General features: G+C 71.1%; 107 protein-coding genes and 1 riboswitch (1 of these 108 only partly in view). Of the genes, 39 read left to right on the top strand and 68 right to left on the bottom strand.

Features of this window, described 5'->3' with window-relative positions; translation table 11 throughout:
- The 6 genes from ACGFI7_RS40185 to ACGFI7_RS40160 all read right to left on the bottom strand — a co-directional run.
- On the bottom strand, positions 1-709 hold the 5' portion of the coding sequence (locus ACGFI7_RS40185) for an NAD(P)/FAD-dependent oxidoreductase (RefSeq protein WP_393414634.1). Its footprint begins 686 nt before the window's first position; only the first 709 of its 1,395 coding nucleotides appear in the window; its start codon is at positions 707-709; its stop codon lies off the left edge, out of view.
- 165 nt (positions 710-874) lie between these two features.
- Positions 875-1,666, bottom strand: a complete 792-nt coding sequence (locus tag ACGFI7_RS40180; RefSeq protein WP_393414566.1) for an ABC transporter permease — start codon at positions 1,664-1,666, stop codon at positions 875-877.
- Positions 1,663-2,514, bottom strand: coding sequence for an ABC transporter permease (locus tag ACGFI7_RS40175; RefSeq protein ID WP_393414563.1), 852 nt, complete (start codon positions 2,512-2,514; stop codon positions 1,663-1,665). The genes ACGFI7_RS40180 and ACGFI7_RS40175 overlap by 4 nt, the downstream gene beginning before the upstream one ends.
- A 3-nt stretch (positions 2,515-2,517) precedes the next feature.
- On the bottom strand, positions 2,518-3,747 hold the full coding sequence (locus ACGFI7_RS40170) for a PotD/PotF family extracellular solute-binding protein (RefSeq protein ID WP_393414560.1): 1,230 nt from the start codon (positions 3,745-3,747) through the stop codon (positions 2,518-2,520).
- Positions 3,748-3,756: 9 nt separating this feature from the next.
- Positions 3,757-4,848 (bottom strand): ABC transporter ATP-binding protein, encoded by a 1,092-nt coding sequence (locus tag ACGFI7_RS40165; RefSeq protein ID WP_393414557.1) that lies wholly within the window; start codon positions 4,846-4,848, stop codon positions 3,757-3,759.
- A 43-nt stretch (positions 4,849-4,891) separates the two neighbouring features.
- Entirely contained in the window at positions 4,892-6,367 is a 1,476-nt protein-coding gene (locus ACGFI7_RS40160; RefSeq protein WP_393414555.1) for a gamma-aminobutyraldehyde dehydrogenase, read from the bottom strand.
- Positions 6,368-6,557: 190 nt separating this feature from the next.
- Here ACGFI7_RS40160 and ACGFI7_RS40155 point away from each other — a divergent pair, with 190 nt between their 5' ends.
- The 6 genes from ACGFI7_RS40155 to ACGFI7_RS40130 all read left to right on the top strand — a co-directional run bounded on the left by ACGFI7_RS40155 (position 6,558) and on the right by ACGFI7_RS40130 (position 11,820).
- Positions 6,558-7,052 carry an Lrp/AsnC family transcriptional regulator gene (locus tag ACGFI7_RS40155; RefSeq protein ID WP_393414552.1) on the top strand — a complete coding sequence of 165 codons (495 nt, stop codon included), beginning with the start codon at positions 6,558-6,560 and terminating at the stop codon, positions 7,050-7,052.
- A gap of 555 nt (positions 7,053-7,607) precedes the next feature.
- Positions 7,608-8,369, top strand: a complete 762-nt coding sequence (locus ACGFI7_RS40150) for a BTAD domain-containing putative transcriptional regulator (RefSeq protein WP_393414549.1) — start codon at positions 7,608-7,610, stop codon at positions 8,367-8,369.
- An 11-nt stretch (positions 8,370-8,380) separates the two neighbouring features.
- Positions 8,381-8,863, top strand: a complete 483-nt coding sequence (gene lepB / locus ACGFI7_RS40145) for a signal peptidase I (protein ID WP_393414546.1) — start codon at positions 8,381-8,383, stop codon at positions 8,861-8,863.
- Positions 8,864-8,974: 111 nt separating this feature from the next.
- Positions 8,975-9,190 carry a hypothetical protein gene (locus ACGFI7_RS40140; RefSeq protein ID WP_393414543.1) on the top strand — a complete coding sequence of 72 codons (216 nt, stop codon included), beginning with the start codon at positions 8,975-8,977 and terminating at the stop codon, positions 9,188-9,190.
- A 195-nt stretch (positions 9,191-9,385) separates the two neighbouring features.
- The gene (locus tag ACGFI7_RS40135; protein WP_393414540.1) at positions 9,386-9,925 is read left to right on the top strand and encodes a TlpA family protein disulfide reductase; all 540 of its coding nucleotides are present in this window, start codon (positions 9,386-9,388) and stop codon (positions 9,923-9,925) included.
- Between the two features lie 98 nt (positions 9,926-10,023).
- Positions 10,024-11,820, top strand: a complete 1,797-nt coding sequence (locus ACGFI7_RS40130) for an ABC transporter ATP-binding protein (protein ID WP_393414538.1) — start codon at positions 10,024-10,026, stop codon at positions 11,818-11,820.
- Positions 11,821-11,836: 16 nt separating this feature from the next.
- On the opposite strand, the gene ACGFI7_RS40125 is transcribed toward ACGFI7_RS40130, so the two are convergent.
- Positions 11,837-13,360 (bottom strand): purine-cytosine permease family protein, encoded by a 1,524-nt coding sequence (locus ACGFI7_RS40125; protein ID WP_393414535.1) that lies wholly within the window; start codon positions 13,358-13,360, stop codon positions 11,837-11,839.
- The gene (gene speB, locus ACGFI7_RS40120) at positions 13,357-14,289 is read right to left on the bottom strand and encodes an agmatinase (RefSeq protein WP_393414532.1); all 933 of its coding nucleotides are present in this window, start codon (positions 14,287-14,289) and stop codon (positions 13,357-13,359) included. The genes ACGFI7_RS40125 and speB overlap by 4 nt, the downstream gene beginning before the upstream one ends.
- Before the next feature lie 69 nt (positions 14,290-14,358).
- On the opposite strand from speB, the gene ACGFI7_RS40115 reads away from it, so the two are divergent.
- Positions 14,359-15,822 carry a PucR family transcriptional regulator gene (locus tag ACGFI7_RS40115; protein WP_393414529.1) on the top strand — a complete coding sequence of 488 codons (1,464 nt, stop codon included), beginning with the start codon at positions 14,359-14,361 and terminating at the stop codon, positions 15,820-15,822.
- On the opposite strand, the gene ACGFI7_RS40110 is transcribed toward ACGFI7_RS40115, so the two are convergent.
- Genes ACGFI7_RS40110 through ACGFI7_RS40075 form a run of 8 tightly spaced genes read right to left on the bottom strand, consistent with a single transcriptional unit; the run spans position 15,819 to position 25,849 of the window.
- On the bottom strand, positions 15,819-18,521 hold the full coding sequence (locus ACGFI7_RS40110; RefSeq protein ID WP_393414526.1) for an alpha-mannosidase: 2,703 nt from the start codon (positions 18,519-18,521) through the stop codon (positions 15,819-15,821). The two genes, ACGFI7_RS40115 and ACGFI7_RS40110, sit on opposite strands and share 4 nt — an antisense overlap.
- A complete protein-coding gene (locus tag ACGFI7_RS40105) occupies positions 18,518-19,597 on the bottom strand; it encodes a Gfo/Idh/MocA family protein (protein WP_393414523.1) in 1,080 nt (359 codons plus the stop codon). Before ACGFI7_RS40105 ends, ACGFI7_RS40110 begins: the two co-directional genes overlap by 4 nt.
- A 22-nt stretch (positions 19,598-19,619) precedes the next feature.
- Entirely contained in the window at positions 19,620-20,513 is an 894-nt protein-coding gene (locus tag ACGFI7_RS40100; RefSeq protein WP_393414521.1) for a TIM barrel protein, read from the bottom strand.
- Positions 20,504-21,691, bottom strand: coding sequence for a CehA/McbA family metallohydrolase (locus tag ACGFI7_RS40095; protein ID WP_393414518.1), 1,188 nt, complete (start codon positions 21,689-21,691; stop codon positions 20,504-20,506). The genes ACGFI7_RS40100 and ACGFI7_RS40095 overlap by 10 nt, the downstream gene beginning before the upstream one ends.
- A complete protein-coding gene (locus tag ACGFI7_RS40090) occupies positions 21,688-22,758 on the bottom strand; it encodes an ABC transporter ATP-binding protein (protein WP_393414515.1) in 1,071 nt (356 codons plus the stop codon). The genes ACGFI7_RS40095 and ACGFI7_RS40090 overlap by 4 nt, the downstream gene beginning before the upstream one ends.
- A 1-nt stretch (position 22,759) precedes the next feature.
- Positions 22,760-23,578 carry a carbohydrate ABC transporter permease gene (locus ACGFI7_RS40085; protein WP_393414512.1) on the bottom strand — a complete coding sequence of 273 codons (819 nt, stop codon included), beginning with the start codon at positions 23,576-23,578 and terminating at the stop codon, positions 22,760-22,762.
- Complete coding sequence (locus tag ACGFI7_RS40080; protein ID WP_393414509.1) at positions 23,575-24,507, bottom strand: carbohydrate ABC transporter permease; 933 nt, start codon at positions 24,505-24,507, stop codon at positions 23,575-23,577. The genes ACGFI7_RS40085 and ACGFI7_RS40080 overlap by 4 nt, the downstream gene beginning before the upstream one ends.
- A complete protein-coding gene (locus ACGFI7_RS40075) occupies positions 24,482-25,849 on the bottom strand; it encodes an extracellular solute-binding protein (protein ID WP_393414506.1) in 1,368 nt (455 codons plus the stop codon). Before ACGFI7_RS40075 ends, ACGFI7_RS40080 begins: the two co-directional genes overlap by 26 nt.
- Before the next feature lie 235 nt (positions 25,850-26,084).
- Between ACGFI7_RS40075 and iolC the strand changes: the two genes are divergently transcribed.
- The 5 genes from iolC to ACGFI7_RS40050 all read left to right on the top strand — a co-directional run bounded on the left by iolC (position 26,085) and on the right by ACGFI7_RS40050 (position 31,720).
- Complete coding sequence (gene iolC / locus ACGFI7_RS40070; RefSeq protein ID WP_393414503.1) at positions 26,085-27,041, top strand: 5-dehydro-2-deoxygluconokinase; 957 nt, start codon at positions 26,085-26,087, stop codon at positions 27,039-27,041.
- Positions 27,038-27,943 (top strand): deoxyribose-phosphate aldolase, encoded by a 906-nt coding sequence (locus ACGFI7_RS40065; RefSeq protein WP_393414500.1) that lies wholly within the window; start codon positions 27,038-27,040, stop codon positions 27,941-27,943. Before iolC ends, ACGFI7_RS40065 begins: the two co-directional genes overlap by 4 nt.
- Positions 27,940-28,782 (top strand): 5-deoxy-glucuronate isomerase, encoded by an 843-nt coding sequence (gene iolB / locus ACGFI7_RS40060; protein ID WP_393414497.1) that lies wholly within the window; start codon positions 27,940-27,942, stop codon positions 28,780-28,782. Before ACGFI7_RS40065 ends, iolB begins: the two co-directional genes overlap by 4 nt.
- On the top strand, positions 28,779-30,638 hold the full coding sequence (gene iolD / locus ACGFI7_RS40055) for a 3D-(3,5/4)-trihydroxycyclohexane-1,2-dione acylhydrolase (decyclizing) (RefSeq protein ID WP_393414494.1): 1,860 nt from the start codon (positions 28,779-28,781) through the stop codon (positions 30,636-30,638). Before iolB ends, iolD begins: the two co-directional genes overlap by 4 nt.
- A gap of 74 nt (positions 30,639-30,712) precedes the next feature.
- Positions 30,713-31,720, top strand: a complete 1,008-nt coding sequence (locus ACGFI7_RS40050) for an AI-2E family transporter (RefSeq protein ID WP_393414492.1) — start codon at positions 30,713-30,715, stop codon at positions 31,718-31,720.
- Positions 31,721-31,732: 12 nt separating this feature from the next.
- Here the strand turns inward: ACGFI7_RS40050 and ACGFI7_RS40045 are convergent, their stop codons facing one another.
- Positions 31,733-32,287 (bottom strand): DivIVA domain-containing protein, encoded by a 555-nt coding sequence (locus tag ACGFI7_RS40045; protein WP_393414489.1) that lies wholly within the window; start codon positions 32,285-32,287, stop codon positions 31,733-31,735.
- Between the two features lie 87 nt (positions 32,288-32,374).
- On the opposite strand from ACGFI7_RS40045, the gene ACGFI7_RS40040 reads away from it, so the two are divergent.
- On the top strand, positions 32,375-33,097 hold the full coding sequence (locus ACGFI7_RS40040; protein ID WP_393414486.1) for an ATP-binding cassette domain-containing protein: 723 nt from the start codon (positions 32,375-32,377) through the stop codon (positions 33,095-33,097).
- Entirely contained in the window at positions 33,094-33,765 is a 672-nt protein-coding gene (locus ACGFI7_RS40035; RefSeq protein WP_393414483.1) for a hypothetical protein, read from the top strand. The genes ACGFI7_RS40040 and ACGFI7_RS40035 overlap by 4 nt, the downstream gene beginning before the upstream one ends.
- Before the next feature lie 65 nt (positions 33,766-33,830).
- Here the strand turns inward: ACGFI7_RS40035 and rlmN are convergent, their stop codons facing one another.
- Entirely contained in the window at positions 33,831-34,931 is a 1,101-nt protein-coding gene (gene rlmN, locus ACGFI7_RS40030; protein WP_393414480.1) for a 23S rRNA (adenine(2503)-C(2))-methyltransferase RlmN, read from the bottom strand.
- A gap of 172 nt (positions 34,932-35,103) precedes the next feature.
- On the opposite strand from rlmN, the gene ACGFI7_RS40025 reads away from it, so the two are divergent.
- Positions 35,104-36,117 (top strand): suppressor of fused domain protein, encoded by a 1,014-nt coding sequence (locus ACGFI7_RS40025; RefSeq protein WP_393414477.1) that lies wholly within the window; start codon positions 35,104-35,106, stop codon positions 36,115-36,117.
- A gap of 6 nt (positions 36,118-36,123) precedes the next feature.
- Here the strand turns inward: ACGFI7_RS40025 and ACGFI7_RS40020 are convergent, their stop codons facing one another.
- The 6 genes from ACGFI7_RS40020 to ACGFI7_RS39995 all read right to left on the bottom strand — a co-directional run bounded on the left by ACGFI7_RS40020 (position 36,124) and on the right by ACGFI7_RS39995 (position 41,763).
- The gene (locus tag ACGFI7_RS40020) at positions 36,124-36,966 is read right to left on the bottom strand and encodes a phosphatidate cytidylyltransferase (RefSeq protein ID WP_393414474.1); all 843 of its coding nucleotides are present in this window, start codon (positions 36,964-36,966) and stop codon (positions 36,124-36,126) included.
- Between the two features lie 98 nt (positions 36,967-37,064).
- Positions 37,065-37,622: a ribosome recycling factor gene (gene frr, locus ACGFI7_RS40015; protein WP_393414471.1), complete on the bottom strand. Its 558-nt coding sequence runs from the start codon at positions 37,620-37,622 to the stop codon at positions 37,065-37,067.
- A 42-nt stretch (positions 37,623-37,664) separates the two neighbouring features.
- Complete coding sequence (gene pyrH / locus ACGFI7_RS40010; protein WP_393414468.1) at positions 37,665-38,363, bottom strand: UMP kinase; 699 nt, start codon at positions 38,361-38,363, stop codon at positions 37,665-37,667.
- A gap of 125 nt (positions 38,364-38,488) precedes the next feature.
- Positions 38,489-39,322 (bottom strand): translation elongation factor Ts, encoded by an 834-nt coding sequence (tsf, locus tag ACGFI7_RS40005; protein WP_393414465.1) that lies wholly within the window; start codon positions 39,320-39,322, stop codon positions 38,489-38,491.
- A 635-nt stretch (positions 39,323-39,957) separates the two neighbouring features.
- On the bottom strand, positions 39,958-40,917 hold the full coding sequence (gene rpsB / locus ACGFI7_RS40000) for a 30S ribosomal protein S2 (RefSeq protein WP_393414462.1): 960 nt from the start codon (positions 40,915-40,917) through the stop codon (positions 39,958-39,960).
- A gap of 216 nt (positions 40,918-41,133) precedes the next feature.
- Positions 41,134-41,763 (bottom strand): ArsR/SmtB family transcription factor, encoded by a 630-nt coding sequence (locus tag ACGFI7_RS39995; RefSeq protein WP_393414459.1) that lies wholly within the window; start codon positions 41,761-41,763, stop codon positions 41,134-41,136.
- Between the two features lie 102 nt (positions 41,764-41,865).
- On the opposite strand from ACGFI7_RS39995, the gene ACGFI7_RS39990 reads away from it, so the two are divergent.
- From ACGFI7_RS39990 to ACGFI7_RS39975, 4 genes are all read left to right on the top strand, one after another.
- On the top strand, positions 41,866-43,653 hold the full coding sequence (locus tag ACGFI7_RS39990; RefSeq protein ID WP_393414456.1) for an MFS transporter: 1,788 nt from the start codon (positions 41,866-41,868) through the stop codon (positions 43,651-43,653).
- A 62-nt stretch (positions 43,654-43,715) separates the two neighbouring features.
- Positions 43,716-44,174, top strand: a complete 459-nt coding sequence (locus tag ACGFI7_RS39985; RefSeq protein WP_393414453.1) for an RrF2 family transcriptional regulator — start codon at positions 43,716-43,718, stop codon at positions 44,172-44,174.
- Between the two features lie 99 nt (positions 44,175-44,273).
- Positions 44,274-45,416 (top strand): MFS transporter, encoded by a 1,143-nt coding sequence (locus ACGFI7_RS39980; protein ID WP_393414450.1) that lies wholly within the window; start codon positions 44,274-44,276, stop codon positions 45,414-45,416.
- Positions 45,417-45,551: 135 nt separating this feature from the next.
- On the top strand, positions 45,552-46,523 hold the full coding sequence (locus ACGFI7_RS39975; protein WP_393414447.1) for a M23 family metallopeptidase: 972 nt from the start codon (positions 45,552-45,554) through the stop codon (positions 46,521-46,523).
- Positions 46,524-46,830: 307 nt separating this feature from the next.
- Here the strand turns inward: ACGFI7_RS39975 and ACGFI7_RS39970 are convergent, their stop codons facing one another.
- From ACGFI7_RS39970 to ACGFI7_RS39875, 20 genes are all read right to left on the bottom strand, one after another.
- A complete protein-coding gene (locus ACGFI7_RS39970) occupies positions 46,831-47,712 on the bottom strand; it encodes a tyrosine recombinase XerC (RefSeq protein ID WP_393414444.1) in 882 nt (293 codons plus the stop codon).
- 237 nt (positions 47,713-47,949) lie between these two features.
- Positions 47,950-48,408 (bottom strand): GNAT family N-acetyltransferase, encoded by a 459-nt coding sequence (locus ACGFI7_RS39965; RefSeq protein WP_393414442.1) that lies wholly within the window; start codon positions 48,406-48,408, stop codon positions 47,950-47,952.
- 469 nt (positions 48,409-48,877) lie between these two features.
- On the bottom strand, positions 48,878-49,630 hold the full coding sequence (locus ACGFI7_RS39960; protein ID WP_393414440.1) for a VOC family protein: 753 nt from the start codon (positions 49,628-49,630) through the stop codon (positions 48,878-48,880).
- Positions 49,631-49,929: 299 nt separating this feature from the next.
- Positions 49,930-51,741, bottom strand: a complete 1,812-nt coding sequence (gene dprA / locus ACGFI7_RS39955; RefSeq protein ID WP_393414438.1) for a DNA-processing protein DprA — start codon at positions 51,739-51,741, stop codon at positions 49,930-49,932.
- 288 nt (positions 51,742-52,029) lie between these two features.
- Complete coding sequence (locus tag ACGFI7_RS39950) at positions 52,030-53,910, bottom strand: ATP-binding protein (RefSeq protein WP_393414435.1); 1,881 nt, start codon at positions 53,908-53,910, stop codon at positions 52,030-52,032.
- Complete coding sequence (locus ACGFI7_RS39945; protein ID WP_393414432.1) at positions 53,911-54,264, bottom strand: YraN family protein; 354 nt, start codon at positions 54,262-54,264, stop codon at positions 53,911-53,913.
- A gap of 474 nt (positions 54,265-54,738) precedes the next feature.
- Positions 54,739-55,062: a DUF2469 domain-containing protein gene (locus tag ACGFI7_RS39940; protein ID WP_393153350.1), complete on the bottom strand. Its 324-nt coding sequence runs from the start codon at positions 55,060-55,062 to the stop codon at positions 54,739-54,741.
- A gap of 39 nt (positions 55,063-55,101) precedes the next feature.
- The gene (locus ACGFI7_RS39935; RefSeq protein WP_393414429.1) at positions 55,102-55,770 is read right to left on the bottom strand and encodes a ribonuclease HII; all 669 of its coding nucleotides are present in this window, start codon (positions 55,768-55,770) and stop codon (positions 55,102-55,104) included.
- 39 nt (positions 55,771-55,809) lie between these two features.
- Positions 55,810-56,400 (bottom strand): signal peptidase I, encoded by a 591-nt coding sequence (gene lepB / locus ACGFI7_RS39930; RefSeq protein ID WP_393414426.1) that lies wholly within the window; start codon positions 56,398-56,400, stop codon positions 55,810-55,812.
- Complete coding sequence (lepB, locus tag ACGFI7_RS39925) at positions 56,400-57,287, bottom strand: signal peptidase I (RefSeq protein WP_393414423.1); 888 nt, start codon at positions 57,285-57,287, stop codon at positions 56,400-56,402. The genes lepB (ACGFI7_RS39930) and lepB (ACGFI7_RS39925) overlap by 1 nt, the downstream gene beginning before the upstream one ends.
- Positions 57,288-57,429: 142 nt before the next feature.
- Positions 57,430-57,789, bottom strand: coding sequence for a 50S ribosomal protein L19 (rplS, locus tag ACGFI7_RS39920; RefSeq protein WP_393414420.1), 360 nt, complete (start codon positions 57,787-57,789; stop codon positions 57,430-57,432).
- Positions 57,790-57,927: 138 nt separating this feature from the next.
- Complete coding sequence (gene trmD / locus ACGFI7_RS39915) at positions 57,928-58,707, bottom strand: tRNA (guanosine(37)-N1)-methyltransferase TrmD (RefSeq protein WP_393414417.1); 780 nt, start codon at positions 58,705-58,707, stop codon at positions 57,928-57,930.
- Entirely contained in the window at positions 58,704-59,207 is a 504-nt protein-coding gene (gene rimM, locus ACGFI7_RS39910; RefSeq protein ID WP_393414414.1) for a ribosome maturation factor RimM, read from the bottom strand. Before rimM ends, trmD begins: the two co-directional genes overlap by 4 nt.
- 72 nt (positions 59,208-59,279) lie before the next feature.
- The gene (locus ACGFI7_RS39905; RefSeq protein WP_148033779.1) at positions 59,280-59,525 is read right to left on the bottom strand and encodes an RNA-binding protein; all 246 of its coding nucleotides are present in this window, start codon (positions 59,523-59,525) and stop codon (positions 59,280-59,282) included.
- Position 59,526: 1 nt separating this feature from the next.
- Positions 59,527-59,967, bottom strand: coding sequence for a 30S ribosomal protein S16 (gene rpsP / locus ACGFI7_RS39900; RefSeq protein ID WP_393414411.1), 441 nt, complete (start codon positions 59,965-59,967; stop codon positions 59,527-59,529).
- Positions 59,968-60,163: 196 nt separating this feature from the next.
- The gene (ffh, locus tag ACGFI7_RS39895; RefSeq protein ID WP_393414408.1) at positions 60,164-61,720 is read right to left on the bottom strand and encodes a signal recognition particle protein; all 1,557 of its coding nucleotides are present in this window, start codon (positions 61,718-61,720) and stop codon (positions 60,164-60,166) included.
- A gap of 55 nt (positions 61,721-61,775) precedes the next feature.
- Positions 61,776-62,363: an ATP/GTP-binding protein gene (locus tag ACGFI7_RS39890; RefSeq protein WP_393414405.1), complete on the bottom strand. Its 588-nt coding sequence runs from the start codon at positions 62,361-62,363 to the stop codon at positions 61,776-61,778.
- The gene (locus ACGFI7_RS39885) at positions 62,344-62,652 is read right to left on the bottom strand and encodes a DUF742 domain-containing protein (RefSeq protein ID WP_393414631.1); all 309 of its coding nucleotides are present in this window, start codon (positions 62,650-62,652) and stop codon (positions 62,344-62,346) included. The genes ACGFI7_RS39890 and ACGFI7_RS39885 overlap by 20 nt, the downstream gene beginning before the upstream one ends.
- A gap of 66 nt (positions 62,653-62,718) precedes the next feature.
- Positions 62,719-63,141, bottom strand: a complete 423-nt coding sequence (locus ACGFI7_RS39880) for a roadblock/LC7 domain-containing protein (protein ID WP_393414402.1) — start codon at positions 63,139-63,141, stop codon at positions 62,719-62,721.
- Entirely contained in the window at positions 63,138-66,017 is a 2,880-nt protein-coding gene (locus tag ACGFI7_RS39875; protein ID WP_393414399.1) for a nitrate- and nitrite sensing domain-containing protein, read from the bottom strand. The genes ACGFI7_RS39880 and ACGFI7_RS39875 overlap by 4 nt, the downstream gene beginning before the upstream one ends.
- Before the next feature lie 354 nt (positions 66,018-66,371).
- Here ACGFI7_RS39875 and ACGFI7_RS39870 point away from each other — a divergent pair, with 354 nt between their 5' ends.
- From ACGFI7_RS39870 to ACGFI7_RS39845, 6 genes are read left to right on the top strand one after another with little or no spacing between them, the layout of a single operon-like run.
- On the top strand, positions 66,372-67,427 hold the full coding sequence (locus ACGFI7_RS39870) for a glycine betaine/L-proline ABC transporter ATP-binding protein (protein WP_393414396.1): 1,056 nt from the start codon (positions 66,372-66,374) through the stop codon (positions 67,425-67,427).
- On the top strand, positions 67,424-69,340 hold the full coding sequence (locus tag ACGFI7_RS39865) for an ABC transporter permease (RefSeq protein ID WP_393414393.1): 1,917 nt from the start codon (positions 67,424-67,426) through the stop codon (positions 69,338-69,340). Before ACGFI7_RS39870 ends, ACGFI7_RS39865 begins: the two co-directional genes overlap by 4 nt.
- On the top strand, positions 69,337-70,308 hold the full coding sequence (locus ACGFI7_RS39860; RefSeq protein WP_393414390.1) for an ABC transporter substrate-binding protein: 972 nt from the start codon (positions 69,337-69,339) through the stop codon (positions 70,306-70,308). Before ACGFI7_RS39865 ends, ACGFI7_RS39860 begins: the two co-directional genes overlap by 4 nt.
- A gap of 59 nt (positions 70,309-70,367) precedes the next feature.
- The gene (locus ACGFI7_RS39855) at positions 70,368-71,303 is read left to right on the top strand and encodes an ABC transporter substrate-binding protein (RefSeq protein ID WP_393414387.1); all 936 of its coding nucleotides are present in this window, start codon (positions 70,368-70,370) and stop codon (positions 71,301-71,303) included.
- Positions 71,300-72,931, top strand: coding sequence for a choline dehydrogenase (gene betA, locus ACGFI7_RS39850; protein WP_393414384.1), 1,632 nt, complete (start codon positions 71,300-71,302; stop codon positions 72,929-72,931). The genes ACGFI7_RS39855 and betA overlap by 4 nt, the downstream gene beginning before the upstream one ends.
- Before the next feature lie 29 nt (positions 72,932-72,960).
- On the top strand, positions 72,961-73,725 hold the full coding sequence (locus ACGFI7_RS39845; RefSeq protein WP_393414381.1) for a TetR/AcrR family transcriptional regulator: 765 nt from the start codon (positions 72,961-72,963) through the stop codon (positions 73,723-73,725).
- Between the two features lie 16 nt (positions 73,726-73,741).
- Here ACGFI7_RS39845 and ACGFI7_RS39840 read toward each other — a convergent pair whose 3' ends face one another.
- The 14 genes from ACGFI7_RS39840 to ACGFI7_RS39775 form a co-directional block, all read right to left on the bottom strand.
- Positions 73,742-74,581 (bottom strand): hypothetical protein, encoded by an 840-nt coding sequence (locus ACGFI7_RS39840; protein ID WP_393414378.1) that lies wholly within the window; start codon positions 74,579-74,581, stop codon positions 73,742-73,744.
- 83 nt (positions 74,582-74,664) lie between these two features.
- Positions 74,665-75,240, bottom strand: a complete 576-nt coding sequence (locus ACGFI7_RS39835) for an ATP/GTP-binding protein (RefSeq protein ID WP_393414375.1) — start codon at positions 75,238-75,240, stop codon at positions 74,665-74,667.
- On the bottom strand, positions 75,221-75,583 hold the full coding sequence (locus ACGFI7_RS39830) for a DUF742 domain-containing protein (protein ID WP_364293699.1): 363 nt from the start codon (positions 75,581-75,583) through the stop codon (positions 75,221-75,223). The genes ACGFI7_RS39835 and ACGFI7_RS39830 overlap by 20 nt, the downstream gene beginning before the upstream one ends.
- Before the next feature lie 27 nt (positions 75,584-75,610).
- Positions 75,611-76,033, bottom strand: coding sequence for a roadblock/LC7 domain-containing protein (locus ACGFI7_RS39825; protein ID WP_393414372.1), 423 nt, complete (start codon positions 76,031-76,033; stop codon positions 75,611-75,613).
- 22 nt (positions 76,034-76,055) lie between these two features.
- Positions 76,056-78,989 (bottom strand): nitrate- and nitrite sensing domain-containing protein, encoded by a 2,934-nt coding sequence (locus tag ACGFI7_RS39820; RefSeq protein ID WP_393414370.1) that lies wholly within the window; start codon positions 78,987-78,989, stop codon positions 76,056-76,058.
- 136 nt (positions 78,990-79,125) lie between these two features.
- Positions 79,126-81,369 carry a [protein-PII] uridylyltransferase gene (locus ACGFI7_RS39815; RefSeq protein ID WP_393414367.1) on the bottom strand — a complete coding sequence of 748 codons (2,244 nt, stop codon included), beginning with the start codon at positions 81,367-81,369 and terminating at the stop codon, positions 79,126-79,128.
- 13 nt (positions 81,370-81,382) lie between these two features.
- Positions 81,383-81,721, bottom strand: a complete 339-nt coding sequence (locus ACGFI7_RS39810) for a P-II family nitrogen regulator (protein ID WP_393414364.1) — start codon at positions 81,719-81,721, stop codon at positions 81,383-81,385.
- Positions 81,718-83,031 (bottom strand): ammonium transporter, encoded by a 1,314-nt coding sequence (locus ACGFI7_RS39805; protein ID WP_393414361.1) that lies wholly within the window; start codon positions 83,029-83,031, stop codon positions 81,718-81,720. The genes ACGFI7_RS39810 and ACGFI7_RS39805 overlap by 4 nt, the downstream gene beginning before the upstream one ends.
- 187 nt (positions 83,032-83,218) lie before the next feature.
- Positions 83,219-83,989: an MOSC domain-containing protein gene (locus ACGFI7_RS39800; protein ID WP_393414359.1), complete on the bottom strand. Its 771-nt coding sequence runs from the start codon at positions 83,987-83,989 to the stop codon at positions 83,219-83,221.
- Positions 83,990-84,130: 141 nt separating this feature from the next.
- The gene (locus ACGFI7_RS39795; protein WP_393414356.1) at positions 84,131-85,072 is read right to left on the bottom strand and encodes an RNA polymerase sigma factor RpoD/SigA; all 942 of its coding nucleotides are present in this window, start codon (positions 85,070-85,072) and stop codon (positions 84,131-84,133) included.
- Positions 85,073-85,175: 103 nt separating this feature from the next.
- Entirely contained in the window at positions 85,176-86,324 is a 1,149-nt protein-coding gene (gene hutI / locus ACGFI7_RS39790; RefSeq protein ID WP_393414353.1) for an imidazolonepropionase, read from the bottom strand.
- Between the two features lie 17 nt (positions 86,325-86,341).
- The gene (locus ACGFI7_RS39785; RefSeq protein ID WP_393414350.1) at positions 86,342-87,664 is read right to left on the bottom strand and encodes a formimidoylglutamate deiminase; all 1,323 of its coding nucleotides are present in this window, start codon (positions 87,662-87,664) and stop codon (positions 86,342-86,344) included.
- Complete coding sequence (locus ACGFI7_RS39780; RefSeq protein ID WP_393414347.1) at positions 87,655-88,839, bottom strand: allantoate amidohydrolase; 1,185 nt, start codon at positions 88,837-88,839, stop codon at positions 87,655-87,657. The genes ACGFI7_RS39785 and ACGFI7_RS39780 overlap by 10 nt, the downstream gene beginning before the upstream one ends.
- A gap of 26 nt (positions 88,840-88,865) precedes the next feature.
- Positions 88,866-89,552, bottom strand: coding sequence for an SDR family oxidoreductase (locus tag ACGFI7_RS39775; RefSeq protein WP_393414344.1), 687 nt, complete (start codon positions 89,550-89,552; stop codon positions 88,866-88,868).
- Positions 89,553-89,607: 55 nt separating this feature from the next.
- Between ACGFI7_RS39775 and ACGFI7_RS39770 the strand changes: the two genes are divergently transcribed.
- From ACGFI7_RS39770 to ACGFI7_RS39760, 3 genes are read left to right on the top strand one after another with little or no spacing between them, the layout of a single operon-like run.
- Entirely contained in the window at positions 89,608-90,138 is a 531-nt protein-coding gene (locus ACGFI7_RS39770) for a PadR family transcriptional regulator (RefSeq protein WP_393414341.1), read from the top strand.
- 7 nt (positions 90,139-90,145) lie between these two features.
- Positions 90,146-91,099 carry an ATP-binding cassette domain-containing protein gene (locus ACGFI7_RS39765; RefSeq protein WP_393414338.1) on the top strand — a complete coding sequence of 318 codons (954 nt, stop codon included), beginning with the start codon at positions 90,146-90,148 and terminating at the stop codon, positions 91,097-91,099.
- Complete coding sequence (locus ACGFI7_RS39760; protein WP_393414335.1) at positions 91,096-91,845, top strand: ABC transporter permease; 750 nt, start codon at positions 91,096-91,098, stop codon at positions 91,843-91,845. The genes ACGFI7_RS39765 and ACGFI7_RS39760 overlap by 4 nt, the downstream gene beginning before the upstream one ends.
- Here the strand turns inward: ACGFI7_RS39760 and ACGFI7_RS39755 are convergent.
- The 3 genes from ACGFI7_RS39755 to ACGFI7_RS39745 form a co-directional block, all read right to left on the bottom strand.
- The gene (locus tag ACGFI7_RS39755; RefSeq protein ID WP_393414332.1) at positions 91,825-92,658 is read right to left on the bottom strand and encodes a MurR/RpiR family transcriptional regulator; all 834 of its coding nucleotides are present in this window, start codon (positions 92,656-92,658) and stop codon (positions 91,825-91,827) included. The two genes, ACGFI7_RS39760 and ACGFI7_RS39755, sit on opposite strands and share 21 nt — an antisense overlap.
- Before the next feature lie 77 nt (positions 92,659-92,735).
- The gene (gene hutU / locus ACGFI7_RS39750; protein ID WP_393414330.1) at positions 92,736-94,385 is read right to left on the bottom strand and encodes a urocanate hydratase; all 1,650 of its coding nucleotides are present in this window, start codon (positions 94,383-94,385) and stop codon (positions 92,736-92,738) included.
- A 73-nt stretch (positions 94,386-94,458) separates the two neighbouring features.
- A complete protein-coding gene (locus ACGFI7_RS39745; RefSeq protein ID WP_393414327.1) occupies positions 94,459-96,189 on the bottom strand; it encodes an ABC transporter ATP-binding protein in 1,731 nt (576 codons plus the stop codon).
- 195 nt (positions 96,190-96,384) lie between these two features.
- Here ACGFI7_RS39745 and ACGFI7_RS39740 point away from each other — a divergent pair, with 195 nt between their 5' ends.
- The 4 genes from ACGFI7_RS39740 (at position 96,385) to ACGFI7_RS39725 (ending at position 100,702) form a co-directional block, all read left to right on the top strand.
- A complete protein-coding gene (locus ACGFI7_RS39740) occupies positions 96,385-97,761 on the top strand; it encodes a DUF4331 domain-containing protein (RefSeq protein WP_393414324.1) in 1,377 nt (458 codons plus the stop codon).
- Positions 97,762-97,893: 132 nt separating this feature from the next.
- Entirely contained in the window at positions 97,894-99,087 is a 1,194-nt protein-coding gene (locus ACGFI7_RS39735) for a tetratricopeptide repeat protein (protein WP_393414321.1), read from the top strand.
- Positions 99,084-100,580 carry a nickel/cobalt transporter gene (locus ACGFI7_RS39730; RefSeq protein WP_393414318.1) on the top strand — a complete coding sequence of 499 codons (1,497 nt, stop codon included), beginning with the start codon at positions 99,084-99,086 and terminating at the stop codon, positions 100,578-100,580. Before ACGFI7_RS39735 ends, ACGFI7_RS39730 begins: the two co-directional genes overlap by 4 nt.
- Positions 100,577-100,702, top strand: a complete 126-nt coding sequence (locus ACGFI7_RS39725; RefSeq protein ID WP_393414315.1) for a hypothetical protein — start codon at positions 100,577-100,579, stop codon at positions 100,700-100,702. Before ACGFI7_RS39730 ends, ACGFI7_RS39725 begins: the two co-directional genes overlap by 4 nt.
- Here the strand turns inward: ACGFI7_RS39725 and ACGFI7_RS39720 are convergent.
- From ACGFI7_RS39720 to ACGFI7_RS39700, 5 genes are all read right to left on the bottom strand, one after another.
- Positions 100,699-101,328 (bottom strand): hypothetical protein, encoded by a 630-nt coding sequence (locus tag ACGFI7_RS39720; RefSeq protein WP_393414312.1) that lies wholly within the window; start codon positions 101,326-101,328, stop codon positions 100,699-100,701. The genes ACGFI7_RS39725 and ACGFI7_RS39720 overlap by 4 nt on opposite strands.
- A 3-nt stretch (positions 101,329-101,331) precedes the next feature.
- Positions 101,332-102,090: a hypothetical protein gene (locus tag ACGFI7_RS39715; RefSeq protein ID WP_393414309.1), complete on the bottom strand. Its 759-nt coding sequence runs from the start codon at positions 102,088-102,090 to the stop codon at positions 101,332-101,334.
- Positions 102,091-102,153: 63 nt separating this feature from the next.
- The gene (locus ACGFI7_RS39710; protein ID WP_393414306.1) at positions 102,154-102,753 is read right to left on the bottom strand and encodes a dihydrofolate reductase family protein; all 600 of its coding nucleotides are present in this window, start codon (positions 102,751-102,753) and stop codon (positions 102,154-102,156) included.
- Positions 102,750-103,586, bottom strand: coding sequence for a metalloregulator ArsR/SmtB family transcription factor (locus ACGFI7_RS39705; protein ID WP_393414304.1), 837 nt, complete (start codon positions 103,584-103,586; stop codon positions 102,750-102,752). Before ACGFI7_RS39705 ends, ACGFI7_RS39710 begins: the two co-directional genes overlap by 4 nt.
- Before the next feature lie 83 nt (positions 103,587-103,669).
- The gene (locus tag ACGFI7_RS39700; RefSeq protein ID WP_393414301.1) at positions 103,670-104,374 is read right to left on the bottom strand and encodes a FadR/GntR family transcriptional regulator; all 705 of its coding nucleotides are present in this window, start codon (positions 104,372-104,374) and stop codon (positions 103,670-103,672) included.
- A 122-nt stretch (positions 104,375-104,496) separates the two neighbouring features.
- Here ACGFI7_RS39700 and ACGFI7_RS39695 point away from each other — a divergent pair, with 122 nt between their 5' ends.
- From ACGFI7_RS39695 to ACGFI7_RS39665, 7 genes are all read left to right on the top strand, one after another.
- Positions 104,497-105,867, top strand: coding sequence for a glutamine synthetase family protein (locus ACGFI7_RS39695; RefSeq protein WP_393414298.1), 1,371 nt, complete (start codon positions 104,497-104,499; stop codon positions 105,865-105,867).
- A 5-nt stretch (positions 105,868-105,872) separates the two neighbouring features.
- Positions 105,873-107,213 (top strand): aldehyde dehydrogenase family protein, encoded by a 1,341-nt coding sequence (locus tag ACGFI7_RS39690; RefSeq protein ID WP_393414295.1) that lies wholly within the window; start codon positions 105,873-105,875, stop codon positions 107,211-107,213.
- Positions 107,214-107,217: 4 nt separating this feature from the next.
- Complete coding sequence (locus ACGFI7_RS39685; protein WP_393414292.1) at positions 107,218-107,982, top strand: 3-oxoacyl-ACP reductase; 765 nt, start codon at positions 107,218-107,220, stop codon at positions 107,980-107,982.
- Positions 107,979-108,704 (top strand): gamma-glutamyl-gamma-aminobutyrate hydrolase family protein, encoded by a 726-nt coding sequence (locus ACGFI7_RS39680; protein WP_393414289.1) that lies wholly within the window; start codon positions 107,979-107,981, stop codon positions 108,702-108,704. Before ACGFI7_RS39685 ends, ACGFI7_RS39680 begins: the two co-directional genes overlap by 4 nt.
- Positions 108,705-108,721: 17 nt before the next feature.
- A riboswitch (glycine riboswitch) is annotated at positions 108,722-108,819 on the top strand.
- Between the two features lie 132 nt (positions 108,820-108,951).
- Positions 108,952-110,037 (top strand): glycine cleavage system aminomethyltransferase GcvT, encoded by a 1,086-nt coding sequence (gene gcvT / locus ACGFI7_RS39675; RefSeq protein WP_393414286.1) that lies wholly within the window; start codon positions 108,952-108,954, stop codon positions 110,035-110,037.
- Positions 110,034-110,423, top strand: a complete 390-nt coding sequence (gene gcvH, locus ACGFI7_RS39670; RefSeq protein ID WP_393414283.1) for a glycine cleavage system protein GcvH — start codon at positions 110,034-110,036, stop codon at positions 110,421-110,423. The genes gcvT and gcvH overlap by 4 nt, the downstream gene beginning before the upstream one ends.
- A gap of 58 nt (positions 110,424-110,481) precedes the next feature.
- Positions 110,482-111,858 carry an L-serine ammonia-lyase gene (locus tag ACGFI7_RS39665; RefSeq protein ID WP_393414280.1) on the top strand — a complete coding sequence of 459 codons (1,377 nt, stop codon included), beginning with the start codon at positions 110,482-110,484 and terminating at the stop codon, positions 111,856-111,858.
- A 9-nt stretch (positions 111,859-111,867) separates the two neighbouring features.
- On the opposite strand, the gene ACGFI7_RS39660 is transcribed toward ACGFI7_RS39665, so the two are convergent.
- Both ACGFI7_RS39660 and ACGFI7_RS39655 read right to left on the bottom strand, forming a co-directional pair.
- Positions 111,868-112,071 (bottom strand): hypothetical protein, encoded by a 204-nt coding sequence (locus ACGFI7_RS39660; protein WP_393414277.1) that lies wholly within the window; start codon positions 112,069-112,071, stop codon positions 111,868-111,870.
- A gap of 43 nt (positions 112,072-112,114) precedes the next feature.
- Positions 112,115-112,939 (bottom strand): hypothetical protein, encoded by an 825-nt coding sequence (locus ACGFI7_RS39655; protein WP_393414274.1) that lies wholly within the window; start codon positions 112,937-112,939, stop codon positions 112,115-112,117.
- Positions 112,940-113,001: the final 62 nt, after the last annotated feature.

The raw sequence follows: 113,001 nt of genomic DNA, 5'->3' as shown, positions 1-113,001 counted from the left end.
CGGTGACCGAGCCGTTCGGGGTGCGCAGGGTGATCGAGACGCCGTCGTCGTCCAGCGAGCGGACCGGGCTGCGCTCGTGCACCCGCACCCCGAGCCGCACGCACGCCTCGCGCAGGCCCCACGCCAGCCGGGCGGGGTCGAGCATGGCGCAGCCGCTGCGGTCCCAGAGCCCGCCCAGGTAGGTCGGGGAGTCGATCTCGGCGCGGATCTGCTCCTGGTCCAGCGGCACGTAGTCCAGGCCGAGCTCCTCGATCACGCCGAGGTGCTCGTACAGGGCGTCGAGCTGCCACTGCTCGGTGGCGACGTTCAGCTCGCCGGTGCGCTCGAAGGAGCAGTCGATGTCGTGGCGCCGGAGCGTGCTCTCGATCTCGTCGAGGTTCTGCACGCCCATGCGCTCCAGCCGGTCGATCTCGTCCGGCCAGCGCTCCAGCCCGTTGGACAGGCCGTGCGTGAGGGTCGCCATGCAGAACCCGCCGTTGCGGCCGGAGGCCGCCCAGCCGATCCTGCGCCCCTCCAGCAGCACCACGTCCTGTGAGGGGTCGCGTTCCTTGGCCATCAGGGCCGTCCACAGGCCCGAGAAGCCGCCGCCGACGACGACCAGGTCGGCGGTGGTGTGTCCGAAGAGCCGCGGTCGCGGCTCGGGTCTGGCCGGGCTGTCCAGCCAGTACGGCTTGCGCTCCGCGTCAGCCAGCGCCTTCAGCGGATCCACAAATCCCACTTCCCTTACGATGTGCGAAAAGTAAAAAATTGCGGGACCAATAGGGTGATCACGCGCGGGTTCCCCCCGCCGGAATCCGATCTCGCCTCCCTGTTCTTTGCCGGCAGCGTTTCGATGCCGAAGAGCCCCCGCCGCCGGCGGGAGCTCCCGGATGGTTCAGGCGCGGCGCCTGGCCGCGATCGCGTTGACGATCGCGATCAGCACGCCGACACCGAAGATCAGCGTGCCCATGACGTTCACCTGCGGCGGGATACCGGTCTTCACCGAGCCGATGATCCACAGCGGGAAGGTGAGCGTGGAGCCGTTGACGAAGCTCGTCACCACGTAGTCGTCGATGGACAGCGCGAACGCCAGCATGGCGCCGGCGAGCACGCCCGGCATGATGGACGGCAGCGTGACCTGGCGGAACGTGGCCCACGGCCCGGCCCCGAGGTCCTTGGCCGCCTCCTCCAGCGACGGGTCGAGGGTGACCACCCTGGCCCGCACGGTCACGGTCACGAACGACAGCGAGAACAGCACGTGCGCGATCGTGATCGTGATCTGGTCCCGCGGGACGTTCGCCGAGACGAACAGCGACAGCAGCGAGGCGCCCATGACCAGCTCGGGCGTGGAGATCGCGGCGAACACGAGGAAGTTCGTCGCGCCCTGGCCGCGGAACCGGTGGCGGCCCAGGGCCAGCCCGAGCATGGTGCCGATGATCACGGTGATGACCGTGCTGGCCAGCGCGATGGTCAGCGAGTTGATCAGCGCGCTGCTCAGGTCGGGGATCGCGAAGAGCTCCCCGTACCACTTGAGCGTGAAGCCCTGCCAGGTGGCGTTCGACTTGCTCTGCTTGTCGTTGAAGCCGAACGCGATCATGACGGCGATGGGCGCGGCCAGCCACAGGATGACGAGCCAGGTGTAGGCCTTCAGCAGCCGGTCGCCGAACCGGACGCGGGTGCCCCTCATCGCGCCGCCGCCTCGAGGACGTTCTCGGTGCCGAGCACCCTGGCGTACACGAAGATGCCCACGAGCAGCACCGCCATCAGCGTGAACGACAGCGCCGAGGCCGTCGGGTAGTCGTTGTTGACCAGGTATTCGGTCTGGATGATGTTGCCGATCATCGTGTTGCCGGTGCCGCCGAGCACCTGGGCGTTGACCGGGTCGGCCGTGGCCGGCACGAACGTCATCAGCACCCCGGCGAACACGCCCGGCAGCGACAGCGGCAGCACCACCTTGCGGAAGGCGGTGCCGCGCGTCGCGTACAGGTCCTGGGCCGCCTCGACCAGGCGCGGGTCCACCCGCTCCAGCGACACGTAGATCGGCAGGATCATGAACGGCAGCCAGTTGTACGTCAGGCCCGCGATCACCGCGAAGGAGGTGGCGAGCACGTGGAACCCGGTCGGCAGCACGCCCCAGCCCTTCAGCGTGCCGAGCAGGATGCCGTCGTCGGCCAGCAGGAAGCCCCACGAGATGGTGCGCAGCACGAACGACACGAAGAACGGCAGCAGCAGCAGGAACAGGTAGACCGACTTGCGGCTGCCGCCCTTGAACGCGATCCAGTAGGCCACCGGATAGCCGATCACCAGCATGGCCGCCGTCGCCGCCGCGCCGTAGCCCAGCGAGCGGACCAGCTGGCTGCTGTAGGTGCCGAGGGCGTCACCGTAGTTGGAGAAGCTGAACGTCATGACGAACCCGTCGATGACGTTGCCGGTCTGCAGCGAGACCGACGCCATCGCCGCCAGCGGCACCACCAGGAAGATCGCCAGCCACATCCAGCTCGGCAGCGCGAGCAGGTAAGGGGTGAGACGCCTCATGGCCTACGCCTGGGTGACGGACTGGAAGATCGGGTTGAACACCTGCTCCTTCGCCGTGGTGAGCGGCGTGTAGCTGTGAAGCTTGGCGTAGTCGGCCTCGGTCGGGAACATCAGCGGGCTCTCGACCATGTCGAGCAGCGCCTTCTTGTCGTCGCCCGAGGCGCTCTCGGCCTTCTTGCGCAGCAGGTCCTGCACCGCGGGCACGGGCGTGACGAACTGGATGTACTCGTCCAGCTCGGCGGCGATCTCCGGCTTGTAGAGGTAGTCCATGAGCATCATGGCGTCAACCGGGTTGGCGGCGCCCTTCGGGATGAGCATGTTGTCGGTCCAGATCGTGCCGCCCTCCTCGGGGATCACGAACTTGACCGGCTCGCCCGCGAGCTGCCGCTGGAACACGTCGCCGGACCAGGCCATGGTCACCCAGACGTCGCCACGGGACACGGCGTCGATGTAGTCCTGGTTGTAGTACTTGCGCACGATCCCGGCGTCACGCTGCGCCTTGAGCTTCTCGCCGGCCTTCTTCCAGTCGTCCTCGGTCGACGTCGTCGGGTCGATGCCGAGGGCGATCATGCCGAAGTTGGCGATCTCCTGGGCGTCGGCCATCATGCCGACCCGGCCCTCGTACTTGGCGTCGAACAGCGCCTGGATGCTGGTGATGTCGTCCTTGACGTACTTGGTGTTGTACGCGATGCCGGTGAACCCCGAGGTGTACGGGATCGTGTACTTGTTGCCCGGGTCGTAGGCGCGGTCCTGGTAGGCGGCCCCGGCGTTGGCCTTGAAGTTGGGCAGCTTCGACTGGTCCAGCGTGATCGCGTAACCCAGCTCGAACATGTGCTGGAGCTGGACGCCGTTGGTCATGACGACGATGTCGTAGCCCAGCGGCTGACCGGCGCGGAGCACGGGGTCGGCCTTGCCGAAGAACTCCGCGTTCTCGTTGATGACCTCCTTGTACTCGTAGGAGATCCCGGTTTCCTGCTGGAACTTCTTCAGCGGGCCGTGGTCCTCGGGCATGTACTCGGGCCAGTTGGCGAAGACGACCTTGCCGTTCTTCTTCTGGGAGGCCCAGTAGTCGGCGACCGCGTCGGCCTTCGGCGGAGCGGCCTTCTGGCCCTGGACCCCGCAGGCGGCCAGGGCGAGGCCGGCGGCGGAGAGGCCGGCCAGCCTGAAGACGTCGCGGCGGGTGCGGGGCTGGGTCATGCCCCTGACCAGGGCGGGAGAGTGCAGGCGGTTCATGACGTGCAATCAACTTCCCATCACATATGAGTGCTGCGCCTGCCACGACAGCCAGACCGAGTCGCCCCGCTCCGCCGTGACCGTCGCGTCGTGCGCGTTCTGCTCGAACACCGTGATCTCGGCCCCGTCGGCGAGCTGCACGGCGTAACTGTTGTACGTGCCGAGGTAGACGACCTCGGACACGGTCCCGGGCAGGGCGCTCACGTCACTCGTGGGCTCCTGCTTGGTGAGGGTGATCTTCTCGGGACGTACGGTGACCGACACCTCGCCCTCGTGGCCCGGCACCAGCACGCGGCCGGCGCCGAGCTTCAGCACGCCTTCGGTGGCGGTGCCGGACAGGAGGTTGGAGGTGCCGATGAAGCCGGCCACGAACGTGGTCGCCGGCCGTTCGTAGATCTCGCGCGGCGGGGCGAGCTGCTCGATGACCCCGTCCTTCATGACGGCGATCCTGTCGCTCATGGTCAGCGCCTCGTTCTGGTCGTGCGTCACGTACACGAACGTGATGCCGACCTCGCGCTGGATGCGCTTGAGCTCCAGTTGCATGGCCTGCCGGAGCTTGAGGTCGAGGGCGCCGAGCGGCTCGTCGAGCAGCAGCGCCCGCGGCCGGTTGACCAGCGCGCGGGCCAGCGCGACGCGCTGCTGCTGGCCGCCGGACATCTCGCGCGGGCGGCGCTTCTCCCGGCCGGTCAGGTCGACGATCTCCAGCATCTCGCCGACCCGCCGCTTGATCTCGTCCGGGGAGGTCTTCTTCTGCTTCAGGCCGAAGGCCACGTTGTCCCACACGCTCATGTGCGGGAACAGCGCGTAGGACTGGAAGACCATGTTGACGTCGCGCTTGTTGGGCGGGACGTCGGTGACGTCCCGGCCGTGCAACCGGATCACGCCCTTGGACGGTTCCTCGAAGCCCGCGATCATGCGCATCGTGGTGGTCTTGCCACAACCGGACGGGCCGAGGAGGGAGAAGAACTCCCCCTCGGCGATGTCCAGGGTGACGCCCTTGACCGCCTGGACGACCTCGCCATGCGAGACGTACTCCTTGACGACGTCTTCCAGCTCGATCGCCCTGTCGATCGGGGGGTCAGTCGGACTCTGCTCGGCCATACGGGGAGGTTCCCTTTGTGCGTTCTTGCCGGTCGGTTACTGGTTATTCGCCGATGTAGTGCATGACGTGCTTGACCCTGGTGTAGTCATGCAGGCCGAACACCGACAGGTCCTTGCCGTACCCGGAGTGCTTGAAGCCGCCGTGCGGCATCTCCGAGACGAACGGGATGTGGGTGTTGACCCAGACGACGCCGAAGTCGAGCTTGTTCGACATCCGCATGGCGCGGCCGTGGTCGGCGGTCCACACCGAGCCGCTGAGGCCGTACCTGACGTCGTTGGCCTTGGCCAGCGCGTCGGCCTCGTCGGTGAACGTCTGGACGGTGATGACCGGGCCGAACACCTCGTTCTGCACCATCTCGTCGTCCTGCTTGAGTCCGTCGACGACGGTGGGGGCGAAGAAGTAGCCCCGCTCGCCGACCCGCTGCCCGCCGGTGAGCACCTTGGCGTGCGCGGGGGCGCGCTCGATGAAGCCCTGGACGCGGGCGAGCTGGTTCTCGTTGTTGAGCGGGCCGTACAGCGCGTCCTCGTCGGCCAGGTCGCCGGTCACGGTGGCGGCTGCGGCCTCCGTCAGCGCGGCCACGAACTCGTCGTGCACGCTCTCCTGGACGAGCACCCGGCAGGCGGCGGTGCAGTCCTGCCCCGCGTTGTAGAAGCCGGCGGTGGCGATGTCCTGGGCGGCCTTGCTCAGGTCCTTGACGTCCTCGAAGACCACGACCGGGGCCTTGCCGCCGAGCTCCAGGTGGACCCGCTTGAGGTCGTCGGCGGCGCTCTTGGCAACCGACATGCCCGCGCCCACCGAGCCGGTGATCGCCACCATCGCGGCGGTCGGGTGGCTCACCACGGTGGCGCCGGTCTCGCGGTCGCCGGTGACGACGTTGAAGACGCCGGGCGGGAGCACGCTGCCGAGGATCTCGGCGAGCTTGAGCGTGGAGGCCGGGGTGGTGTCGGACGGCTTGAGCACCACGGTGTTGCCGGCCGCGATCGCCGGGGCGATCTTCCAGACCGCCATCATCATCGGGTAGTTCCACGGCGTGACCTGGCCGATCACCCCGATGGGCTCGTGCCGGATGACGCTGGTGTGCTCGGCGAGGAACTCGCCGGAGGTCGGGCCCTCCAGCGTGCGGGCGGCGCCGGCGAAGAAGCGGAAGTGGTCGGCCGCGACCGGGGTCTCGTCCTCGGCCATGCGGGCGAGCGGCTTGCCGGTGTTGCGGCACTCCGCCTCGTTGATCTCGTCGGCCCGCGCCTCGATGGCGTCGGCGACCTTGAGCAGGAGGTTGGCCCGCTCCCCCGGGGTGGTGCTGCCCCACGACTCGAACGCGGCGGCCGCGGCCTCGTAGGCGGCGTCCACGTCCTCGGGGCCGGAGATCGGGGCCTGCGCGTAGGCCTCGCCCGTGCAAGGATCGATGACGTCGGAGAATCGGCCGCTCTTGGCGTCCACGAACTCACCGTTGACGAAGTTCTGCAGACGGATGGTCAAGGGATGACCTCCTGTAGAGATGACTGGTGAGGGGCTGGTCATGCCGCAGGTGGCTGAGTTGCCGCGACTCTTACAGAGTAACCGCATCTGAACAAGGGATTTCGTGGCGAAGATACCAAATTGCTACGAATTCGCTTGACAGACCCGTGAGAACTGACACCATGTCGCACCAGGACGGCAACCCCCCGGGAACGCCCCCGTAACATGCCGGACGGTTGGAGGATCCCTCGACATGACGACGCCTCCGCGCGTACGCCGCAGCAAGGACACCGCGCCCGGACCGGTCGTGCTCGACGAGCTGTCCAAGCAGATCATCGAGCAGCTCCAGTCCGACGGCCGCAAACCGTACGCCGCGATCGGCAAGGCCGTCGGCCTGTCGGAGGCGGCGGTCCGCCAGCGGGTCCAGCGGCTGCAGGAGGCGGGTGTCATGCAGATTGTCGCGGTGACCGACCCGCTGACGCTCGGCTTCCCGCGCCAGGCGCTGATCGGCGTCACCTGTGAGGGCGACCTGGAGTCCGTGGCCGACGAGCTGGCGGCGATCGAGGAGATCGACTACGTGGTGCTCACCGCCGGCTCCTTCGACGTCCTCGTCGAGGTGGTGTGCGAGGGCGACCGTCACCTGCTGGAGATCCTCAGCAAGATCCGGGCCATCCCCGCGGTGCGGGCCACCGAGTCGTTCGTGTACCTCAAGCTGCGCAAGCAGACGTACTCGTGGGGCACCAGGTAGGCGCACGGCCAGGACGTCGACCCCGTCGCGGCCGGTCAGGGCCTCCGGGCGGCCGGATCGATGATGGCGATATCGCCGTCGCGAGCGCATTGACGGGTTTCACCAGCGCCACCCCTACGGAGGGCTGGGCCGCTTCCCCACCGCGACGACCCATCGCACCGGCTTTTTCCGCCGCAAGAGTCCTGCGAAGCCGCGAACCCGAACTCCGGGAATGCAGGGCTGGACAAGTCGCACGGTGCCGGGAGCGATGAATCCTTTTCTGTCCCGTAGTCATACGTTCCATGCGCGTCGTCGTCTGGATCCGCTGTGCAGCAGGGGCTTCGCGGGCGACGCCGCTGATCGTCCCGTCCCTTCGCCGCCGCCTGATCCCGCAATTCGACGGAGGACTTCGAACTCCGTATCGATTCCGTGACATTCGAGCTGAGATTGCGCAACGCCAATACGGTCCCCTAGTGAGCCGATAGGCCATAGCGCATAATTCGGGATTAGTGGCTTATATAGCAATAACTGCTCTTCTGTCCAGTTTATGAGCATGTGAGCTTCTACGGGGTGTATATGAAGTTCTGCCTTCTGGGGCCACCGGAGGTGCGCGGCGACGCCTGCCGCCGGTGGTTCCGGGGACATCGCCAGCGCGCGGTCTTCGCGGCACTGGCGCTGAACGCCAACCGGGTCGTGAAGACCGACAGGCTGGTCGACATCGTGTGGGGCGACCGCCCTCCGCCCACCGCACAGGCCCAGATCCAGAAGACCCTCTCGACGTTACGTCAGAACCTGGGTCGCACGTCCACCGGAGGCGAACGGATCAGCACGGTCTCCGCCGGATACCTGCTCCACGCCGCGCCGGGTGAGATCGACGTGGAGGTCTTCAGAGGAGAGGTGCGGGAGGCCACGTCCGCCATGGTGGCGGGTGACCTGCCCGCGGCGGTCGCCTGCTTCCGCGTGGCGCTGGCCCGCTGGTTCGGGCGGGCGCTCGACGGCGTGCCCGGGCTCGCCGCGGAGGCCGCCCACCTGGAGGAGCAACGTCTGATCGCATGGGAGGAGTGCCTGCACGCCGAGCTGGCGCTCGACGGCCACGCCAGGGTGGCGGCCGAGATCGAGCCGCTGATCGGGTTCCATCCGCTGCGCGAGCGCCTGTGCGCGTTGCTGATGATCGCCCTGTACGGGTGCGGGCGCAGGGTCGAGGCCCTGCGCGCCTACCACGGCATCCGCGAGCGACTCCGTGAGGAACTGGGCATCGAGCCGAGCAGCGAACTGCGCGACATCCAGCACGCCATCCTGATCGAGACACCGGCGGCCGAGATGCTGCCCGTCCCATGAGGGGCCGGCGGGTGAGCGTGGCGATCGCCGCGGGCTTCGCCGTGGCCGCCGGTCTGCTGGCCGTACGACGCCGCTATCTCGTCATCACGGTCAACGGCGGGAGCATGAGCCCGGCCTTCACCGACGGCGACCGGGTCCTGGTGCGCAGGGTGACCGGCCGGCCGCCTCACCGGGGCGACGTGGTGGTGCTGCGCACGCCGTCTTCCTCGGGTCCGGCACGCGGGGGCTGGAGCATCAAGCGGGTCGTGGCCGTACCCGGCGACCCCCTGCCGGAGGCCGCCGTCGACGCCTGCGGGATACCGGCCGGGACGCCGGTCCCGGCCCGTCGCCTCGTGGTCTTCGGGGACGCGCTCGACAGTTACGACTCCAGGACCTGGGGTTTCCTGTCCGCTGAGGACCTGGTCGGCGTCGTGACCAGACGCCTGTCGTCGCGCCCCGATCCCGGCCGGCCGCGCCGGTGGCGACCGGGTAGCGATCCGGTAGGGCTGCGGTAGTACTCCGGTAGTGACGGCTGAGAGGGTGACGGCGCACCGCGGTGTGGAGGTGACATGGGTCCCGCGCTCCCTGCAGCGGGTCCGTGCACCGTCGATGCGTAAGGGAGAAGCATGATCAAAAAGGTCAACGCACTGGGCGACAAACTGCTCTCGCTGCTGCTGCCCAGCAGCAGCGCGGACGCGGCCCCCCTGTGCCAGGGCAAGTATCTCTACACGGACGGCAGCGGCTGCAACTACTACTGCTACCGCTGGCTCGACCGCTCCTCGAAGCTCAAGTGGTGCGGCAACGACCGGACCTGCAGGGCCGTCTGCTACGACTGCTGCTGACACCGAACACCCGGCACCGGCCCGCCGCCGCCTGACCAGGCGCGCACGCCGGCCGGAGCACCAATCATGTCGCCGGCGCCGTCGCCCCGTCTCCCGGTGGGGCGACGGTCGCCGTCGGGGTCGGGTCAACCGACGATCTCGCCGTCATCGTTCGCGCCGGCCTCTCGCCGGCTCGGTCCTGAAAGGTAAGACGGAGTGTCGTTTCTTGTGGCCGGAATGGTCTTCTTCGGGCTGGTGAGCCTGGTCAACCTGGTCCTCACCCTGGCGGTGATCCGCCGGTTACGGGAGCACACCACGCAGCTCGTGGCGCTCACGGCGGGGAACCCGGCCGGGGCGCTGCTGGCCGCGGGGACGTCGCTGCCGATGATCGAGGCCGAGTCTGTCGACGGTGAGACGGTCGACAGCCGGGTGACCTCGCCCGAGGTCGTCGCGCTCCTCTCCACGGAGTGCTCGGTGTGCCTGGACCAGCTGCCGGATCTCGTCGGCCTCATCACCGACCGGCGCGTCGACCGGCCCGCGGCGGTGGCGGTGATCATGGGAGACGACAGCGCCCAGGCTGAGCAGCTGGTCGAGAAGCTGCGGCCGGTCGCGAGCGTGGTCCGCCAGCCCTGGGGAGGCCCGATCGAAAAAGCGTTCCAGGCCAGGGCCTTTCCCGCCTTCTATCTCGCCTCCGAGGGAGTGGTGCGGGCCGCCTCCATCTCCGTGATGGACTTGGACCGGCCGGTTCCCGCGTGATCCGCGCCGCACGGAACCGTGCGGACACCTCGCCCCCGGGCACGCCGGAGACTTCGGCCGCCGGCACACTCCGGCAACGGGCCGGTGCCGCGTGGGCGATGGTCTGGAGAGCCGGTCCGCTGTTGTCGCTCGGTTCCGTCGCCCTGTCGGTGCTGTCGGGCCTCTGGCCCGTCGCGGGCGCCTGGCTCACCAAGCTGCTGCTCGACGAGCTGAGCAGCCCCCGACGTGACCAGGCGCTGCTGGTCGGGCTGGCGGCGGGCCTGGCCCTCATCGGCCTGCTGACCGCCACCCTTTCCCATCTCGACCGCTATCTCGACGCGCAGCTGCGCCGGCGGCTCGACCTGCTCGCCCGCGACGAGTTGTTCCGTGCGGTCAACCGGTTCGCCGGGCTGGCGCGTTTCGAGACGCCGCAGTTCCTCGACCGGTTGCGGCTGGCCGAACAGACGGGCCAGACGGCGGCCGGCCAGATCGTCCTGCCCACGTTCTCCGCGCTGCGGACGCTCATCTCGGTCGTCGGGTTCGTCGTCACCCTGACGGTGCTGAGCCCGGTCATGACCGCCGTGGTGCTGCTCGCCGCGGTGCCGGCCGTCATCGCGGAGGTGGCCCTGAGCCGGGTCCGGGCCGGTATGCATTGGATGACCAGTCCGCTCGGCCGCCGCAGCGCCTTCTTCGCCAGGCTGCTCACCAACCTCGACTTCGCCAAGGAAGTCCGCCTGTTCGGGCTCGGCGAGTACCTCCGGCGGCGGCTGCTGGCCGACGTCCGCGAGGCCCAGGAGAGCGAGCGGGCCGTCGACGTACGCGAGTTGAAGGCGCAGACGCTGCTCAGCGCGCTCGGCGCGGTGACCGCCGGCGCCGGCCTGATCTGGGTGGTGGCGGGCACGGCGGGCGGCGCGCTGTCGATCGGCGACGTGGCCGTCTTCGTCGCGGCGGTGGCCGGCGTGCAGTCGGGCCTCGCGGAGCTGGTCGGGTCGGTCGGCGGGGTGTACGAGTCGTTGCTCCTGTTCGGTCACTACCGCGAGGTGGTGCGGGCCGAACCGGACCTGCCGGTGGTGGAGGCGCCGAGGAAGGCGCCGCCGTTCCGGCACGGGATCGAGTTCCGCGACGTGTGGTTCCGCTATGACGACGCGCATCCGTGGGTCCTGAAGGGCGTGGATCTGTTCCTGCCCTACGGCAGCGCGCTGGCTCTGGTCGGCCTCAACGGGTCCGGCAAGTCGACGCTGGTCAAGCTGCTCTGCCGGTTCTACGATCCGCAACGCGGCGCGGTGCTCTGGGACGGGGTGGACATCCGTGAGATGGACCCCGCGGACCTTCGCGACCGGATCGCCGCGGTCTTCCAGGACTGCGTCGCTTACGAGTTCACCGCCGCCGAGAACATCGGCGTGGGCGACATTTCCGTCATGTCGGACCGAGAGCGCATCCACCGGGCCGCCACGCTGGCCGGGATCGATGAGACGCTCGCGCATCTCCCCCATGGCTACGACACGATGCTGAGCCGTACGTTCCGGCATCCGGGCGAGGACGAACTGGCCGCGGGCGTGCTGCTCTCCGGCGGCCAGTGGCAGCGTGTCGCGCTCGCCCGGGTCTACCTGCGGGAGGACCGCGACCTGGTCATCCTCGACGAGCCGAGCGCGGGCCTCGACGCGGAGGCCGAACACGACCTGCACACCGACCTGCGCCGGCACCGGGCCGGGCGCACCAGCCTGCTCATCTCGCACCGGCTCAGCGCCGTGCGCGAGGCCGATCTCATCGTGGTGCTCGCCGACGGGCGGATCGTGGAACAGGGCACCCACAGCGAGCTGATCACCCGTGACGGCGAGTACGCCCGGCTGTTCACTCTCCAGGCCAGCGGTTACCGCACGGAGGCCACCCCTGCCCGGACGGCCGGGCAGGGGTGAGCGGGCGGACCGGCGGTCAGGTGGAGACGGAGGGCTCCGGAACGGCGGCGGGCACGATCGGCGGCACCGGGGTGTCGGCCGTGCGCACCCAGCGCGGGCCCCGCGGCCCGTACACCTCGCGCGGCTCGGGGTAGGCCCACAGCAGCGCCATGTAAAGCACCGCGGCCGTGGCCAGGCCGAGCGGCAGCGACACGTCCACCCCGCCGGCCAGGTCGCCGAGCGGCCCGACGAACTGGCCGGGCAGGTTGACGAACGCCAGCGCGAGCAGGGCCGAGGCGAGCCAGGCGGTCAGGCCGCGCCAGTTCCAGCCGTGGGTGAACCAGTAACGCCCGCCCCGCTGCCGCCGGTTGAACACCTGCAGCGCCTCGGGGTCGTACCAGCCGCGGCGGGTCACGTACCCGAGCATCATGATCACCATCCACGGCGCGGTGCAGGTGATGATAAGGGTCGCGAACGTGGAGATGCTCTGCGTGAGGTTGGCCGCGAAGCGGCCGACGAAGACGAACACGATCGACAGCGAGCCGATGAGCAGCGTCGCCTTCACCCGCGTGAAGGCGGGGAAGACGCTGGAGAAGTCCAGCCCGGTGCCGTACATCGAGGTGGTGCCGGTGGACATGCCGCCGATCAGCGCGATGAGGCAGACGGGGATGAAGTACCAGGTGGGCGCGATGGCCAGGAGGCCGCCGACGTAGTTGGGCGCGGCCGGGTCCATGTACTCGGCGGCCTTGGCGGCGATGATCGACGCGGTGGCCAGGCCGAAGAAGAACGGCAGGATGGTGGAGACCTGGGCCATGAAGGCGGCCGCCATCACCCGGCCCCGCGGCGTCTCGGCCGGGATGTAGCGCGACCAGTCGCCGAGGAACGCGCCGAACGAGACCGGGTTCGACAGCACGATCAGCGCCGCGCCGATGAACGACGGCCAGAACAGCGGGTCGCCGGGCGCCAGCAGACCGGCGTACGACGGGTCGAAGTCACCGGCGAAGGCGAACACGCCGAGCACGAACAGCGCCGACGCCGCGATGACCGCGATCTTGTTGACGAACAGCATGAACCGGAACCCGTACACGCACACCACGAGCACGAGGCCCGCGAAGATCGCGTACGCGACCCCGTAGGAGAAGTCCGACTCCGGCAGCCCGACCAGCCGGTGCGCGCCGCCGACCAGCGCGTCGCCCGAGGACCACACGGAGATCGAGAAGAACGCGATCGCGGTCAGCAGCGACAGGAAGGAGCCGACGATCCGGCCGTGCACGCCCAGGTGCGCGGAGGAGGAGACGGCGTTGTTGGTGCCGTTGAGCGGCCCGAACAGCGACAGCGGCGCCAGGATGAGCGCGCCGACCAGCAGGCCGAGCACGGTCGCGGCGAGCCCCTGCCAGAACGACAGGCCGAACAGGATGGGGAAGGTCCCGAGCACGCAGGTGGCGAAGGTGTTCGCGCCGCCGAAGGAGAGCCTGAACAGGTCCAGGGGGCGGGCGGTGCGCTCGGCGTCGGGGATGCGGTCGACGCCGCGGGTCTCGATCTCGGTGATGGAGGTGCTCATGCGTTCTCCTGCAAGGCCAGCAAGGTGACGAGGTCGTAGGCGACATGAGAGGCGGCGACGGCGGTGATCTCGGCGTGGTCGTAGGCGGGCGCCACCTCGACCACGTCCGCGCCGATCAGGTTGCACCCGGCCAGGCCGCGCAGGATCTCCAGCAGTTCGCGGCTGGTGAGCCCGCCCGCCTCCGGGGTGCCGGTGCCGGGGGCGTGCGCCGGGTCGAGCACGTCGATGTCGACCGACACGTACAGGGGGCGTTCGCCGATCCGCTGGCGCAGCGCGTCGACCACCTCGTCGACGCCGCGCCGCAGCACGTCGGCCGCGGTGACGATGCCGAAGCCGAGGCGCCGGTCGTCGTCGAGGTCCTTCTTGCCGTAGAGCGGGCCGCGGATGCCGACGTGGCCGAGCGCCTCGGTGTCCAGCAGTCCTTCCTCCACGGCCCGGCGGAACGGGGTGCCGTGCGTGTACTCGGCGTCGAAGTAGGTGTCCCAGGTGTCCAGATGGGCGTCGAAGTGCAGCAGCGCCACCGGCCCGTGCCGCCGGGCGGCGTCGCGGAGCAGCGGCAGCGCGATCGTGTGGTCACCGCCGATGGTCACCAGGCGGGCGTCCAGCGCGGCGGCCCCCGCCTCGATGCTCTCGATCGCCTCCTCGATGTGGAAGGGGTTGGCGGCGATGTCGCCGGCGTCCGCCACCTGGACCCGTTCGAACGGGGAGACGTCCAGACCCGGGTGGTAGGGCCGCAGCAGCCGTGACGCCTCGCGCACCGCGGAGGGGCCGAACCTGGCCCCCGGACGGTAGGAGACGCCACTGTCGAACGGGACGCCCACGACCGCCACGTCCACGCGCTCCACCTCGTCGACGCGAGGCAGGCGGGCGAAGGTGGCGGGCCCCGCGAAGCGCGGGACCCTTGCTGAGTCGATGGGGCCTTTAGTCATGCGCACAGTCAATGTCATGCTTTTGACCTGCGGCAATTGGCCCTGCCACGAAGTCCTACAGTGGGAGTTGTGGCTGACCACAAGGTGACGGTGCTCGACCTGTTGCGGCTGCCGGCCCTGCAACTGCGCCTGCTCGCGGGCCGGGCGGGGCTCGGCCGCTCGGTGTCGTGGGCGCACGTGAGCGAGCTGACCGACCCGACGCCGTGGCTCCTCGGCGCCGAGGTGATCATGACGACGGGCATCGGCGTGCCCCGGTCCGCCGCCGGCCAGCGGGCCTACCTGGAGCGGCTGGACGACGCGGGCGTGTCCGCGCTGGCTCTGTCGGCGCAGCTGCACGTGCCGCCGCTGCACCGGGCGTTCTTCGAGGTGGCCGAGCGGCGCGGCATGCCGGTGCTGGAGGTGCCGCTGGCCGTGCCGTTCATCGCCATCGCCCAGGAGGTGGCGGCGGCGGTACAGGAGGACGCCCGCCACCGGCTGGGTGCGCAGCTCCAGGTGTTCGGCGCGCTGCGCTGGCTGGCGTCGGAGGAGCTCGACCCGGCCACCCTGTTCAGGCGGCTGGAACGGCTGTCGGGTTACCAGGTGTTCCTGTGCACCCCGCAGGGCCGGCCGCTGCTGCCGGGGGTGCCGGTGCCGCCGTCACTCGACGTGCTGCCGTCGGAGCCCGAGGCGCCGCCGACCATCCCCGGCGGTTTCGTGCTGCCGGTGCCCGCGCCCGGCGGGCCCGCCGGGTTCCTCGTGGCGTTCGAGCGCGAGGGCGCCCGCCCCGCCGGGCTGGCCGTGGTGCAGCACATCGCCACGGTGGCCGCGCTCCAGGTGGCCATGGCCAGGAACGAGCGCGAGACGCTGCGCCGCGAGGGCGCGGAGACGCTGGCGGAGCTGCTGCAGGACGTGCTCGACCCGGCCACCGCGCGCCGCCGCCTGGCCCGGCTGGGGCTGCCGCCGGACGCCGACGCGGTGCTGGTCGTGGTGCGCGGCGCCGGCGACGACGACCTGCGGCGGGCGCTGGCCGACCACCCGCACCTCATGCTGCGCCGCGGCGACGACCTGTACGTGCTCGGCCCGCCTTCCCTGGCCGGGCCGATCACCGGGCCGCCGGCCGTCCGGGCGGGCATGAGCCGGCCGTTCCCGCCGGGCGCCTCCACCCGCGTGGCCAGGCGCGAGGCCGTGTGGGCGGCCGGCCGGGCCGTCGAGTCGGGCCAGCCGCTGGTCGTCTACGGCAAGGACCCGACGGGCCGGTGGCTGCCGGACGACTCCGACACCCTGGAGGCCCTGGTCGACCACGTCCTCGGCGCGGTGCTCGCCTACGACGCCGCGCACGACTCGCGGCTGCTCGACACGGTCCGCGCCTGGATGGAGCACGACCGCCGGTCGGAGGACACGGCGGCGGCGCTGCACATCCACCCCAACACCCTGGCTTACCGGCTGCGCCGGTTCGCGTCGCTGACCGGGCGCGACCTCACCTCGACGGCCGCCTTCGCCGAGGTGTGGCTCGCCCTCCAGGCCGCCCGCCAGCTCGGCCTGCCCCAGGACTAGGACACCTGCACGGTGGCGATCTCCCATCCGCCCAGCGGCAGGCGCAGGGAGCCGTCGGCGACCTCCAGCGTCTCACCCGGCCGGCCGCGCAGATCGGCCCGCCGGGCCCGGGTGAAGCCGCCGGTGACGAGCGCCTGCGTCGGGTCGTCGCGGAGCGCCACCACCCGCAGCTCCTTCCAGCCGTCGCGAACCCGCAGCGAGGTCATGACCACGCCGTCGCCCTCGACGGAAAGCCCGGCGGCCGGGGCGGGCAGCGGCAGCGACGGGTCGCCGGTGCCGGCCACGGTGACCAGGTCGTGCCGGAACTCCTCGGCCGCGCCCGGCACCGCCTCCCACGTCCCGGCGTAGGGCATCAGCGCCAGGGACACCGACCGCAGCCCGCGCGACTGCGCCGCCGGGGTCGGCAGCTGGGGCCCGGCCGGCTCGGGCCGCAGGACGTGCCGGTTGCGCGACAGGTAGCCGATGGAGCGCAGCAGCGTGAGCGCCAGCTCGCCGCCGTCGTCGACCAGCTCGTACTCGGTGACGTGCTCCAGCAGCGCCGCCACTCCCCCGGCGGCCACCCAGGAGGAGGCCGGGTAGGTGGGCAGCGGCTCCTCGCCGCAGCCGCCCTCGGCGGTGAGCCCGCGGGTGACGACCGCGAACTGGCCCTCGGCGTGCGAGACGGCGGCCCGCTCGGGCAGCGGCACGTGCAGCCGCACCCGGTGGTCGGCGCACCGGTTGTCGAAGTCCACCGTGAGCCGGACGAACGGCTCGCCCGTGCGCAGCTCGACCCGCGTGCGGACGGCGATCTCCTCGGTCGCCTCGGTGCGGGAGCGCGCGGGGATCTCCGGCGTGCCCTCGACCCCGTCGCCGGCGGCGGGCCACCGGAAGGTGCGCCACACGTCGTACGCGGCCACCAGCGGACCTCCGCACACCAGCTGCACGTGCACCGAGTCGGGCTCGGAGACCAGCCGGTCCTCGGCCGGAGGCGCGTAGTTGTAGCTGTCGCCCACGTCGCCGCCGTCGACGATGCGGCCGGCGCCGGTGAGCGTGACGCCGTGCGCGCCGGTCAGCGTGAGCGTGCCGTCGCGGGCCACCTCGACCCGGAGCAGCCCGTTGTCGAGCACCCGCTCCCCGGCCCGGACCGGCCGGACCGAGGCGGGCAGGCGGCCGTCAGGGTCCGCGTCCGGGGTCGGCCGCACGCTGGTGTGGCCGAGCGGCGGCGCCTCGATCAGCGCGGCCACGGTCCGGCGCGGCTCGGCGAGAATGCGCACCCGGGTGACCCCGGCGAGCGCCTCGCGCACCTGGCCGACGTCGAACGGCAGCCGCGACTCGCGGGCGACGGTGAACGTCAGCACCCCGTCCTCGACGGACCAGCCGGTGATGTGCTGGCCGTACAGCTCGGTGCCGTGCACGAAGGTGAGCGCCGTGGCGGGGTCCATCTCCTCGTCGAGCAGCAGCGTCGGCGCGTACTCCAGCGGCTGGACCGGCACCCGGGCCCCGCCGGGGCCGGTGATCGGGTCCTCGCCCGCCACGTTCAGCAGCACCACGCCGCGCCTGGTGGCCGGGGTCGGGTTGACGACGAGCAGGCCGCCGGACGGCACCGACGCGGCCAGCCGGGCGGTGACCATGTCGCGCACGGCCTGGCCGAGGTGCTCGGCCTCGGCGATGCGGGCGGCCACCTGCTGGGCGGTCTCGTCGACGCCGCAGCCGGTCACCGAGTCGTGGCCGCTGGCGTCGACCAGCCGCCACCAGGCCATGTCGAGGAAGCGTCCGGGCCACTCGGCGCCCCAGAGCGCCGCCAGCGGCTCGGCGTACCGCTCGACCATCCGCTCGGCGCGGCCCATGGCCTGCTTCACGGCCGCGCGCACGGAGATGACGCCGGGCAGGATGTTGGCCCGCGCGTGCGAGCGCAGCTCGCCGGCCACCCGGGGCAGCCCCTCGACGTCGGCCGGGTGGGCGGTGACGTAACCGGAGAGGGTGTCCATCCGGGCGCCGAGCCCGGCCACCATCTCGGGCAGACCGCGCACCGGGGCCGAGTGGTCGGTGCCGTACATGGCCAGCAGCGGGCCCTCGGGACCGTGCCAGCGGCGCATCGTCGCGACGAAGGCGGCGCCCCGCTCGGCGAGCCGCTCGGAGTCCTCGAACAGGTGGGCGCCGTTGCCGTAGCCGCCCGCGGGCAGGTACTGGGCGCGGATCGCGGTGCCGTCGGGGGCGACCCAGGCGAACGCGTCGGTGGTCACCGACGACGGCACGCCCCGGTAGACGCAGGCGTGCGCGAGCCCGGCCCGGCGCAGGATCTGCGGCATCTGCGCGGTGTGGCCGAACATGTCGGGCAGGTAGCCGACCGGCATGGCCCCGCCGAGCTTGTCGGCCCTGGCCATGCCCAGCTCCAGGTTGCGCACGATGTTCTCGCCCGAGCAGAGGAACTCGTCCAGCAGGATCTGCCACGGCCCGACCGCGAGCCGGCCCGACTCGACCAGCGCCGCCACCCGGTCGCGGTTCTCCGGCCGCACCTCCAGGTAGTCGTCCACGCAGGCCAGCTGCCCGTCGAGGGTGAAGTGGTAGCCGGGCTCGCGCTCCATGGTGTCGAGCACCTCGTCCATGAGCGCGACCAGCCGCAGCCTGAACCGCTGGAACGGCTCGTACCACTCCCGGTCCCAGTGCGTGTGCGGGACGACGACGATCTCCCCGCTCTCCCCGCTGATCCCTGTGGTCACGCGGCTTCCCCTCCGATCGGCAGGTCGTGCTGTACGGCGTAGCGCGCGGCCACGCGCTGGGCGGTGACGATGTCCTCCAGGGCGCCGGCCCGGCCGGTGAGCGGCGGCTCGCCCTCGGCCGCGAAGGCGTGGAAGGCGGCCAGCTGGACCTCGAACGCCTCGGTCACGTCACGCCACTCGGTGCGGCTCTCGCCGCCGGACACCACGGTGAGGACCGTGGGCGCGTTCATCAGGTAGGGAGCGGGGAAGGCCAGCTCCAGCGTGCCGGCGTCGTGGTGGACGGCCACGGTCTCCCGGTACGCGGGATAGCCCTCCAGATAGTGCCAGCGGATGGAGAACCGCCCGGCGGCCGGGAGCGGCCCGGAGATCTCCACCGACCCGGGCGCCGCCCCCCACGTCTCGACGTGCCCGATCTCCGTCGGCGAGCCGGTGAACCGGCGCAGCAGCGACAGGTCGTGGCAGATCGAGCCGAGCGCGACCGCGTACAGCGAGCGGACCGAGGCGGGCGCCTGCTCGCCGAGCGCCCGCGACACCAGGGCGTCCTCCCGCTCGCGCAGCCCGGCGAGCAGGTCGGCGGGCACGTCGCGGGCCTGGACGAGGTTGGCGAAGGCGAGCTGCGACTCCCCGCTCGGGTGCAGCACGGTCACCTCGACGGACCTGATCGCCTCCGGCCCGCCCAGCTCGGCCAGCAGTTCCTCGGCCCGGCGCACGGCCGGGTCGTACTGCTTCATGTAGCCGACCATGAGCCGGCCCTCGGGCAGCGCGGCCACCTCCGCCCGGGTCAGCGCCAGCGGCTTCTCGCAGAGCACCGCGTGACCCGCGGACAGCGCCCGGCCCACGGTCTCGCCGTGGGAGCCGGAGGCGAGCACGAGCACGCCCTCGAAACCTCCCGCGGCCAGCATGGCGTCGAGCGAGGTGTACCGGCCGGGCGCGCCGAGCCGGTCACCGACGGCGTCGGCGAGCGTCCGCGACAGGTCGCAGACGGCCGTCACCTCGAACAGGTCACGGCGGCGCGACAGCAGCGGCACGTACACCGCCTGCGTGACGGCGCCGCACCCGACAAGGGCGATCTTCAAGACTGGGTCCTCCAGCGTGGCGTCAAAGTCCGAGTTCCCGTAGCTTCTCGCGGTTGGCGGCTTGATCGGTGATGTTCCGCGTAACTGACCGCCTGCCGGGCAACGTGTCCTGCTCGATGATCACCCAACCGGTGTAGCCGATCTCGTCCAGCGTCCGCACCACGCCGGGCAGGTCCAGCTCGCCCTCGCCGAGCGGGGCGAAGCCGCCGCGGCCCATCAGCTCGCGCAGGTCCGCGCCGTCGGCCAGGGCCTGGGCCAGGATCGCCCGGTCGCCGTCCTTGACGTGCACGTGGCCGACCCTGCCGGACCAGTCGCGCAGCGCCGTCACCGGGTCTCCCCCGGCCAGCAGCAGGTGGCCGGTGTCGAGGCAGAGCTGCACGTCGGTCAGCTCCAGCAGCCGCTCCACGTCCTCGGGGGTCTCGACGTAGGTGCCGAGGTGGTGGTGGAAGGCCGGTTCGAAGCCGGCGTCGCGGCAGCGCAGCACCGCCTCCTGGACGCGGGCGGCGTAACCCGGCCACTCTCCCCGCTCCAGACCTGGAGCGTTCCCGCCCGGACGGGCGAAGCGGGCGGGCGAGCCGGAACAGCCGAGCGTCGGCCGCGGCCTGAGGTGGTCGGGGGCCGCCGGGGCGGCGGCGAACACCTCCAGGGTGGCGTCCAGGGCGGCCAGCCCCTTGCCGAACTCGTCGGCGTCGCCGTAGCGCAGGTCGGCCCAGCCGCCCGCGAGCAGCAGCCCGCCCAGCCGTTCGGCCAGATCGTCCTTGGTGCCGAGGTAGCCGATCGGGCCGAGGTCGATGCCGTCGTAGCCGGCGTCGGCGATGGCCGCGACCATCTCGCCGGAGGTCAGCGGCGGCGGCGCGTCGCTCAGCTCGAACACCCCGAAGCTCACCGGGGCGTTGGCGACACTGATCAGGCGCATAGCGCCATCACCTCGTTCTCGTAGGTTTCCAGGCGGTGGCGTCCTTCGGCGGCGGGTAGCAGCACCCGGTCACCGCGGATGACCAGGCGCTCGCCGCCGGGACGGACCAGGATGAGACCGTCGGCGTCCAGGGCGAGCAGTTCGTCGCCCAGGCGCAGCAGCAGCGGGGCGTCGGGCCCGGCCGAGACCGCGGTGCGGCCCTCGGCGACGGCGGCGAACACCGCGCCGGTGTCCTCTGCCAGGACCCACGTGGTGGGCGAGCCGGGCAGGCCGTCGGCGCCGGGCCGGTGGAAGTCGCTGGCGCCGATCGCCACCAGGTCGGGATGCCAGGCGTCGGCCCAGGCCAGGGGCGCGCCCCAGCGCCGGTCCCACCAGCCGGAGTGCCAGACCTCGGCGATCCTGGGCCGCCGGGTGAGCGGCTGCAGCCAGGCGCAGTCGCCGCCGAGCGGATGGTTGATGGAGATGAGCCCGCCCGCCTGCTCGGCGTGCGTCACCCACGCGTCGGCCGGCTGCCGGAAGTCGACCCAGCCGACGTCGCCGAACACGTTGGCGTGCCCGCGGTCGGTGGTGACCTCCTGGCCGGGCAGCAGCGTGATCCCCCGGTCGGTCTTGGCCAGCCAGGGGTGGTGGCTGACCGTGTTGTGGTCGGTGACGGCCAGGAAGTCCAGGCCGCGCCCGTGGGCCAGCTCCGCCAGCTCGGCGATGGTCAGCCGGCCGTCGCTGTGCACGGTGTGGGCGTGGAAGTCGCCGGCGAACCAGCGCAGGCCGTCCACGTCCGGGACGTCGCGCCGTGGCGGCCGCTCGCCATGCGCCGGCTCGGCCTCCTCCGGCGGCGCGGGCGCCACGGTGGAGGTGCTGATCTCCAGCGTGTAGTCGAGCCCCTCCGGCGGGATCCGGTGCAGGCGCAGCCACACCTGCCACGTGCCGGACTCCGGCTCGCCGGGCAGATAGCCGGGCGTCGCCCAGCCGGGAGCGATCGTGTACTCGTCGCGCGCCCCGCCGGACCAGCCACGGAAGCCACGCGGCCCGGCGCAGCCCAGGTCGAGCACACCCAGCGAACGGTCGTACGACAGCCGGACGGTCACCGCGGCGGCGCCCTCGGGCACCTCGAACGGCACCTCCCGCAGGATGCGCTCCAGCCGGTCGTCCAGGCTCCAGCGGCCCCTGATCACGGTCATGCGGCCACCAGCTCGCCGTCGCGGTAGACCAGCGCGCGGTCGTTCCTCGGCACCACCGTGCCCTGCTCGCCCAGCGCCGGCTCCTCCCCCTCGGCCACCACGGCCTGCACCGGGACGCCGCCGACGTCGAGGGTCACCAGATGGGAGGCGCCGAGGTTCTCCAGGATGACGACGCTTCCGGTCAGGCCGCCCGCCACGGCCCCGGCCCGGTAGGAGGCGTACTCGGGACGCAGACCGTACACCAGCTTCTCCCCGTCGGCCAGGAGCCCTTCGGCCGAGGCGGGGACGGGCACCTTGCACCCGGCCACCTCCAGGCCGTCACCCATGACGACGGCGTCCAGCAGGTTCATCGGGGTCGAGCCGATGAACCCGGCGACGAACGTGTTGGCCGGCCGCTGGAACACCTCCGAAGGCGTGCCGATCTGGCGGATCAGCCCCGACTCCATGATCGCCATCCGGTCGGCCATGGCCAGCGCCTCGGCCTGGTCGTGGGTGACGAACACGGTGGTGACGCCCAGCTCCCGCTGGAGCTTCTTGAGGAACGTGCGCGCCTCCAACCGGAGCCGCGCGTCCAGGTTGGACAGGGGCTCGTCGAACAGGAACGCCTGCGCCTGCGTGGCCATCACCCGGGCCAGCGCCACCCGCTGCTGCTGCCCGCCGGACAGCTGGCCCGGCCGCCGGTCCATCAGCCGCTCCAGGCCCAGCCGGGCGGCCACCTCCGACGCCTTCGCCCGGCGCTCGGCCTTGCCCACTTTCTTGATCCGCAGCGGGTAGGCGATGTTGTCGGTGACGTCCATGTGCGGGAACAGCGCGTAGTCCTGGAAGACCATCGCGACGTCGCGGCCGCCCGGCTGCACGTTCGTCACGTCGCGCGCGCCGATGACGACCGCCCCGCCGGTCGCGGTCTCCAGGCCGGCGATGGTACGCAGCAACGTGGTCTTCCCGCAGCCCGAGGGGCCGAGCAGGGCGAAGAACTCGCCGTCGGGGATGGTCAGGTCCAGCGAGTCGAGCGCCTTCACCCCACCGGGATAGACCTTGGTCAGGCCCCGAAGTTCGATTGCGGCCATTTCAGCGCTTGATCCCTCCGTGGAAGCGGAAGCCGTACTTCTTGCTGACGAACAGGTACATGAGCACCACGGGGACCGAGTAGAGCAGGCCGAACGTGGACAGCACCTTGAGGTTGGCCTGGCCGCCCTCGGTGTAGAGGGTGTACATGATCACCGCGGCGGGCTGCTTCTCCACGTCGCTGAGCAGCAGGTACGGCATCAGGAAGTTGCCCCACACGTTGGCGATGGTCCACACCGCGATCGTGGCCAGGCCGGGCCGCACCACGGGGACGACCACGTGCCGCACGATCTGCAGCGGCGAGGCGCCGAACACCCGCGCCGACTCCTCGTACGACTTCGGCGTCGTGTCCATGAAATCCTTGATCATGAAGATCGCGGCGGGCAGCAGGCCGCCGGTCATGATGAGGATCAGGCCCGTGTGCGAGTCGATCAGCCCCAGCTCGATCGCGAGCTGGAACAACGGCACCATCGCGGCCGTCCCGGTGATGATCGACGACAGCAGCAGCAGCGCGTACAGCAACGCGTCGCGCCCCGGCAGCCGGACCCGGCTGAGCGCGTAGGCCGCCAGCGCCGACATCACCACCACCAGCACCGCCGTCCCGATCGCCAGGATCAGCGAGTTGACCAGCGAACCCAGCGCGTACGGGTGCTCCAGGATGATCCGGAAGTTCTCCCAGGTGAAGTCCGGCACCCGGACCTCGTACGTGGGGTTCGAGGTGAACGGCGCCGAGGCCAGCCACAGGAGCGGGATCGCGAAGAACGCCAGCAGCAGCGCCACCAGCGTGTAGAAGCCGATCCGGCCGGCCACGAACCGCGTCATCCTCTCCTCCTGAGCAGCCGCAGATAGAAGATCGCCACGACCAGGTTGATCAGCAGGATGATCGTCGAGATCGCCGCGCCGTACCCCAGGTCGCCCGCCTGCAACGCGGTCTTGTAGACGTATACGGCCAGGATCTCGGTCTTGTTCTCCGGTCCGCCCGCCGTGAGCAGGAACGGCCCGAAGTCGTTGAACGTCCACAGGCTGATCAGCAGCAGGTTGGTCAGGATGTGACCGCGGATGTGCGGGAAGACCACGTCGCGCAACTGCTGCCAGCCGGAGGCCCCGGCCAGCCGCGCGCTCTCCAGATGCGAGGGCGGCACGTTCCCCAGCGCGGCCCCGTACAGCATCATCGAGAACGCGGTGCCGCGCCAGGTGTTGAAGATGATGATCGACAGCATCGGGTAGTCGAGCAGCCAGGCGAAGCCCGGGATGCCGAGCACCGCGTTGAGCGTGCCGCTGTCACGGTCGAGCAGTGCCACCCACAGGAACGCCACGACCGCGCTCGGCAGGATCCAGGCCAGGATGACCACGCCCTCGACCACGCTCTTGAGCGCGCCGCGCCGGTTGCGCATCAACCAGGCCAGGGTGAAGCCGAGCACCACCTGCCCGATCACCGCCGACCCCAGCACGAACTGGAAGGTCAGCACCGTGGAGTTCCAGAACCCCGGGTCGGACAGCGCCTTCAGATAGTTGTCCAGGCCGACGAACTGCGGCTCCGCCGCGGCGATCCCGGTCAGCCGGTAGTTCATCAACCCCAGGTAGATGACCCAGAGCGCCGGGAAGACCAGGAACACCGCGATGAGCGCCAGGGCGGGCGCCACGAAGGCCCCCGCACGCAGCCTGCCCAGGCCCGCGGCGTCGGAGCTGTAGCCGCGGGCGGGCGTCGCGTCGAGGACCTTCGGATCAGGAGGCGACGTTGTTCGCGCCACCGACGATTCCTTCGAGCTTCTTCTGGTAGTCGGCCGCCGCCTGGTCGGCCGGAGTGCCGCCGGCGACCGCCGCCGTGGCCTCCTGCAGCGCCACCGACACCTGCGGGTAGACCGCCACCGGCGGCCGGTAGGCCGTCAGCGGGAGGACCTCCTCGGAGATGTAGGTCAGCAGCGGCTCACCGGCCAGGATCTCCTTGTTGACGTCCGAGCGCGGGGTGATGCGCACGTTGCCGTCCTTGGTCTCCTCCTTGAGCGCGTCCGCCGACAGCGTGAAGGCGAGCAGCTCGAAGGCTTCCTTCGGGTGCTTGGAGCTCGGGTTGAGCGTACGCAGCGCGCCGCCCGACATGCTGACGAAGTCCTGACCCCTGATGCCCTTGCCGGGCTCGATCGCCGGGATCTTCGCGTAGCCGACGACCTGGTCGCGGTCGGCCATCGGGGCGACGCCGGTCTTGGGGTTGACCACGCCGCGCCAGAAGTAGTCGCCCTCCAGGAGAATGCCGATCTTGCCCTCGGCGAACTGCTGGAACGACTTGTCGCGTCCCTTGGCCTCCTGCTGGAGCTTGGGATCGCCGAGGCCGCCGCCGTAGACCTTCTGGTAGAGGCCGAGCGCGTCCTTCAGCGGCTGCGCCGCGCCGGTCCACTTGCCGTCCTGCTGGACCTCGCCGCCCGCGCCGGCCAGCAGCGGGAGCACGCCCTGCATGGTCGTGGCCTCGCCCATGGCGGTGCCGGCGTTGATCTGGATCGGCACCGGGACCCCGGCGGACTTGAGCTTGCCGCCCGCGTCGATGATCTCCTGCCAGCTCGTCGGCTGCCAGTCGGCGGGCAGCCCGGCCTTCTCGAAGAGCGTCTTGTTGAAGTAGAGGACGCGGCCGTCGGTGCCGATGGGCAGGGCGTACTTCTTGCCGTTGTAGGTGGCCAGGCCCTGGACGGCCTCCGGGATCTGCTGCCAGCCCTCCCAGCTCTCGGCCTCCGGCCCGGCGACCTCGGCCAGCGGCTTGATGTAGCCCGCCTCGGCGAACTCGCCCGCCCAGATGCCGTCGATGTCGATCACATCGGCCCCCTTGCCTGACTTGAGGTCAAGGGAGAGCTTGGTCTTGTACTGCTCGTCGTCGACGCCGCTGGGGATGAACTTGACCGTGACGTTCTTCCCTTTGGCCTTCTGGGCCTCCTGGAACTTGGGGATCACCCAGTTGGCGATGTGGTCGGCCGCCGCCGCGTTCTTTCCGCCGGCGATGGCGTTCTGGGTGATCGTGAGCTCGATGGCGCCGCCTTCGCCGCCGTCACCGGACGACTGGCCGCACGCGGCCAGTCCCAGCGCGGAGGCGGTGAGCACCGCGACCACACCTATCGACCTTTTCCGCACCATTCTGCAAACCCTCCGACACATCCTAAAGGGAGGAAGTCAGGGCCAATATGTCATGACATGTATATGACGTAAAGTCCTGGCTGATTCCGGGGAGCGTGCCCACAGGGGCCATCGGAAATCGGCACTGGGCACAGTGAGAACATAGCGGACATCCGTATGTCATGACAATATGCCATAGTGTCTGCCCGATAGCTCCAGCTGTGGAGGTGCGTTGTTCGACCTGATCACGATGGGACGCTGCGGCGTCGACATCTACCCGCTGCAGACCGGCGTAGGCCTGGCCGACGTCGAATCCTTCGGCAAGTTCCTCGGCGGCAGCCCGACGAACGTCGCGGTCGCCGCCGCCAGGCACGGGTTGAGTCCGGCCGTGGTGACCGCCGTGGGGGCCGATCCCTTCGGGGAGTGGGTACGGCAGGCGATCCGCGGATTCGGTGTCGACGACGGCTTCGTGGCGACGGTCGAGGGACCGCCCACGCCGGTCACGTTCTGCGAGATCTTCCCGCCCGACCACTTCCCGATCTACTTCTACCGGGGCGAGCACCCGCCTGATCTGCGGATCACCGCCGGGTCGCTGGATCTGGACGCGATCCGCGAGACCCGGGTCTTCTGGTTCACCGGGACCGGCCTGAGCCAGGAGCCCAGCCGTTCCGCGCACGCCGCCGCGCTGGAGGCCAGGACGTCCGGGTGGACGGTGTTCGACCTGGACTACCGGCCGATGCTGTGGGAGTCGCGGGAGGCGGCCGAGCGGGCGTACCGGCACGCGCTCCCGTACGCCGACGTGGCCGTCGGCAACCTCGACGAGGTCGAGATCGCGGTCGGCACCCGGGACCCGGTGGCGGCGGCGCAGGCGCTGCTCGACGCCGGCATGGAGGTGGCGATCGTGAAGATGGGCCCCGACGGGGTGCTGGCGCGCAGCAAGGACGAGCACGTGGTGGCCGAGCCGGTCCGGGTGGAGGTGGTCAACGGGCTGGGGGCGGGTGACGCCTTCGGCGGCGCGGTCTGTCTCGGGCTGGTGCGCGGCTGGTCGCTGGAGCGTACGGTGCGGTTCGCCAACGCGGCGGGCGCGCACGTGGCGGCCCGGCTGGCGTGCGCGGACGCCATGCCGACCAGCGACGAGGTGCTGGCCCTGCTGGAGAGCGCGGGCCCGCGGAGCGAGGTGCGTCCTTGAGCGACGTCACGCTGCCCAGGACCGCTCCTTACGAGCGGCTGACCGAGGTCCGGGCGACCGCACCGGGGGAGATCGCCCAGGCGGCGGGCCGCCGGCGGCGGCGCGAGCTGCCCGGCGACGGCGGCCGGCTGCTGATCATCGCGGCCGATCATCCCGCGCGCGGCGCGCTGGCCGTGCGCGACCGGCCGCTGGCCATGGCCAGCCGGGTCGACCTGCTCGACCGGTTGCGGGTGGCGCTGGCCAGGCCGGGCGTCGACGGCATCCTCGCCTCTCCTGACGTGCTGGAGGACCTGCTGCTGCTCGGCTCGCTGGAGGGCAAGCTGGCCTTCGGCTCGATGAACCGGGGCGGGCTGCAGGGGTCGGTGTTCGAGATGGACGACCGGTTCACCGGTTACGACGCCGCCGCGATCGCCGAGATGCGGCTCGACGGCGGCAAGATGCTGTGCCGCATCGACCCGTCCGACCCGGCCAGCGTCGTCACGCTGGAGTCGTGCGCCCACGCCGTCACCGACCTGGCCAGGCGGCAGCTCGTGGCGATGGTGGAGCCCTTTTGGGTGACGCGCACCGAGACCGGCGCCGTGCGCAACGACCTGTCTCCGGACGCGGTGATCCGGGCCATCAGCGTGGCCCAGGCGCTGGGGGTGACCTCGGCCTACACGTGGCTGAAGATCCCGGCGGTGGCGGAGATGGAGCGGGTCATGGCCGCGACCACGCTGCCGGCGCTGCTGCTCGGCGGTGATCCGCCGGACGCGGCGGCCGCGTTCGCCGACTGGGGGCGCGCGCTGCGCCTGCCGGGCGTGCGGGGGCTCGTGGTCGGGCGCGCGCTGCTCTACCCTCCGGACGACGACGTCGCCACCGCCGTGGACGGCGCGGCCGCACTGGTTCGAGAGGTTGGATCTTGACATTCTTTCCGTACGGCGAGGCCGCGGCAGGACCGTGGGCCGTGGAGATCACGCCGTCGCTGGCCGGGTGGGACTACGCGGGGCTGAGGGTGGTGGATCTGACCGGGGCGCCGGTGTCGTTCGACACGGGCGGGGAGGAGATGATCGTGCTGCCGCTGGCGGGCTCCTGCACGGTCGCGGTCGGATCGGGTGAGGTGTTCGAGCTGGCGGGGCGGTCGTCGGTGTTCGCCGGACCCTCCGATTTCGCCTATATCCCGATTTCTGAGCATGTGACGTTGACCGGTGCGGGGCGGATCGCGCTGCCTTCCGCGCGGGCCACCCGCCGCCTGGAGCCGCGTCACGTGCCCGCCTCCGCCGTGCCGGTGGAACTGCGCGGCGCCGGCCAGGCCAGCCGCCAGGTGAACAACTTCGCCGCGCCCGGCGTCTTCGCCTGCGACAAGCTCGTCGCCGTCGAGGTGCTCACCCCCGGCGGCAACTGGTCGTCCTACCCGCCGCACAAGCACGACACCGCCAACCCCGGCGAGGCCGTGCTGGAGGAGGTCTACTACTTCGAGGTGGCCGACCAGGGGCTCGGCTACCAGCGCGTCTACTCCTCCGAGCGAGGCCCCATCGACACCCTGGCCGAGGTGGGCTCCGGCGACGTGGTGCTGGTCCCGTACGGTTACCACGGCCCGTCCATGGCCGCGCCCGGCTATGACCTCTACTACCTGAACGTGCTGGCCGGGCCCGCCGAGGAGCGGTCCATGGCGTTCTGCGACGACCCGCGGCACGCCTGGATCCGCGCCACCTGGGACGGCCAGGAGATCGACCCCAGGCTGCCCTTCGGGAGGACCCAGTGAGACTGACCGTGGCCCAGGCGGTGGTCCGGTTCCTCGCCGCCCAGCGCACCGAGCGCGACGGCGTCGAGCACCGGATGTTCGGCGGCGTCTTCGGCATCTTCGGCCACGGCAACGTGGCCGGCATCGGCCAGGCGCTCGCCACCTCCACCGCCGACCTGCCCTACTACCTCAGCCGCAACGAGCAGGCCATGGTGCACACCGCCGCCGCGTACGCGCGGGCCCGCAACCGGCTGTCGACGCTGGCGTGCACCACCTCGATCGGCCCCGGCGCCACCAACATGATCACCGGCGCGGCCGGGGCGACCATCAACCGGCTGCCCGTGCTGCTGCTGCCCGGCGACCTGTTCGCCACCCGGGTGGCCGGACCGGTGCTGCAGGAGCTGGAGGACCCGCGCTCGTACGACGTCTCCGTCAACGACAGCCTCAAGCCGGTCTCCCGCTTCTGGGACCGCGTCAACCGGCCCGAACAGCTCCCCGCGGCGCTGCTGGCGGCCATGCGGGTGCTCGCCGACCCGGCCGAGACGGGCGCGGTGACGCTCGCGCTGCCGCAGGACGTGCAGGCCGAGGCCGCCGACTGGCCCGACGAGCTGTTCGCCCCGCGCGTCTGGCACGTCCCCCGGCCGCGGCCCGAGCGCGCCGCGCTGGCCCGGGCCGCCGAGCTGATCAGGGCCGCGTCCCGGCCGCTGATCGTGGCCGGCGGCGGGGTGATCTACAGCGAGGCGACCGGGGAGCTGCGGGCGTTCGCCGAGACGTACGGCGTCCCCGTCGCCGAGACGCAGGCCGGCAAGGGCGCGCTGCCGCACGGCCACCCGATGGCGATGGGCGCGATCGGCGCGACCGGCACCACGGCCGCCAACGCGCTGGCCCGCGAGGCCGACCTGATCATCGGGGTCGGCACCCGCTACAGCGACTTCACCACGGCCTCCCACTCGCTGTTCGCGCCGGAGGCCCGGTTCGTCAACCTCAACGTCACCGGCTTCGACGCGGCCAAGATGTCCGGGCTGCAGCTCGTCGCCGACGCCAGGGAGGGGCTCGCCGACCTCGCGGCGGCGTGCGCGGGCTGGGCCACCGGCGACGACCACCGCGCCCGCGCCGCCACCCTGACGCGGGCCTGGGACGCCGCCGTCGACGAGGCGTACGCGCTGGACGGCGACCCGATGCCGCAGCCGGCCGTGATCGGCGCGGTGAACGCGGCGGCCGGCGACGACGGCGTGGTCATCTGCGCGGCCGGGTCCATGCCCGGCGACCTGCACAAGCTCTGGCGGCCCAGCGGTCCGGGGAGCTACCACGTCGAGTACGGCTACTCGTGCATGGGCTACGAGATCGCCGGCGGGCTCGGGGTCAAGCTGGCGGCCCCGGAGCGCGAGGTCTTCGTCATGGTCGGCGACGGCTCGTACCTGATGATGGCCCAGGAGCTGGTCACGGCCGTCGCCGAGGGCGTCAAGCTGACCGTGGTGCTGGTGGACAACTCCGGGTTCGCCTCCATCGGCCGGCTGTCGGAGAGCGTCGGGGCCGAGCGGCTGGGCACCGCGTACCGCTACCGGGGCGAGGGCCGCTACGACGGCGGGCCGCTGCCGGTGGACCTGGCCGCGAACGCGGCCAGCCTGGGCGCGACCGTGCTGCGCCCCGGGTCCCTGGCGGAGCTGCGCAAGGCGCTCGACACCGCCCGCGCCGCCGACGGCGTCACCGTCGTGTACGTGCGCGCCGACCCGACGGTCGACAGCCCGTCCTCCGAGGCCTGGTGGGACGTCCCCGTCGCCGAGGTCTCCGGCACCGGGCCGGGCCGCGAGGCCAGGTCCGCGTACGAGACCGCCAAGCGCGATCAGCACCGCCGGCTGACCCCGCCGACGGGCTGACCGCTCGCAGGGTTGCCGCACCGGGCGAGGGGAAAGCCTGAGTCCGGGGGGCGGGGATCTCGGGGGAGGCGGCCATGGACCCTTGGCGCGTGCTGGGCTGGGTGGCCGTCGCGGCGGTGGTGATCTACTGCCTGTCCCACGTGGGCACGGTGGTGCTGTCGGTCATCCTGGGGCTGTTCGTCGCCGCGCTGCTGCTGCCGCCCACCCGATGGCTGACGCGGCGCGGGATGGGCCGCTCGCTCGCCACCACGATCACCTTCGCCGGCGGCCTGCTGCTCGCCGCGGGGCTGTTCGCGCTGCTGGTGCCGCCCACCGTCAGCGGCCTGGCCGAGCTGCGCGCCAGCCTGGGCACGATCCTGGAGCAGCTGCACGCGCTGGCCGCCACCTTCGGCCTGGACTTCCAGGACCTCCTCACCCAGGCCAGGCAGTGGGTGGAGCAGCGCCAGCAGCAGATCACCACCGGCGCGGTGGCGGGCGTGCGCACCGCGACCGAGATCATCGTGGGCGCGGTGCTCGCGGTCATCCTGGGCATCTACTTCGTGCACGGCGGCGACCGGCTGTTCCTCTGGCTGACCGGGCTGTTCCCGCCCGGCGCCAGGCGGCGGCTGCGCGAGGCCGGGCCGATCGCGTTCGGCGTGATCGGCCGCTACATCCGCGGGGTGGCGCTCGTGGGCGCGGTGGACGCCTTCTTCATCGGGATGGCGCTGTGGATACTCGGGGTGCCGATCGCGGTGCCGCTGGCGGTGCTGACCTGGGTGGGCGCGTTCCTGCCGATCGTCGGGGCGTTCACGGCGGGGCTGCTGGCGGCCGTGGTGGCGTTCGTGGCCAAGGGCTGGCTGATCGCGCTCATCGTGGTCGGGGTCACCGTGCTGGTGCAGCAGATCGAGGGGCACGTGCTGGCGCCGCAGATCTACGGCAAGGCGCTCGACCTGCCGGGGCCGGTGATCCTCGTCTCGATCGCGATCGGCAGCCTGGTCTTCGGCATCGCCGGCGCGTTCCTGGCCTCGCCGGTGGCCTCGGTGATCGTGGCCCTGCTGAACCGGGAGGACTTCAGCGAGGGCGCGGCGCGGGCGCCCGCCTGACGCCCCGGCGGGTCAGCCGCGCTGCGCCAGCACGTCGGCGATGCCCGCCAGGAACGCGTCGACGTCGGCGATGAGATAGCCGGGCCGGAACACCACGGTGGCGAACTTCACCTCGCGCACCTCCTTGGCCGTCACCGGATAGCTCGTGGTGCCGCGCAGCGTCGCCACGATCCGGTCGAGGAACGCGTCGACCTCGTCCTCGTTGTAGCCGGTGCCCATCCGGCCGGGCCGGAACGCCACCTTCTCCACCCGGGCCGCCTGGCTCTCGAACCACTCCTCGCGCAGCAGCTCGCCGGTGGGCTCGGCGAGGGCCAGCCGCACCGGCCGTTTGGCCATGGTCTCCAGGGCCACGACGAACGCCTCCAGCGCGAAGTCGACCGCGGTCTCCTGGTAGCCGCGGCGCCTGGAGCGGAACGTGGCCGCACGCACCTCGTCAGCGGTGACGGGCTCGACGTCGAGCGTGCCTCTGCCAAGGGTGGCCTCGATCCGCTCGATCAGAGCGTCGACTTCGGCGGGGTCATAGCCTGAACGCATACCCATGACGCGCGGAAAGCGGTTCAAGCCCACTCCTTCTGGGTCCTGCCGGGGGGTCGCATCCTATTGTGCGGTCCTTTATCACCACCATGCGAGCCGCCCTCTACGGTAAAGACCACCATGCGCCTGACCAACGTGTCCTTCCGCTACCGAAGACGTGATCCATCTGTCATCCGGCAGATCGACGCCGCGCTGGTCCCGGGCGACGTGGTGGAGCTCGCCGGGGCCAACGGGGCGGGCAAGTCCACGCTGCTGCGCCTGCTCGCCGACCTGCTCAGGCCGACCGGCGGCGCCATCACCGGCCGCCCGGCCGCCGTCGGGCTGGCCCCCGACCGGTTCCCCACCGAGCAGCCGTTCACGGTCTCGGGCTATCTGGACCACATGCGGCGCGTGTGCGGCGCGGGCCGGTGGGAGCCGTGGGCCGAGCGGCTGAACCTGAGCCCCCTGCTGGGCGTGCGGCTGCGCGAGCTGTCCAAGGGCAGCGCGCACAAGGTCGGCCTGGTGCAGGCGCTGATGGCCGAGCCGGGGCTGCTGCTCCTGGACGAGCCGTTCGCCGGGCTCGACCCCGGCACCCGGGCGGAGCTGCCGCCCGTGGTGGCCGAGCTGTCGGCGCGCGGCGCCGTCGTGGTGGTCGCCGACCACCAGGGCGAGCTGCGCGGCCTGCCGTCCCTGCGCCGCTGGGTCCTGACGGACGGGCGGCTCTCGGAGACCGCTCCCCCGGTCACGGGTGAAGGCGTCACCGTGGAGGTGACCGTGCCCGCGGATGCGCTGGGCGCCTTCCTGGAACGGATGCGCGGCGAGGGCTACCCCGCCCGCCCGGTGAGCCTGGAGGAGTCACGGTGATCGCCCTGAGCGGGTTCCGGCTGGCCGCCTACGTCCGGTCGCACCGGGTGCACCAGGCGCTGCTCCCGATCCTGGCCGTGCTGGCCGTCGTGTACGCCACCCGGGCGCCCGCCGGGCAGGAGGCCGCCGTCCTCGCCGACTCGGCCGTCATGATCGTGCCGTTCCTGGCCTGGGCGGCCCGGAGCGTGCTCGACACCGAACCCGACCGGCAGCGCGAGATGTCCGCGGTCCTGGCGGGCGGGCGGGGCCGGGAGCTGGCGGCCGGGCTGCTCGCCGCGCTGGCCGCGTGTGCCACGTTCGCCGGGCTGGCGCTGGCCTGGGGGGTGCTGCTCGGGATGAGCGCCGGCCCGCCGGGGGCGGTACTGGCCGCCGGGATCGCGCTGCACGCGCTCAGCACGCTGACCGGGCTCACGCTCGGGGCGCTCACCAGCCGGGCGCTGCTGCCGTCGCCGGCGTTGTCGATCATGGCGCTGGTGTCCGGGTTCGTCGCGATGCTGCTCATCAGCGCCTCGCCGCTCCCCTGGCTCACGGTCCCGCTCACCGTGTGGATGCGGGAGGCGGGCGCCGACCGGCTGGTCGCCCAGCTTCCCGGGCTGGGCGCCGTCTCGCTGGCCTGGTGCCTGCTCGGCCTGACGGCCTACGCATGGCTCCGCCGCACCCGGCCGTAGGCCCTCCCAGTGGCGGCTCGCCGTACCCGGCCGTAGGCCTGCTCGGCGGCGGCTCCGCCGTTGGGCTACTCGGCGGCGGCGAGCTGGCCGCAGGCGCCGTCGATCTCGCGCCCGCGGGTGTCGCGGACCGTCACCGGCACGCCGTGGAACTCCAGCCGCCTGACGAACGCGCGCTCGTCCTCCGGCCGGGAGGCGGTCCACTTCGAGCCGGGGGTCGGGTTGAGCGGGATCAGGTTGACGTGCACGAGCTTGTTCTTGACCAGCTTGCCGAGCAGGTCGGCGCGCCACTCCTGGTCGTTGACGTCCTTGATGAGCGCGTACTCGATCGACACCCGCCGCTTGGTCTTCGCCGCGTACGCCCAGGCGGCGTCGAGCACCTCGGCCACCTTCCACCGGGTGTTGATCGGCACCAGCGTGTCGCGCAGCTCGTCGTCCGGGGCGTGCAGCGACAGCGCGAGCGTGACCGGCATTCCCTCCTCGGCGAGCTTGCCGATCGCGGGCACCAGCCCGACCGTGGAGACGGTGACGCCGCGCGCGGAGATGCCCAGCCCGTGCGGGGCGGGCTCGACCAGGCGGCGCACCGCCTGGATCACCTGCTTGTAGTTGGCCAGCGGCTCGCCCATGCCCATGAACACCACGTTGTTCACCCGGCCGGGGCCGCCCGGCACCTCGCCCGCCGCCAGCGCGCGGGCGCCGGCGACCACCTGCTCGACGATCTCGGCGGTGGACATGTTGCGGGTCAGCCCGGCCTGGCCGGTGGCGCAGAACGGGCAGTTCATGCCGCAGCCGGCCTGCGACGACACGCACATCGTCACCCGGTCGGGATAGCGCATCAGCACCGACTCGACCAGCGCGCCGTCGAAGAGCCGCCACAGCGTCTTGCGGGTGGTGCCGCGGTCGGTGGTCTGCTCGCGCACGGAGGTGAGCAGCGGCGGCAGCAGCGCCGCCAGCTTGTCGCGGGAGGCCGCGGGCAGGTCGGTCATCGCCTGCACGTCGGTGGTGAGCCGCTCGAAGTAGTGGCGGGAGAGCTGGTCGGCGCGGAACGCCTTCTCCCCCAGCTCCGTGACGGCCGCGCGGCGGTCGGCCATGGACAGGTCCGCGAGGTGGCGAGCCGGCTTGGCCCTGCGCGGGGCGACGAAGGTGAGCTGGCCTGGCTGCTGGGACACGATCCTGCCTCTACTTGTCACGGGGATTGCCGACCAGGGTAGTGAACGCTTGCCCGGCGGGGCGAATTCCATGGCGGCAGCCCGGTGCTCCTGATCCCGTGGCGGCAGCCCGGTGCTCCTGATCCCGCCAAGGCTCGCACGAGGGTGACTTGCCGATCTACAGTTTCCCCGTATGGCGATTTTCCGGTCTGCGTCGGGCGAGGGGCACACCGAGGTCGTCCTCACCGCCGGCAACCCGTACGGCAGCCGGACGCTCGTGGTCGAGCGCGACGAGGACGCCTCGGTCGCCTACCTGTGCTCACCCGACGGCACCGTGCACGGCGCGTGCTGGCTGGCCAACCACCGGGCCGCGCCGGCCGTGGTCGACCTGGCGCGGATCAACGCCGGGCTGCCGCCACTGATGCCGCGGGCCAACACCCTCCACCCCGGCGGGCGCCGGCCGCTGGGCCAGCTCACACCGCTCTGGTTCGAGGAGGGCGACGGGGTGGCCCTGTACGAGGAGGACGAGCTGCTGGCCGTCATCCCTGGCTGGGCCGACATGCACCGCGGCATGCCCGGCTACGCGCGCGACGCGGTGGGCGAGTCGCCGTTCGCGTGGGCGCTGTCGGAGGCGCTCGAAGGGCTGCGTCCGCGCATCGCCAACGCCGAGTCCTACTGGCGCTGGCGCTACTCCGAAGGGTCCTGGCCGTCGTTCCAGCAGTTCGTCATGGGACACCTCGACCGGGTGCTCGGCCCGGCCGGTCGTTACTGGGACGCCAGCGGCGACCGGTTGCCGACCGTCGGCATCACCGAACGCCCGCCGCACGGCGACCGGCTGTTCAGCGTGCTGTCCACGGTCGGGATGAGCTGCCAGCGGATGCCGACCGTGGAGCAGTGGATCGACCAGCCCGGCGCGTACGCCAGGATCGAGCTGGCCGTGGCCACCCGCGAGGACCCGCGCGAGGCGGCCCTGCTGCTGGTGTGGCTGGCCCAGTATCCGTGGCACTCGGTGACCTGGCTCGGCCACGGCCACACCGCCCGGTGGTACCACGAGCCCGCCACCTTCCCCCTCGGGCCTCAGTACTCCGGGGTGCTCATGCAGGCCGACGCGCCCGACATGCCCGCCATGGCCGGGTTCGCGTTCGGCGGCGAGGCCGTACGGTGGCTCTGGCTGACCCCGATCACCAGCGAGGCACTCACCGGCTAGCCGCGCTCACTTGACGAAGAGCGCCAGCAGCAGCCAGACCGGCACCAGCGTCGACACCAGCGAGTCCAGCCGGTCCATCAGCCCGCCGTGGCCGGGCAGGATCGTGCCCAGGTCCTTGATGCCGAGATCCCGCTTGATCATCGACTCGACCAGGTCGCCCACGGTGGCCAGCGCCGCCGCCAGCGCGCCGATCACCGCTCCCTGCCACCACGCGCCGCCGAGCAGCCACGTCACCAGCCACGCGCCCACCGCCGTGCAGGTCACGACCGAGCCGGCGAAGCCCTCCCAGGTCTTCTTCGGGCTGATCAGCGACATCGGATGCCGGCCGAACAGCACCCCCGCCGCGTACCCGCCGATGTCGCTGGCCACCGTCACCGCGATGAAGACCACGACCCGATGGCTGCCGTCGTCGGGCGCCAGCAGCAGCGCCGCGAACCCCGCCAGCAGCGGCGGATAGAACAGGATGAACACCGACGCCGTCGCGTCGCGCACATAACCGTCGGTGCCGGCCGAGAACATCCGCCACACCAGCAGCCCGAAGGCGAACACCACGAACGTGCCCAGCAGCCACGCGCCGCCGCCCCAGTAGGCCGCCGCCTGCATCGCGACGAGCCCCGCCAGGATCGGCACGGCCGGGACCCGGATGCCGCGGGTGGCGAAAGCCTGCACCAGCTCCACCACGCCGACGCCGACCGCCGCGATCAACACCAGGAGGAAGAGCTCCTTGACGGTGTAGAGAGAGATCAGGACGGCGGCGCCCAGCCCGAGGCCCACGCCGATCGCCGCGGGGAGATTGCGGCCGGTGCGGCTGCCGCCGCCGGGGCTGGTGCCGGCCGTGCGTTCTTCCAAGACTTCTCCATAGGCCACGGCCCCCGCCGTCAGGCGAGGGCCGTAGATGCGCTACCTGCGACGGCCCGCTCGCGGGCGGCCCGTCGGCAGCGGGCCGCTCAGACTTCGAGCAGCTCGGCTTCCTTGTGCTTCAGCAGCTCGTCGATCTTGGCGACGTGCTTCTGGGTGAGGTCGTCGAGCTCCTTCTCGGCCCGCCTGACCTCGTCCTCGCCCGCGTCGCCATCCTTGATCATCTTGTCGAGCGTCTCCTTGGCGGAGCGCCGGATGTTGCGGATGGACACCTTGGCGTGCTCGCCCTTGTTCCTGGCGACCTTGATGTACTCCTTGCGGCGCTCCTCCGACAGCTCGGGGAAGGTCACGCGGATGACCTGGCCGTCGTCGGTGGGGTTGACGCCGAGGTCGGAGTCGCGGATGGCCCGTTCGATCGCGGCCATCGAGCTCTTGTCGTACGGCTGGATGAGCACCATGCGAGCCTCGGGCACGTGGAACGACGCCAGCTGCTGGATCGGCGTCGGCGTGCCGTAGTACTCGGCGTTGATCTTGTTGAACATGGAGGGGGTGACCCGGCCCGTCCGGATGCTCGCGAAGTCCTCCTTCGCGACCGAGACGGCCTTGTCCATCTTTTCCTCGGCTTCGAGGAGGGTTTCGTCGATCACAGCGGCTCCCTGTCTTCTAGCTGGCGGTGTCGGGCTCACACCTCATTTGCCTGCGGGACTCACCAGCGTGCCGATCTTCTCACCGCGGACCGCTCGCAGGATGTTGCCCTCGCCCATCAGGTCGAAGACCACGATCGGCAGGTCGTTGTCCTTGCACAGGCTGATCGCGGTGGCGTCCATGACCGCGAGGTCCCGCAACAGCACCTCTCCGTAGTCGAGCTGGTCGAACCGCACCGCATCGGGATTCTTCCGTGGGTCGGAGTCGTAGATCCCGTCCACCTGGGTGCCCTTGAGCAGCGCCTCGGCGCCGATCTCCAGAGCACGCTGGGAGGCGGCCGTGTCGGTGGAGAAGTACGGAGAGCCGAGCCCCGCGCCGAAGATGACCACGCGCCCCTTCTCCAGGTGGCGGATGGCCCGGCGCGGCAGGAACGGCTCGGCGACCTGCTGCATGGTGATCGCGGTCTGCACCCGCGTCTCGACGCCCCGCCGCTCGAGGAAGTCCTGCAGGGCAAGGCAGTTGATGACCGTGCCCAGCATGCCCATGTAATCGGCCCTGGCGCGGTCCATCCCGCCCTCGGACAGGGTGGCGCCGCGGAACATGTTGCCCCCGCCGACGACGATCGCCACCTGGACGCCCTCGCGCACCGCCTCGGTGATCGAGTCGGCCAGGTGATCGACGACGACGGGGTCGATGCCCAGCGGCTCGCTGCCGGCGAACGCCTCACCGGACAGCTTCAGCATCACCCGCTTCCAGCGAAGCTGGTTCCGAGTCGGAGCGGCCGCCGTCGTAGCGGGCTCCTGATTGTCCTGCACGGCGGCGGCCTCCCTCTCTAGCGGTTCGTCTGCACTGGAAAACTCGCTCCAGCCTATGCCTGACCCACCTTGAACCGGACGAAGGCCTGGACCTGAACGCCGTTCTCGTCGGCGTACTTGCCCACGGACTTCTTGTTGTCCTTGACGAAGGCCTGCTCCAGCAGCGTGAAGTCCTTGTACCAGGCCTTCACCCGGCCGTCGACGATCTTTCCGATCGCGGCCTCGGGCTTGCCCTCCTCACGGGTCATCTCCTCGAAGAGCTTGCGCTCCTTGTCGATGACGTCGGCGGGGACCGAGTCGGCCTTGAGGTACTGCGGGGCCATCGCGGCGGCGTGCTGCGCGACGTCCTTGGCGACCTCGGCGTTCGGCTTGTCGAGCTGGACGAGCACGCCGACGGTCGGCGGCAGCGCCGGGTCGGTCTTGTGCATGTAGGCGCCGACGTAGCCGCCCTCGAGCACGGCGAAGCGACGGATCTCGATCTTCTCGCCCAGCGTGGCGTTGGCGGCGTCGAGGTGCTCCTTGACGGTCTTGCCGTCGAAGGAGGACTCCAGCAGCGACGCGACGTCGGCCGGCTTGGCGGCCAGCACGTGGGCCACCACCTGGGCCGCGAGCTCCTGGAAGCGCTCGCCCTTGGCCACGAAGTCGGTCTCGCAGTTGAGCTCGAGCAGCGCCGCGGCGGAGTCGCCGTCCTGCTGGAGCGCGACGAGGCCGTTGGAGGCGGTGCGCGCCTCGCGCTTGCCGACGTCCTTGGCGCCCTTGAGGCGGAGCAGCTCGATCGCGCGGTCGAAGTCGCCCTCGGCCTCCTCGAGCGCCTTCTTGCAGTCCATCATGCCGGCGGCGGTGATCTCGCGGAGCCGCTTGACGTCGGCCATGTTCACGGAAGCCATTGCTTTTCCTTGTGGGATGTCTGTGGATGTCGTCGTGCGTCGGGCGGGCGCCGCCGCTCGGGCTCCCACCCCTGTCGTTACGGCACCGCGTGCCGCACAGAAGCCGGTACGCGTCCCGTGCCCGTCATATCAGGCCCGGAACGTACTGCTTGCCCGCCCTGCCGGAGCAGGGTCGTGAACCGCCGCTCCTCGGCCCCTGCGCCGAGAACCCCGGAGGGATCGTCGCGGAGCCACCGTCCGTCCTGACCGGGCCGTCGCCGTCTGCCGCTTCACGGAGCCGTCTGTCGAGCCCACGCGCCCCCGCCGTCTCCGGCCGGGCCCGCTCGGTGAGCGGCACCGTCGTCGACAGCTGGGCCCACGTCACGAGCGGCACCACCTTCGGCGGCTGAACCCGTTCGGCGAGCGGCACCACCTTCGGCGGCTGAGTCCGTGGTGCGAGCGGCACCACCTTCGGCGGCTGGGCCCGTGTCGCGAGCGGCACTGCTGGAGTCGGCGGCACTGCCTGGATCCAAGCGGAGCCGGTGGCGCCGGTCGGCTCGGTCACGGGCCGACCCGGACCTGCCCGGCCCGCGTCGGCCGTGCCCGGTGGTCGGGCACGGCCGGCGGCGGGAAGATCCGGGCTCGGCACGGGCGGATCAGGCCTGCTGCTCGCCCTCGGCGGAAGCCTCGGCGACCGGGGCCTCCTCGGCGGGAGCCTCGGCAGCGGGAGCCTCGGCAGCGGGAGCCTCGGCGGCGGCCTCGGCAGCCGGAGCCTCCTCGGCGGGAGCCTCGGCAGCGGGAGCCTCGGCGGCCTCCTGCGGCTTGGCCTCGCCCTGCTCGCCACCACCCTGCTCGATCAGCTCGCGCTCCCACTCGGCCAGCGGCTCGGCGGCGGCGGGCTTCTCGTCACCGCGGGAGGCGCCCGAGCGGGCCATGAGCCCGGCGGCCACGGCGTCGGCGACCACGCGGGTCAGCAGGCCGACGGCGCGGATCGCGTCGTCGTTGCCCGGGATCGGGTAGTCGACCTCGTCCGGGTCGCAGTTGGTGTCGAGGATCGCGACCACCGGGATGCCAAGCTTCTTGGCCTCGCTGATCGCGATGTGCTCCTTCTTGGTGTCGACGACCCACACCGCGCTGGGCACGCGGCCCATGTCGCGGATGCCGCCCAGCGTGCGCTCCAGCTTGTCCTTCTCACGCCGGCGCATGAGGAGCTCCTTCTTGGTGAGCCCCGAGGCGGCGACGTTGTCGAAGTCGAGCTCCTCGAGCTCCTTCAGGCGCTGCAGCCTCTTGTGCACGGTGGAGAAGTTGGTGAGCATGCCGCCGAGCCAGCGCTGGTTGACGTACGGCATGCCGACCCGGGCGGCCTGCTCGGCGATGGCCTCCTGGGCCTGCTTCTTCGTGCCGATGAACAGGATCGTGCCCCCGTGGGCCACGGTCTCCTTGACGAAGTCGAAGGCGCGGTCGATGTAGGACAGCGACTTCTGCAGGTCGATGATGTAGATGCCGTTGCGCTCGGTGAAGATGAAGCGCTTCATCTTCGGGTTCCAGCGGCGAGTCTGGTGTCCGAAGTGAACGCCGCTCTCGAGCAGCTGTCGCATGGTCACGACGGGGGCCATGAGCTGGTCCTCCAGGTTGGGCGTCCTGCCGAGGCGGGACGCATGCTCGGTTGTGTCGCGGTGGCCGGTCGGCACCGCCCTGATGCCCCGCAACCGCACCAGCCGGGCAGAGCCCGGACCGATGGAGCGGTCTGCTACGAGGCATGCGAAGTCGGCCTGCGGTCACAGGCCATCGGAAAGTCTACCTCCCGTGCCGCCCCCACCTGACCGATCAGGTCAACGGGGGCCGGATCGGTCCTTCGCCGCATCGTGGTCCTCGGTGGGCAGGCCAGGGACCGGTCTGCGGGCCCGTACGAAGAGATTGATCTGCGCCTCGGCGAGCCGCGAGCCCTCGGGCAGCGACTCCCGGCTCCGGCTGCTCGCCGCGTACGGCCGGATCAGCTTCTCGATCTCCTCCGCCAGGTGGGCCATCTCGGCGGCGTCGAGCCGGAGCGTGGCCCGGGCGAAGCGGGTGGCGTCGCGCCACTCCTCGGGCTCGTGGTCGAAGGCGGCCTGCGCCCGGTCCAGCTCCTCGTCGGCCTCCCGGCGCAGCGCGCGGATCAGGAGGTTCTTGGCCTCGCGCACGTCCGGCTGATCCTCGGGACGCAGGCCGATGGTGAGGCGCGTATCGGTCGACCGCCACAGGCGCTCCCGGCCGTCGCCCCTGGGCGGGGCGTCCTCGACGAAGCCGTACTTGGCGAGCATGCGCAGGTGGTAGCTGGCGGCGCTGGGCGTGATGCCGGCGCTCCGGGCCACCTCGGTGGCGGTGGCGCTGCCCTCGACGCGCAGCCTGCTCAGGATCGCCAGCCTGGCCGGATGGGCCAGGGCCCGCATCGCCATGGGATCGCTGAGCCCCTCCGTGTCCATGCGCCCAAAGGTACCGCGCTCAGATCTGAAGGGTTGCCTTCACAACTCTGAAGGATTACTTTCATAGTCCTGAAGGGTTTCTTTCACACATTGGAGAGACGCATGCATCCGCCCGTACCGCTGCGCCGCCGGCGTGACTACCGGCTGCTCTGGTCGGCGCGCACCATCTCGATCACCGGCTCGGAGGTCTCCAGGCTCGCCGTACCGCTGACCGCGATCACGCTGCTGGCCGCCTCCCCCTTCCAGATGGGCTTACTCACGGCCGCCGCCGCGGTGCCGGCCCTGCTGTTCGGCCTGCACGCGGGCGCGATCGCCGACCGCCTGCGCCGCCACCGGCCGCTCATGATCGCCTGCGAACTGGTCTCCGCCGCCGCCGCCCTCACGGTGCCGCTCGCGTGGCTCCTCGGGGTGCTCACGATCCCGTTGCTGATCGCCGTCGCCCTCGTGATCGGCACGGCGGCGGTGCTCTTCAGAGCCGTCAACTTCCCGTACGTGGCCGCGCTCGTCCCTCCCGACCAGAGGACCGCGGCGATGGCCGGGTTCAACGCCGCCTACTCGGTCGCCTCCGTCACCGGGCCCGGCCTCGCGGGCGTACTGGTGCAGATCCTGACCGCGCCGCTGACCGTCCTGGTCGAAGGGATCTCGTTCCTGGTGTCCGCGCTGCTCCTACGGTCGATCCGGACCCCCGAGCACCGGCAGCCCGCCCCCTCGCGCGGCCTCTGGAACGACGTGGTCGAGGGCCTGCGGGCGAGCGTCTCCCAGCCCGTGCTCCGTGCCCTGCTCGGCGCGGGGGTGACGATCAACTTCTTCGCGATGGCGTTCACGGCCATCGCCATGCTCTACATGCTGCACACCCTCGGCATCCCCGAAGGCCTGATCGGCCTGCTCACCGCGCTCAGCGGCGTCGGCGGCATCCTCGGCGCCTGGGCCACCACCCGCCTGGCCAAGCGGTACGGCGAGAACAGGGTGCTGCTGGGATCCGTGCTCTTCTTCCCCATCGAGATCCTGGCCATGGGCCTCCTCAACGGGCCCCTCTGGTGGAACGTGACCGTGCTCGCCCTCACCGTGACGGCGACGGGCGGCATCGTCGTGGCGTTCGCCTCGTGCATGAGCGCGATCATCATGCGCGAGACGCCCGAGGAACTTCGCGGCCGGGTCAACGCGACCTCCACCTTCGCCGTCCACGGCGTCCTGGCGCTGGGCGCGCTCGTGGGCGGGGCGCTGGCGGAGGTACTCGGGCTGCGCACGGTGATCCTGCTCTGCGCGGCCGGCATCGCCACCGCCACCTTCTGGATCTGGGCCTCTCCCCTGCGCTCCCCCTCCCCTCCCGACACCCCTTCCTCGGACGGGCCCGCTTCCCCCGCTCCGGACAGCCCCGCTTCCCCGAACCAGTCCGTCGCTCCGGCCGAGTCCGTTTCCCCGAACGGGTCCGCCTCTTCGGGCGAGTCGGTCACCCCGGCGGGGTCCGTTTCCCAGAACCAGTCCGCTTCCTCTGCTCAGTCCGTCACCTCGGCCGAGTCGGCTTCCCGGGACCAGCCCGCCTCGCCGAGCAGGCCCGTCACCCCGGCCAGGCCCACCTCTCAGGGCCAGCCCGCTTCCCAGAGCGGACCTGGCACCTCGGCCGGGTCCGTCTCCCCGGATCAGCCCACCTCCCTGGGCGAATCCATCACCCACGCCAGGCCCACCTCCGAGGACCGGTCCCCTTCCCAGAGCGGACCTGGCGCCTCGACCGGGTTCGCCTCCCAGGACCGGTCCGTCACTCAGAGCCGGTACGCCTTCTGGAGCCGCTCCGGCTCCCCAGGCCGCCCCGCCGACGCGTCCTCCCCCGTACCGCTGCGTTCTTCGGCGGTGCACGAGCGCGCGATCACCAGGCGCCAGCCCCTCGTCTAGCTGTACTGACCGAGTGACGTTGGTCGACCCACCCGAAGCAAAGTGGATATAAATTGTCCACTATGAGGATGGGCAAAGGGGTTGAAGCAGCACTGCACTGCTGCCTGGTCATGCACTGGCTTGAGGGGCGACCCATCACGTCAGCACAGCTCGCCGAGTTCTTCGACCTGCCGCCGGCATATCTGCAGAAGACCCTGCGGTCGCTGGTGGCAGACGGGATCGCCGAAGCGGTACGCGGTCAGTCCGGTGGATTCGCGTTGGCTCGCCCTGCCGCGAAGATCTCTCTGATGGATGTCGTGGCGGCAGTCGAAGGGCGTAAGCCCGCCTTCCAGTGCGAGGAGATCCGCCTCGCTGGGCGGTCCGGCGAGCTCGGCCCCCGCACTGGCCAATGCGCCATCGCACATGCCATGGCCCGCGCCGAGACGACCTATCGTGCGGCCTTGGCAGCGCAGAGCATCGCTGACATCGCCGACCAGACCGGCCTTGGTGTCCGCGATCGCACGGTCGCCGCTCTGACCTGACTTCACCACCGCCTCAATGCGCACCGATCACCCAGCCGTCGAAGATTGTGGACAATGGCTATCGATAATTCTCCTCGGTGGTGGCCGTGCCTGCTGCCTTTGCTGGCCGCCACGATCGCTGTCGGAACGGATGCCTGGGTCGTCGCAGGCTTCCTCCCGACGCTGGCAGGCGACATGGCGGTGCCGACCGCCACAGCGGGCTTGTCCGTGACGGTCTTCGCGGTGGCGTACGCGCTGGCCGCTCCGGTGCTCGCGGCGTTGACGAGCCCGATCCGGCCGCGGTTGGTGATCACCATTGCGCTGGCAGTCCTCGCAGCGGCCAACGTCGTGTGCGCTGCGAGCACGGTGTTCCCGCTGTTTCTTGCAGGGCGGGTGCTGGCGGCGCTTGCCGCCTCGATGGTGACGCCCGCTGCAGGCGTTCTGGCATCCCGTACCGTCGGTGAGCGGCACCGCGGACGGGCTTTGGCCTTGGTCATCGCAGGCCTGACGGTCGCTACAGCCGTCGGCGTCCCGGTCGGCAGCGTCTTGGCCACTGTCACGAACTGGCGGGTGGCTCTTCTCGCGGTCGCGGTCCTGGCAGGGATCGCAGGGCTTCTGATCCACAGGACTGCGCCGAACCCACCCGCCGGAGCGCGTCAGCGCATCGCCGAACGGCTTGCACCGCTGACGCAGCCCCGAATCTTGGCGATTCTGGTCCTCACCGCCTTGGGGATGGCGGCCGCCTACGTCCCGTATGCCTACGTCTCCACGTTGCTCCTCCCGGGGGAAAGCGGTTGGCTCGTCGGCGTCCTCACCGCGTACGGGATCGGAGCGGTGTGTGGGTCTTTGGCGAGCGGACACCTGACCGACCGTCTCGGATCCAACAGGACGCTGACCATCGCCTATGTGCTGATGGCTCTGTCATTGGCGGCGCTGGCCATCCGCCCGCCTGCGATCGTCGCGGTCGTCGCGGCTGCGCTCTGGGGCACTGCAAGCTGGATGCAAACCCCGCCCCAGCAGCACCGGCTGCTTGCAGCCGCACCCGTGAGCGGGCCGGTGACCATCGGCACCAACGCGTCGGCTTTGTACGCCGGGATCGCACTCGGCAACGCGCTCGGGGGAATCCTCCTCGGCGCCGGCGCGACGTCAATGTGTCTGGTGGCGGCCGCCGGGGCTCTCGCGGCATTGATATGGAACCGTGTGCTGTCCTTCAGTCTCCGCCCTGCGGCGGTCGCGGCAACCAGCCGCCCTTCTCACGATTGATCAACCTCTCCGGTCAGTACATCCAGCGGGCACGCCCATTCGTCATCCACAACCGCGCCGCCCCGGCACGCCCTTCATCCACAGAACCCTGTTCGCCCTCACCGCACCCACCCGCCGAACCGCACACTCACGGGCATGCCTCTCCGCACCGTCCTCGCCGTCCTCGGCCTCACCTGCGCCTTGTCCTTGCTCACCACCCCAGCGAACGCAAGCCCACACGCGGTCACAACCCCAGCGAACGCAAGATCGCATGCGGTCACATCGCCCTCCCCACCCCACCACGCCCGACTCCCACCGACCCCGCGACCCGCCTCACCCCGACCAGCCCTCCAACTCCGCGCACTGCCCGAACCTCACCGCCCCCCACCCGCCGACACCCTCTGGCGCTGGCCCCTGGGCGGTAACCCCGAGATCATCCGCCGCTTCTCCCCGCCACCCGCACCCTGGCTGGCCGGCCACAGAGGCGTCGACCTCGCCGCGCCACCGGCCACCCCCGTCCTCTCCGCCGGTCCAGGGTCGATCGGTTTCGCAGCCCCCGTAGCAGGCAGGGGCGTCGTCACCGTCAACCACCCCGGCGGCCTACGCACCACCTACCTGCCGGTCACTCCAGCCGTCCGCCGAGGCGACCTCGTGTCCACGGGAGACCTCCTGGGCACCCTCGCCACCGCCCCGCCACACTGCCCGGAATCCTGCCTCCACTGGGGGCTCCGGGAAGGCACGACCTACCTCAACCCCCTCCTCCTGCTGACCGGCCTCCGCATCCGCCTCCTGCCCTACTGGCGATCCGACCCACCAGCCGCCACGCCCCCTCAGCAAGCAGCACGCCCATCCCCCAGCCAACGATCACCCACGTTCACGCCCGGGCAGGCAACCTCACCGGCTCACCCCACCGAGCCCCCTGACCCACACCGCCTCCCAACCTTCCTTGCCCGATCCACCACCGGCCCCCTCCCCGAGCCCTACGCCCTGCTGGCCCTCCTCGCCGCACTCCTCCTGCTCGGCTCCCTCCTCCACCTGGTCCGTACGAGAACCCGCCGACGCCGCCAGGGCAAACACACGCCCCACCCGCCGACCAAGGGCCAACACCGCAAGCAACGCCCCACCTGACCCCGCCTCAGGCCGATCCCGCAGGATGACCCCGCGACCTCATCACCCCCGCCAGCGAGAAACGATCGGCAACAAGCGCCCTGAAGAGCTCCCCGACGGCCGCGAAAGGCTGGTAGCACGGCGGTGATCCAGCCACGACGCAGCCCACCCACAGGCGCAGGCCTCTACGAGGTAACCCACCCGCAGCGCTCGGGCACCGTGGACACGGACAACCCCGGCGACGCGGACGACGCGGACGACGCGGACGACGCGGACGACGCGGACGACGCGGACGACGCGGACGACGCGGACGAGACAATCTTCCTGGTCAAGCTCGAGGGTGGGCCTGGTTGTAGGCGCGGCGGAGGCGGTCGATCGAGACGTGCGTGTAGACCTGGGTGCTGCTCAGAGAGGCATGACCCAGCAGTTCCTGCACGCTTCGCAAGTCGGCCCCTCCTTCGAGCAGGTGGGTGGCCGCGCTGTGCCGGAGCCCGTGCGGCCCCATGTCCGGGGCCCCTTCCACCTGCCGCAACCGAGCGTGCACCACGCGCCTGACCGTGCCCGCGTCGATCCTCCCGCCCCGTACCCCCAGGAACAGCGCGGGCCCGCTCCCCTCGCGCACCCACAGAGGCCTGCCATGCACACACCATCTGTCCAGGGCCTGCAGCGCCGGAGCGCCGAAGGGCACCGCCCGCTCCTTGCGCCCCTTGCCGAGCACCCGAACGACCCGGCGATCCCGGTCCACGTCGTCGACGTCCAGCCCGCACAGCTCACTGACCCGGATCCCCGTCGCGTACAGCACCTCCAGCATGGCCTGGTCGCGCAGTTCCCTCGGTTCACCGGTGGACGGGGTTACGAGCGCCTGGCGGGCCTGCTCCTGATCGAGTACGGCGGGCAGCGCGCGAGGAGCCTTGGCCGTCCCCAGCAGCAGGCCGGGGTCATCGGAGAGCCACCCGCGCCGATGGCAGAAAGCGGTGAACGTCCGCAGACACGCCGTCCGCCGCGCCAACGTGGCCCGAGCCTTGCCCGCGTCGTGTTGCGCGGCCAGCCATCCCCGGAGCGCGACCACGTCCAGGCCCTTGAGGTCGCCGCCGAGGTGTTCGAGCAACGCGGTCACATCACCGAGATAGGCCCGGACCGTATGCGGCGAGAGGTCCCGTTCGAAGCGCAGGTACGACTCGAACTCCCCGATGACCTCATCGACGCCCACAGCCCCTCCCCGGCCTACCACCCCACCAGCTTCCTCCCATGGTTACCCGCTTGTCCCCATGAAGCCGCTTCTCATGCAGGCTCCCGCCCAGGAGCGCCTCAAGCCCCCGGTCGGTCAGCCCCTGGCCGGGGGCGCCTCAAACACCAGTCACTCCGGTGGTGCCGTGCATGCGGGGCAACCCACCATTGCATGCCAGCCGTCCCGAAGAAGCCGACGCATTACCTCCAAGACGTCACCTCAGCGCGCCGAATAGTTGAGCTTCCCGAGAGGCCAGTGCTCGGACAGCCAGGCGGTGACGGCCTCGTACAAGGGCACATCGAGATCGGCTCGGTCGGCCCGGACCCAAGAGGACACGTCGGCATCGTGGTCGTCGCTCCGGGAGGGATAGATGTAGACGCAACCGATCACCTCGTCGCCGTCCGCGTCGAGGACGGTGTAGGTGAACCCTCGGCGACGGGCGAAGTCGTCCGCATGGCGCTGCAGGTCCGCGAGGTTCGCCTCCAGGGTCATACCGCCCACGGGCGGCCAACTGCCGTCCGGATAGCCCGGGGTCGCGCGGATGTGCTCGATGCTGCCGGTCCAGGCAGCGTGGTCGGAGACGTTGTGCTGAGGGCCGAGGGGCTCCAGGCGGAACTGCGGCGTGACCAGTTCCCGGGGAACGGCGAAGTCGTCGGGGACGAATGCAGGGTCGTTCATGAAGCCGAGGCTATGAGGCCGAGCTTGCGCGCCGCATCTGGATTGATCTCGCCGGCGTCGCCGGCGAGCGATGCTCAGATCAGTACACCGACGACCGTACGAGCATGAAGGTTCGCAAGGTCTACGAGACGACGTCCCCTGATGCCGTAGCAAAGGTGGCCGACGGCCGGAGCGGACAGCCGCCGTTCTACGGCTTCCCCGGACCACGACCCCATCGAGTCAGTCTTCTCCACCATCCGCTCCCAGACCAAGGTCACCCACAGAGCCGGCTACCGCCTAGGATCCCGCCCCCGGCGGACAAGACCTCATCGCCGAACCGACCGAGATGCTGCAGCGTGCCCCTCGCAGGCACACAGCACCACCCAAGTCCGCAAACATCAGCCACCTGATCCAGTGGAGACGCTGCAGCCCTGTCCATCCAGGGGGTCATGGCGTCATGAGGACGCAAGATCACATGCCACAGGCGTCGTCAACGCTCAGCGTCAGGAAGGGCGAGGACGCAGAACTCGTGGCCCTCCGGGTCGATCAAGCACGTCCACGGAACGTCGCCCTGGCCGACGTCCAGGTCAGCAGCGCCGAGGGCTCGCACCCTGGTTACCTCCGCTGATGTGTCGTCGCCGGGTTGCGGCAGCAGGTCGAGATGGATGCGGTCCGGCACGGTCTTCACATCAGGCGTGCGAATGAATTCGAGATACGGGCCGACCTTCTTGGCAGAGCGCAACGACGCATAATCGTCGGTCACCTCGTGCAGGGTCCAGTGGATCGCCTCGCCCCAGAACCGCGCCATGGCCCGTGGGTCGGCGCAGTCGATGACCACCGCGGCGATCGGCCCGGTGTCCCGGTAGACCTCCCGAGGCTCCAGCACGCAGAACTCATTGCCCTCGGGATCGGCGAGGACCATCCACGGGACATTCCCCTGACCCACCTGAGCGGGCGTCGCACCGAGAGCCCGGAGGCGCGCGACCAACTCCGCCTGATGGGCAGCAGAGGTGGTGGCGAGATCAAGGTGCACCCGATTCTTGGTCGCCGTCTTGGGTTCTGGAACGGGAACGACGTCGATGCAGACGGCGACGGGGTCCGGCCAGACCAAGCCGCCGGCGGGCCCTACGTAGGTACTCACCCCTGGGCTGTAAGCACTCCAACCGAGCGCCTCCGCCCAGAACCGTCCGACCGCCGAGGGGTCAACAGCCTTGATGTTCACCTGGACTGGTCGCAGCGCCATGCCGATGATCCTATGAGCCGATTCGCAGCGCCCCACCCACGTCGAAGCAGAGATCGGCTCTCTTGCCAGCACAACGCCGTCAGCAGCACAACGCGGTCAGTCAGGGCGCCAAGCCAGACGAACAGGTCACTCGCCTGCTGCACGGCCCGGTGAACAGCTCTCTCGTCAGGTGCGCGGCTGAATCACGCTTCTTGACACTCGCTCGCCAGTGGCCCTTTCTACGTTCCGCCGTCGCCGCCGCCCCAGAAACGAGCCCAAGGCTGAGGGCCGTAGCAGGGCTAGGGAGCTGATACCTGAGGCTAGGGGGCTGATACCTGAGGCTCGGTGGCTGAGACCGGAGGCTCGGAAGTCGCAGCGGCGGAGACCGAAGCTGCAGGCTCAGACAGCTCAGAAACGAAGACCGAAGCCGCAGTCTTGGAAGCCACGAACGGAGACCGGGATGCCGAAACCGCTGTCGCCGAGACCTCGGCCCCTGAGACCTCTCCCCTCAAGACCTCAGATCCGGAGGCGGTGAGCACAGAGTCCTCAGACCCGGCGTCCCCGGACCCGGAGCCCTCAGACCCGGCGTCCCCGGACCCGGAGTCCCCAGACCCGGAGCCCCCAGACCCGGAGCCCCCGGACGCGAAGTCCCCGGACGCGAAGTCCCCGGACGCGGAGAGGGAAATCTCGGGATCGCGTGCAAGGGCCGGAGGTAGGACCTGTTCCGGGCATGGGGCCGTCGCAGGGACGGGGGCTGCGGTAGGGGCGGGAGCTGTGGCGGAGACCGGAGCAGTAGCAGGGACCGGAGCAGCGATGGAACCGACGTTTGTGGCGGAAGTGGAGACGAGGCCTGCGGCGGAGGCAAGGGCTGCGGCCGAGGCGGGGACGGGGACTGCGGCCGAGGCGGGGACGGGGACTGCGGCCGAGGCGGGGACGGGGACTGCGGCCGAGGCGGGGACGGGGACTGCGGCCGAGGCGGGGATGGGGGCTGCGGCTGAGGCGGAGGCTGTGGTGGGGAGGGCCTTGGGGTAGATCGGGGTGGGTGGTCTGCGGGCACGCCAGCCGTTGGCGGTGCGTTCGATGTAGCCGGCGGCCGCGAGTGAGCCGAGGGCGCTGAGAGCGGTGTTGAAGTCCACGCCGGCGGTCACCGCGATCGTGGCGGGGCCTGCGCTGATCCTTGCCGGGACTGCGTCGAGGACCCGCCTGGTCGCCTCCGGCAGGGAGTCCCGGGGCAGGGCCGGTGCTCGGGGGACCGGGGCCAGGTCGTCGCCCATGACACCGACGAGCTCGATCATTTCCTCAGGGGTGGTGACGCAGACGGCTTTGCGCTCGCGTAGGAGGCGGTGGCAGCCGTCGGAGAGGGTTGAAGTGATGGGGCCGGGGACGGCGGCGAGGTGCCTGTCGAGTGTGAGGGCGTGGCCCGCCGTGTTGAGCGCGCCGCTGCGCAGGGCCGCCTCGACGACGAGTGTGCCTCGGGACAGGGCGGCGATCAGGCGGTTCCTGATGAGAAAGCGGGCCCTGGTCGGGCGGACGCCTGGCGGGCATTCGCTGACCAGCACCCCATGGTCGCGGATGCGGGCGAACAGGGATCGGTGTTCGGCGGGGTAGCAGTAGTCGACGCCGCAGGCCAGGACCGCCACCGTCGGGGCTCCTGCGCCCAGCGCTCCCCGGTGGGCGGCCCCGTCGACGCCGAACGCGCCGCCGGACACCACCGTCCACCCGGCCTCGCTCAGCCCGATGCCGAACTGGGCGGCCACGTGGACGCCATAGGAGGTGGCGGCCCGCGCACCGACCACCGCCACCGAGCGCAGGCAGGAGAAGCGCAGGTCGGCCGTACCGTGAAGCCAGAGGCCGAGCGGGCGACCGGTGCCGAGGGCGTCCAGCTGAGTGGGCCACTCGGCGTCGCCCGGAATGACGAACCTGGCACCTGTCTCCTCACCCGCTTCCAGATCGGCCGCGGGGTCGCAGGCGGTCAGCCGTGCCTGCCAGCTCGGCAGGCGACGGGCCAGGTCGCTGTCTGTGGCGGACTCGGGTGGCGTGGTCTGCTCGCGTACGGCCTGGAGTGCTCGTACGGCGCCGAGCTGGGACACGAGGGCGCCCATGACGGTGTCACCGGCGTCTGCAGCTCGCATGAGGGCGGCTCTCGCCTCATGCTCAGGAGTGTTCATGTGATTCCTCCGGAAATGGACATACAGGAGCGGTAAAAGATCACAGGTCAAGGCCGGATCCGAGGCCGACCAGCGAAGGCCCGCAGGCCGCAGACAGGGTTACGCGCAGTACGGACGTCGCGGATGCGCACTGCACTGAACGCCGCCTGTACCTACGCGCCGGGTGCTTGTGTCAGGCACATAGCACCCGGTACGAGCACATCCAGCACAGGCACCTGTTGTGCAGCGGAGTCCGAGGGCGGGGATGGCGCGTTATGGGTCGAGGCCGTGCCAGAGGGCGAGGGCGGCGGAGGTTTCGGTCTCGTCGGGGCGGGATTTGCCTGCCAAGTCCGCGAGTGTCCAGGCGACTCGGACCACGCGGTCGAGGCCGCGGGCGCTCAGGGAGCCGGAGTCGAGGCAGCTGTTCATGGGCTTCATGGCGGCGTCGGACGGTCGGAACCGGGAGTGCAGGGCGGCGGAGGGGATCTCGGCGTTGGTCCGCCACGGGGTGCCGGCGAGGCGTTCGGCGGCGCGGGCGCGGGCTGCGAGGACGCGCTCGGCCACGGTCTTGCTGGTCTCGACGAACTGGCGGTCGGCCATGAGCTCGCGCCGGGATGAGCGGGCCATGGTGACCTTCATGTCGATGCGGTCGAGCAGCGGGCCGGAGAGCCTGCCCAGGTAGCGGCGGCGGGTGGTGGGTGAGCAGGCGCAGTCTCCGCTCTTGTCCTGTGGTTGGGCGCAGGGGCAGGGGTTGGCCGCCAGGACGAGGATGAAGCGGGCGGGGAAGGTGACCGAGCCGATCGAGCGGGACACGGTCACCTGCCCGGACTCCAAAGGCTGGCGCAGCGAGTCGAGCACGTGGGACTGGAACTCCGGCGCCTCGTCCAGGAAGAGGATGCCCCTGTGGGCCAGCGAGACCGCCCCGGGACGGACCACCGAGCTGCCACCGCCGACGATGGCCGGCGTCGTGGCAGTGTGGTGGGGGCTGATGAACGGCGGCCGGAAGACCATGGGGCTGTCGGGCGGGAGCGCTCCGGCGACGGAGTGGATGGCCGTGACTTCCAGGGCGTGATCGAGCTCCAGGTCGGGGAGCAGGGTGGGCAGGCGCTCGGCCAGGAGGGTCTTGCCGGTGCCGGGCGGGCCGAGCATCCAGAGGTTGTGGTTGCCCGCGGCGCAGACCTCCAGAGCCCGCCTGGCCATCGGCTGGCCGACGACGTCGGACAGGTCGGCGTGGGGCTGAGGGGTTGGCGACAGGGGGTGGGCGCCCAGGATGGGTGTCCTGGGCCGGTCGTGAGTGGTGGAGTTGCCGCGCTGCCCGGATCCCTCCGGTGATACCGGATGCTCCCCCGACGAGTGGCCGCGGTCCTCGGACGGTCGTGCCGGGTGATCACGTTCCCCGGACGGTCGTGCGGGGTGGCCGCGGTCGCTGGGCAGCCGTGTCGGGTGGCCGCGTTCGCCAGGCGGTCGTGTCTGTTGGCCGTGTTCGCCGGGCGGTCGTGTCTGTTGGCCGCGTTCGTCGGACGGCCACCGCGGGCGGCCGTGCTGGTCGACTCGGTCCGGCGATGATGGGGAGCCGGCCGCTGCAGGTCGGGGGAACCGGGCGGGCTCGAACTCTTCGGGTGAGTACGTCGGGAAGGCGCCAGCGCGGAGCCATTCGACAAGGCGGCGCAGGTCGGGTGCCGGAACCACCCGGACGCCGGGCACCAGGGCGGCCTCGGCGGCGTTGGCCGCCGGGACGACGACCGTGATGTCGTCGCCCTGCTTGGCCGCGCTCAGCACGGACGGGAGCACGCCGCGCACCGGACGCAGCCGTCCGTCGAGGCCGAGCTCGCCGAGGAAGAACGGGGCAGCGATCTGAGCCGCCGGGACCACGCCCGCGGCGCCCAGGATCGCCATCGCGATGGACAAGTCGAACTGGCTGCCGCGCTTGGGGACGCTGGCGGGGAAGAGGCTGACCGTGATGCGGGCGTCGGGCCATGGGAAGTGGCTGTTGACCACTGCCGAGCGGACACGCTCTCTGGCCTCGCTCAGCGCCGTGTCGGGCAGCCCGATGAGGTGGATGCCGGCAAGGCCGTTGCCGACGTCGGCCTCCACCTCCACCGAGCTGCCGGTGACGCCGACCAGGGCGACGCTGCGGGTGCGGGCGACTGCCATCTAGGACGCCCCCCGTACGTGACGCAGTGAGTAGTCGCCCGCGAAGCGCTCCAGGGCGATCACGTCGATCCTGACCGTGGCGTACGTGCCTGCCTGGGCGGACAACCACTTGGCCGCCAGGGCACGCAGGCGGGCCAGCTTGGCCGGGCGCACGGACTCCAGCGCCGTGCCGTGTGATGCGCCCGAGCGGGTCTTGACCTCGACCACCACCAGGGTGGAGCCGTCCTCGGCGAGAATGTCGATCTCACCGTGGCGGCAGCGCCAGTTGCGCTCGATGATGGTCATGCCCTCGGCGCGTAGGTAGTCAGCGGCGAGTTGCTCGCCGTGTCTGCCGAGTTCGTTCTTCGCGGCCATGTGCCACCTCCGGGCACTGACCTTGGCTTACGAGGGGTGTGGGGCTAGGGCCCGAGCGTGGTTCTGGGGACAACCTGGATCAGTTGGCGGGCTCCTGTGGACAACAAGCCCGCCGACCGCCGAACGGCCTCCAAGAAAGGCCCGCCGACGGCCGACCGGACCGCACCCGCCGACGACAGTTCCTGGTCCACAGCCAACGTTCCCGCCGCCCAATCCGTCGGTCTCACCGGCCCACCAGATCCAGCGGGCCCATACCAGGGTGAAGGGGGCGAGGAAGTGGAGGTGGTGCAGAGAGTGGAGGTGGTGCAGGTCGGTGCGGGCGGTGGTGTAGGAGGCCCACGAGGCGCAGTCGGCGAGAGATGCGGAGACCGAGGCCGGAGGGCCAGGGGGCTGACGGTTGCCGCACGGACAGACGATCGGCAAACGAAAGGGGCGCGATCAGCTCGCGCCCCTCCCCCTCACCCTGTCACGCCATCACCCCGAGAACCCCTCCTTGGGCATCTCCAGGTCGGCCTTGGCGAGTTCCTCGACGTTGACGTCCTTGAACGTCACCACACGGACGTTCTTCACGAACCGCGCGGGCCGGTACATGTCCCACACCCACGCGTCCTGCATCTTGACGTCGAAGAACACGTCTCCGTTCTCCGCCGTGCGTACGTCCAGGTCGACCGTGTTCGTCAGGTAGAACCGCCGCTCCGTTTCCACCACGTAGGTGAACAAGCCGACGACATCGCGGTATTCGCGGTAAAGCTGCAGCTCCATCTCGGTCTCGTACTTTTCGAGATCCTCTGCGCTCATCGCGGTCCTCCTGTCGTACCGGTCCCCCGGCGTGCCTGATCAGGCAACCCCGGCCCCCATTTCATTCTCGCCCATCCCCCTGGCCACCGTGACGAAGGAGTAACGGTGGTGCGGGCACGGGCCGTGCGTTTCGAGTGCGAGGCGGTGCTGTGGTGTGACGTACCCCTTGTGCTCGGCGAAGCCGTACTGCGGGTAGCTCTCGTCGAGCGCCGTCATCATCCGGTCCCTCGTCACCTTCGCCACGATCGACGCGGCCGCCACGCAGGCGGCCACCTGGTCCCCCTTCCAGACCGCCAGCGACGGCGCCGGCAGACCCGGCACCGGGAATCCGTCGGTGAGGACGTATCCCGGATCACAGGTCAACTGCGCGACCGCCCGCCGCATTCCCGCCACGTTGCACTTGTGCAGCCCCCTGGCGTCGATGACCTCTGGTGGGATGACGACGACGCCGACGTGCGCGGTGGCCATGATCTGGTCGTGCAGCCGCTCCCGCACGGCGGGCGTGAGCAGCTTGGAGTCGCCCAGCCCGGCGATCGGTTTGCGCAGGATGACGGCGGCGACGACCAGCGGGCCGGCGCACGCGCCACGGCCGGCCTCGTCCACTCCGGCGATGGGGGTGAGGCCGCGGCGGGCCAGCGCCCGCTCATAGGCGTAGAGTCCGGAGTCACGCCGGACCACGCTCGGTCGAGGGCGGAACGCTACTGTCATGACACACGAAGCGTACGCCCCATCCGGCGCAAACCGCGACTACTCGACTTGTGCGAAGCTGTCGGGCTTGGTGAAGATCGTGCCGCGGCCGAGCGGCCAGTAGCGGACCACGGCCGTGCCGATGACGTCCTCGACCGCGATGAACCCGCCGCCGGGCTCCTCCATGTGGCTGCGCGCGTCGGCGGAGGCGCTGCGGTGGTCGCCCATCAGCCAGAGCTTGCCCGGGGGCACCTTCACGTCGAACTTGTCACCCGAGGGGTAGTCGTCGGGGTAGAGGTAGGACGACTCCTCGAGCGGCTTGCCGTTGATGGTGATGCGGCGCTTGGAGTCGCAGCACTTGACCTGGTCACCGCCGACGCCGATGACCCGCTTGATCGTGTCTTCGCCGTTCCAGCCCTTGAACACCACGATGTCGCCGCGGCCGGGCGGCCCGGCGAGCTTGTTGACGAACACCCTGTCGTTGATCTGCAGGGTGTTCTCCATCGACTCCGAGGGGATGTAGAACGATCCGACCACGAAGGCCTGCAGCAGCAGGGCGATGCCGATGCCCGTGATCAGCAGGAGGATGGTCTCGCGGAAGCCACCCTTTTTCTTCTTCTCCAACGACTCCGCCTTATCAGTGGCGGCCATCAGCGCTTCCTCCGCAGCCAGCGCCGACGGACCAGAACCAGGGGGACGGCCAGCGCGAACCCGGAGACCAGCGGGGTCGCCCCGCTGAGCGCCTGGAGCGCGGGCTGTGCGAACGTTTCGGGAATGGGGATGGTGGCGGCCCGGGAGAACGGCCAGACGATGACGAACGCCCGCCCGATGACCTGGCTCTCCGGGATGGCGCCGCCGCCGGGGTCGCCGGTGTGGGAGCGCGAGTCCATCGAGACCTGCCGGTGGTCGCCCATCACCCACAGGTGGCCGGGCGGCACGTCGGCCGCGAACTTCTCACGGGACGGCAGGTTGCCCGGATAGAGGTAGGACGACTCGTCGAGCGGCACGCCGTTGACGGTGATGCGGTGCTGCTTGTCACAGCACTCGACGTGGTCGCCGCCGATGCCGATGACGCGCTTGATGTAGTCCTTCTCGCCAGGGACGATGCCGAACGCGGTGCCGACCCACCGGAAGAAGCCCTCGACCGGGTTGCCAGGCTCCTCCAGCTCGAACTCGCCGTCCCAGGAGTTGACGCCGGAGAAGACCACCACGTCGCCGCGCTCGATGTCGCGGGTGTGGTAGACGAGCTTGTTGACCAGGACCCTGTCGTTGGTGAGCAGGGTGTTCTCCATCGACTCCGAGGGGATGTAGAACGCCTGGATCACGAAGGTCTTGATGATCAGGGCGAGCGCCAGCGCGACGACGACCAGGACGGGGAGCTCCTTCCAGAAGGAGCCCTTCTTCTCGGTCTTGCCGTCTTGCTCGTCCTGCTCGGGTTTCTCGTCCCGGGCCGGCTGGTGAGTCTCTTCGGCGACCACGTCCACCTCGTCCTCGACAGGGCGGCGCGCCGCGCCGTGCTCCTGGCTCTCGCTAGTCATCGATGATGAGCCTAGATGATGTGTCGGCTCGACAAGCCTGGACCGACGTTACATCGGGCACGAGTCGCTCCACATAAAGGAAAGGCCCCCGCAAAGACGGAACGGCCCGCCCGGCAGGGCAGGCCGTTCGGTCACGCCCGGCTTACTTGACGGGCGTCTCGCGCTTCTCGCGGATGCGGGCCGCCTTGCCGCGCAGGTCGCGCATGTAGTAGAGCTTGGCGCGGCGGACGTCGCCCCGGGTGGCCACGACGATCTTCTCGATCACCGGGCTGTGCACCGGGAAGGTGCGCTCGACGCCGACGCCGTAGCTGACCTTGCGGACGGTGAAGGTCTCGCGGGCGCCGCTGCCCTGGCGGCGCAGGACGAACCCCTTGAAGACCTGGACGCGGGACCGGTTGCCCTCGACGACGCGTACGTGAACCTCGAGCGTGTCACCGGGGCGGAACGCCGGCACGTCGCTGCGGAGGTTGGCCTTCTCGAGCTCCTGGATCTTCGTGTGCATGTGAGATGCTTCCTCAAGTCTCGCGAGCACGCGGAGGTCCACCCGGCCTGAGCTCTTGGCGGACGCGCCTGCTGATTCGGTGAACCCGGGAGGCTCTCCCGGGCATGCTGGACCAACCGCATGACAGTTGGCGACGCTTCAGTTTGCCACATCTTGCGGAGGGACGCGAAACGCCAGCTCGTCGAGGAGCCGCCGGTCGTGCTTGTCGAGCGACTCGGGGTCGATCGCCGCGACCAGCTCGGGGCGGTTCGCGACGGTACGGCGCAACGCCTGGTCACGGCGCCACCGGGCGACCTTGCCGTGGTGGCCGGACAGCAGCACGTCCGGCACCTCGTGCCCGCGCCAGACGGGCGGCTTGGTGTAGACCGGGCCTTCGAGCAGGTTGCGCATGGCCCCGGGCGCGAAGGAGTCGTCGACGGCGGAGCAGGAGTTGCCCAGCACGCCGGGCAGCAGCCGGCCGACGGCTTCCGCCATCACCAGGACCGCGACCTCGCCGCCGGCCAGCACGTAGTCGCCGATGCTGACCTCGTCGACGCGCAGCCGCGCGCCGTAATCGGCCATCACCCGCGAGTCGATGCCCTCGTAGCGGCCGCACGCGAACAGCAGCCACTCCTCCTGGGCGAGCTCCTGGGCGAGCTCTTGGGTGAAGGGCCGGCCGCTGGGCGTCGGGACGATCATCCGGGGGGCGCCGTCGCCGATCACGTCGTCGATGGCCTCGCCCCACACCTCCGGCTTCATCACCATGCCGGGGCCGCCGCCGTACGGCGTGTCGTCGACGGTCCTGTGCACGTCGTGGGCCCAGTCGCGGAGCTGGTGGACGCGCACGTCGAGGGTGCCGCGCCGGCGCGCCTTGCCGATCAGCGAGACGTCGAGCGGCGCGAAGTACTCGGGGAAGATCGAGATGATGTCGAGCCTCACAGCAGCCCTTCCGGCGGGTCGACGACGAGCTTGCCGCCCTCCAGGTCCACGACGGGGACCAGCGCCTTCACGAACGGGACGAGGACGTCATCGTGGCCGCCTCCGCGCCGCACGACGAGCAGGTCCTGGCCGTGGTGGAGCACGTCGCCCACCTCGCCGACCGTCTCGCCGCCGACGGTCTCCACCGTGAGCCCGATGAGCTGGTGGTCGTGGAACTCGTCGGGGTCGTCGGACGGCTCGATCTCGGACGAGTCGATGACGAGCATGGTGCCGCGCAGCTCCTCGGCCTGGCCGCGGTCGGTGACGCCGGCCAGGGACAGCAGCAGGACACCCTTGTGCCAGCGGCCGCCCTCGACCACCAGCGGCCCGCGCCCCGGCGGGTCGGTGGCCAGGGCGTTGCCCACGGCGAAGCGCAGCCCTGGATCGTCGGTGCGCACCTCCACGGTGACCTCACCGCGCACTCCGTGGGGGCGGCCGATCCGGCCGACGACCAACTGCACGTGGACCTTTCCTCTCCGAAACCACGAGCGCCCCCACCGGCGTTGACCGATGAGGGCGCGCGAATCCTGACGCTAACGGACTGCTTCGTGCAGGTCGAGCAGGTCGACCCGGACGTACTTCCCGTCGGCCAGGGCGTTGACGACCGTGCGCAGAGCCTTGGCGGTGCGCCCGCCGCGGCCGATGACCTTGCCCAGGTCGTCAGGGTGCACCCGGACCTCCAGGACGCGCCCGCTGCGGATGCGGCGTGCGCGGACCCGGACATCGTCGGGATGTTCGACGATGCCCTTCACGAGGTGCTCGAGGGCCTCCTCGAGCACGTCAGCCCTCGCCCTCGGACGGGGTCTCGGCGACGGCCTCGGCCTCGTCCTTCTTCTTGGACTTCCGCGGCGTGGTGGCGGTCGTGCCGGTGTCGCCACCGGCCAGGGCCTCCTTGGCCGCGGCCTCGTAGACGGCGTGCCGGTCGGCGGCCGGCTCGGCGACCTTCAGCGGCGCCGGGGCGGGCTCGCCCTTGAACTTCTGCCAGTCGCCGGTGAGCTTGAGCAGCTTGAGCACCGGCTCGGTCGGCTGCGCGCCGACACCCAGCCAGTAGGCCGCACGCTCACCGTTGACCTCGATGCGCGAAGGGTTTTCCTTCGGGTGGTAAAGCCCGATCTCCTCGATCGCCCGGCCGTCACGCTTGGTGCGGCTGTCGGCGACGACGATGCGGTACTGAGCGTTGCGGATCATACCGAGCCGCTTGAGCTTGATCTTGACTGCCACGGGTGTGGTCTCTCCTGCGTTCACAGAGCACGAGCGAGCGGACTCCGCACCGAGTGGGGCACGATGCGAGACCGCTCAAGGGACAAACGCGGCCTGCGGGAGGTGAGAGGGCACCCGCCTGGTCACGGTGTTCCAACATGTCATTGTGCCAGACACCAGGCAGTGCCCGGGACCCACACGCCCACCGGCGCGAAGATTACTTCTGGCCGGGCAGCCGCAGCTTCGACGGGTCGAAGCCGGGGGGCAGCTCGACCCCGGGGGGCAGCTTGCCGCCGAGCCCTCCGAGGTTGCCCAGCGCGCCGCCCTTCTTGGGCTCGGCGGGCTGCTCGGCCGGGGTGGCCTTGCCCAGCGCGGCCTTGCGCGGGTCGCCGCTCACGCGCCGCCCCTTCTTGGCCTTCTTCGCCGCCTTGGCTCCCTTGCCCTTGCCGCCCGGCATGCCGGGGATGCCCATGCCGCCGGCCATCCGCTTCATCATCTTCTGGGCCTCGAAGAAGCGGGTGACGAGGTTGCTGACGGCGCTGACGGTCGTGCCGGAGCCGTTGGCGATGCGGGCCCGCCGGGAACCGTTGAGGATCTTCGGGTCCTGGCGCTCGGCCGGGGTCATGGAGCGGATGATGGCGGCGATGCGGTCGAGGTCGCGGTCGTCGATCGAGTTGATCTGGTCGCGCATCTGCCCCATGCCGGGCATCATGCCGAGCAGGTTCTTGATCGGCCCCATCTTCTGGACCATCATCATCTGCTCGAGGAAGTCCTCGAGCGTGAAGTTCTCGCCCGAGGTGAGCTTGCCCGCCATCTTGGCGGCCTGCTCCTCGTCGAACGTCTTCTGGGCCTGCTCGATCAGGGTGAGAATGTCGCCCATGTCGAGGATCCGCGAGGCCATCCGGTCGGGGTGGAAGGCGTCGAAGTCCTCGATCTTCTCGCCGGTGGAGGCGAACATGATCGGGCGGCCGGTGATGTGACGCACCGACAGGGCCGCGCCGCCGCGGGCGTCGCCGTCGAGCTTGGTGAGCACCACGCCGTCGAAGCCGACGCCGTCCATGAACGCCTGGGCCGTGGTCACGGCGTCCTGGCCGATCATGGCGTCGACCACGAACAGGATCTCGTCGGGGGTGACCGCGTCGCGGATGTCGGCGGCCTGCCGCATCATCTCCTGGTCGATGCCGAGACGACCGGCGGTGTCGATGATGACGATGTCGTGCTGCTGGCGCCTGGCCTCGTCGATCGAGCGGCGGGCGACGTCGATCGGGTCGCCGACGCCGTTGCCGGGCTCGGGGGCGTACACGGCGACCCGCGCGCGCTCGCCCATCACCTGCAGCTGCTGCACCGCGTTGGGGCGCTGGAGGTCGGCGGCGACCAGCAGCGGCACGTGGCCCTGCTCGCGCAGCCACGTGGCGAGCTTGCCCGCCAGCGTGGTCTTGCCGGAACCCTGGAGGCCGGCGAGCATGATCACCGTGGGCGGCGTCTTGGCGTAGCGGAGTCTGCGCGTCTCGCCGCCGAGGATCTCGATCAGCTCGTCGTTGACGATCTTGACGACTTGCTGCGCCGGGTTGAGCGCCTGCGAGACCTCCGCCCCGCGTGCGCGTTCCTTGACCCGGGCGACGAACGCCTTGACCACCGGGAGCGCGACATCGGCCTCGAGCAGCGCGATGCGGATCTCGCGGGTGGTCGCGTCGATGTCGGCGTCGGACAGCCGACCCTTGGATCGGAGGGAGGAGAAGACCGATGTCAGCCGGTCGGAAAGCGTCTCGAACACGTGGTTGGCCAGTCCTCGAAGCGAATGTGGGTCTGCTCTCAGCCTATCCGCTTCGCTAGCCGTTCCAGCCTGGCACGGCCATCCGGACCGACAAGGCGTGCTCGACCAGGTGGATCAGAGCGCCCTTGACCGAGTCCTTGGAGCGGGCGTCCAGCCTGATGAGCGGGATGTGCGGCGCGAGGGTGAGCGCGTCGCGGACCTCGTTGTCGCCGTGCGGGTACTGGCCGTCCCAGCCGTTGATGCCCACGATGAACGGAAGCTGGGCCTCTTCGAAGTAGTCGATCGCGGGGAAGCTGTCGGCCAGCCGGCGCGTGTCGACCAGCACCACGGCCCCGATCGCGCCGCGCACCAGGTCGTCCCACATGAACCAGAACCGGTGCTGGCCCGGGGTGCCGAACAGGTAGAGGATCAGGTCGCGGTCCAGCGACACGCGGCCGAAGTCCATGGCCACGGTCGTGGTCGTCTTGTTCGGGGTGAGCGACACGTCGTCCACCCCGGCCGACGCGTCCGTCATCACCGCTTCCGTGGTCAGCGGCATGATCTCGGACACCGCCCCCACGAACGTCGTCTTGCCCACGCCGAACCCGCCCGCCACGACGATCTTCGTCGAGGTGAGCCCGGGGCTAGAGCCTGCGAAGTCCACTGAGCACCCTTTCGAGCAGGCTCCTGTCCGGCTTGCCTGCGTCCAACTGCGGCTGGTACACCCTGACCAGCCCTTCCGCCTCCATGTCGGCGACCAGCACCCGGGCCACGCCCAGCGGCATGGCCAGCAGCGCGGAGATCTCCGCGACCGACCTCACCTGCCGGCACAGGTCGCTGATCTGCCGGTACTCACGTGTGTAGGTGTGGCCGAGCTGGATGGACGTCGCCGACGAGACGAGCGCCTCCATCGCGAGCGTGCTGCGCGTACGGCCGCCCGTGACGGCGTACATCCTGACCAACGAGCTGCGCTCGGGCTCCGGCTCCCCGCCATGCCACGATGCCACCGTCTACTCCCATCACCACGGCCGCGCTGACGACAGTTCCGCGCGCACGTCCGGCGTGAGCACCTGTCCCGCACGTTCGACCAGGACCGTCATCTGGTAGGCCACCAGGCCCATGTCGCAATCGGGCGCGGCCAGCACCGCCAGGCAGGATCCGTCGCTGATCGACATCACCAGGAGCAGGCCGCGTTCCATCTCCACCAACGTCTGCACGACGTCGCCGCCCTCGAAGACCCGTGCCGAGCCCTGGGTCAGGCTGACCAGCCCGGCGGCGATGGCCGACAGCTGGTCGGCCCGGTCCTTCGGGAAGCCGCGGGAGAAGGCCATCGGCAGCCCGTCGGCCGAGACGACCACCGCGTGCGCGGCGCCGGGCACCTCCTCCACGAAGTTGGACACCAGCCAGTTGACGTCCCTGGCCGCCTGGCTCAGATCCTTCATCGGTCCTCCTCGTCGAGCTCGGCGCGCCCCTTGCGCACGCCCTGCTGGTAACTGGAGAGCCTGTTGCGGAGTCGGTCGGGGGACACCGGAGGCGCGGGCACCGGGGGCGGGGCCGGCGCGGCGGCGCCCGGTACGAGGTTGGCCTTGGGCGTCCGTTTGGGCAGCCCGGAGCTGGTCAGGCCGCCGAGCGCCGGTTCGCGTGCCGCGCCGGCGGCCTGCCAGCCCTGGTCGGCGGGCGAGGACCAGCGGCCGCCCTGAGGCGGGCCCGGGGACGGGACGGGCGGCGGGGCGGGCGGCGGGGTGGGCGGCGGGGTGGAGAGGTCCACCTTGGGGATCGCGGCGGTGTCACCCTGCGCCGACCAGGAGTCGCCGGACGACCAGGCGGGGTCCGGCTCGGGCCGGGCGTCCGGCCGGTCGTGGAAGGCGGGCTTGGTGAACCAGCTCGACACCTCCGGGCTCGACTCCATCGAGGAGTAGATCGGCAGGTAGTCGTCCCGCGGCGGGGCGTCCTCCGCCGGCAGGCGGCGCGGCAGGCCGCCACCGGTCACCCCGTTGTCGGGCGGGAGGCGGCGCGGCAGCTCCGTGACGAAGCCGCCGTCCTGCTGGGGAGCGCGCGGCGGGCCGACGAAGGAGCCGTCCGGGGGGAAGCCGGCCGGCGCGGCGCCGAACCCGTCGTCCGACAGGAACCCGCGCGGCCCGGCGCCGGCGAGGTCGCGTGGGACGTCGCCCGACTGGGACGACGAGCTGAACCACGACGACTCGGAGACCGAGTCCATCGACGGGTGCGCGGCGCCCGGCATGGACGGGTGGCCGATGCCCGGGTGCGCGGTGCTGGCCTGCATCGGCACGTGCGCGAACGACGGCGGGTCCTGGGCGGAGGCGCCCTGCGGGAACGGCGTCCCGGTGGCCGCGGCGCCGGGGACGGGCGTGAGCAGCATCTCGGGGAGCAGGACCATGGCGGTGAGCCCGCCCACGTCCTGGCGGCGCAGCTGCACCTTGATGCTGTGCCGCAGCGCCAGCCGGCCGACCACGAACAGGCCCATCCGGCGCGACACCGACACGTCCACGACCGGCGGGTTGGCCAGGCGCCAGTTGGCCTCGGCGAGCTCCTCCGGGCTCATCCCGATGCCCTGGTCGGTGACGGCCACCATGAGCCCGCCGCCGTCGATGCGGTTGCTGGAGATGACGACCTTGGTGTCCCGCGAGGAGAACGACACGGCGTTCTCGATCAGCTCGGCCAGCAGGTGCACGACGTCGTTGACGGCCTGCCCGGCGATGGCCGCGTCCGACTGGACCTGGATGCCGACGCGGTCGTAGCTCTCGACCTCGCCCAGCGCCGCGCGGACCACGTCCATCAGCTCGACCGGCTGGCTCCACTTGCGTGCCGCCTCCTGGCCGGCCAGGACCAGCAGGTTCTCGGAGTTGCGGCGCATGCGGGTGGCCAGGTGGTCGAGCTTGAACAGGTCGGCCAGCCGGTCGTCGTCGCGCTCGCCGCGCTCCAGCCGCTCGATGAGGGTGAGCTGCCGCTCGACCAGCGTCTGGCTGCGCCGCGACAGGTTGACGAACATCGCGTTGACGTTGGCGCGCAGTCTGGCCTCGTCGCCGGCCAGCCGGACGGCCTCCCGGTGGACCTCGTCGAAGGCGCGGGCGACCTCGCCGACCTCGTCGCGGGAGAAGATCCCGATGGGCGGCACCTCGGCGTGGACCGCGCCGTCGCGGGACTCGCGCAGGTGCTGGACGAAGTCGGGCAGCCGCCGGCCGGCGATCTCCAGGGCCTCGGCGCGCAGCCGGCGCAGCGGGCGGACCAGCGAGCGGGCCACCCCGGTGGTGATCGCCAGGACCGCGATGAGCAGGGCGATGACCGCGCCCGCGATCACGTACGCGCGCTGCTGCTCGGCGGAGCTGAGCGACTCGCTGCGGGTGAGGATGCCGGCGGCCTGGCGCTGCTCGACCGTGCGCAGGGCGTCGACGACGGTGGTGGACGCCTGGAACCACTGGCCGGCGTCGTCGCGCTCGGCGAGGTTGAGCCCGCGCAGCGTCTGGCCCGCGGTGGCCCGGATGAGCACGAGCTCGCGCAGGAACACCATGTCGTCGGCGGAGCGGCCGTTGACGGTCTCGTCGAAGAAGCGCCGTTCCTCGGCGGTGGCCTCCTCGGCGAAGGCCTCGCGCTGGTTCTCCTCGCGCGACAGCTCGCCGAGGAAGGTCTTGAGCTGCTCCTGGGCGAAGGCGCCGTCCACCAGGGCGGTGGTGAGCAGGGCCTGCTGGAGGGAGACGCTCTCCTTGGCACGGGCCAGCGCGTCGAGCATGCGGGCCTGACGGAACAGTTCGTCGTCCTGGCTGCCGCTGATCAGCTCGTTGTGGATGGAGAGCAGGTCGTTGACGACCGTGGTGTAGAGCTCGACGGCGGCGGTGGGGAGCAGGTCGGCCTCGATGGCCTGGTCGCGCAGCCCGGCCAGGTCGTCGAACCGGTTGAGCATGTTCTCGATCTGGTCGGCGGTGCGGCCGGTGACCTCGCCGACCAGCCCGTTCGCGGTCTGGCGGACCTCGCGGATGGCGGCGTCGGTCCTGCCGATCTGGGCGCGTACGTCGGGAAGCTGGGCCTGGGGCCGGTTGCGGGCGATGTACCAGGAGAGCCTGGCGCGTTCCCCGGAGAGCTCATGGGTGAGACCGCCGACCTGCTCGCTGAGCCTGGCGAGCTGGTTGATGCGGGCGTAGTCCTCGGCCGCTCCGGTGGAGGCCACCACCTGGACCCCGCCCAGCAGGACGGCGGCGGCTGTCGGCACCAGGATCAGAGCGACGAGCCGGGCGCGGACGCGCCAGTTGCGCAGCCGCCACCTGCCTTCCTCCGGCGGCCGCTCTGCTAACTCTGTACTCACCGAACGCAACCTCTCGCCCTGGATCGGCGTATATGCAAGGTCTCGTGTGACCTGTGGGAAATCCATGCAAGCTCGGGTAATTGGAACACACCCGCGCTAGGCCAGCCAAGAGACCATAACGCGACATAAGTCAAGCAGTGTGACGCATGAGCATAGAACCTGGAGCTCCACTTATGAAGACCATAAGGCGAGAAATATTGCATTACGCCCGGCTATGTCCGCCGATGCGAGGTTGGCACGGTCCAAGGACGTAACACCGCAGATGCACACAGGTCTCCTAACGGTCACATCGTTGAGTTTTGCTTTGCGCTACCCATATCTTGTGCCCCCTAGGCAAGAAGGCGAGGAGTGCGGGTGTCCCCTGACAACGCGGCCATCGCGGTCGAAGGGCTCTGGAAGATTTTCGGCCCCAAGTCCGAGAGAGTGCTGGCGAGCGAGGACAAGCATCTGGACCCCGCCGTACTCCGGGAGAAGACCGGCTGCACCGCCGCCGTCAGGGATGTCGGCTTCGAGGTCCGCCCCGGCGAGGTCTTCGTCGTCATGGGCCTGTCCGGGAGCGGCAAGTCCACCCTCGTACGGTGCCTCACCCGCCTCATCGAACCCACCGCGGGCCGCGTGACGATCGGCGGCGCCGACGTGACCGCCGCCTCCCCCGCCCAGCTCCGCGACCTGCGCCGGCACCAGGTCAGCATGGTCTTCCAGCACTTCGGCCTGCTGCCGCACCGCAGAGTGATCGACAACGTCGCGTACGGGCTGGAGATCCAGGGCGCGGCCAGGGCCGCCCGGCACGAGCGGGCCAGGGAGATCCTGTCGCTGGTGGGCCTGGAAGGCCACGCCGACTCCTACCCCGACCAGCTCTCCGGGGGCATGCAGCAGCGCGTCGGGCTGGCCCGCGCGCTCGCGGTGGACCCGCAGGTGATGCTCTTCGACGAGCCGTTCAGCGCGCTCGACCCGCTGATCCGGCGCGACATGCAGGCCGAGGTCATCCGCCTGCACCGCGAGGTCGGCAAGACGATGGTGTTCATCACCCACGACCTGTCCGAGGCGCTCAAGCTGGGCGAGCGCATCGCGATCATGCGCGACGGCAGGATCGTCCAGCTCGGCACCCCCGAGCAGCTGGTGGGCGCGCCCGCCGACGACTACGTGGCCGACTTCGTCAGGGACGTGCCCAGGAGCCACGTGCTGACGCTGCGCTGGATCGCCCGGCCGCCCGAGGAGGGCGAGCCGCTGGACGGGCCCGAGCTGCCCGCCGACACGGTGATCAGAGAAGCCGTCGGCGCCGCCTCGGCCTCCTCCAGGCCGATCCGGGTGATGGACGGCGAGGAGCTGGCCGGAGTGGTCGACCGGGTGGACATCCTCGCCTTCCTCTCCGGCCAGGACACCCCGGCGACCGCACGGGCCGGCGCATGAGCAGCACGACGGTCACCCCCGCGGCCTCCAGGTTGGGGCTGCCGCGATGGGTGGCCCCGGCGGGGATCGCCGCCCTGTTCGCGCTCGCGTACCTCGCCTTCCGCGGCACCGGCACGCTGCCGCACAACAGCGAGGCGGCGCCGTTCGCCGCGGTCACCGAGTTACGCGAGTGGATCGACGACCACCGCAACGACAACCCGATCTTCCTCTACTTCCTCAACTACATCCGCCTGTTCGTCGGCGCGCTCTACACCTTCTTCCAGTCCGTGCTGGTCGCGATGGGGTGGCCGGGGCTGATCGGGGTCATGGGCGGGCTCGCCTGGCTCGCGGCCGGCTGGCGCGTCGCGCTGCTGGCCGTGGCCGGATTCTGCTCGTTCGGCGTGTTCGGGCTCTGGGAGTCGAGCGTCGAGACGCTCGCGCTGGTCTCGGCGGCGGTGCTGCTGTCGCTGGCGATCGGCGTGCCGCTGGGCATCTGGGTGGGGATGTCGGGGCGGGTGCGCAAGGCCGTCACCCCGGTGCTGGACGTCATGCAGATCATGCCGACGTTCGCCTATCTGGCGCCGCTCGCGCTGTTCTTCCACATCGGCGCCCCGGCCGGCGTGATCGCCACGATGATCTACTCGATCCCGCCCGCGATCCGCATCACCGCGCTGGCCATCGAGCAGGTCTCCCCCACCGCGGTCGAGGCGTCCGCCTCCCTGGGCGCCACCAGGGCGCAGACGCTGTTCAAGGTCTATCTGCCGTTGGCGCGCTCCACGATGGCGCTGGCGGTCAACCAGACCATCATGATGGCGCTGTCCATGGTCGTCATCGCCAACCTGATCTCCGCCCCCGGCCTCGGCTCCGACATCATCCGGGGCCTGTCCAGGGCGCAGGTCGGCATCATGCTCCCGGCGGGCATCGCGATCGTGATCATGGCCGTGGTCCTGGACCGGATGATGGTCGCGGTGGCCCGGCGCGATCCGCACAGCCGCATCGGCCGCGTCAACCTGGCGGCCGCCGCGGCGCTGGCGCTCGCCGGGCTGGTCACCGCGGCGTTCCTGCCGCGCGAGTGGCCGGAGGACCTCACGGTCAACGTCACCCGGCCGATCAACGAGGCCGTGCTCTGGGCCGAGACGAACTGGTACACCGTCACCACGTTCGTCAAGGACACCACCACGATCTACCTGCTCAACCCGCTGGAGACGCTGTTCACCACCGCGCCGTGGTGGCTGGTCGCCGCGGCGGTGCTGGTGGTCGCCTGGCGGGTGAGCGGGATGCGGCCGGCGCTGACGGCGCTGGCCTGCCTGCTGGCCATCGCGCTGCTCGGCACGTGGGAGCACTCCATGCGGACGCTGACCACGGTCGCCGTCGCGGTGGCCGCGACCCTGGCCATCGGCGTGCTGCTGGGCGTCGCCGCGGCCCGCTCGGCGCGGTTCTCCGCCGTGCAGCGCCCGCTGCTGGACGCGGCGCAGACCATGCCCGCGTTCGTCTACCTGCTGCCGGCGCTGGCCCTGTTCGGCACCACCCGGTTCACCGCGATCTTCGCCTCGGTCATCTACGCCGTGCCGCCCGTCGTCCGGCTGGTCGAGGACGGCATCAGGAACGTGCCCGCATCCGTGATCGAGGCCGCCGCCTCCACCGGCTCGACGTCCGGCCAGATCCTCCGGAAGGTGCAGTTGCCGATGGCCCGCCGCGCCATCCTGCTCGCCGCCAACCAGGGGATCGTGCTGACGCTCGCCATGGTGGTCGTCGGCGGGCTGGTCGGGGCCGGCGCCCTCGGCTACGACGTCGTACTCGGTTTCTCCCAGCGCCCCGACTTCGGCATGGGCTTCGTCGCAGGTGTCGCGACCGTCCTGCTCGGAGTCATGCTGGACCGCATCACGCAGGGCGCCGACAGGCGTTCGCTCCACCGGAAGAGGAAAGTCACATGAGAATTCGCCTGCTCGCAGGCCTGTTAACGCTCGGGCTCGCCGCCGGCTGCGGTGGAGCCACGGTCGACGGCGGCGCGACCACCGCCGCCTCCCCCGAGGGCTCGGCCTCCGCCTCGGCCCCGGCCGGCACCGTGAAGATCGCGATCAATCCGTGGGTGGGCTACGAGGCGAGCGCCAACGTGGTGGCGTACCTGCTGAAGAACGAGCTCGGCTACACCGTCGAGCTGCCGGAGATCAAGGAGCAGCTCGCCTGGGAGGGCTTCGAGACCGGCGACGTCGACGTCATCATCGAGAACTGGGGGCACCCGGACCTCAAGAAGCAGTACATCGAGGAGAAGAAGGTCGCCGTCGAGGCGGGCTCGACCGGCAACAAGGGCGTCATCGGCTGGTACATCCCCAAGTGGATGGCCGACGAGCACCCCGACATCACCGACTGGAAGAACCTCAACAAGTACGCCGACCTGTTCAAGACCTCCGAGTCGGGTGGCAAGGGCCAGCTGCTCTTCGGCGACCCGTCGTACGTCAGCAACGAGGCCGCGCTCATCAAGAACCTCAAGCTGGACTACAAGATCGTCACCGGTGGCAGCGAGGCGGCGCTGATCAAGGGCGCCCAGCAGGCGCAGGCGCAGAAGAAGCCGCTGCTGTTCTACTTCTGGGACCCGCACTGGCTGTTCAGCCAGACCGAGCTGGTCCGGGTGAAGCTGCCGGAGTACACCGAGGGCTGTGACGCCGACCCGAAGAAGGTCGCCTGCGACTACCCCGAGATGGACCTCGACAAGATCGTCAGCAAGAAGTTCGCCGACACCGGCGGCAAGGCGTTCGAGCTGGTCAAGAACTTCAACTGGACCAACGAGGACCAGAACCAGGTGTCCGACGACATGACCAACGGCGGCATGACCGGTGAGGAGGCCGCCAAGAAGTGGGTGGAGGCCAACCCGGACAAGTGGCAGGCCTGGATCCCCAAGTAAGTTCCCCCTGAGACCCGTGACCCCGCACCGTGCCGGGGTCACGGGCGCCGGAGACCCTCATGCGAACGAAGATTCTCGCCGGGCCGCTCGCGCTGGCCCTGCTCCTGACCGCCTGTACGGGCGAGGAGCCGTCCACGCAGTCCGCCGCCGTCAAGACGGTCAAGATCGACATCCACGGCTGGGTCGGCTACGAGGCCCAGGCCGCCGTGCTGGCCCATCTGCTCAAGAGCCAGCTCGGCTACAAGGTGGAAACGCGCACGATGGCCGAAGCGGATTCCTGGAAGGGCTTCGAGACCGGCGAGGTCGACGTCATCGTCGAGAACTGGGGTCACAACGACCTCAAAGAGGAGTACATCGAGAAGAGGAAAGTCGCGCTCTCCGCCGGTCTCACGGGCAACAAAGGCGTGATCGGATGGTACGTCCCTGAGTGGATGGTCAAAGAACACCCGGACATCACCGACTGGCGCAATCTGAACAAGTACGCGAACTTGTTCAGGACCGCGAAATCCGGCGAACTCGGTCAGGTGCTCGACGGCGATCCCTCGTTCGTCACCAATGACGAGGCGCTCGTCAAGAATCTCAAGCTCGATTACAAGGTCGTCTACTCCGGCAGCGAAGACGCGTTGATCAAGGCCGCCCAGGCGGCGACCAAGAACAAGACGCCGTTGCTGCTCTACTTCTACGAGCCGCAATGGCTTTTCACCAAGGTCAAATTGGTGAAGATCAACCTGCCCCCGCACGCCATCGGCTGTGACGCCCGCCCGGCCCGCGTCGCCTGCGACTACCCGCCGTACCTGCTCGACAAGATCGTCAGCAAACGGTTCGCCGAGAACGGCGGCAGGGCGTACGAGCTGGTGCGGAACTTCCAGTGGACCAACGACGACCAGAACAAGGTCGCCAGTGACATGATCAACGAGGACCTGACGGCCGCCGAGGCCGCGAAGCGCTGGGTGGAGGAGAACGAGATCGTGTGGAAGGACTGGATCCCCCGGTGAGCTACGACTACGTCATCGTGGGCGGCGGCTCCGCCGGCTGCGCCCTGGCCAACCGGCTGAGCGCCGATCCGTCCGTGTCGGTGCTGGTGCTGGAGGCCGGGCGCGCCGACTGGCGGTGGGACGTGTTCATCCACATGCCCGCCGCGCTGATGTTCCCCATCGGCAGCCGGTTCTACGACTGGAAGTACGAGTCGGAGCCCGAGCCGCACATGCGGGGCCGGCGCGTCTACCACGCACGCGGCAAGGTGCTGGGCGGCTCCAGCAGCATCAACGGCATGATCTTCCAGCGCGGCAACCCGCTCGACTACGAGCGCTGGGCGTCCGACCCCGGCATGAAGAGCTGGGACTACGCGCACTGCCTGCCGTACTTCAAGAAGATGGAGACCTGCCTCGCCGACCCCGGCACCGACTTCCGCGGCGGCGACGGCCCGCTCAAGCTGGAGCGCGGACCCGCCGAAGGGCCGCTGTTCCAGGCGTTCTTCGAGGCCGTCCAGCAGGCCGGGCACCCCCTCACCGACGACGTCAACGGCTACCGGCAGGAAGGCTTCGCCGCCTTCGACCGCAACCTGCACCGCGGCCGCCGGCTCAGCGCGGCCCGCGCCTACCTCCACCCGGTGCGCGGCCGCCGCAACCTGACGGTGCGGACCCGGGCGTTCGTCGAGCGGATCGTCTTCGAGGGCGACCGGGCGGTCGGCGTGATCTGCGACGGCGAGCGCATCACCGCCGGCGAGGTCATCGTCTGCGGCGGCGCGATCAACTCCCCGCAGCTCCTGCAGCTCTCCGGCGTCGGCCCGGCCGCGCTGCTGGAGCCGCTGGGCATCGAGATGGTGCACGACCTGCCCGGCGTGGGCGAGAACCTCCAGGACCATCTGGAGGTGTACGTCCAGCACGCGTGCACGCGGCCGGTGTCGCAGCAGCCGTCGCTGGCCAAGTGGCGCAGGCCCGTCATCGGCGCCCAGTGGCTGTTCCTGCGCGGCGGGCCGGGGGCCACCAACCACTTCGAGGCCGGCGGGTTCATCCGCTCCAACGACGAGGTGGCCTACCCGAACCTGATGTTCCACTTCCTGCCGATCGCGGTGCGCTACGACGGCTCCGCGCCGGCCGGCGGCCACGGCTACCAGGTGCACATCGGGCCGATGTACTCCGACGCGCGCGGCTCGGTCCGCATCACCTCCCCCGACCCGCGGGTCAAGCCCGCGCTGCGCTTCAACTATCTGTCGACGGAGCAGGACCGCCGCGAGTGGGTGGAGGCCATCAGGCACGCCAGGGCCATCCTGTCCCAGCCCGCGTGGGCGGACCTGGACGGCGGCGAGCTCTCCCCCGGCCCGTCCGTGCAGACGGACGAGGAGATCCTGGACTGGGTGGCCCGCGACGGCGAGACCGCGCTGCACCCGTCGTGCACCTGCAAGATGGGCGTCGACGAGCGGTCGGTCGTGGACCCGGAGACCCTGCGCGTGCACGGCCTGCGAGGGCTGCGCGTGGTGGACGCCTCGGTCATGCCGTACGTGACGAACGGCAACATCTACGCCCCGGTCATGATGCTCGCGGAGAAGGCCGCCGATCTCATCCTGGGCAACACGCCGCTGCCGCCCGAACCGGTCGACTTCTACCGCCACCAGGCGGGCTGACGGCAACCGTACAGTGTACCGTACGTAAGATGACAGTGGAGTACACCGGGAGAGGCGACCCGGCGCGCAGCCTCGCGCTGCTCTGGCGCACCAGCGAGCGCGTGAGCCGCAAGGGCAAGCCCGACCTGAGCGTCGACCGCATCGTGCGCGCGGCCATCGAGGTCGCCGACGCCGAAGGGCTGGCGGGGCTGTCCATGCGCCGGGTGGCGGAGCGGCTCGGCGTGGGCACGATGTCGCTCTACACCTACGTGCCGGGCAAGCCGGAGCTGCTCGACGTCATGCTCGACACCGTCTACGCCGAGACGGCCAGGCCGGAGGAGGTGCCCGGCGGCTGGCGGGCCCGGCTGGAGCAGATCGCCCGCGAGAACTGGGCGCTCTACCTGCGCCATCCCTGGCTGCTGCAGGTGGCCACCAGCCGCCCGGTGCTCGGCCCCAACGTGACGGCCAAGTACGACTACGAGCTGCGCGCGGTCGAGGGCATCGGGCTGACGGACGTGGAGATGGACTCGGTGATCACCCTGATCACCGGTTTCGTGCACGGCACGGCCCGGGGCGCGGTGGAGGCCGCGCAGGCGGAGAGCCAGACCGGGATGTCCGACGAGCAGTGGTGGGCCGCGCACGCGCCGTTCTTCAGCCGCATCGCCGACCCCGCGCGCTTCCCCACGGCGGCGCGGGTCGGGCAGGCGACAGGCGAGGCGCTCGGCGGCGCCTACAGCGCGGAGCACGCCTTCGCGTTCGGCCTCGGCCGAGTGCTCGACGGCATCCAGGCCCTGATCGACGCCCGCACCGGCTGACCGCCGCGCCCCTCGATCAGGTGGCCGGGGCCCGGTCGGCGGGCGGGCTGCCGGCGGGTGGACCGCCCGCGGGCGGGCTGGCGGCGGGCGGGCCTGCCGGGGTCCGGTCGGCGGGCAGGCGGTCGGCGGTGAGCAGGGCCGCGCGATGGCGCTCGGCCGGCGGCCTGGTCCAGGTCAGCCCCGGTCCGTCCGCGGCCAGCAGGCCGAAGAGCACGTCGCGCAGCAGGGCACCGGCGGGCATGCCGGGGCGCTCGGCGCGCAGCTTCTCGTAGCCGTCGAGCACCCGGGCCAGGTCGAGCAGGAGCGTGTTGCCCTCCTCGCCGTCCACGGCGGCGAGCGTGACCTCCAGGCTGCCGGCGTCCTCGTCGGCGGACCAGCCGGTGACGCCCACGGCCCCGTCCGGGCAGACGATCTCCCGTACGGCCGCCGCGAACGCGCGCCGGTCCATGCCGTCGACCTGGTCGCCCAGCCAGTCGGCGCGCAGGTGCAGCACGCCCGGCCGCTCGGCGGCCACGCAGCCGGCCACCAGCTCGCGCACGGACTCCTCGGGGTCGTGCAGCCCGTCCGTGCCGAGCCCGGCGAACCGGTCGGCGAGCAGGTGCAGCGACACCAGCCGCGGCGGGTCGTGGACGGTCAGCACGCCGCGCTCGTCGCTCACGCGCAGCGGGCCCACCTTGTCCTGGTATGCCCGTAACCCTTCCATGAAGGCCACCCGGGCGTCCTCGTCGAGCCGGGCCGCCCAGCCCTCCGCCGGCCGCTCCGGCTGCGCCTCCTCAGACCGGGAGGCCTTGCGTCTGTAGGACCAGACGATCACACCGATGGCAGCCAGGCCACCCGCCAATGCGATCCACACCATGCACGCCCTTTGTCACGTTCAATGCTGAAGATCTAGCAGCGTAGTGTGCGCCGGTCACAGGTTTCCGGCGATCCGCCGTACCTCTAGACCGGCGCCGCCCGCAGCCGCACGACGTGCTCCACCAGCGAGATCAGCGTCGCCTTGACCGACTCGCGGTTGCGCGCGTCGGTGCGCACGATCGGCACGTGCGGGGAGAGCGCCAGCGCCTCGCGCACCTCCTGGTCGGTGTGCGGGAACTGCCCGTCCCAGCCGTTGATCCCGACGAGGAACGGCAGCTGCGCCTCTTCGAAGTAGTCGATGGCCGGGAAGCTGTCGGCCAGCCGCCGGGTGTCGAGCAGCACCACGGCCCCGATCGCACCGCGCACCAGGTCGTCCCACATGAACCAGAACCGGTGCTGACCCGGCGTGCCGAACAGGTAGAGGATCAGGTCGCGGTCCAGCGACACGCGGCCGAAGTCCATGGCCACGGTCGTGGTCTGCTTGTGCGGCGTGAGGCCGAGGTCGTCGATCCCCGCGGAGGCGTCGGTCATGACCGCCTCGGTGGTCAGCGGGAGGATCTCGGAGACCGCCCCCACGAACGTCGTCTTGCCGACGCCGAACCCGCCCGCGACCACGATCTTCGTCGAGGTGAGGCCGGGGCTAGAGCCTGCGAAGTCCACTGAGCACCCTTTCAAGCATGTTGAGGTCTGGCTGTCCCTGCTCAAGGCGTGGCGCGTGCAGGCGGACGAGCCCTTCATCGGACATGTCTGCGACCAGCACCCGGGCCACGCCGAGCGGGACCCGGAGCAGGGCCGAGATCTCGGCGACCGACCGGAACGAGCGGCAGAGCTGCATGATCGCTTCCTGCTCCGGAGTGAGCATCGCCATCTCGTCGTCCGGGATGGACATCGACGAGATCAGCGTCTCCATCGCCAGGTGATAGCGCGGCTCGGACCGGCCACCGGTTACCGCGTACGGACGGAACAGGGGCTCTTCGTCCCCGTGCCCGTCACTCCCGTACACGGCCCTCTCCCCTCATGTCCATTCACATCACCGCGTCCTGGCCGCTTGCAGCTCCGCGCGCAGGGCCGGCGTGAGCACCTGGCCCGCGCGGTCGACGAGCAGCGTCATCTGGTACGCCACCAGGCCCATGTCGCAGTCGGGCCCCGCCAGCACGGTCAGGACCGAACCGTCGCTGATCGCCATGACGATCAGCAGCCCGCGCTGCATCTCGACCACGGTCTGGGTGACGGGGCCGCCCTCGAACACCCGGGACGCGCCGACGGTGAGGCTCAGCAGCCCCGCCGACACCGCGGCGAGCTGGTCGGCGCGGTCCGGCGGGAAGCCCTCGGACGCGGCCAGGCAGAGACCGTCGGCGGACACGACGACGGCATGCGCGACTCCGGGCGTGTTCCGCACGAACTCGGTGATCAGCCAGTCGAACCGGTGCGCCTCATGACTGAGGGTCGTCACTCGCCCTCCTCAGGACGCTCGCTCACTCTCGTTCCTCCTGTTCACGTACTTCGGCGCGACCTCGGCGCACTCCCTGCTGGAAGCTGGCCATCCGGTTGCGCACCCGCTCGGCCGACAGCGGCGGCCGCGGAGCCTGGGCCTGAGGCTGCGGCTGGGACGACGGCTGAGCCGCCGATCCCGGCACGAGGTTGGCCTTCGGCTTGCGCTTGGGGAGCCCGGCGGAGGTGACGCCGCCGAGGCTCGGGTCGCTCGCGGCGGCCGCCGCCTGCCAACCGGCGTCGGCGGCGGTGCGCCACGTTTCCTCCACAGAGGGTACGGGCTGCGCGGGACTGTCCTCGCTGGCGCCGTTCTCCGGCGTCTGCTCCTCCGGCGGCCGGCGGAACCAGGCGGACTCCACCGCGGCGAAGATCGGCAGGTATTCCTCCCGCTCGGCCTCCAGCGGCGAGACGTCCACCGAGGGCGGCAGGTCCGGCCTGCGCACGTCGTTCGTGCCGTAGCCGGACGGCGCGGCGTGCGCGCCCTCCGAGCTGGGGAGATCCGGGTTCGGGAAGTCCGAGCGCGGCTGCCTGCGGGGCAGCTCGGTGCCCGGGTACGAGGGGTTCTGGTACGACGGGCCCGAGTACGACGACGGGCTCGGGAACGACGGGTAGGAACCCGGCCGTTCCCCGCCGGGCGGCTGGACCGGCGGCTGGGCGGGCGGTGACGACGGGTAGGCGTTCGGCGCGAACCCCTGCGGCCGGCCCGGCGCCGGGCTCGGGTACGACGGGAACGCGCCCGAGTCGAAGGACGGGTTGCGCGGCCCGTCGGTGTCGGCGCCGAACGGCCCCAGCGCGGGCCGGCCCGCGCCGGAGTCGAAGGAGTCGAGGCTGCCGTACGAGCGGAACCCGTTCTGCGCCGGCGTCTGCGGGCGGTGCGGGACGGACGTGCTGCCCCCGCCGAACGCGGGCCGCTGCGGCAGCGGCTGCCTGGTGGCGTCCTGGATGAGCGCCGGCGGGATCAGCACCATGGCGATCAGCCCGGTGCCCTCGCCCCGGCGCAGCTGCACCCGGATGCCGTGGCGCAGCGCCAGCCGGCCGACCACGAACAGACCCATGCGCCGCGACACCGACACGTCCACGACCGGCGGCTCGGCCAGCCGGCGGTTGGCCTCGGCCAGCTCCTCCTCGGTCATGCTGATGCCGCTGTCGGTGACCGACAGCAGGGCGCCGCCGCCCTCGATGAGGCTGCTGGAGACGGAGACCTGGGCGTTGCTCGGGGAGAACTGCAGCGCGTTCTCCACCAGCTCGGCGACCAGGTGGACGAGGTCGTTGGCGACGCTGCCGAGCACCGAGGTGGCGCGGTGCACCTTGACCTGCACGCGCTCGTACCCCTCGACCTCCGACAGCGCGGCGCGCACCACGTCGACCAGCTTGGCCGGCTGGCTGCGCCGGCGGGTGGGCTCGTGGCCGGCGAGGACCAGGAGGTTCTCGGAGTTGCGGCGCATGCGGGTGGCCAGGTGGTCGAGCTTGAACAGGTCGGCCAGCCGGCCGCCGTCCTGCTCGCCCTTCTCCAGGCCGTCGATCAGCGAGATCTGCCTTTCGACCAGCGTCTGGGTGCGGCGCGAGAGGTTGACGAACATGGCGCTGATGTTGCCGCGCAGCTCGGCCTCCTCGCCGGCCAGCCGCACCGCCTGGCGGTGCACCTGGTCGAAGGCGCGGGCCACTTCACCGATCTCGTCGTTTCCCGCGACGTCGATCGGGCGCACCTCGGGTGCGGTGGTCTCACCGGAGACGCGCAGCTGGCGCACCACGTCGGGCAGCCGGAAGCCGGCGATCTCCAGGGCCTCGGTGCGCAGGCGGCGCAGCGGGGTGACCATCGAGCGGGCGATGGCGACGGTGAGCAGCAGGACGAGCAGCAGCAGCCCGAGGATCAGCGCGCCGAGGATGATCGCGTCGCGGATCTCGGCGTCGCGCAGCTCCTGCGACCGCAGCGCCACCCGCTCGGCGAGCGAGCTCTCCACCGAGCCGAGCGCGGCGATGACCTTGCTGTTGTCGTCGAACCACTGGTCCGGCGGCGCCGTCTCGGGGTCGGTCGAGGCGAGCAGGTTGTCCCTGATGCGCACGCCGGGCGCGCGGCCGCTGGCCAGCGTGACGGCGCGGGACTTGGTCAGCTCGCTGTTGTAGTACTCGGGGATGGTCAGCGCGCGCTGCAGCTCCATGCCGACCTGGGCGCCCGCCTCCTGGGTCACGGTCTGGATCTGGCTGCGCTGGGCGGCGTTGGCCGCGATGAACCGCTCGACTTCCTTGGCGTCCACGCTGTCGGCGTTGTAGTAGCCGCGCAGCAGCTGGGCACGCTGGCGGGAGACCTGCTCCTTGGCCCTGGTCAGCGCGCTCAGCGCGCGGAACTGGCCGACGATCTCGGAGTCCTCGCTGAGCAGGCTCAGCTCGTCGTGCAGGCGCAGCAGCGTGTCGAGCAGCGTGTCGTAGCGGGTCGTGTCGCGCTGACCCTCGGCCCTGGTCTTGGCCAGGTTGTTCAGGTCGATGTGGGCGCGGTCGACGACCTGGGTGACGCGGTCGCCGTAGGACTCGTCCATCGCGCCGAGGTCGGTCCTGACGGCCTTGACCAGCCGGTCGACCTCCGCCTTGCGCTCCTTGTACGGCTGCTCCAGCCGCTTGCGCTGGGACCTGGCGGCGTTGTGCCAGCCACCGGTGTCACGCTCCAGACCCAGCGCCTGCACCAGTTGGCGGATGCGGCCCGCCTGCTCGGCCGCCACAGCGGTGCGGTCGAAGGCGGCGACGCTCTGCACGGACTCCACCACGCGCGCTCCCCCGAGCACGACGCCGGCGATGGTCGGGACGAGGACGAGCGCGGTCAGCCGCCATCGCACTCGCCAGTTGCGCAGCGCCAGCCGCGGCAGCGCGCGTTTGGCGCGGTCGCGTCTCGCGGCGGCGCCGCCCTCGGAGTTCCCCGTAGTCACTGCTCCCGTTACCCCTCAATCATCCCGACACCATGTACCGGTCATCAGGCCGTCCACAAGGTATCCGCAGCATCTGACGTAACGTGCAAACCGGGCACAATCGTTACAAAGGTGACCGCGTGTCGTGTGTTGTTGGTTATCGCAGTGCGGCAAGCACGGCGTCGCGGACCTGGTTGCGCTGCGTGCTGTCGCTGAGGGGGCGCCCAACACGGTCGACCACATAGAACACGTCCACCGCCTCCGCGCCGAGAGTCTCTACGCGAGCGGCTCTCACGTCAAGACCGCAGTCGCCGAAGGCCCGCCCGATGCGCCACAGAAGACCGGGCTTGTCATGGGCCCTGACCTCGACCACGGTGGCGGTCGCGGAAGCGTCGTCGACCAGCGTCACCTTGGGCGGAGCGACCGGCACCCGCACCGGGCGCATCGCCCGCACCCGGCGGGCCAGCCTTTGCTCGATGTCAAGACGGCCGGCAAGGACCAGGCGGAGATCGGCTTCGAGGGTGGCCGGATCCGGCGGCGAGCCGTACTCGGGGATGACGGAGAACTCGATCACGGCGGTGGCCCCGGCCGAGGCGGCGGAGGCGGAACGCACCACGAGCCGGTGCGCCGCCAGCACACCGGCGGCGCTCCACAGCAGGCCGGCCCGGTCGGGCGCGACCACGGTCACCGCCCCGCCGTTGACCCGCACCGCGCCGCCGCCGTGCCGGGCCAGCGCGGCCTGCTGGGGCGAGAGCGTGGGGGCCTTCGGCGGCGGCGAGCCGGACAGCACCGAGCGCACCCTGCGCACCAGGTCGGCGACCAGGCCGGCCTTCCAGGTGTTCCACGCGGCCGGGCTGGTGGCGTTGCCGTCGGCCACGGCCAGCGCCGCCAGCAGCTCCAGCACCTGACGCGAGCCGACGGTGGCGGCGACCTTCTCGATCGTGACCGGGTCGTCCAGGTCGCGCCGGGTGGCGGTCTCGGGGAGCAGCAGGTGGTGGCGGACCACGGTGGCCAGGATGTCGACGTCCTGCGGCGGCAGCCCCAGACGGGCGCCGATGTCGCGCACCACGACCTCGCCGGTCGAGGAGTGGTCGCCGGGCCAGCCCTTGCCGATGTCGTGCAGGAGCGCCGAGATCAGCAACAGGTCGGGGCGGGAGACTTCGCGGGTGTGGCTGGCGGCGTTCGCGGCCGCCTCGATCAGGTGGCGGTCGACGGTGAAGCGGTGGATCGGGTGGCGCTGCGGGCGGTGCCGCACCCGCTCCCAGTCAGGAAGGAGTCTGACAATGATCCCCGCCTGGTCGAGCTCCTCCCACACGGGAACGGCAGCGCGGCCGGCGCCGAGCATCGACACCAGCGCGTCGCGCGCCTCCTCCGGCCACGGCACCGGCATCGGGGCCGACTGAGCCGCGAGAACGGAGACGGTGGCGGGGGCCAGCGGGAGCCCGGACTCGGCCGCCGCGGCGGCGGCGCGCAGCACCAGCACCGGGTCCTTGCGGGGGGTCGCGCCCCGGGCGAGCACCACCTCGCCGCCGTGCTCGACCACTCCGTCGGCGAGCGGACGCCGCCCGCGCGGGGCCGGCCCTGACAGGAGCCTGTCAACGGTGCGCCAGGTCGCGTCGAAGGCGTGGGTGATCGTCCGGCCCGCCTCGGCGAGCCTGCGCATGACCGCCTCGGCGTCGAGCAGACCGAGCAGCCCGGCCACCGCGTCCTGCTCCTGGAGCACGAGCCTGTCGGTGCCGCGGGCGGTGACGACGTGCAGGGCGTGCCTGACGTCGAGGATGAACTCGTGGGCCTCACGCGCCCGGGGGCCGGGCGCGGAAGCCACCCAGGCCGCCGCCACGGCCTGCATCGCCTGGACGTCGCGGAGCCCGCCGCGGCCGTCCTTGAGGTCGGGTTCGAGGAGGAAGGCCAGCTCGCCGCTGACCTGGGCCCGCTGGTCGGCCGCGTCGCGCAGCTCGCCCAGCCTGCGCCGGGAGTCGGCCCGCCACTCGGCGAGCACCGCCTCCCTGGCCCTCCTCGTCAGCTCGGCGTCCCCGGCCACGTGTCGGGCCTGGATCAGGCCCAGCACGGCCTTGAGATCGTCGCGGGCCACCGCCACGGCCTCGTCCACGGTGCGGACGGAGTGGTCGAGACCGATGGCGGAGTCCCAGATCGGATACCAGATGCGGTCGGCTATCCGGCTGACGTCCGAACGGCCGTTGTGGAGCAGGACGAGGTCCAGGTCGCTGCCCGGGGCGAGCTCGCCCCGCCCCAGGCTGCCCACGGCGACCAAGGAGACCTGCTCTCCGTCGCTCGCCGTGCGGAAGAGATCCTTGAGCCAGCGGTCGGTGTCCGTGGTCCGCTCCTTGCGGGCCGCGGCGTACGAGCGTGCCTCATCCCTCACGTGTTCCCCCTGCTCCACCCCGACGCCATTGTCAGAGGGCCTCCGGCCCGCGCTCTCCCGTCCGCACCCGGACGGCGGTGTCGACCGGGACCGACCAGACCTTGCCGTCGCCGATCTTGCCCGTCTGCGCCGCCTTGACGATGACGTCGATGACGTCCTCGGCGTCGTCCTCCTCGATCAGGACCTCGACGCGCACCTTGGGCACCAGGTCGACCTGGTACTCGGCGCCGCGGTAGACCTCGGTGTGGCCGCGCTGCCGGCCGTAGCCGCTGGCCTCGCTGACGGTCATGCCCTTGATGCCGAACTGCTCCAGGGCGGCCTTCACGTCATCGAGCTTGAAGGGCTTGATGACGGCTGTGATGAGCCTCATGCTTCCACCTTCTTGGGAGCGGGGGAGGTGACGGAACCGTTGGTGGAGGTCACGCCGGAGGCGTGCACGGTGCCGAGGTCGTAGCCGGTCTCGGCGTGCGTGGTGACGTCGACGCCGGTGACCTCGTCCTCGGCCGGGATCCGGAAGCCCATCGTCTTGTTGATGATGGTGCCGAGGATCCAGGTGACCACGAAGGAGTAGAGGCCGACCGCCACCGGGCCGAGCACCTGCAGACCGAGCTGCCCGAAACCGCCGCCGTAGAAGAGGCCCGTGCTCTGGTCGTCGGTGGCCGGGTAGGCGGCCACGAAGCCCAGGGCGACGGCGCCGATCACGCCGCCGACCAGGTGGACGCCGACCACGTCGAGCGAGTCGTCGTAGTTGAGCTTGTACTTCAGGCCGACCGCGAAGGCACAGACGGCGCCGGCCACGAGGCCGATCAGGGCCGCCGCCCAGGGGTCGACGAAACCACAGGCGGGGGTGATGGCGACGAGGCCGCTGACCGCGCCGGAGGCGACGCCGAGGCTGGTCGCGTGGCCGTCGCGGAGCTTCTCCACCACGATCCAGGCGCCGGCCGCGATGGCGGTGGCGAGCTGGGTGTTCATGAAGGCGAGACCGGCGATGCCGTCGACGACGAGCTCGGAGCCGGCGTTGAAGCCGAACCAGCCGAACCACAGCAGAGCCGCGCCCAGCAGGACGAGCGTGAGGTTGTGCGGCCGCATCGGCTCCTTGCGCCAGCCCTGCCGCTTGCCGATGACCAGGGCCAGGGCGAGCGCCGCGGCTCCGGCGTTGATGTGCACGACGGTGCCGCCGGCGAAGTCCTCGATGCCCATCGTGTTGAGCCAGCCGCCGCCCCAGACCCAGTGGGCGACGGGGAAGTAGACGATCGTCGCCCAGACGGCCGCGAACAGCACCCAGGCGCCGAACTTCGCGCGGTCCGCGATCGCGCCGCTGATCAGCGCGACGGTGATGATGGCGAACGTCAGCTGGAAGGCCGAGAAGACGAGGCTGGGCATGCCCGAGCCGTCGTCAGCGGTGGCCGTGTCGACGAGGCTCTGGAGCCCCAGCGCGTCGAACCCGCCGACGAAGTTGTTGATCGCCGACACCGGGTTCTCCGTGAATGCCAGGGAGTGCCCGTAAAACAGCCAGAGTACGGTGACGACGATGATCGCGGCGAACGACATCATCATCATGTTCAGGACGCTCTTGGCCCTGGTCATGCCGCCGTAGAACAGGGCGAGACCAGGAGTCATCAACAGCACCAGCGCAGTGGCCGTGAGCATCCAGGCCGTGGTGCCAGTATCGATCTGCACGACGCGACCCTCCTTAAGTGTGACGTGATTGCCACAGCGTGTTCGGCCCCGGTTTCGGCGCTCGACCAGGTGTGTTTCGCATTCGTGAATCTCGCCGCACTGGTGTTTCGGGAGAGTTTCGGTCACCTCACTGCTGCTGTTTGGGCGCTTTTCGGGCCACCCGGGCGTGTCCCGGGCGTGTCGCGTATCACCCGGTGCGACGCAGCCGCACCGGGTCGCCGGTGGCGACGGTGCCGGGGCGCAGCACCCGCGCGTACACGCCCGCACAGGGCTGCGGTCCGGAGCCGAGCGCGTCGATGCGGTTGTGCCGGGCCACCGTGCGCAGCGCCTCGGGGTCGCGCGGCGACTCGCCGTGCGCCAGCGTCGGCACGGCGCAGCGCGGGGTGGGCGCGATGACGCCGAGGACCAGTTCGGCGCCGATCTCCAGCTCGGCGCCCACCCAGTCGTTCTCCACGAACCCGGGCTCGTCCGTCCCGATCACCAGGTTGGGCCGGTAGCGGGCGGTCTCCACCGTCCCGCGCGGGCTCAGCTCGGCGATCGCGGCCAGCGACGACGTGGTGATCAGATGGACGGGCGCGAAGTCGAAGAACGTGCCCTCGGGAGCGGCCCCGCCGAGCCGGGTGATGGTGAAGTCCACGTCGGCGTCGACGCCCTGGCCCAGCACTTCCTCCGGCACCGACCGTTCCAGTTCCGCGTCGCGCGGCGGCACGTCCACCACCCGCACCTCGCGGCCCAGCAGCTTGGACAGTTCCTGGTCGCCGGGGACCGCGCCGCCGTTCAGGGCCAGCAGGCCGCGCCAGAGTCTCGGGTTCTTGGCGCTGGCGATCTTCCCCGTCTCCAGGTCGAGCACGGCCCTGACCCGGTCCCCGTCCAGCCCGCGCTCGGTCACCCGCACGGCCGCGACGTCCTCACCCAGCATCGACTTGACCGGATAACGGCTGATGGTCGTCAAGATCATGCCTGCGAGCCTACGTCCCCCCAGCTCGACGACGGAGACCGGGTGCTCTCCAGGAGAAGGAAGACATCCCGGGAGTGTCCGGACAAGCGCCGAGGCCGGCCCCCGAAGGGACCGGCCTCGGCGGGAACGCGGTGTGAGAGATCAGGCGGCGGCGTCGGCCATGCGGCGCAGCCGGGCCAGCGCGTCGCGCTCGATCCGGCGGGCGCGGTCACGGCCGATGCCGTAGCGCTCGCCCACCTCGGTGAGGGTGTGCTCGCGCCCGTCCACCAGCCCGTAACGCCAGCGCAGCATGTCGCGCGTGTCGCCCTCCAGGCCGGTCAGCCACTGGTCGAGCCGCTCGCGCTCCAGGATGTCGATCGCCTGCTGCTCCGGGTCGGCCCAGGTCTCGTCGGCGATCATGTCGCCCAGCTCGGTCTCGTCCTCGTCGCCCACGCCCAGCTGGAGCGACACCGGGTCGGACGCCCAGCGGCGCAGCTCCCGTACGCGCTCGATGGGCAGGTCGAGGATCTTCGCGAGGTCGTCGTCGGTGGGCTCGGCGTCGAACTCCGCCAGCATGTCGCGGCGCACCCGCATCAGCCGGGTCATCTGCTCCCCGGCGTGCGTGGGCAGCCGCACGGGCCTGGCCTGCTCGTGGATGGCCCGCCCGACCGACTGCCGGATCCACCACGTGGCGTAGGTCGAGAACTTGTAACCCCGCCGGTAGTCGAACTTCTCGACCGCCCGCACCAGGCCGAGGTTGCCTTCCTGAACCAAGTCGATCAACGGCATCCCGCGCCCCGAGTACTTACGGGCGACGGCCACCACCAGGCGCAGGTTGGCCTGGATGAACTCGTCCTTGGCCCGCTGACCCGAGATCGCCAGCCGCTCCAGCTCCTCGTCGGCCGCGTCCCCGATCCGCGGCTCCGACCCTCCGCTGTCAAGCAACTGTTCGGCGAAAAGACCCGCCTCGATCCGTTTGGCGAGCTCCACTTCCTCCTCCGCGGTGAGCAGCGGGACCCTGCCGATCTCCGCCAGGTAGGTCCCCAGCAGATCTCGATCCGCGACGTGCTGCTCCTGTGCGCGACTCCCCGTAGGCCTTGCCATCCCCAGGCACCTCGTTCCGCAGCTGCGTTCTATACCCCGCCAACGTACGGGCGCAGGCAAAGATTCCCTCAAGAACTACGACCACGGAACGGTTCTGGATGTCCTACTCAAGGAGGAGACCGCCGCGGAACACCTGGTGAACAAGGGGGACGCCAGGGCGGTAGGCAAGGTGTACGTAGGAGGGCGCTCGGAGGACGACGAGGTCCGCGCGACTGCCCGGACCCACCCAGCCTACGTCCGCCCGGCCGAGCGCGTGCGCCCCGCCCCTGGTCGCCGCCCGGACCGCCTCCAGCGGCGTCATCCGCATCTCCCGCACGGCCAGCGCGACGCAGAACGGCATGGACGAGGTGTAGGAGGAGCCGGGGTTGCAGTCGGTGGCCAGCGCGACCGTCACCCCGGCGTCGATCAGCCTCCTGGCGTCGGGGTACGGCGAGCGGGTGGAGAACTCGGCCCCGGGCAGCAGCGTCGCCACCGTGCCCGACGTGGCGAGCGCGTCCACGTCGGCGTCGGTCAGGTGGGTGCAGTGGTCGGCCGACGCGGCGCCCAGCTCGCACGCGATCCGCACCCCTGGCCCTTCGCCGAGCTGGTTGGCGTGCACCCGGCCGCGCAGCCCCGCCTTGATCCCGGCGGTGAGGATCTCCCTGGTCTGGTCGCCGTCGAACGCGCCGCGCTCGCAGAACACGTCCACCCACTTCGCGTACGGGGCGCACGCCCGCAGCATCTCGCCGGTGACCAGCCGCACGTACGCGTCGGGATCGGCGCCGGCGGGCACCACGTGGGCGCCCAGGAACGTCGTCTCGGCGGTCAGCGCCGCGGCGATCTCCAGCGAGCGGCGCTCGTCCTCGACGGTCAGGCCGTAGCCGCTCTTGATCTCCACGGTGGTGGTGCCCTGCGCGTTCATCTCCGCCACCAGCGCGGCGGCGCGGGCGGCCAGCTCGGCGTCGCTCGCGGCGCGGGTGGCGGCGACCGTGGTGCGGATGCCGCCGCCGGTGTACGCCTCGCCGGACATGCGGGCGCCGAACTCGGCCGTCCGGTCACCGGCGAAGACCAGGTGCGCGTGGCTGTCGACGAACCCCGGGATGACGCACCGGCCGGCGGCGTCCACCCGCTCGTCGGCGTCGGGCGCCCGCCCGGCCTCGCCGGTCCAGGCGACCCGGCCGTCCTCGATCACCAGGGCGGCGCCCTCGATCTCCTCGCGCTCCGGGTCGCCGGTGTAGAGCAGCCCGATCCCGTCGATCAACGTCGTCCTCATCGCCTCTCCCCCATCGCTCACCGCAGCTCCCCGATCGCCTCGGCCAGCAGCGCGCCGACGTCGCCGAGCACGTGACGGCCTTCGTCGACCACCTGGCGGCCGCCCGAGACGACCGCGCGCACGTCGGCCGCCGTCGCCGCGAACACCACCGCCTCCAGCCCGGCCGCGCCCGCCGTGCGCACCGTGTCCGTCCGTACGGTCACCAGGTCGGCCCACGCGCCCGGCACCAGCAGCCCCGCGTCCGGGAAGCCGAGCGAGGTGTGGCCCGCGGCGGTGGCGGCGGTGAGCAGCTCGGCGGCGGACCAGTGGCCGCGCCGCTCGGTCGCCAGCCGCGCGTTCAGCTCGACGGCGCGCGCCTCCTCGAACAGGTCGATCACCGCGTGGCTGTCGGAGCCGAGCGTCAGCGGCGAGCCGCGGTCGAACACCGCGCGCGCGGGCCCGATCCCGTCGGCCAGCTCCCGCTCGGTCGTCGGGCACATGCACAGGTGGGTGCGCGAGTGGCCGAGCAGCTCCACGTCCACCGCAGACAGGTGGGTGGCGTGCACGGCCGTCGAGCGCGGCCCCAGCACGCCGTGCTCGTGCAGCACCTGCACGGGCGTGGCCGCGTACGCCGCCACGCAGGCGTCGTTCTCGGCCCGCTGCTCGGAGACGTGCGCGTGCAGCGGCGCGGCGTGCCTGCGGGAGAACTCCACCACCACCGGCATCTGCTCGGGCGGCACGGCGCGCACCGAGTGGACGGCCGCGCCGATCTCCACGTCCGGCTGCCCCTCGTAGGCGGCGGCCAGCGCCTCCGCCCGCGTCGCCCACCCGTCGGCGTCGCCGTCGCCGAACCGCAGCTGCGTGCCCGCGAGCGCGACCCCGGGCCCGCCGGCCAGGTAGCAGGCGTCGATGAGCGCGATCCGCAGCCCCGCCTCACGGGCCGCCGCGATCAGCGCGTGCCCCATCGCGTTCGGGTCGTCGTACGAGGCCCCGCCGGGGGCGTGGTGCAGGTAGTGGAACTCGCCCACACAGGTGACGCCGGCCAGCGCCATCTCCGCGTACACCGCTCGCGCCAGCCTCAGGTAAGACTCCGGGTCGAGCCGGCCGGCGATCTCGTACATGCGGTCACGCCACGTCCAGAAGTCTCCCCGGCCGGTCTGGGTGGCGGCGCGCAACGCCCGGTGGAAGGCGTGGGAGTGGGCGTCGGCCAGCCCGGGGATGGTCAGCCCCGGCAGCCGGCGGGCCTCGCCGGGCTCGCCCTGGGTGACGCTCGCGATCCGGGCCCCGTCGATCTCCACGAGCACGCTGTCGGTCAGGCCGTCGGGCAGCCAGGCGCGCTCGCACCAGTAGGTCAGCGGCACAGCTCCTCCAGCACGTCGGCCAACGCGATCACGCCTGCCCGGCAGTCTGCCTCCTCGGCGTGCTCCTCGGGTGAATGGGACACGCCGGTGGGGTTCCGTACGAACAGCATGGCGGCGGGCACCCCCGCGGCGGCGAGGATCCCGGCGTCGTGCCCGGCCCCGGTCGCCAGCACCGGCGCCTCCCCCGCCGCCCCGGCGACCCGTTCCCGCAGCTCCCGCCCGAACTCCACGAGCGGGGTCCACGACTCCTCCCGCACCTCGACCCGACCCCGGGGTGTTTCCTCCTCGGCGAGTCGCGCGGTCAGCTCGCGTACGAGGGCGCGCACGCTCTCCTCGCCCGGCCCCCGCGCGTCGAGCCAGGCGGCGACGTGGCCCGGGACGGCGTTGGCGTTGTTGGGCGTGACCAGCACCTTGCCCACGGTCGCCACCACCTCGTGCCGGGCGGCGGCCTCGCGGGCGGCGAGCACCAGGCGGGCCAGCAGCAGCATCGGGTCGTCGCGGTCGGCCAGCCGGGTGGTGCCGGCGTGGTCGGCGCGTCCCCGCAGGTCGAACCGCCACCGCCCGTGCGGCCGGATGGAGAGCCCGACGCCGACGGGCCGGTCCAGGTCGACCAGGCCCTTGCCCTGCTCGACGTGGAGCTCGACGAACGTCCCCACCCTGGCCAGCGTCTCCGGGTCGGGCCCGAGCGCGCGCGGGTCGCGGCCCGCCCGGGTGAGGACGTCGGCCAGGGTGTCGCCGCGGTCGTCGGTCAGGCGGAGCGCCCGCTCCGGCGTCAGCGCCCCGGTGAGCAGCCGCGACCCCACGCACGGCACGCCGAACCTGGCGCCCTCCTCGTCGGTGAAGCAGGCGACCCCGAGCGCCCGGCCCGGCCGGAACCCCCGTTCGCGCAGCAGGTCGAGGGCGGCGAAGGCGGACACCACGCCCAGCGGCCCGTCGTAGGCCCCGCCCTGGCGCACGGAGTCGAGATGGCTGCCGGTGACCACGCCCGGCTCCGCGGACGGGTCGCCCCACCAGGCCCACAGGTTGCCGTTGCGGTCCTCGGTCAGGTCCAGACCCCGGCGCGCGGCCTCGTCGGCGAACCAGGAGCGCAGCTCCAGATCGGCGCCGGACCAGGCGTCCCGGACGTAGCCGCCGGTGGCGGGGTCGCGCCCCACGTGCGCGAGTGCGTCGAGCATGCACCCACTCTAGTGAATGGATCTATTCAGGTGACCGGCCCGGCGCTCGGCCGGATCGTCAGCTCGGTCAGGTGCGCGTCAGGCCCGGCGGTGACCGCCGCCAGCACCGCGCGGGCCACGGTCTCGGCGGTGAGGTAGCGGTCGGGCTGGTAGTCGCCGCCCTCCTGCTCGCGCACGCTCCGCTGCATGTCGGTGTCGATCCGGCCCGGGTAGACCGTGGTCACCCGCAGCTCCGGCTCCTCCTGGCGGAGCGCGTCGGCGAAGGCCCGCAGCGCGAACTTGCTGGCCGCGTACGCCCCCCAGCCCGGATTGGCCCGCTGGCCCGAACCGGAGTTGACGCAGAGCACGTGGCCGCCCGCCCGGCGCAGCGCGGGCAGCAGCAGCCTGGTCAGCTCGGCCACCGCGAAGAGGTTGACCTGCATCGTGTCGCGCCACACCGAGACGGGCAGCTCGCCGATCCGGCCCAGCGTGGTCACGCCCGCGCTGTGGACGAGCACGTCGAGCCGGTCGATGTCCGCCACGTCCGCCTCGGTGACCTCGGTCAGCTCCACCGGCCACGCCCGCGCGCCGGGCAGCCCGGCCGCCACCTCGTCCAGCGCCTTCCTGTCGCGCCCGCCGAGCAGCACGTCGTGGGTCGGGGCGAGGACGCGCGCTACGGCGGCGCCCACCCCGCGAGAGGCGCCCGTGATCAGGGCCGTGGGTCGTTCACTCATGGACAGCAGCCTTTCACGGTTGACAGATGCTCAAATTTGTACTCAAACTTGAGCGGTGTCCACGACCCGCATCCTGATCCTCGGCACCCTCCTCGACGGCCCGCGCAACGGCTACCAGGTCCGCCGCCACCTGGAGACCTGGGGCGCCGACAGCTGGGCGAGCGTGAAGTTCGGCTCGATCTACCACGGGCTCGGCAAGATGGCCGACGAAGGGCTCCTGGAAGTGGTGGAGACGGGCAAGGGCGGCGCCACCGTCTACGCCATGACCGAAGACGGCCGGTTCGAGTTCCACCGCCTGCTCCTGACGTTCTGGCACGAGCTGATGCCGATCGTCGACCCGTTCCAGGTGGCGCTCACGTTCATGAACCATCTCGACAAGGAGACCCTGGTGAGCGCGCTCCAGAGCCGGAGCGCGCTCCTGGAGCTCACGATCGCCGGCGCCGATCGGTCGTACGGCACCAAACAGCGCTTCGGCGCCCCCCGCCACATCGACGAGACGCTCCGGCTCAACACGGCCATGCTGCGGGCGCAGCTCGACTGGTGCCGGCAGGCGCTGGCCAAGGTCGAAAGCGACGAGCTTCCCTAGGAGAAGCATGATCATTGACGCGAAGGGGTTAAAGAAGACCTTCACCTCGCGTAGCCGCAAAGGCGTGCAGACCGTCGAGGCCGTACGCGGCGTCGGCCTGGAGGTGAAGGAGGGCGAGATCTTCGGCGTGCTCGGCCCCAACGGCGCGGGCAAGACGACCACGATCCGGATGCTCGCCACCCTCATCAGGCCCGACGCGGGCACCGCCGTCATCGCCGGCCACGACCTGCTGAAGGAGCCCGCCGCGATCCGCCGCGCCCTCGGCTACGTCAGCCAGGCCGGCGGCGTGGAGGAGCAGAACTCGCCGCGCGCCCAGGTGACGTTCGCGGCCAAGCTGTACGGGGTCGCCGACGCCGCGGCGGCGGCCGACCGGGTGCTCAAGAGGTTCGACCTGGCCGACATCGCCGACCGGCCGGGCCGCACGCTGTCCGGCGGCCAGAAGCGGCGGGTGGCCATCGCGCTCGGGCTGGTCCACACGCCCCCGCTGCTCTTCCTCGACGAGCCCACCACCGGCCTCGACCCGCAGAACCGGGCCAACCTGTGGGACCGCATCAGGGAGCTGAGCGAGCAGGGCACCAGCGTCCTGCTCAGCACCCACTACCTGGAGGAGGCTGACGCGCTCTGTGACCGGCTGGCGATCGTCGACCACGGCGTCGTCGTGGCCGAGGGCACCCCGGCCGAGCTCAAACGGGAGGTCTCCGGCGACGTGGTGACGCTCCGCCTCGACGATCCCGGGCGGGCCGCCGCGACGCTCGCCCCGCTCGCCAAGGACACCCGGGTGGACGAGGGGGTGCTGCGCGTCTACGTCGACGACGGCGAGCACACCCTGCCCAGCCTGCTGCGGGCGTTGCAGGAGGAGCGGCTCGTCCTGTCCTCCATCTCGCTCGACAGGGCCACGCTCGACGACGTCTTCCTGGCCAAGACCGGCCGATCCCTCCGCGACACGGGAGCCGAAGCATGATCAGGGACACCGGCCTCTTCCTCGGCCACGAGCTGCGCAACACCTTCCGCAACCCGATCTGGCCGCTGTTCGGCATCATGCAGCCGGTCATGTACCTGCTGCTGTTCGCGCCGCTCTTCGCCGGCATGGCCTACGGCGGCGACCTCGGCGAGGCGCTCATCATGTTCGCGCCCGGCATGCTCGTCATCACCGCGCTGTTCGGCACGATGGGCGTCGCGTACGGGACGATCTACGAGATGCGCAGCGGCGTGCTGGAGCGGATCGCGGTCACCCCGACCTGGCGGCCCTCGATCGTGCTCGGCCGGATGCTGCGCGACGTGGCCGTGCTGGTGGTCCAGTCGCTCATGGTCATCCTCATCGCCGTGCTCATGGGGATGCGGATCGGCCTGGCGGGGCTGGTGCTCACGCTGCTCCTGCTGGCCGTCACGGGGTTGTTCTCCTCCGGCGTCGCCTACGGGCTGGCGCTCAGCCTGGGCGACGAGAACGCGATGGGGCAGATCATGCAGTTCTTCGCGCTGCCGCTCATGCTGCTGTCGGGGGCGCTGCTGCCGATGGCGCTCGGGCCCGACTGGCTGGAGCGGGTCGCCTGGTTCACGCCCTTCTACCACCCGGTCGAGGCCGGGCGGGCGTTGTTCGCCGGCAACCTGACCGACCTGTCGATCCCGCTCGCCTTCGCCATCATGCTGGGCCTGGCGGCGCTGACCGTGACCTGGTCGGTGCGGTCGCTAAGGAAGCTCACCGGTTAGGAAGGTGCCGGTCTCGTCCGTCATCCGCTCGTACTCCTCCAGCCGCGCCTGCGTGCGCAGCGGCGCCGCGTCGGCCATGGCCTCCACCAGGGCCATGGCCAGGGCCAGCGGCGCCGCGTGCGAGTCGAACACCAGCCGGTCGCCCACCGGCGCGTCCAGCACCACCTCCGCGGGGAAGTCGGGCCGGTCGCAGATCGCGGCCACCCGGTAGCCCAGCTTGCCCGCGTACTCCAGCGCGTTCATCACCTCGACCGGATAGCGCGGGAGCACCACGGCGACCAGCCACTCGGCCCCGGCGCGGCGGGCGGTGTGCAGCCCGTCGATCAGCTCCGACCCGCCGTGCGCGAGCAGCCGCACGTCGGGGTGGATGCGGCGGGTGTAGTACGCGAACGTGGTGGCCAGCCCGGCCGACACCCGCAGCCCCAGCACGGGCAGCGGCTCAGCGGCGGCCAGGCACTCGCCCAGCTCCTTCAGCGGCAGCGACGGCAGCCGGTCGCGCACCGCGGTCAGGTTTCTGATCTCGCGGTCGATGGCCCCTTTGATCAGGCTCTCCTGCTGCTCCTCCGGCGGCCCGCCGAGCACCAGCGGGCGCAGCGCCTGGCGCAGCTCCGGATAGCCGGCGAAGCCGAGCACCGTGGCGAACCTGGTCACGGACGGCTGGCTCACCCCCGCCCGGTCGGCCAGCTCGACGCTCGACAGGAAGATGGCCTCCTCCAGGTTCTCGGACAGGTAATGCGCGATCCTCCGCTGCACCGGCGACAGCCTGCGGCCGTCGAGCAGCTTGTCCAACCCGCTGTGGTATGCGCCCGTCACTCCTCCTTCAACACCGTGAACACGGCGTTCTCATCCCTCACCGGTCACATCCGTCTCTTGTGCGGCGGCGCCACCGGTCAGGATTCGCGCATCGGGACGCGCACGCCACGCGCCTCGGCCACCGCGGCCGCCTCGTCGTAGCCCGCGTCGACGTGCCGCATGACGCCGGTGCCGGGGTCGTTGGTGAGCACCCGGTCGAGCTTCTCGGCGGCCAGGGGCGTGCCGTCGGCCACCGTCACCTGGCCGGCGTGGATGGAGCGGCCGATGCCGACGCCGCCGCCGTGGTGGATGGACACCCAGGAGGCGCCGGACGCCGTGTTGAGCAGGGCGTTGAGCAGCGGCCAGTCGGCGATCGCGTCGGAGCCGTCGGCCATCGCCTCGGTCTCGCGGTAGGGGGACGCGACGGAGCCGCTGTCGAGGTGGTCGCGGCCGATCACGACCGGCGCCCGCAGTTCGCCGGAGGCGACCATGTCGTTGAACCGGCCGCCCGCCACGTCGCGCTCGCCGTAGCCCAGCCAGCAGATGCGCGCGGGCAGCCCCTGGAAGTGGACCTTCTCCCCCGCCTGACGGATCCAGCGGGCCAGCGGCTCGTTGTCGGGGAACAGCTCCAGGATCGCCCGGTCGGTGGCCTCGATGTCGGCGGGGTCGCCGCTGAGCGCCGCCCACCGGAACGGCCCCTTCCCCTCGCAGAACAACGGCCTGATGTACGCGGGCACGAACCCGGGGAAGTCGAAGGCCCGCGCGTATCCGGCCAGCTTGGCCTCACCCCTGATGGAGTTGCCGTAGTCGAACACCTCGGCCCCGGCGTCCTGGAAGCCGACCATGGCCTCGACGTGCGTGGCCATGGACCGGCGGGCGCGCTCGGTGAAGCCCGCGGGGTCCTTGTCGCGCTCGGCGGCCATGTCGTCGAAGGCCACGCCCAGCGGCAGGTACATCAGCGGGTCGTGGGCGGAGGTCTGGTCGGTGACGATGTCGATCTCGGCCCCGGCGGCGAGCAGCGCGGGCACGGCCTCGGCCGCGTTGGCCACCACGCCGATCGACAGCGGACGCCGCGCGTCGCGCGCCTCGTACGCCAGCCGCAGCGCCTCCTCCGGCGACTCGGCCCGCACGTCGAGGTAGCGGTGCTCGATGCGGCGGGCGACGGAGCGGGGGTCGCAGTCGAGGCAGATAGCCACGCCGCCGTTCATGGTGACGGCGAGCGGCTGCGCGCCGCCCATGCCGCCGAGCCCGGCGGTGAGGGTGACGGTGCCGGCCAGCGTGCCGCCGAACCGCTTGGCCGCCACCGCCGCGAACGTCTCGTACGTGCCCTGGAGGATGCCCTGGGTGCCGATGTAGATCCAGGAGCCCGCGGTCATCTGCCCGTACATGGTGAGCCCGGCGGCCTCCAGCCGCCGGAACTCCTCCCAGGAGGCCCAGTCGGGCACCAGGTTGGAGTTGGCGATCAGCACCCGGGGCGCCCACTCGTGGGTGCGGAAGACGCCGACCGGCCGTCCCGACTGCACCAGCAGGGTCTCGTCACCCTCCAGGGAGGTGAGGGTCCTGACCAGCGCGTCGTAGGAGGCCCAGTCGCGGGCCGCGCGCCCCGAGCCGCCGTAGACGACGAGCTGCTCGGGGTGCTCGGCCACCTCCGGGTCGAGGTTGTTGCGGAGCATGCGGAGCGCGGCCTCCTGCGGCCACCCCTTGGCGGTGAGCGTGGCGCCCCGCGGCGCCCGCACGGTGCGGCTCATGCGACCCCTCCTGAATGAACGTATTCAGCAACGTCACTCGAAGGGTACAACGGGAGATCGTGCCCCAGAACGCCTAGCTCACCAGGAACTGGGTGGCCGCCAGCTCCCGGTAGAGCTCGTCGGCGCCCACCAGCTCGTGGTGGGTGCCGACGGCCCGCACGCCGCCGCTCTCCATGACGACGATGCGGTCGGCGTTGGTCACCGTGGACAGCCGGTGGGCGATGACCAGCACGGTCGTCTCGGCGGCGACCTCGGCGATGACCTCGCGCAGCCGCAGCTCGTTGACCGCGTCGAGCTGGGAGGTGGCCTCGTCGAGCAGGAGCAGCCGGGGCTTGCGCAGCAGCGCCCTGGCGATGGCGACGCGCTGCCGCTCGCCGCCGGACAGCAGCACGCCCCGGTGGCCGACGAGGGTGTCGAGGCCGTCGGGCAGCCTGGACACCAGGTCGTCGAGGCGGGTGCGGGCGACCGCGCGGAGCAGCTCGTCGTCGGTGGCGTCGGGGGCGGCGAACAGGAGGTTCTCCTTGAGCGTGCCGGCCAGCACGGGCGCGTCCTGCTCGACGTAGCCGAGCGCGGCTCGCAGCTCGCCGAGCGGCCAGTCGCGGATGTCCCTGCCGCCGAGCGAGATGGCCCCGCCCTGGTGCTCGTAGAAGCGTTCGAGCAGGGCGAAGACGGTGGACTTGCCCGCTCCCGACGGGCCGACGAGCGCGGTGAGACCGCCGGGCGGCACCTCGAAGCTGACCCCGTCGTGCACGACGGGCCGGTCGTCGCCGTACCGGAAGGTCACGTCGTCGAAGCGGACGCCGAGCGGGCGGCCGCCGGTGACGGCAGGCTCGGCGACGGGCTCGCCGGGCAGGTCCTCGACCTCCTTGATGCGTCTCATCGCGGCCAGGCCCTGCTGGAGCTGGACCGCGCCCTCGACGAGCTGCCCGATCGGCGCCACGAGGTAGAACAGGTAGAGCAGGAAGGCGATCAGCGAGGAGACCTCCAGCGCACCGGAGGCGACCCTGGCCCCGCCGACGCCGAGCACGCCCAGGAAGGCGATCTGCACGGCCATCCAGGTCGACACCCCGGCCAGGGAGGTCCACCCGGCCACCTGCAAACCGCGGTCGCGGGCCCGCGCCGCCGCGTCGGCGACGACGGTGATCTCGCGCTCCTCGGCGCCGCTGGCCTTGACCGTGCGGTAGGCCTGCAGCGCCCGGTCGAGCACCGCGCCCATCTCGCCGACGGCTTCCTGGGCGTCCTTCTGGGCCCGCATGATGCGCGGCATCACCGTGCCGGTCAGCCCGCCGACCACGACCACCACGAGCAGGGTGACCAGCAGGAGCGCGCCGTCCATGGCGGCCATCATGACGATGGCGCCGATCAGCATGAACACCGAGCTGACGGCGTTGACGACGCCGTTGGTGAGCACCGCGCGCAGCAGCGTCGTGTCGCCGGTGACGCGGGAGAGCAGATCGCCGGGCTTGAGCCGGTCGACGTCGGCCACCCGGAGCCGCAGGATGCGGTCGACCAGGCGGCGGCGCGCCCCCATCACGACGCTCTCTCCCGTGCGCTCCATCAGATAGGAGCCGACGGCCGACACCACCGCGCCGACCAGGACGGCGACGGTGAGGCCGATGAGCGGCCCGGCCATCGACCGGGCCTCACCGAACGCGTCCACCACGTATTTGGCCAGCAACGGCATGGCGAGGCCCGCCACCGAGCCGATCAGGCCCAGCACCCCGCCCACCAGCAGGATCCACCGATGTGGACGCAAGTAGGCGAACAGATCCTTGATCACCGAATCTCCCTCCCAGGAGCCCATTCGACCTCTCCCAACGATCGGCCGCGCGCGATCCGCACCAGTCAACCTAAATTGACGACCTAGGTATGTCAACTTCGGTTGACGACTCCTCCTTGAGGATGACCACGACATCCGCCCGCGCCCCTCGGGCGAATAGGGCGTCGAGGAACCCGGCCGGAACCTCGTCCCGTTCAGCACCTTCCGAAAGGAACGACCATGGAGCACCGGATCAACCGGCGCGCCCTCATCGGACTCGGCGTCGCGGCTGCCCTGACGGCCTCCTCGCTCGCCATGCTCCGTACGGACTCCGGCGCGGCTTCCTCCCATCGCGAGGCGCCCGCGATCATCGCCGACCCGCTCAACGACAACACCGACGTGTACGCGTTCGTCAGCCCTGACAAGCCGGACACCGTGACCCTGCTGTCGAACTGGATCCCGTTCCAGGAGCCGCAGGGCGGGCCGAACTTCTACCCGTTCGACACCCGGTCCCGCTACAACATCAAGATCGACAACGACGGCGACGCCAAGCCCGACATCACCTACCAGTGGACGTTCCGCAACGAGGACAAGCGCGGAAACACCACGTTCCTGTACAACAACGGGCCGGTGACCTCGCTCGACGACCAGAACCTGCTCTTCCGCCAGCGCTACACGCTCAAGCGGATCACCGGGAACGGCAGCCGCACGCTCGTCTCCAACGGCATCGTCGCGCCGAGCAACGTCGGCCCCGCCTCCATGCCCGACTACGGCACCCTGCGCTCGCAGGCGATCACCAGCCTCCGGGGCGGCGGCAAGACCTTCGCCGGTCAGTCGGACGAGGCGTTCTTCCTCGACCTGCACGTCTTCGACCTGCTGTACGGCGCCGACCTGTCGGAGGTCGGCCAGGACACGCTCAAGGGCTACAACGTCAACACCCTCGGCCTCCAGGTGCCCAAGGAAGACCTGGCGATCAAGGGCGACCCCAAGCGCAACCCGGTCGTCGGCATCTGGTCCACCACCGACAAGAACAACGGGGACAAGTTCGTCCAGGTCTCCCGGCTGGGCAACCCGCTGGTCAACGAACTCGTGGCCCCCGCCGGTCTGAAGGACGCCTTCAACGCGCTGCCGCCGGAGAAGGACGCCGACGTGGCCGCCCTGGTCAAGCGGGTCACCGACCCCGAGGTGGCCAGGCTGCTCGAAGCCATCTACGGCATCAAGGCGCCAGCCACCCCGCGCAACGACCTGGTCCAGATCTTCCTGACCGGGATCGCCAAGAACAACGGGCCCATCGCGGCCGACCTGAACGCGCAGTCGCTCAACAAGGACGCGGGCAAGCCGCGCCCGGCCGAGATGCTGCGGCTCAACATGTCGATCCCGCCGACCAAGGACCCCAACAGGCTCGGCGTGCTCGCCGGTGACCTGCAGGGCTTCCCGAACGGCCGCCGGCTCTCCGACGACGTGGTGGACATCGAGCTGCAGGCCGTCGCGGGCGCCGCTCAGTCCGGCAAGCTCGTCCCCGGTCTGACCGACAAGGTGGACATGAACGACAAGAAGTTCGGCGACACGTTCCCGTACATCCCGCTCCCCAGCAACGTGTCCGTGAACCAGCGCTGACCCCGTGCCCGGCCTTCCGGCCGGGCCTCCCACCCGGCGGGGGCCGGTACCGTCCCCCGCCGCCCCCGGGCCGGCCGGCCGCTCTCCCCGTCGGCGGCCGGCCGGCCTTTCTCGAACACCCCGGAGCCCTCGATGCGTTCATTCCTCCTGTTCGCCGGTCTCGTCGTGGCCGGCGCGCTGCTGTTCACCGCCTTCGGCTTCGCCGCGCCCGCCGTCCAGCAGGCGCCCGCGGCCCGGCAGGAAACCCTCCAGGAAAGGCTCAAGCGACTGCCGGACGACCACCGCGGCTGGGCGCAGCTCGGCGTCCAGTACGTCGACCAGGCCAGGATCACCGGCGACCCGGCGTACTACGCCAAGGCGGAAGGCGCGCTCGCCACCGCGGCCCGGCTCGCCCCCGCCGACGACGCGGTCCTGACCGGCCAGGCCACGCTCGCCGCCGGCCGCCACGAGTTCGCCGAGGCCGAACGGCTGGCCGAACGGGCGCTCGACGCCAACGCCTACAGCGCGGCCGCGTACGGGGTGCTGGCCGACGCCCGCGTCCAGCTCGGCGACCTGAGCGGGGCGAGGGAGGCCGTCGAGCGGATGCTGGACCTGCGCCCCGGCGTCGCGTCCTTCGCCCGCGCCTCGTACGCGGCCGAACTGCGCGGCGACCGCGCCGGCGCGCGCCGCTACCTCGGGTACGCCCACGACGACGCGCACACCCCCGCCGACCTCGCCTACGCCCGCCACCAGCTCGGCGAACTGGCCCTGCACGACCACGACACCGCGGCGGCCGACCAGTGGTACGGCCGCGCGCTGGAGGCCGACCCCGAGTACACGCCCGCCCTCGCCGGCCGGGCCAAGGCCGCCGCGCTCGGCGGCCGGCTGGACGAGGCGCTCGACCTGTACGAACGCGTGATCCGGCGGCTGCCGCTGCCCCAGTACCTGATCGAACGGGGTGAGGTGCGGCTCAAGGCCGGCCTGCCCGCCGACTGGACCCTGCTGGAGGCCCAGCGCGACCTGCTCGCCAAGACCGGCGTCCGCGACGACCTGACCTGGGCCGAGTTCGAGGCCGACCACGGCGACCCGGACGAGGCGGTCCGGCTCGCCCGCGCCGAGTACGCCCGCAACCCCGGCCTGATCGCCGCCGACGCGCTCGGCTGGGCGCTGTTCAAGGCCGGCGAACCCCGCGAGGCCCTGCGGTACGCCAAGCGGGCCACCGCCACCGGCTGGCAGCATCCGGTGCTCCGCTACCACCGGGCCGAGATCGAACGGGCACTCGGCCGCGACACCCCCGCCGACCGCCGCTTCGACCCGTCCCTCGCCTCCCTGGCACGGTTCTCATGACCCCCCGCCCCCATGACGAGACCCCCGCGTCCCCCGGGCCGGACGCCCGCCTCCCTCGCGAGACCCGCCGCACCCCACGGCCCGCCGCCCGCTGGCGCTGGTTCGCGACGCTGGCGCTCGGGCTGCTGATGGGGCTGTTCGCGGCCGCTCCCGCCCAGGCAGCCGCACACCCGCTGGGCAACTTCACCGTCAACCACTACAACGGGCTCACCGTGGCCGCGGGCAGGGTGACGAACCTGGCGGTGGTGGACCTGGCCGAGCTCCCCACGCTCCAGGCCCGGCCGGACGTGGACGCCGGCTACGCCTCCCGGCGCTGCGCCGCGCTCGCCGCCGCGCAACGGCTGACGGTCGGCGACGCGCCCGTCCCGTGGCAGGTGGTACGGGCCGGGCACGCCTACGCCCCGGGCCAGGGCGGCCTCTCGACCAGCAGGCTGACCTGCGACCTGGTGGCCGAGACCGCGGCGTCCGGCGCGGTGACGTTCACCGACGGCTTCGAACAGGACCGGATCGGCTGGCGTGAGATCACCGCGGCCGGCGACGGGGTGCGGCTGCTCGATCCCACCGTGCCCGAGGTCAGCGTGAGCGACGAGCTGCGTAGCTACCCAGACGACCTGCTGGCCTCACCGCTCGACCAGCGCACGGCCTCCTTCACCGTCTCCCGGCTCGGCGGCGTGGGCGGCGGCGACGCTCGCGGCTCCGCGGACCCGGGCCCGCCCGTCGGCGGCCCCATCGGCGCGGCGCTCGACGCGCTGGACCGGACGTTCACCGGCCTCGTCGGCGCCGACTCGCTCACCGTGCCGCTCGGCCTGCTGGCGCTGGGCCTGGCGGTGGTGCTGGGCGCCGGGCACGCGCTGATCCCGGGGCACGGCAAGACGATCATGGCCGCCTACCTGGCGGGACGCCGTGGCAGACCGAGGGACGCGTTCGTGGTGGGAGCCACGGTGACGGCCACCCACACCGTCGGGGTTCTCGTGGTGGGCCTCGCGCTGAGCGTCTTCACGACCCTCGCCGGGGAGTCCGTGCTGGCCTGGCTGGGAGTCGCCAGCGGCGCACTGATCGCCGCCATCGGCCTCCGCCTCCTCCACACGGCCCGCAAAGCCCGGACCACCCCTGAACACGGCCACGGACATGGGCACGGCCACGGGCACGGCCACGGGCATGGGCATGGGCATCGGAGGGGTGGCCTGGTAGGGCTGGGGGTGGCCGGAGGGTTGGTGCCCAGCCCGTCGGCGCTGGTGGTGCTGCTCGGCGCGATCGCGCTCGGCCGGACCTGGTTCGGGGTCGCGCTGGTGACCGCGTACGGGATCGGCATGGCCGCCACGCTGACCGTCACCGGCCTGCTGCTGGTCAAGCTGGTCGACCGGCTGGAGGCGCGGGCGTCGGCCGGACGCCGGCTGGCCGCCCGCCTGTCGAGCGCGGCGCCGCTGGGCACGGCCGTGATGGTGGTCCTCCTCGGCGCCGGCCTCGCCCTGCGCTCCGCGGTCACCTTGTGACCCGTACCGGCGTGACCCGTACCGGCGTGACCCGTACCGGCGTGACCCGTACCGGCGTGACCCGTACCGGCGTGACCCGTACCAGCGTGACCCGTACCAGCGTGACCCGTACCGGCCTCTAGTCGAGGACCGGCAGGTCCGGATGGTCGTAGTCGGCGTCGCCGTCCTCGGCCCGCCGCAGCGCCAGGTCTTCCAGCCAGGCGGCGGCGAACCTTCGGGCCGGCCCGTCCTCGCCGCCGACACCGCCCGCGAACCCGAGCCGCATGCCCAGCTCCTGCAGCGAGAACCCCGGCAGCAGCCGCCCGCCGAGCCGTTCGAGTTCGCGGAACGAGTAGAGCTGCGCCACAGCCGCGAGGTCGGCGACGTCGCGGGCCAGCCCGCGCTCGTGCAGGTCGCGTACCCGCAGGCCGACCGCGTCGTCGAGCGTCACCACCGGAAGCCCGTCACGCCGGACGGGCGGTTCGAGCGGCGCGCCGTCCCCGGCCTCGACCGGGCAGCGCAGCCCTTCCGCGGGGTCCACCGCGATCAGCCGCCCGCCCTCCACGGACACCTCCAGCCCGGCCTCCCACAGGGCCACAGCCAGCTCGTCCACGACCGCGGGCGGCCCACCGGCGAACTCCAGCCCGTCTCCCGGCGGGCACCCGATCCCGTGCGCGCGCAGGGCCGCCGCGCCCGCCAGCGCCATCCCGTACCGCTCGCACACGGGCAGCACGGCGGCCAGCACCCGCCGCTGGAACGCAAGCCCCATGGATCAAGTATGGCGGCGCAGGCGGCGGGACGAGGGCAGGTCGTGGCGCCCTGACAAGAACTCCTGGAACGCGATCTTGGCCCGGATCACCGGCCGCCGCCAGCGCTCCTCCCGGTGGATGGCCTTGGCCATCTTGCGCGGCGAGCGGCCGACGAAGAACCAGTGCGCCCACGGCGACCCCGGCCTGGCCAGCCGCACCGCGCCCACCAGCAGCAGGACGGGCAGGAACAGCCCCGCCATGCCCGTCCAGATCTTCCCCTTGAGCAGCGTGACCACCGCGAGCATCAGGTTGCCCACGATCAGCACGGCGGGGTTGACCAGCGGCGTGCCGAAGTCCCAGGTGAGCGGCCGCAGCCCGATGAGCAGCAGCCCGGTCACCGCCACGGCGATGAACACCGCGTCGACCGAGGTGCGCCCTTCCTCTTCCCAGTAGACGTCGTGCAGGTGGAGGATCAGCGCGAACTCGTCGAGCACCAGGGCGGCCCCGATCCCGAACACCGAGGCCGCCACGGCATACCCCACCTGTGACGCCCCGGACACGATCAGCCCCGCCACCCCGCCCATCAGCATGAGCACCACGCCGAACACCACGTGGTGGATGTGCATCTCCCCCACGCTGACGTTGCGGAACCAGCCGATCTTCGCCCTGATCAGCCGCACGTTGATACGGGTGGCGATGAACGCCACGATCAGCGCGACGAAGAAACAGAACAGCGGCAGCCGCCCCGTCGTGATGATGTTCGCCTGAAACCACTTATCCATGACCGTGTACAGAACTCTACGAGCACGATCGTGGTACTCGCGGCGTCAGACCCTGTTTCCCGCTCAGCGGGCCCGGTCGTAGACCAGGGCCATCTCGCCCAGCTTGCCGGCCTCCTGCCGGGTGAGCGTCCACTTCGAAGCCGGCAGGCCGTCGTCGAACAGCCGGCCGCCGCCTCCGGCGATCTCGGGGACGATCATGAGGCGCAGCCGGTCGATCAGATCCGCCGCGAGGAGCGGCTTGATGATGCTCACGCTGCTGTTGACGAGGATGTCGCCAGAACCGGTGGCCTTGAGCTCGGCGACGACGTCCGCGGCGGGGGCGTTCACCACGCGGGCGCGTTCCCACGGAGCCTGGGTCAGCGTGGTCGAGAAGACCACCTTCTCCACGTCCACCAGCCACTTCGCGTAGCCGCGATCACGGGGGTCGGCGTTCTCGTCCTCGGCGACCGGCGGCCAGTAGCCGAGGAATCCTTCGGCGTTGACCCGGCCGAGCACCGCCGTCGTCGCACCCTCCCAGATGCCGGTCAGGTGGTCGCGGGCGACGTCCGTGGTCACGTACGGGCCGATGGCCGCGAAATCGGCGGGGCCGCCGGGACCGTGGTAACGGCCGTCAAGGGTGAGGCTCAGGTTGGCGGTCACCCGGCGGGTGGTCGAGCTGGTCATTCGGTGCTCCTTGTCTCAGTTTCTTGCGCCTCCACGGCGAAGGTCGCCACGAGCTTGTCGAGGCTCTGGCCGAAGCCGACCTCGATGCCCGCGATGAAGTCCGCGGAGTCGATGGTGCTGTCGGTGATCCGGAACACGACGTCGAGGTCCGTGCCGGTCTCGGTGGGCCGCAGGCCCAGGTCGAGGTGAGAGGTGAAGGCGGGACCGCCGCCGGGAAGCAGCGGGGAGAGGCGATAGGTGAGCCGTTCACCGGCATGTACCTCGTCGACGACTCCCTCCGCGCGCCCGGCCACCAGGTCGGAGCCGTCGGCGTCCTCGGCGTCGCGGTACTCGTGGATGATCCGCCCACCCGGTCGCGCCTCGAAGACGAGCTTGGAGAGGCGCAGGTCGTCGGGCGTCCACCACCGGGCCAGCAGGGAGGCGTCGGTGAGGTGGCGCCAGACGTCCTCCGGACGCCCCGCCAGCGACCGGTGGAACCTGAACGAGCGGCCGTCGGCCCAGCCCGGCTCCTTCGCGGCGAGCCGCTCCGCCTGGACGCCGAGCCCGTAGCGGTCGAAGGTTTCGCGGGCGGCGTCGGCCTGGTCGGCGAGCCGGCCGAGCACGGCGGCCAGGTCACGCAGAGCCGTGGGCCGCAGCGCGTAGACGCGGCGCTGGCCGGTTCGCCGGGAGGTGACGACGCCGGCGCGCTCCAGGGTCTGCAGATGCTTGGTCGTCTGCGGCTGGCGTGCCCCGGCGAGCTGAACGAGGACGCCGACCGAGCGGGGCCGCTCGGCCAGCAGGCTCACGAGCCGCCAGCGGGCCGGGTCGGCCAGAGCGGCGAGAAGTGCGTCCATGGCGGCTACTATTCACCACGACGAATATTCGTGTCAACGAATAATTAGGAAGCGAGAGGGCGACTGGGGTGACCGGGAATCCGTCAGGAAAGGAAGCCCCGCAGGAGCGCGGCGGTGCCCTCCAGGTGTTCGCACATCGTGCGGCGGGCCGCCTCGGGGTCGCCGGCGAGGATGGCGGCCACGATCGCGCGGTGCTGCGCGGCGGCGTGGTCGAGGTTGACCTGGAGCATGGGGATGGCGTTGAGCAGGTCGCTGACCCGCAGGCGGGCGTCGGCGCAGGCGGCCGCGAGCAGGCCGGAGCCGGTCAGCTCGGCGATCGACAGATGGAAGGCGGTGTCGAGGCGGCGGTAGTCCGCCAGCGACGCCTCGTCGAGGTCGGCCAGCCGGCGCCGGAGCGTGTCACGCTGCCCGTCGGTCAGCTCCATGCCGGCCAGCACCTGGGCGGCGCCGCACTCGACCGCCATGCGGAAGGTGAGTGCGTCGGCCAGGTCGTCGGTGCCCATGTCGGCGACCACCCTGCGCAGGTGGGCGGGGCCGGGCCGGGGCGGCACGTAGGTGACGAACGCGCCGCCGTAACGGCCGCGCCGCACGTCGAGGAAGCCGGCGTCCTGCAGGGCGCGGATGGCCTCGCGCAGCGTCACCCGGCTGATGCCGAGCTGCACGGCCAGCTCGCGCTCGGGCGGCAGCTTGTCACCCGGCGCCACCACGCCGAGCTTGATCGCCTGCAGGAGTCGCTCGACCGTCTCCTCGAAGGCGTTTCCGGCCCGCACCGGCCGTAGCACCGTCATCAAACGCGTCGACTCGTCCAACGTGTCCTCAGGTCTTGACAAGCGATCCCGCCATACACATCAATGGTCTAAGACTAGCCCAATCAACGAGAAACCGCCTCCTGCCAGATCGGAGCCAGCACGTGAGCGAGCGGTCCAGCCATGGCTTCCTCACTGTCGACGAGCTACGGCAGGAGGTCGCGGCCGGCCTGATCGACACGGTCCTGCTCGCCATCGCCGACATGCAGGGCCGTCTCCAGGGCAAGCGCCTGTCCGCACGCTACTTCCTCGACGAGGTGCTGCACCACGGCTCCGAGGGGTGCAACTACCTGCTCGCCGTGGACGTGGACATGAACACGGTCAGCGGTTACGCGATGTCGTCCTGGGATCGTGGGTACGGGGACTTCGTGATGCGCCCTGACCTGTCGACGCTCAGGCGCGTGCCCTGGCAGGAGGGCACGGCCATGCTCATGGCCGACCTCGCCTGGGAGGACGGCGGCGACGTGACCGCCTCGCCGCGCCAGATCCTGCGCCGCCAGCTCGCCCGGCTGGAGGAGCGCGGCCTGCGCGCGTACGTCGGCACCGAGCTGGAGTTCATCGTCTACGAGGACTCGTACGAGCAGGCATGGCAGCGCGCCTACCGCGACCTGACCCCCGCCAACCTCTACAACGTCGACTACTCACTCCTCGGCACCGCCCGGGTCGAGCCGCTGCTGCGCCGCATCCGGCGCGACATGGAGGGCGCGGGCCTGTACGTGGAGTCCGCCAAGGGCGAGTGCAACCTGGGCCAGCACGAGATCGCCTTCCGCTACGCCGAGGCGCTGGTCACCTGCGACAACCACGCCATCTACAAGAACGGCGCCAAGGAGATCGCCGCCCAGGAGGGCAGGTCGATCACCTTCATGGCCAAGCCGAACCACCGTGAGGGCAACTCCTGCCACGTCCACATCTCGCTGCGCGGCACGGACGGCGACCTGGTCATGGCGGGCGACGGACCGCACGGGCTGTCGGAGCTGGGCCGCCGGTTCATCGCCGGTCAGCTCGCCTGCCTGCGCGAATTCACTCTCCTGTACGCGCCCAACATCAACTCCTACAAGCGGTTCGTGCCCGGCAGCTTCGCGCCCACGGCCGTCAAGTGGGGCTTCGACAACCGCACCTGCGCGCTGCGCCTGGTCGGCCACGGCCCCTCGCTCCGGGTGGAGAACCGGGTGCCGGGCGGCGACGTGAACCCGTACCTCGCCGTGGCCGCGCTGGTCGCGGCCGGGCTGCACGGCATCGACGCGGAGCTGGAGCTGGAGGAGGCGTTCGAGGGCAACGCCTACGCCTCCGGCGCCACGACCGTCCCGCACACGCTGCGCGACGCGCTGGCCCTGTTCGAGGGTTCCAAGCTGGCCAGGGAGGAGTTCGGCGACGACGTGGTGGCCCACTACGCCAACAACGCCCGGGTGGAGCTGGAGGCCTTCGACGCGGCGGTGACCGACTGGGAGATGTTCAGGGGATTCGAGCGGCTGTGACGAGCATGAAGATCATCAATCCGGCGACCGAGCAGGTCGTGGCCGAGGTCGAGATGGCCGGGGCCGCGGCGGTCGACGAGGCCGTGGCCAGGGCCGCGAAGGCCTACCGGGAGTGGCGCGAGGTGGCCCCGGGCGACCGGGCGCGGCTGCTGCGCGCGTTCGCCGACCTGGTCGACGCGCACGCCGAGGAGCTGGCCGCGCTGGAGGTCGCCAACGCCGGTCACCCGATCGGCAACGCCCGGTGGGAGGCCGGCGCCGTCCGCGACGTGTTCCACTTCTACGCGGGCGCGCCCGAGCGCAACCACGGCAAGCAGATCCCGGTGCCCGGCGGCGTCGACGTGACGTTCCAGGAGCCGCTCGGCGTGGTGGGCGTCATCGTGCCGTGGAACTTCCCGATGCTGATCATGTCGTGGGGCGTCGCGCCGGCGCTCGCGGCGGGCAACACGGTCATCGTCAAGCCCGCCGAGTGGACCCCGCTGACCGCGCTGCGGCTGGCCGAGCTGGCCCTGGCGGCGGGCCTCCCCGAGGGGGTGCTCCAGGTCCTGCCTGGGGCAGGGGAGGTCGCGGGCGCCCGCCTGGTCGAGCACCCCGGCGTCGCCAAGATCGTGTTCACCGGCTCGACCGAGGTGGGCAAGGAGATCGCGGCCAAGGCCGCCGCGCACGTCAAGCGGCTCACCCTGGAGCTCGGCGGCAAGTCGGCCAACATCGTCTTCGCCGACGCCGACGTGGCCAAGGCGGCGGCGGCTGCCCCGTACGCGGTCTTCGACAACAGCGGGCAGGACTGCTGCGCCCGCTCGCGCGTGCTGGTGCAGGAGAGCGTGTACGACGAGTTCCTGGAGCGGCTGTCGGAGGCCGTACGCGGCCTGCGCGTCGGCGACCCGCTCGACCCCGCCACCGAGATGGGCCCGCTGATCAGCGCCGAGCACCTGGAGCGGGTCAGCGGCTTCGTCGAGGACCCCTACCTGCAGGGCTCGTGCCCCCAGGGCCGCGGCTTCTGGTTCCCGCCGACGGTGCTGACCTCGAAGGTCACCGACCGGGCGTTCACCGAGGAGATCTTCGGGCCGGTCGTGTCCGTGGTGCCGTTCGCCGGCGAGGCCGACGCGGTGCGCATCGCCAACGACACCCGTTACGGCCTGTCCGGCTCCATCTGGACCCGCGACATCGGCCGGGCGCTGCGGGTGGCGCGCGCGGTCGAGTCCGGTGCGCTCTCGGTGAACTCCAACTCCTCGGTCCGCTACTGGACCCCGTTCGGCGGGTTCAAGGAGTCCGGGCTCGGCCGCGAGCTGGGCCCCGACGCGCTCGCCGCGTTCACCGAGACCAAGAACGTCTTCATCTCAACGGAGTAGCGACATGCAGCGTTTGCTGGACCGCGTGGCCGTCATCACCGGGGCGGGCAGCGGCATCGGCCTGGCCACCGCCCATCGGTTCGCCGAGGAGGGCGCCAAGGTCGTGTGCGTGGACGTCGACGAGGAGGCGGGCGCCAAGGCCGCCACCGCGGTCGGCGGCCTGTTCGTCAAGGCGGACGTCACCAGCGAGGACGACGTGGTCCGGATGTACGAGACCGCGTTCGACACCTACGGGAGCGTGGACGTCGCGTTCAACAACGCGGGCATCTCGCCGCCGGACGACGACTCCATCCTGGAGACCGGCATGGACGCCTGGCGCCGGGTGCAGGAGGTCAACCTGACCAGCGTCTACCTGTGCTGCAAGCACGCCATCCCGTACATGCGCCGCCAGGGCAAGGGCTCGATCATCAACACCGCCTCGTTCGTGGCCGTCATGGGGTCGGCGACCTCGCAGATCTCCTACACCGCGTCCAAGGGCGGGGTGCTGGCCATGTCGCGCGAGCTCGGCGTGCAGTTCGCCCGGGAGGGCATCCGGGTCAACGCGCTCTGCCCGGGGCCGGTGAACACGCCGCTGCTCCAGGAGCTGTTCGCCAAGGACCCCGAGCGGGCGCAGCGGCGGCTGGTGCACGTGCCGCTCGGCCGCTTCGCCGAGGCCACCGAGATCGCGGCCGCGGTCGCCTTCCTCGCCAGCGACGACGCCTCCTTCATCACGGCGTCGCAGTTCCTGGTCGACGGCGGCATCTCGGGCGCGTACGTGACGCCGCTTTGAGCCGGCCCGTCATCGGCATCAGCACCTACGTCGAGCCCGCGCGGTTCACGGTGTGGGACCTGCCCGTGGCGCTGCTGCCGTACATGTACGTGGAGCAGGTGACGCGGGCGGGCGGGCAGCCGGTGCTGATCCCGCCGGCGGGCGACCCGGCGGCGCTGGTGCCGCGGCTCGACGGGCTGATCCTGGCGGGTGGCGGCGACATCGACCCGGGCCGGTACGGGGACTCCCCTCACCCCCGAACCGACTACATCCGGAAATTTCGGGACTCTGCGGAGTTCGCCGTGATGACGGCGGCCCTGCAGGCCCGCACCCCCTTCCTGGGCGTCTGCCGGGGCCTGCAGGTCCTCAACGTGGCCCTCGGCGGCACCCTCCACCAGCACCTCCCCGACGTCGTCGGCCACACCGGCCACTCCCCCGCGCCGGGCGAGTTCGGCCCGCTCCCCGTCCAGCCGGCCCTCGGCAGCAAGGTCGCCAAGATCCTCGGGCCCGACCCCGTCACCGTGCCGCACTACCACCACCAGGCGATCGACCGCCTCGGCACGGGCCTGACGGTGACGGCCACGGCCGCCGACGGCACGATCGAGGCGGTGGAGCTCGACGCCCACCCGTTCGCCGTCGCCGTCCAGTGGCACCCGGAGGCGGCCCACGACTGCGCGCTCTTCGAAGCCCTGGTCGCCGCCGCGAGATCCGCGGACGCGACAATTCCCGGCCAAGGCCACTAGGCTTGTCGCATCACCGTTCAAGCCGTGCGGGAGAGTGCCCTGACAGCCGGTCGGGGCCCCTGAAGGAGCAAGCCCTCCCCGCGAACCTCTCAAGGCAAAGGACCGTACGGCCGAGGTGTCCTCTGGAAAGCAGGTCCGCGCGACCTCGCCGAAGGTGAAAGTCCGGAAAAAAGCCGGGTGAAGCTCTCAGGCACCGACGACAGAGGGGGAGGATCCCGGCATCCGATCCTGTCCTGAGGTGCGAGACATGTCCCGACCGACACCGCTGAGAGACGTGCACGAGTCCCTCGGCGCCACCCTGACCGACTTCGCCGGCTGGCTCATGCCGCTGCGCTACGGCAGCGAGTCCGCGGAGCACAACGCGGTCCGCCAGGCGGCCGGGCTGTTCGATCTCTCGCACATGGGAGAGATCTTCCTGACCGGCTCCCAGGCGGCCCAGGCCCTCGACTACGCCCTGGTGGGCCACCTGTCGGCGCTGGCCGTCGGCCGGGCACGCTACACGATGATCGTCGACGAGCGCGGCGGGGTGCTGGACGACCTCATCGTCTACCGGCTCGGCGACGAGGAGTTCATGGTCGTGGCCAACGCGTCCAACGCGGACAAGGTCGCGGACGAGCTGGTCACCCGTGCCAAGGCGTACGACACGCAGGTCGAGGACCGCTCCGGCCGGTACGCCCTGATCGCCGTCCAGGGCCCGCGGTCCGAGGAGATCCTGGCCACCCTCACCGACGCCGACCTCGGCGGGCTCAAGTACTACACCGGCCTGCCCGGCCGCGTCGACGGGCGCGAGGCGCTCATCGCCCGCACCGGCTACACCGGCGAGGACGGCTTCGAGCTGTTCGTGGCCGACGACGACGCCGTGCCGCTCTGGCACGCGCTGACCGCCGCCGGGGAGCCGTACGGGCTGAAGCCGGCCGGGCTGTCGAGCCGCGACACGCTCCGCCTGGAGGCGGGTATGCCGCTGTACGGCAACGAGCTCAGCACGGAGCTCACCCCGTTCGACGCCGGACTGGGCAGGGTGGTGAAATTCGACAAGCCGGGCGACTTCGTGGGCAGGTCGGCGCTGGAGGCGGTCAAGGACGTCCCGCCACGGCGCCGCCTGGTCGGGCTGGTCGCGCGTGGCCGCCGGGTGCCCCGCCACGGCTACCCCGTCACCAAGGACGGCGCCGTCGTCGGCGAGGTCACCAGCGGCGCGCCCTCGCAGACGCTGGGCAAGCCCATCGCACTGGCCTACGTCGACACCGGCGTCGGCGAAGGTCTGGCCGTGGACATCAGGGGCAGGCAAGAACCCGTGGACGTGGTCGAGCTGCCTTTCTACAGGAGGAACAAGTGAGCAACATCCCTGACGAGCTGAGCTACACCAAGGAGCACGAGTGGATCTCCGGCCTGGAGGACGGCCTGATCGCCACGGTCGGCATCACGGCGTTCGCCGCCGAGGCCCTCGGTGACGTCGTGTACGTGCAGCTCCCGGAGGTCGGCTCGACCATCGAGGCCGGTGACTCCGTCGGCGAGGTGGAGTCCACCAAGTCGGTGAGTGAGATCTACACCCCTGTCGGCGGCGAGGTGGTGGAGATCAACCAGACCCTCGTGGACGACCCCTCGCTGGCCAACAGCGACCCGTACGGCGATGGCTGGATGTTCAAGGTGCGCGCCGACGGCGACCCTGAGGACCTCCTGTCGGCCGAGGAGTACGCCGCCCTCACCTCCGGCGAGTCCTGACCCACCCGCCGGGGCCCGCTCCCGGGCCCCGGCCCCCGCTCGTGAAAGGCGTTCTTCAATGGCGATCAGCGTCTTCGACCTCTTCAAGATCGGGATCGGCCCGTCCAGCTCCCACACCGGCGGCCCGATGGCCGCCGCGCACAAGTTCGCGCGCGGCCTGCACCAGGACGGGCTGCTCGGCCGTACGGCGCGCGTCGAGGTCATCCTGTACGGCTCGCTCGGCCTGACCGGCAAGGGCCACGGCAGCGACAAGGCGGTCCTGCTGGGCCTGTCGGGCGAGAAGCCCGAGCTGGTGGACGTCGACACCATCGACGAGCGGCTGGCCGCCATGCGCGAGTCGGGCACGGTCCGGCTGTTCGGCGAGCGCGACATCCCGTTCAGGGTCGGCGAGGACCTGGTATTCGAGCGTAAGATCTCGCTGCCCGAGCACCCCAACGGCATGCGCTTCACCGCCTACGACGAGGCGGGCGAGAGCCTGCGCGAGAAGGTCTACTTCTCCGTCGGCGGCGGCTTCGTGGTGGACGAGACCGCCACCGGCGCCGACCGCATCAAGCCCGACGACACCGTCCTGCCGCACCCGTTCACCACCGGCGAGGAGCTGCTCAAGCACTGCTCGGCCACCGGCCTGTCGATCTCCGCGCTGATGCTGGAGAACGAGAAGGCGTTCGGCCGCGGCGAGGACGAGATCCGCGCCCGGCTCCTGGAGATCTGGGCCGTCATGACGGAGTGCGTGCGGCGGGGCATCGCCAAGGAGGGCGTGCTGCCCGGCGGGCTCAAGGTCAAGCGCCGCGCCAACCAGCTGCACCGCCGCCTGCAGGCCGAGTCCACCGAGAAGGACCCGCTGCAGGCGATGGACTGGGTGTCGCTGTTCGCCCTGGCGGTCAACGAGGAGAACGCCGCCGGCGGCCGCATCGTCACCGCCCCCACCAACGGCGCGGCGGGCATCATCCCGGCCGTGCTGACCTACTACTCCCGTTTCACCCCGAACGCCGACGACGACGGCGTGATCCGCTTCCTGCTGACGGCGGCGGCGATCGGCGTGCTGTTCAAGGAGAACGCCTCGATCTCCGGCGCCGAGGTCGGCTGCCAGGGCGAGGTCGGCTCGGCCTGCTCGATGGCCTCGGCCGGGCTCACCGAGGTCCTCGGCGGCACCCCCGAGCAGGTGGAGAACGCGGCGGAGATCGGCATCGAGCACAACCTCGGCCTGACCTGCGACCCGATCGGCGGCCTGGTCCAGATCCCGTGCATCGAGCGGAACGCGGTCGCCTCCATCAAGGCCATCACCGCCGCCCGCATCGCCCTGCGCGGCGACGGCCGCCACCACGTGTCGCTCGACAAGGCCATCAAGACCATGCGCGACACCGGCAGGGACATGCTCGACAAGTACAAGGAGACCTCGCGCGGCGGCCTCGCGGTGAACGTCATCGAGTGCTGACGGGCGGCCCTAGAGACGGCCGACCAGCAGGGAGAGGAAGCTTCTGGGACGGCTGCGTCTGGCTTCGGAGTCGGCGAGGTCCTCGGCCCGCCGTTCGACGTCCTGGAAATACTCGTCGGGGGGAAGATCGCCGTCGATGAGCCGTTCGGCACGCTCGACCAGGGGATCCTTCACTACCGTCGGGTCGTCTGCCTTCTCGTGATCGGTGGGCATCGGTGACCCCTCCCAGGCTTGGTTACCTGCTGCTATGACAGTCTCACAATTCGTGTGCGTGCGCCAGCCCCGCGGCGAGCACGCCCGCCATCAGCCGGAGCGACTCGCCGTCGGCCTTCGCGAACGCGAATTTCTCCGGTGAGGTGAGAACGATGACGCCCCAGCGCTTGGCCTCGCCGTTCGAGCCGAGCCCCACGGTGGCGGCGACGCTGCTCCGGTACGGGCAGTTGCCGATGTACAGGACGCTCAGGAACGATTCGCTCCGCTGGTGGTCGTCCACGCGCCGGACTTGCATGGGCGTGTTATAGGGATTAAGCACAAATTGGACCAGTTCCTGATCCTGCGCGCCTTCGTGTCCTATTTCCATGCGTGGCGACTGCAACCCCGTCGCCTGCCTGGTGTCGGCCCGCAGCCTCAGCATTTCCTTGTCCCTGACGACCTCGTAATACGCGGCGTGCACCTCGTCGCGCTTTTTGACATAACCGCACATCTGCCGGGCCGTGGTCAGGATGTTGTCTATCAGCGACTTCACTTCTCCGTTGGCCCGCGAAGGCTCCGTCCCGCAGACCCGGCCGAGGTCCAACAGCACGGGCAGGCCGCCGCCGGACAACGTCCTGGCCATCCGCTGGGCGGCGTCGCGATATTCGGCCGTCTGCGACTGCCGTAACCACGCCGAGGCGCCGACCAGGCCGGCGCTGACGCAGAGAGCCGCGACGAGATAGTGGCGCTGCGGCCCTGTCGTGACACTCACCAGGACCCCTAACAGCGGAGTCGCCAGGGCGATGCCCAGGGAGGCCGGCAGATTCAGCAGCAGCTTCTCCACCCATCGGCGCACGGCCTGCCGTTTACGTTTCGAGAACATCGTCACCACTAAGTCCACAGTTACCGCGTCACGTCCCCCAGATTATCCCAATGCCCGGCCAAAAGGAT

Source organism: Nonomuraea sp. NPDC048826 (assembly GCF_043198225.1).
Lineage (GTDB): Bacteria > Actinomycetota > Actinomycetes > Streptosporangiales > Streptosporangiaceae > Nonomuraea.
Note: the sequence above shows the minus strand (reverse complement) of the source record. Positions and strands in the feature narration are given on the sequence as shown.

What these genes read in the sequence shown, in the direction of transcription:
- ACGFI7_RS40180 (WP_393414566.1), bottom strand. Translation starts at nt 1,666, where the DNA reads ATGAGGGGCACCCGCGTCCGGTTCGGCGACCGGCTGCTGAAGGCCTAC.
- ACGFI7_RS40175 (WP_393414563.1), bottom strand. Translation starts at nt 2,514, where the DNA reads ATGAGGCGTCTCACCCCTTACCTGCTCGCGCTGCCGAGCTGGATGTGG.
- ACGFI7_RS40170 (WP_393414560.1), bottom strand. Translation starts at nt 3,747, where the DNA reads ATGAACCGCCTGCACTCTCCCGCCCTGGTCAGGGGCATGACCCAGCCC.
- ACGFI7_RS40165 (WP_393414557.1), bottom strand. Translation starts at nt 4,848, where the DNA reads ATGGCCGAGCAGAGTCCGACTGACCCCCCGATCGACAGGGCGATCGAG.
- ACGFI7_RS40160 (WP_393414555.1), bottom strand. Translation starts at nt 6,367, where the DNA reads ATGACCAGCCCCTCACCAGTCATCTCTACAGGAGGTCATCCCTTGACC.
- ACGFI7_RS40155 (WP_393414552.1), top strand. Translation starts at nt 6,558, where the DNA reads ATGACGACGCCTCCGCGCGTACGCCGCAGCAAGGACACCGCGCCCGGA.
- ACGFI7_RS40150 (WP_393414549.1), top strand. Translation starts at nt 7,608, where the DNA reads ATGAAGTTCTGCCTTCTGGGGCCACCGGAGGTGCGCGGCGACGCCTGC.
- ACGFI7_RS40140 (WP_393414543.1), top strand. Translation starts at nt 8,975, where the DNA reads ATGATCAAAAAGGTCAACGCACTGGGCGACAAACTGCTCTCGCTGCTG.
- ACGFI7_RS40130 (WP_393414538.1), top strand. Translation starts at nt 10,024, where the DNA reads ATGGTCTGGAGAGCCGGTCCGCTGTTGTCGCTCGGTTCCGTCGCCCTG.
- ACGFI7_RS40125 (WP_393414535.1), bottom strand. Translation starts at nt 13,360, where the DNA reads ATGAGCACCTCCATCACCGAGATCGAGACCCGCGGCGTCGACCGCATC.
- speB (WP_393414532.1), bottom strand. Translation starts at nt 14,289, where the DNA reads ATGACTAAAGGCCCCATCGACTCAGCAAGGGTCCCGCGCTTCGCGGGG.
- ACGFI7_RS40100 (WP_393414521.1), bottom strand. Translation starts at nt 20,513, where the DNA reads ATGCGCCTGATCAGTGTCGCCAACGCCCCGGTGAGCTTCGGGGTGTTC.
- ACGFI7_RS40095 (WP_393414518.1), bottom strand. Translation starts at nt 21,691, where the DNA reads ATGACCGTGATCAGGGGCCGCTGGAGCCTGGACGACCGGCTGGAGCGC.
- ACGFI7_RS40090 (WP_393414515.1), bottom strand. Translation starts at nt 22,758, where the DNA reads ATGGCCGCAATCGAACTTCGGGGCCTGACCAAGGTCTATCCCGGTGGG.
- ACGFI7_RS40085 (WP_393414512.1), bottom strand. Translation starts at nt 23,578, where the DNA reads ATGACGCGGTTCGTGGCCGGCCGGATCGGCTTCTACACGCTGGTGGCG.
- ACGFI7_RS40050 (WP_393414492.1), top strand. Translation starts at nt 30,713, where the DNA reads ATGGACCCTTGGCGCGTGCTGGGCTGGGTGGCCGTCGCGGCGGTGGTG.
- ACGFI7_RS40040 (WP_393414486.1), top strand. Translation starts at nt 32,375, where the DNA reads ATGCGCCTGACCAACGTGTCCTTCCGCTACCGAAGACGTGATCCATCT.
- ACGFI7_RS40025 (WP_393414477.1), top strand. Translation starts at nt 35,104, where the DNA reads ATGGCGATTTTCCGGTCTGCGTCGGGCGAGGGGCACACCGAGGTCGTC.
- pyrH (WP_393414468.1), bottom strand. Translation starts at nt 38,363, where the DNA reads ATGCTGAAGCTGTCCGGTGAGGCGTTCGCCGGCAGCGAGCCGCTGGGC.
- tsf (WP_393414465.1), bottom strand. Translation starts at nt 39,322, where the DNA reads ATGGCTTCCGTGAACATGGCCGACGTCAAGCGGCTCCGCGAGATCACC.
- rpsB (WP_393414462.1), bottom strand. Translation starts at nt 40,917, where the DNA reads ATGGCCCCCGTCGTGACCATGCGACAGCTGCTCGAGAGCGGCGTTCAC.
- ACGFI7_RS39995 (WP_393414459.1), bottom strand. Translation starts at nt 41,763, where the DNA reads ATGGACACGGAGGGGCTCAGCGATCCCATGGCGATGCGGGCCCTGGCC.
- ACGFI7_RS39990 (WP_393414456.1), top strand. Translation starts at nt 41,866, where the DNA reads ATGCATCCGCCCGTACCGCTGCGCCGCCGGCGTGACTACCGGCTGCTC.
- ACGFI7_RS39985 (WP_393414453.1), top strand. Translation starts at nt 43,716, where the DNA reads ATGAGGATGGGCAAAGGGGTTGAAGCAGCACTGCACTGCTGCCTGGTC.
- ACGFI7_RS39975 (WP_393414447.1), top strand. Translation starts at nt 45,552, where the DNA reads ATGCCTCTCCGCACCGTCCTCGCCGTCCTCGGCCTCACCTGCGCCTTG.
- ACGFI7_RS39965 (WP_393414442.1), bottom strand. Translation starts at nt 48,408, where the DNA reads ATGAACGACCCTGCATTCGTCCCCGACGACTTCGCCGTTCCCCGGGAA.
- ACGFI7_RS39960 (WP_393414440.1), bottom strand. Translation starts at nt 49,630, where the DNA reads ATGGCGCTGCGACCAGTCCAGGTGAACATCAAGGCTGTTGACCCCTCG.
- dprA (WP_393414438.1), bottom strand. Translation starts at nt 51,741, where the DNA reads ATGCGAGCTGCAGACGCCGGTGACACCGTCATGGGCGCCCTCGTGTCC.
- ACGFI7_RS39950 (WP_393414435.1), bottom strand. Translation starts at nt 53,910, where the DNA reads ATGGCAGTCGCCCGCACCCGCAGCGTCGCCCTGGTCGGCGTCACCGGC.
- ACGFI7_RS39945 (WP_393414432.1), bottom strand. Translation starts at nt 54,264, where the DNA reads ATGGCCGCGAAGAACGAACTCGGCAGACACGGCGAGCAACTCGCCGCT.
- ACGFI7_RS39940 (WP_393153350.1), bottom strand. Translation starts at nt 55,062, where the DNA reads ATGAGCGCAGAGGATCTCGAAAAGTACGAGACCGAGATGGAGCTGCAG.
- ACGFI7_RS39935 (WP_393414429.1), bottom strand. Translation starts at nt 55,770, where the DNA reads ATGACAGTAGCGTTCCGCCCTCGACCGAGCGTGGTCCGGCGTGACTCC.
- lepB (WP_393414426.1), bottom strand. Translation starts at nt 56,400, where the DNA reads ATGGCCGCCACTGATAAGGCGGAGTCGTTGGAGAAGAAGAAAAAGGGT.
- lepB (WP_393414423.1), bottom strand. Translation starts at nt 57,287, where the DNA reads ATGACTAGCGAGAGCCAGGAGCACGGCGCGGCGCGCCGCCCTGTCGAG.
- rplS (WP_393414420.1), bottom strand. Translation starts at nt 57,789, where the DNA reads ATGCACACGAAGATCCAGGAGCTCGAGAAGGCCAACCTCCGCAGCGAC.
- ACGFI7_RS39885 (WP_393414631.1), bottom strand. Translation starts at nt 62,652, where the DNA reads ATGTACGCCGTCACGGGCGGCCGTACGCGCAGCACGCTCGCGATGGAG.
- ACGFI7_RS39880 (WP_393414402.1), bottom strand. Translation starts at nt 63,141, where the DNA reads ATGAAGGATCTGAGCCAGGCGGCCAGGGACGTCAACTGGCTGGTGTCC.
- ACGFI7_RS39865 (WP_393414393.1), top strand. Translation starts at nt 67,424, where the DNA reads ATGAGCAGCACGACGGTCACCCCCGCGGCCTCCAGGTTGGGGCTGCCG.
- ACGFI7_RS39860 (WP_393414390.1), top strand. Translation starts at nt 69,337, where the DNA reads ATGAGAATTCGCCTGCTCGCAGGCCTGTTAACGCTCGGGCTCGCCGCC.
- ACGFI7_RS39855 (WP_393414387.1), top strand. Translation starts at nt 70,368, where the DNA reads ATGCGAACGAAGATTCTCGCCGGGCCGCTCGCGCTGGCCCTGCTCCTG.
- ACGFI7_RS39845 (WP_393414381.1), top strand. Translation starts at nt 72,961, where the DNA reads ATGACAGTGGAGTACACCGGGAGAGGCGACCCGGCGCGCAGCCTCGCG.
- ACGFI7_RS39840 (WP_393414378.1), bottom strand. Translation starts at nt 74,581, where the DNA reads ATGGTGTGGATCGCATTGGCGGGTGGCCTGGCTGCCATCGGTGTGATC.
- ACGFI7_RS39810 (WP_393414364.1), bottom strand. Translation starts at nt 81,721, where the DNA reads ATGAGGCTCATCACAGCCGTCATCAAGCCCTTCAAGCTCGATGACGTG.
- ACGFI7_RS39800 (WP_393414359.1), bottom strand. Translation starts at nt 83,989, where the DNA reads ATGATCTTGACGACCATCAGCCGTTATCCGGTCAAGTCGATGCTGGGT.
- ACGFI7_RS39795 (WP_393414356.1), bottom strand. Translation starts at nt 85,072, where the DNA reads ATGGCAAGGCCTACGGGGAGTCGCGCACAGGAGCAGCACGTCGCGGAT.
- hutI (WP_393414353.1), bottom strand. Translation starts at nt 86,324, where the DNA reads ATGAGGACGACGTTGATCGACGGGATCGGGCTGCTCTACACCGGCGAC.
- ACGFI7_RS39780 (WP_393414347.1), bottom strand. Translation starts at nt 88,839, where the DNA reads ATGCTCGACGCACTCGCGCACGTGGGGCGCGACCCCGCCACCGGCGGC.
- ACGFI7_RS39775 (WP_393414344.1), bottom strand. Translation starts at nt 89,552, where the DNA reads ATGAGTGAACGACCCACGGCCCTGATCACGGGCGCCTCTCGCGGGGTG.
- ACGFI7_RS39765 (WP_393414338.1), top strand. Translation starts at nt 90,146, where the DNA reads ATGATCATTGACGCGAAGGGGTTAAAGAAGACCTTCACCTCGCGTAGC.
- ACGFI7_RS39760 (WP_393414335.1), top strand. Translation starts at nt 91,096, where the DNA reads ATGATCAGGGACACCGGCCTCTTCCTCGGCCACGAGCTGCGCAACACC.
- hutU (WP_393414330.1), bottom strand. Translation starts at nt 94,385, where the DNA reads ATGAGCCGCACCGTGCGGGCGCCGCGGGGCGCCACGCTCACCGCCAAG.
- ACGFI7_RS39745 (WP_393414327.1), bottom strand. Translation starts at nt 96,189, where the DNA reads ATGGGCTCCTGGGAGGGAGATTCGGTGATCAAGGATCTGTTCGCCTAC.
- ACGFI7_RS39740 (WP_393414324.1), top strand. Translation starts at nt 96,385, where the DNA reads ATGGAGCACCGGATCAACCGGCGCGCCCTCATCGGACTCGGCGTCGCG.
- ACGFI7_RS39735 (WP_393414321.1), top strand. Translation starts at nt 97,894, where the DNA reads ATGCGTTCATTCCTCCTGTTCGCCGGTCTCGTCGTGGCCGGCGCGCTG.
- ACGFI7_RS39730 (WP_393414318.1), top strand. Translation starts at nt 99,084, where the DNA reads ATGACCCCCCGCCCCCATGACGAGACCCCCGCGTCCCCCGGGCCGGAC.
- ACGFI7_RS39720 (WP_393414312.1), bottom strand. Translation starts at nt 101,328, where the DNA reads ATGGGGCTTGCGTTCCAGCGGCGGGTGCTGGCCGCCGTGCTGCCCGTG.
- ACGFI7_RS39715 (WP_393414309.1), bottom strand. Translation starts at nt 102,090, where the DNA reads ATGGATAAGTGGTTTCAGGCGAACATCATCACGACGGGGCGGCTGCCG.
- ACGFI7_RS39710 (WP_393414306.1), bottom strand. Translation starts at nt 102,753, where the DNA reads ATGACCAGCTCGACCACCCGCCGGGTGACCGCCAACCTGAGCCTCACC.
- ACGFI7_RS39705 (WP_393414304.1), bottom strand. Translation starts at nt 103,586, where the DNA reads ATGGACGCACTTCTCGCCGCTCTGGCCGACCCGGCCCGCTGGCGGCTC.
- ACGFI7_RS39700 (WP_393414301.1), bottom strand. Translation starts at nt 104,374, where the DNA reads ATGACGGTGCTACGGCCGGTGCGGGCCGGAAACGCCTTCGAGGAGACG.
- ACGFI7_RS39690 (WP_393414295.1), top strand. Translation starts at nt 105,873, where the DNA reads ATGAAGATCATCAATCCGGCGACCGAGCAGGTCGTGGCCGAGGTCGAG.
- ACGFI7_RS39685 (WP_393414292.1), top strand. Translation starts at nt 107,218, where the DNA reads ATGCAGCGTTTGCTGGACCGCGTGGCCGTCATCACCGGGGCGGGCAGC.
- gcvT (WP_393414286.1), top strand. Translation starts at nt 108,952, where the DNA reads ATGTCCCGACCGACACCGCTGAGAGACGTGCACGAGTCCCTCGGCGCC.
- ACGFI7_RS39665 (WP_393414280.1), top strand. Translation starts at nt 110,482, where the DNA reads ATGGCGATCAGCGTCTTCGACCTCTTCAAGATCGGGATCGGCCCGTCC.
- ACGFI7_RS39660 (WP_393414277.1), bottom strand. Translation starts at nt 112,071, where the DNA reads ATGCCCACCGATCACGAGAAGGCAGACGACCCGACGGTAGTGAAGGAT.